Source organism: Nocardia sp. NPDC049190 (assembly GCF_040648115.1).
In the GTDB taxonomy this organism is placed as follows: domain Bacteria; phylum Actinomycetota; class Actinomycetes; order Mycobacteriales; family Mycobacteriaceae; genus Nocardia.
Genome location: NZ_JBEZDE010000024.1, coordinates 1 through 97989, shown reverse-complemented (window position 1 = coordinate 97989; position 97989 = coordinate 1). Strand labels below are relative to the sequence as shown.

At 66.7% G+C, this 97989-nt stretch carries 81 protein-coding genes, 1 tRNA gene and 3 pseudogenes; 43 read left to right on the top strand and 42 right to left on the bottom strand.

Going from position 1 to position 97989, the window contains the following annotated elements:
* Window positions 1–78: 78 nt before the first annotated feature.
* Together AB0B25_RS21190 and AB0B25_RS21185 are read right to left on the bottom strand one after the other, a co-directional pair.
* Window positions 79–519: an SRPBCC family protein gene (locus tag AB0B25_RS21190; protein WP_357182049.1), complete on the bottom strand. Its 441-nt coding sequence runs from the start codon at window positions 517–519 to the stop codon at window positions 79–81.
* A gap of 8 nt (window positions 520–527) precedes the next feature.
* Window positions 528–1334 carry a methyltransferase domain-containing protein gene (locus tag AB0B25_RS21185; RefSeq protein WP_357182046.1) on the bottom strand — a complete coding sequence of 269 codons (807 nt, stop codon included), beginning with the start codon at window positions 1332–1334 and terminating at the stop codon, window positions 528–530.
* Window positions 1335–1553: 219 nt separating this feature from the next.
* Between AB0B25_RS21185 and AB0B25_RS21180 the strand changes: the two genes are divergently transcribed.
* The 3 genes and pseudogenes from AB0B25_RS21180 to AB0B25_RS21170 all read left to right on the top strand — a co-directional run bounded on the left by AB0B25_RS21180 (window position 1554) and on the right by AB0B25_RS21170 (window position 4320).
* Complete coding sequence (locus tag AB0B25_RS21180) at window positions 1554–2129, top strand: HhH-GPD-type base excision DNA repair protein (RefSeq protein ID WP_357182043.1); 576 nt, start codon at window positions 1554–1556, stop codon at window positions 2127–2129.
* A 122-nt stretch (window positions 2130–2251) separates the two neighbouring features.
* Window positions 2252–2721 (top strand): annotated as a pseudogene (locus AB0B25_RS21175) (hypothetical protein); the annotation flags it as partial.
* A gap of 342 nt (window positions 2722–3063) precedes the next feature.
* A complete protein-coding gene (locus AB0B25_RS21170; protein ID WP_357182040.1) occupies window positions 3064–4320 on the top strand; it encodes an ROK family protein in 1257 nt (418 codons plus the stop codon).
* Window positions 4321–4383: 63 nt separating this feature from the next.
* Here the strand turns inward: AB0B25_RS21170 and AB0B25_RS21165 are convergent, their stop codons facing one another.
* Window positions 4384–6015 carry a DUF2207 domain-containing protein gene (locus AB0B25_RS21165; RefSeq protein WP_357182037.1) on the bottom strand — a complete coding sequence of 544 codons (1632 nt, stop codon included), beginning with the start codon at window positions 6013–6015 and terminating at the stop codon, window positions 4384–4386.
* A 337-nt stretch (window positions 6016–6352) separates the two neighbouring features.
* Here AB0B25_RS21165 and AB0B25_RS21160 point away from each other — a divergent pair, with 337 nt between their 5' ends.
* On the top strand, window positions 6353–7192 hold the full coding sequence (locus tag AB0B25_RS21160; RefSeq protein ID WP_357182086.1) for a neutral zinc metallopeptidase: 840 nt from the start codon (window positions 6353–6355) through the stop codon (window positions 7190–7192).
* 202 nt (window positions 7193–7394) lie between these two features.
* Here AB0B25_RS21160 and AB0B25_RS21155 read toward each other — a convergent pair whose 3' ends face one another.
* The 3 genes from AB0B25_RS21155 to AB0B25_RS21145 form a co-directional block, all read right to left on the bottom strand.
* Window positions 7395–8084 carry a TetR/AcrR family transcriptional regulator gene (locus AB0B25_RS21155; protein WP_357182034.1) on the bottom strand — a complete coding sequence of 230 codons (690 nt, stop codon included), beginning with the start codon at window positions 8082–8084 and terminating at the stop codon, window positions 7395–7397.
* Complete coding sequence (locus AB0B25_RS21150) at window positions 8081–10327, bottom strand: MMPL family transporter (RefSeq protein ID WP_357182033.1); 2247 nt, start codon at window positions 10325–10327, stop codon at window positions 8081–8083. Before AB0B25_RS21150 ends, AB0B25_RS21155 begins: the two co-directional genes overlap by 4 nt.
* Window positions 10328–10414: 87 nt before the next feature.
* Window positions 10415–11233, bottom strand: coding sequence for a hypothetical protein (locus AB0B25_RS21145; RefSeq protein WP_357182030.1), 819 nt, complete (start codon window positions 11231–11233; stop codon window positions 10415–10417).
* A 452-nt stretch (window positions 11234–11685) separates the two neighbouring features.
* Between AB0B25_RS21145 and AB0B25_RS21140 the strand changes: the two genes are divergently transcribed.
* The 4 genes from AB0B25_RS21140 (at window position 11686) to AB0B25_RS21125 (ending at window position 19581) form a co-directional block, all read left to right on the top strand.
* Entirely contained in the window at window positions 11686–14466 is a 2781-nt protein-coding gene (locus AB0B25_RS21140) for a DNA polymerase III subunit gamma and tau (protein WP_357182027.1), read from the top strand.
* 295 nt (window positions 14467–14761) lie between these two features.
* Complete coding sequence (locus AB0B25_RS21135) at window positions 14762–15976, top strand: acetyl-CoA C-acetyltransferase (RefSeq protein WP_357182025.1); 1215 nt, start codon at window positions 14762–14764, stop codon at window positions 15974–15976.
* Window positions 15977–16178: 202 nt separating this feature from the next.
* Entirely contained in the window at window positions 16179–18329 is a 2151-nt protein-coding gene (locus tag AB0B25_RS21130) for a 3-hydroxyacyl-CoA dehydrogenase NAD-binding domain-containing protein (protein WP_357182022.1), read from the top strand.
* 139 nt (window positions 18330–18468) lie between these two features.
* Window positions 18469–19581 carry an esterase-like activity of phytase family protein gene (locus tag AB0B25_RS21125; RefSeq protein WP_357182020.1) on the top strand — a complete coding sequence of 371 codons (1113 nt, stop codon included), beginning with the start codon at window positions 18469–18471 and terminating at the stop codon, window positions 19579–19581.
* A gap of 168 nt (window positions 19582–19749) precedes the next feature.
* Here the strand turns inward: AB0B25_RS21125 and AB0B25_RS21120 are convergent.
* Window positions 19750–19941, bottom strand: a pseudogene (locus tag AB0B25_RS21120) (MarR family transcriptional regulator); the annotation flags it as partial.
* Between the two features lie 393 nt (window positions 19942–20334).
* Here AB0B25_RS21120 and AB0B25_RS21115 point away from each other — a divergent pair.
* The gene (locus tag AB0B25_RS21115) at window positions 20335–23925 is read left to right on the top strand and encodes a protein kinase (RefSeq protein ID WP_357182017.1); all 3591 of its coding nucleotides are present in this window, start codon (window positions 20335–20337) and stop codon (window positions 23923–23925) included.
* 1 nt (window position 23926) lies between these two features.
* On the opposite strand, the gene AB0B25_RS21110 is transcribed toward AB0B25_RS21115, so the two are convergent.
* Window positions 23927–25243, bottom strand: coding sequence for a class I SAM-dependent methyltransferase (locus tag AB0B25_RS21110; protein WP_357182014.1), 1317 nt, complete (start codon window positions 25241–25243; stop codon window positions 23927–23929).
* Window positions 25240–26724 carry an FAD-binding oxidoreductase gene (locus AB0B25_RS21105; protein WP_357182083.1) on the bottom strand — a complete coding sequence of 495 codons (1485 nt, stop codon included), beginning with the start codon at window positions 26722–26724 and terminating at the stop codon, window positions 25240–25242. Before AB0B25_RS21105 ends, AB0B25_RS21110 begins: the two co-directional genes overlap by 4 nt.
* 205 nt (window positions 26725–26929) lie before the next feature.
* Here AB0B25_RS21105 and AB0B25_RS21100 point away from each other — a divergent pair, with 205 nt between their 5' ends.
* Window positions 26930–27364: an SRPBCC family protein gene (locus AB0B25_RS21100; RefSeq protein WP_357182011.1), complete on the top strand. Its 435-nt coding sequence runs from the start codon at window positions 26930–26932 to the stop codon at window positions 27362–27364.
* Window positions 27365–27477: 113 nt separating this feature from the next.
* Here AB0B25_RS21100 and AB0B25_RS21095 read toward each other — a convergent pair whose 3' ends face one another.
* The 3 genes from AB0B25_RS21095 to AB0B25_RS21085 all read right to left on the bottom strand — a co-directional run bounded on the left by AB0B25_RS21095 (window position 27478) and on the right by AB0B25_RS21085 (window position 28563).
* Complete coding sequence (locus tag AB0B25_RS21095; RefSeq protein ID WP_357182008.1) at window positions 27478–27627, bottom strand: hypothetical protein; 150 nt, start codon at window positions 27625–27627, stop codon at window positions 27478–27480.
* 107 nt (window positions 27628–27734) lie between these two features.
* Window positions 27735–27944 (bottom strand): MerR family transcriptional regulator, encoded by a 210-nt coding sequence (locus AB0B25_RS21090; protein ID WP_357182005.1) that lies wholly within the window; start codon window positions 27942–27944, stop codon window positions 27735–27737.
* A gap of 37 nt (window positions 27945–27981) precedes the next feature.
* Window positions 27982–28563: a hypothetical protein gene (locus AB0B25_RS21085; RefSeq protein ID WP_357182003.1), complete on the bottom strand. Its 582-nt coding sequence runs from the start codon at window positions 28561–28563 to the stop codon at window positions 27982–27984.
* A gap of 297 nt (window positions 28564–28860) precedes the next feature.
* Here AB0B25_RS21085 and AB0B25_RS21080 point away from each other — a divergent pair, with 297 nt between their 5' ends.
* Both AB0B25_RS21080 and recR read left to right on the top strand, forming a co-directional pair.
* The gene (locus tag AB0B25_RS21080) at window positions 28861–29193 is read left to right on the top strand and encodes a YbaB/EbfC family nucleoid-associated protein (RefSeq protein WP_357182000.1); all 333 of its coding nucleotides are present in this window, start codon (window positions 28861–28863) and stop codon (window positions 29191–29193) included.
* Window positions 29194–29206: 13 nt separating this feature from the next.
* Complete coding sequence (recR, locus tag AB0B25_RS21075) at window positions 29207–29815, top strand: recombination mediator RecR (protein ID WP_357181997.1); 609 nt, start codon at window positions 29207–29209, stop codon at window positions 29813–29815.
* A gap of 117 nt (window positions 29816–29932) precedes the next feature.
* Here recR and AB0B25_RS21070 read toward each other — a convergent pair whose 3' ends face one another.
* Window positions 29933–30577, bottom strand: coding sequence for a hypothetical protein (locus AB0B25_RS21070; RefSeq protein ID WP_357181994.1), 645 nt, complete (start codon window positions 30575–30577; stop codon window positions 29933–29935).
* A 396-nt stretch (window positions 30578–30973) separates the two neighbouring features.
* Between AB0B25_RS21070 and AB0B25_RS21065 the strand changes: the two genes are divergently transcribed.
* The 4 genes from AB0B25_RS21065 to AB0B25_RS21050 are packed head-to-tail and all read left to right on the top strand — an operon-like array spanning window position 30974 to window position 39374.
* Complete coding sequence (locus AB0B25_RS21065) at window positions 30974–34456, top strand: transglutaminase family protein (RefSeq protein ID WP_357181991.1); 3483 nt, start codon at window positions 30974–30976, stop codon at window positions 34454–34456.
* A 34-nt stretch (window positions 34457–34490) separates the two neighbouring features.
* On the top strand, window positions 34491–37364 hold the full coding sequence (locus AB0B25_RS21060; protein WP_357181988.1) for a circularly permuted type 2 ATP-grasp protein: 2874 nt from the start codon (window positions 34491–34493) through the stop codon (window positions 37362–37364).
* Window positions 37361–38275: a transglutaminase family protein gene (locus AB0B25_RS21055; protein WP_357181986.1), complete on the top strand. Its 915-nt coding sequence runs from the start codon at window positions 37361–37363 to the stop codon at window positions 38273–38275. Before AB0B25_RS21060 ends, AB0B25_RS21055 begins: the two co-directional genes overlap by 4 nt.
* A 1-nt stretch (window position 38276) precedes the next feature.
* Window positions 38277–39374: a putative zinc-binding metallopeptidase gene (locus tag AB0B25_RS21050; protein WP_357181983.1), complete on the top strand. Its 1098-nt coding sequence runs from the start codon at window positions 38277–38279 to the stop codon at window positions 39372–39374.
* Window positions 39375–39413: 39 nt separating this feature from the next.
* Here AB0B25_RS21050 and AB0B25_RS21045 read toward each other — a convergent pair whose 3' ends face one another.
* The 4 genes from AB0B25_RS21045 to AB0B25_RS21030 all read right to left on the bottom strand — a co-directional run bounded on the left by AB0B25_RS21045 (window position 39414) and on the right by AB0B25_RS21030 (window position 44573).
* On the bottom strand, window positions 39414–40124 hold the full coding sequence (locus AB0B25_RS21045) for a glutamine amidotransferase (RefSeq protein ID WP_357181980.1): 711 nt from the start codon (window positions 40122–40124) through the stop codon (window positions 39414–39416).
* Window positions 40125–40188: 64 nt separating this feature from the next.
* Entirely contained in the window at window positions 40189–41427 is a 1239-nt protein-coding gene (locus AB0B25_RS21040) for a Mur ligase family protein (RefSeq protein ID WP_357181977.1), read from the bottom strand.
* A 297-nt stretch (window positions 41428–41724) separates the two neighbouring features.
* Window positions 41725–43500: an FAD-dependent oxidoreductase gene (locus AB0B25_RS21035; RefSeq protein WP_357181974.1), complete on the bottom strand. Its 1776-nt coding sequence runs from the start codon at window positions 43498–43500 to the stop codon at window positions 41725–41727.
* A gap of 113 nt (window positions 43501–43613) precedes the next feature.
* Entirely contained in the window at window positions 43614–44573 is a 960-nt protein-coding gene (locus AB0B25_RS21030; RefSeq protein ID WP_357181971.1) for an EamA family transporter, read from the bottom strand.
* A gap of 110 nt (window positions 44574–44683) precedes the next feature.
* Here AB0B25_RS21030 and AB0B25_RS21025 point away from each other — a divergent pair, with 110 nt between their 5' ends.
* Window positions 44684–45583 carry a LysR family transcriptional regulator gene (locus AB0B25_RS21025; protein ID WP_357182081.1) on the top strand — a complete coding sequence of 300 codons (900 nt, stop codon included), beginning with the start codon at window positions 44684–44686 and terminating at the stop codon, window positions 45581–45583.
* Between the two features lie 30 nt (window positions 45584–45613).
* Here AB0B25_RS21025 and AB0B25_RS21020 read toward each other — a convergent pair whose 3' ends face one another.
* On the bottom strand, window positions 45614–47203 hold the full coding sequence (locus AB0B25_RS21020) for a MinD/ParA family protein (protein WP_357182077.1): 1590 nt from the start codon (window positions 47201–47203) through the stop codon (window positions 45614–45616).
* Window positions 47204–47509: 306 nt separating this feature from the next.
* Window positions 47510–49303, bottom strand: a complete 1794-nt coding sequence (leuA, locus tag AB0B25_RS21015) for a 2-isopropylmalate synthase (RefSeq protein WP_357181968.1) — start codon at window positions 49301–49303, stop codon at window positions 47510–47512.
* A gap of 270 nt (window positions 49304–49573) precedes the next feature.
* Here leuA and AB0B25_RS21010 point away from each other — a divergent pair, with 270 nt between their 5' ends.
* The 4 genes from AB0B25_RS21010 (at window position 49574) to AB0B25_RS20995 (ending at window position 54874) form a co-directional block, all read left to right on the top strand.
* A complete protein-coding gene (locus AB0B25_RS21010) occupies window positions 49574–50341 on the top strand; it encodes a sulfite exporter TauE/SafE family protein (RefSeq protein WP_357181965.1) in 768 nt (255 codons plus the stop codon).
* Between the two features lie 236 nt (window positions 50342–50577).
* The gene (locus tag AB0B25_RS21005) at window positions 50578–52197 is read left to right on the top strand and encodes an alpha/beta fold hydrolase (protein WP_357181962.1); all 1620 of its coding nucleotides are present in this window, start codon (window positions 50578–50580) and stop codon (window positions 52195–52197) included.
* Between the two features lie 83 nt (window positions 52198–52280).
* Window positions 52281–53900: a GMC oxidoreductase gene (locus AB0B25_RS21000; protein WP_357181959.1), complete on the top strand. Its 1620-nt coding sequence runs from the start codon at window positions 52281–52283 to the stop codon at window positions 53898–53900.
* A gap of 119 nt (window positions 53901–54019) precedes the next feature.
* Complete coding sequence (locus AB0B25_RS20995) at window positions 54020–54874, top strand: ion transporter (RefSeq protein WP_357181956.1); 855 nt, start codon at window positions 54020–54022, stop codon at window positions 54872–54874.
* Here the strand turns inward: AB0B25_RS20995 and AB0B25_RS20990 are convergent.
* Complete coding sequence (locus tag AB0B25_RS20990) at window positions 54852–56063, bottom strand: low temperature requirement protein A (protein ID WP_357181953.1); 1212 nt, start codon at window positions 56061–56063, stop codon at window positions 54852–54854. The genes AB0B25_RS20995 and AB0B25_RS20990 overlap by 23 nt on opposite strands.
* Window positions 56064–56155: 92 nt before the next feature.
* On the opposite strand from AB0B25_RS20990, the gene AB0B25_RS20985 reads away from it, so the two are divergent.
* A complete protein-coding gene (locus tag AB0B25_RS20985) occupies window positions 56156–56503 on the top strand; it encodes a sporulation protein (protein WP_357181950.1) in 348 nt (115 codons plus the stop codon).
* 3 nt (window positions 56504–56506) lie between these two features.
* On the opposite strand, the gene AB0B25_RS20980 is transcribed toward AB0B25_RS20985, so the two are convergent.
* The gene (locus AB0B25_RS20980) at window positions 56507–56695 is read right to left on the bottom strand and encodes a DUF1918 domain-containing protein (RefSeq protein ID WP_357182074.1); all 189 of its coding nucleotides are present in this window, start codon (window positions 56693–56695) and stop codon (window positions 56507–56509) included.
* 69 nt (window positions 56696–56764) lie between these two features.
* Window positions 56765–57358: a TetR family transcriptional regulator gene (locus AB0B25_RS20975; protein ID WP_357181947.1), complete on the bottom strand. Its 594-nt coding sequence runs from the start codon at window positions 57356–57358 to the stop codon at window positions 56765–56767.
* Between the two features lie 58 nt (window positions 57359–57416).
* Between AB0B25_RS20975 and AB0B25_RS20970 the strand changes: the two genes are divergently transcribed.
* Window positions 57417–57992 (top strand): dihydrofolate reductase family protein, encoded by a 576-nt coding sequence (locus AB0B25_RS20970; protein WP_357181944.1) that lies wholly within the window; start codon window positions 57417–57419, stop codon window positions 57990–57992.
* Between the two features lie 37 nt (window positions 57993–58029).
* Here AB0B25_RS20970 and AB0B25_RS20965 read toward each other — a convergent pair whose 3' ends face one another.
* Window positions 58030–58443 carry a YjbQ family protein gene (locus AB0B25_RS20965; protein WP_357181941.1) on the bottom strand — a complete coding sequence of 138 codons (414 nt, stop codon included), beginning with the start codon at window positions 58441–58443 and terminating at the stop codon, window positions 58030–58032.
* A gap of 163 nt (window positions 58444–58606) precedes the next feature.
* On the opposite strand from AB0B25_RS20965, the gene AB0B25_RS20960 reads away from it, so the two are divergent.
* The 3 genes and pseudogenes from AB0B25_RS20960 to AB0B25_RS20950 form a co-directional block, all read left to right on the top strand.
* The gene (locus AB0B25_RS20960) at window positions 58607–59872 is read left to right on the top strand and encodes an aspartate kinase (RefSeq protein ID WP_357181938.1); all 1266 of its coding nucleotides are present in this window, start codon (window positions 58607–58609) and stop codon (window positions 59870–59872) included.
* A gap of 2 nt (window positions 59873–59874) precedes the next feature.
* Window positions 59875–60909, top strand: coding sequence for an aspartate-semialdehyde dehydrogenase (locus tag AB0B25_RS20955; protein ID WP_357181935.1), 1035 nt, complete (start codon window positions 59875–59877; stop codon window positions 60907–60909).
* A 188-nt stretch (window positions 60910–61097) separates the two neighbouring features.
* Window positions 61098–61226 (top strand): annotated as a pseudogene (locus AB0B25_RS20950) (SPOR domain-containing protein); the annotation flags it as partial.
* 1111 nt (window positions 61227–62337) lie between these two features.
* On the opposite strand, the gene AB0B25_RS20945 reads toward AB0B25_RS20950, so the two are convergent.
* Both AB0B25_RS20945 and AB0B25_RS20940 read right to left on the bottom strand, forming a co-directional pair.
* Window positions 62338–62628 carry a barstar family protein gene (locus AB0B25_RS20945; RefSeq protein WP_357181932.1) on the bottom strand — a complete coding sequence of 97 codons (291 nt, stop codon included), beginning with the start codon at window positions 62626–62628 and terminating at the stop codon, window positions 62338–62340.
* A gap of 367 nt (window positions 62629–62995) precedes the next feature.
* Window positions 62996–63559, bottom strand: a complete 564-nt coding sequence (locus tag AB0B25_RS20940) for a helix-turn-helix domain-containing protein (RefSeq protein WP_357181929.1) — start codon at window positions 63557–63559, stop codon at window positions 62996–62998.
* An 88-nt stretch (window positions 63560–63647) separates the two neighbouring features.
* Between AB0B25_RS20940 and AB0B25_RS20935 the strand changes: the two genes are divergently transcribed.
* Window positions 63648–64070, top strand: coding sequence for an SgcJ/EcaC family oxidoreductase (locus AB0B25_RS20935; RefSeq protein ID WP_357181926.1), 423 nt, complete (start codon window positions 63648–63650; stop codon window positions 64068–64070).
* A 53-nt stretch (window positions 64071–64123) separates the two neighbouring features.
* Window positions 64124–65044, top strand: a complete 921-nt coding sequence (locus AB0B25_RS20930; protein ID WP_357181923.1) for an aminotransferase class IV — start codon at window positions 64124–64126, stop codon at window positions 65042–65044.
* Between the two features lie 118 nt (window positions 65045–65162).
* Here AB0B25_RS20930 and AB0B25_RS20925 read toward each other — a convergent pair whose 3' ends face one another.
* On the bottom strand, window positions 65163–66521 hold the full coding sequence (locus tag AB0B25_RS20925; protein ID WP_357181920.1) for a serine hydrolase: 1359 nt from the start codon (window positions 66519–66521) through the stop codon (window positions 65163–65165).
* Window positions 66522–66725: 204 nt separating this feature from the next.
* Window positions 66726–67808, bottom strand: a complete 1083-nt coding sequence (locus AB0B25_RS20920) for an aldo/keto reductase (protein WP_357181917.1) — start codon at window positions 67806–67808, stop codon at window positions 66726–66728.
* A gap of 137 nt (window positions 67809–67945) precedes the next feature.
* Here AB0B25_RS20920 and AB0B25_RS20915 point away from each other — a divergent pair, with 137 nt between their 5' ends.
* Window positions 67946–68890: an AraC family transcriptional regulator gene (locus AB0B25_RS20915; protein ID WP_357181914.1), complete on the top strand. Its 945-nt coding sequence runs from the start codon at window positions 67946–67948 to the stop codon at window positions 68888–68890.
* A 4-nt stretch (window positions 68891–68894) separates the two neighbouring features.
* Here AB0B25_RS20915 and AB0B25_RS20910 read toward each other — a convergent pair whose 3' ends face one another.
* Window positions 68895–69191 (bottom strand): antibiotic biosynthesis monooxygenase, encoded by a 297-nt coding sequence (locus tag AB0B25_RS20910; RefSeq protein WP_357181911.1) that lies wholly within the window; start codon window positions 69189–69191, stop codon window positions 68895–68897.
* A gap of 516 nt (window positions 69192–69707) precedes the next feature.
* Between AB0B25_RS20910 and AB0B25_RS20905 the strand changes: the two genes are divergently transcribed.
* Together AB0B25_RS20905 and AB0B25_RS20900 are read left to right on the top strand one after the other, a co-directional pair.
* The gene (locus tag AB0B25_RS20905; RefSeq protein WP_357181908.1) at window positions 69708–70484 is read left to right on the top strand and encodes a hypothetical protein; all 777 of its coding nucleotides are present in this window, start codon (window positions 69708–69710) and stop codon (window positions 70482–70484) included.
* A gap of 175 nt (window positions 70485–70659) precedes the next feature.
* Window positions 70660–71478 (top strand): SDR family oxidoreductase, encoded by an 819-nt coding sequence (locus AB0B25_RS20900; protein WP_357181905.1) that lies wholly within the window; start codon window positions 70660–70662, stop codon window positions 71476–71478.
* Between the two features lie 96 nt (window positions 71479–71574).
* On the opposite strand, the gene AB0B25_RS20895 is transcribed toward AB0B25_RS20900, so the two are convergent.
* Both AB0B25_RS20895 and AB0B25_RS20890 read right to left on the bottom strand, forming a co-directional pair.
* Entirely contained in the window at window positions 71575–71958 is a 384-nt protein-coding gene (locus AB0B25_RS20895; RefSeq protein WP_357181902.1) for a hypothetical protein, read from the bottom strand.
* A gap of 109 nt (window positions 71959–72067) precedes the next feature.
* Complete coding sequence (locus tag AB0B25_RS20890; RefSeq protein ID WP_357181900.1) at window positions 72068–73291, bottom strand: hypothetical protein; 1224 nt, start codon at window positions 73289–73291, stop codon at window positions 72068–72070.
* A 665-nt stretch (window positions 73292–73956) separates the two neighbouring features.
* Here AB0B25_RS20890 and bla point away from each other — a divergent pair.
* From bla to AB0B25_RS20875, 3 genes are all read left to right on the top strand, one after another.
* On the top strand, window positions 73957–74874 hold the full coding sequence (gene bla, locus AB0B25_RS20885) for a class A beta-lactamase (protein WP_357181897.1): 918 nt from the start codon (window positions 73957–73959) through the stop codon (window positions 74872–74874).
* Between the two features lie 565 nt (window positions 74875–75439).
* Window positions 75440–76660 carry a cytochrome P450 gene (locus AB0B25_RS20880; RefSeq protein ID WP_357181894.1) on the top strand — a complete coding sequence of 407 codons (1221 nt, stop codon included), beginning with the start codon at window positions 75440–75442 and terminating at the stop codon, window positions 76658–76660.
* Window positions 76657–77247: a TetR/AcrR family transcriptional regulator gene (locus AB0B25_RS20875; protein ID WP_357181891.1), complete on the top strand. Its 591-nt coding sequence runs from the start codon at window positions 76657–76659 to the stop codon at window positions 77245–77247. Before AB0B25_RS20880 ends, AB0B25_RS20875 begins: the two co-directional genes overlap by 4 nt.
* A gap of 236 nt (window positions 77248–77483) precedes the next feature.
* On the opposite strand, the gene AB0B25_RS20870 is transcribed toward AB0B25_RS20875, so the two are convergent.
* The 4 genes from AB0B25_RS20870 to AB0B25_RS20855 form a co-directional block, all read right to left on the bottom strand.
* Window positions 77484–78188, bottom strand: coding sequence for an SDR family NAD(P)-dependent oxidoreductase (locus tag AB0B25_RS20870; RefSeq protein ID WP_357181888.1), 705 nt, complete (start codon window positions 78186–78188; stop codon window positions 77484–77486).
* Between the two features lie 344 nt (window positions 78189–78532).
* A tRNA-Pro gene (locus tag AB0B25_RS20865) sits at window positions 78533–78606 on the bottom strand.
* A gap of 60 nt (window positions 78607–78666) precedes the next feature.
* Window positions 78667–79656: a hypothetical protein gene (locus AB0B25_RS20860; RefSeq protein ID WP_357181886.1), complete on the bottom strand. Its 990-nt coding sequence runs from the start codon at window positions 79654–79656 to the stop codon at window positions 78667–78669.
* 938 nt (window positions 79657–80594) lie between these two features.
* The gene (locus AB0B25_RS20855; protein WP_357181883.1) at window positions 80595–81557 is read right to left on the bottom strand and encodes a metallophosphoesterase; all 963 of its coding nucleotides are present in this window, start codon (window positions 81555–81557) and stop codon (window positions 80595–80597) included.
* A 142-nt stretch (window positions 81558–81699) separates the two neighbouring features.
* On the opposite strand from AB0B25_RS20855, the gene AB0B25_RS20850 reads away from it, so the two are divergent.
* The gene (locus AB0B25_RS20850; RefSeq protein ID WP_357181880.1) at window positions 81700–82164 is read left to right on the top strand and encodes a GatB/YqeY domain-containing protein; all 465 of its coding nucleotides are present in this window, start codon (window positions 81700–81702) and stop codon (window positions 82162–82164) included.
* A gap of 59 nt (window positions 82165–82223) precedes the next feature.
* Here the strand turns inward: AB0B25_RS20850 and AB0B25_RS20845 are convergent, their stop codons facing one another.
* The gene (locus tag AB0B25_RS20845) at window positions 82224–84593 is read right to left on the bottom strand and encodes a transglycosylase domain-containing protein (RefSeq protein WP_357181877.1); all 2370 of its coding nucleotides are present in this window, start codon (window positions 84591–84593) and stop codon (window positions 82224–82226) included.
* A 369-nt stretch (window positions 84594–84962) separates the two neighbouring features.
* Here AB0B25_RS20845 and AB0B25_RS20840 point away from each other — a divergent pair, with 369 nt between their 5' ends.
* Complete coding sequence (locus tag AB0B25_RS20840) at window positions 84963–85286, top strand: WhiB family transcriptional regulator (RefSeq protein WP_063052033.1); 324 nt, start codon at window positions 84963–84965, stop codon at window positions 85284–85286.
* Window positions 85287–85413: 127 nt separating this feature from the next.
* Here AB0B25_RS20840 and AB0B25_RS20835 read toward each other — a convergent pair whose 3' ends face one another.
* Window positions 85414–86553, bottom strand: a complete 1140-nt coding sequence (locus AB0B25_RS20835) for an ArsA family ATPase (RefSeq protein ID WP_357181874.1) — start codon at window positions 86551–86553, stop codon at window positions 85414–85416.
* Window positions 86550–87569 (bottom strand): ArsA-related P-loop ATPase, encoded by a 1020-nt coding sequence (locus AB0B25_RS20830; protein ID WP_357182071.1) that lies wholly within the window; start codon window positions 87567–87569, stop codon window positions 86550–86552. The genes AB0B25_RS20835 and AB0B25_RS20830 overlap by 4 nt, the downstream gene beginning before the upstream one ends.
* A gap of 963 nt (window positions 87570–88532) precedes the next feature.
* On the opposite strand from AB0B25_RS20830, the gene AB0B25_RS20825 reads away from it, so the two are divergent.
* The 3 genes from AB0B25_RS20825 to AB0B25_RS20815 are packed head-to-tail and all read left to right on the top strand — an operon-like array spanning window position 88533 to window position 90000.
* Window positions 88533–88694 (top strand): DUF4177 domain-containing protein, encoded by a 162-nt coding sequence (locus AB0B25_RS20825; RefSeq protein WP_357181871.1) that lies wholly within the window; start codon window positions 88533–88535, stop codon window positions 88692–88694.
* A gap of 15 nt (window positions 88695–88709) precedes the next feature.
* Entirely contained in the window at window positions 88710–89168 is a 459-nt protein-coding gene (locus tag AB0B25_RS20820) for a RidA family protein (protein WP_357181868.1), read from the top strand.
* A 40-nt stretch (window positions 89169–89208) separates the two neighbouring features.
* Window positions 89209–90000, top strand: a complete 792-nt coding sequence (locus AB0B25_RS20815; protein WP_357181865.1) for an MBL fold metallo-hydrolase — start codon at window positions 89209–89211, stop codon at window positions 89998–90000.
* A gap of 74 nt (window positions 90001–90074) precedes the next feature.
* On the opposite strand, the gene AB0B25_RS20810 is transcribed toward AB0B25_RS20815, so the two are convergent.
* Together AB0B25_RS20810 and AB0B25_RS20805 are read right to left on the bottom strand one after the other, a co-directional pair.
* Entirely contained in the window at window positions 90075–90749 is a 675-nt protein-coding gene (locus tag AB0B25_RS20810; protein WP_011206875.1) for a Crp/Fnr family transcriptional regulator, read from the bottom strand.
* 218 nt (window positions 90750–90967) lie between these two features.
* Complete coding sequence (locus tag AB0B25_RS20805) at window positions 90968–91210, bottom strand: hypothetical protein (RefSeq protein WP_357181862.1); 243 nt, start codon at window positions 91208–91210, stop codon at window positions 90968–90970.
* A gap of 223 nt (window positions 91211–91433) precedes the next feature.
* Between AB0B25_RS20805 and nth the strand changes: the two genes are divergently transcribed.
* The 4 genes from nth to AB0B25_RS20785 all read left to right on the top strand — a co-directional run bounded on the left by nth (window position 91434) and on the right by AB0B25_RS20785 (window position 94771).
* The gene (gene nth, locus AB0B25_RS20800; protein ID WP_357182068.1) at window positions 91434–92135 is read left to right on the top strand and encodes an endonuclease III; all 702 of its coding nucleotides are present in this window, start codon (window positions 91434–91436) and stop codon (window positions 92133–92135) included.
* The gene (locus AB0B25_RS20795; RefSeq protein WP_357181859.1) at window positions 92132–92779 is read left to right on the top strand and encodes a TlpA disulfide reductase family protein; all 648 of its coding nucleotides are present in this window, start codon (window positions 92132–92134) and stop codon (window positions 92777–92779) included. The genes nth and AB0B25_RS20795 overlap by 4 nt, the downstream gene beginning before the upstream one ends.
* 85 nt (window positions 92780–92864) lie before the next feature.
* Complete coding sequence (locus AB0B25_RS20790) at window positions 92865–93581, top strand: CoA pyrophosphatase (protein ID WP_357181856.1); 717 nt, start codon at window positions 92865–92867, stop codon at window positions 93579–93581.
* On the top strand, window positions 93578–94771 hold the full coding sequence (locus AB0B25_RS20785; protein WP_357181853.1) for a MarP family serine protease: 1194 nt from the start codon (window positions 93578–93580) through the stop codon (window positions 94769–94771). Before AB0B25_RS20790 ends, AB0B25_RS20785 begins: the two co-directional genes overlap by 4 nt.
* 62 nt (window positions 94772–94833) lie before the next feature.
* On the opposite strand, the gene AB0B25_RS20780 is transcribed toward AB0B25_RS20785, so the two are convergent.
* From AB0B25_RS20780 to nhaA, 3 genes are all read right to left on the bottom strand, one after another.
* Window positions 94834–95769, bottom strand: coding sequence for an alpha/beta hydrolase (locus AB0B25_RS20780; RefSeq protein WP_357181850.1), 936 nt, complete (start codon window positions 95767–95769; stop codon window positions 94834–94836).
* A gap of 46 nt (window positions 95770–95815) precedes the next feature.
* Window positions 95816–96322, bottom strand: a complete 507-nt coding sequence (locus tag AB0B25_RS20775; RefSeq protein ID WP_357181847.1) for a phage holin family protein — start codon at window positions 96320–96322, stop codon at window positions 95816–95818.
* Between the two features lie 176 nt (window positions 96323–96498).
* Window positions 96499–97716: a Na+/H+ antiporter NhaA gene (nhaA, locus tag AB0B25_RS20770; protein ID WP_357182065.1), complete on the bottom strand. Its 1218-nt coding sequence runs from the start codon at window positions 97714–97716 to the stop codon at window positions 96499–96501.
* Window positions 97717–97989: the final 273 nt, after the last annotated feature.

Sequence of the window (97989 nt, the reverse complement as noted above, 5' to 3'; positions counted from 1 at the left end):
TGCGTCCTCGGACCTCGCTTATAAACCGCCCCCGGCTTCCGCGGCCCCCCGCCCCTTTATGGCGGGGGGGGCGCAGCGCTATCCGGTCTCCAGCAGCGTTTTCAGCCGCGTCAAGTCGGCGCGGTTCGCTCGCCGGATCACGGCTTCCAGTACCGGCGCGGCGAGCTGTCCGAATCCGCCCGGCTCGCCGCGGTTGCGCAGCGTCATCCTGGTGCCGCCCTCCGGAGTGTCTGACCAGGTGTAGGTCGTTTCCCGCGGAGGCAGTCCCGCCACGGTGCGCATAATCAGTCGCTCGCCGGGCCTGTGGTCGACAACCTCGTAGGTATAGGCCAGTCTTCTGCCGAGAAAACGGGCGACGAACGCCATCCGGGAGCCGACGCGCAGCGGTGGCTCGGTCTGCCAGGTGACGCCGCAGATGCGGGCATACCAGACGGGAGCGTTCGTCGGGTTGCCGGCGAACGCCGCGACCAACTCGCGCGATCGGTCGATCGTGACCTCCGTCAGCACGTCGACGGCCATCGGCCGATTCAGCGCGGCTTGTGTGCGAGAACCCCGAACATGGTGACCGAGAGGTGGATGTCGCCGCTGGCCGCGCCCGCCTCGAGGTCGGCGAGCAAACGATCACGCTGTGCCTCGGTGATCACGCCGCGCGCGACCGCCATCGCCGAGATCCTGGTGACCAGCGATCCCGCGCCGACGCTGCGATCCTGAACCAAGGCGTGGGAGCCGATATCGTCGACCACCAGACCGGCCTGGGTGAGCAGGCCGGGCAGGCGACGCCCGGACAGCGGATTGGTCGTCGCCGACACGAGGGTGTCGACCACCTCGCGGACGACTTGCCGGTTGCCGGGGTGCACGATCGCGGTACCCCAATCGCTGTCCACCACGACGACGCGTCCGCCGGGTCGCAGCACGCGCGCGATCTCGTTGGCCGCGCGGGCGGGGGCGGTCAGGTGCTGGAAGACGCGCTCGCACAGCGCGGCGTCGAAGCTGTCCGCGCCGAACGGCAGGCCGTAGGCGTCGCCGGAGTGGAACTTGGCCGTGGAGTCCGCCTGGGCGGCGCGGCGTACCGCGGAGCCGAGCAGGTTCGGGTCCGGCTCGACGCCGACCGCGCTGCCGTTCGGACCGACCGCTTCGGCGAAGGCGATGACCTCCGAGCCGGTGCCTGAGCCGATATCCACCGCGCTTTCCCCGGGCCGCAGCGCGAGCGCTTCGTGTGCCCAGGTGCGCAATCGGCGGATGCCGGGCAGCGCGGCCTGTAGGTCGCGCACGTCGACGAGCTGGTCCTGGCCGGCCCGGTCGAACCGATCGGGGCGCGCAGCGTAGGTATTCATGGGCCCGTGTCCATTCCCGGCCATCGTGAGGGGCGGCGTCGCCGTCGTCTGAGGCATGGCCTGGAGCCTACGCGGGGAGTTGACTACTCGCGCGTACGGTATGTGATTCGAGTCACTCCCGGTCGGTGCGCATGAAGAGCCGGCGTGGTCGGGTAGTCGGCGCCAATGAGATGATCGAACTCGTTCGGAGTGCACGATCACGGGAGTAGAAGGTAGGCGATGGCGCGCAAGTTGTGCCTGGCGCAAGACGTCGAGGCGGACGAATTACTGACCGGGGACCACTTCGCCACCTTGCTCGGGATGCTCCTCGACCAGCAGTATCCGATGGAACACGCCTTCCGTGGTCCGAAGAAGATCGCCGACCGGATGGGCGGCTTCGATATCCATCGCATCGCCGAGGCCGACCCGCAGGAGTTCGAGGACTTGGCCGCGACTCCACCGGCTATCCACCGCTACGGTCGGTCGATGGCTCGGCGCGCCCAGGAGTTGGCCCGATACGTCATCGAGAACTACGACGGCAAGGCCGAGAACATTTGGACACATGGCGCCCCGGACGGCGCCGAGGTGCTGCGCCGCCTGAAGGGCCTACCCGGCTACGGCGAGCAGAAGGCAAAGATCTTCCTCGCACTGCTCGGCAAGCAGCGCGGTGTGCGGCCGGACGGCTGGCGTGCGGCGGCAGGCGCGTACGGCGAGGAGGGGTCACGCCGGTCGGTCGCGGATGTGACAGATGCCGAATCCCTTGCGCAAGTGCGGGAATTCAAGAAACAGGCGAAAGCGGCAGCCAAAGCGAAGTAGCGCGACTGGGTAATTCGCGGCTTACCTTCTTTGGAATCCTCCTGCGTTTTTTCCTCGTTCTCCGGGGGTTTCTGTTCGAAGCTTTGCTCGAACGGCTCCACCTGGGATGAGGGATGGCAAGATCGGTTCAATGGGACGACTTCCAATTTCCCATCGCCGCACAGATTTCCGGACGCACCGCGACACTGACCCCGGTGTTCGACCGGGAGCGCGCCGTTTACCAGCCGGTTGCGCTGCCCTTCGAGGACAGGCGCCGTGAAAGACCGAGTACGACCGCGAGGTCGCCGCCTGGACCCGGCTGACCAGCACGATCGCCGCTGGAGCGACCATCGGCACGCTCGTCGGCGGCCTTACCGGTGCGGCCGCCGGCTGCGTCCTCGGTGGCATTGCCGGTGCCACCGTGTCCGCCGCCGCGATCGTCGGCCTGTTCGGCGCGTTCCTGCCCGCGGTGATCGGCTGCTTCGGCGGCGTCATCGCGGTCGGCGCACTCGGCACCCTGGTCGGTCAGTTGCTGGTGACCGCATCGGTGGCGATCGGTGCGGCGATTCAGTACTTCACCACGATCAATCAGCCGTTCGTCGCGCCGATGTAATCCTTCGCCGGAGAGAGATCCCGCACGGCGGTCACCACGATCTGGCAGGGTCTTTCTCGTGTGTTGTCGCCGGGGTAAACACTGTGCGTATGCACACAACCGCGAGTCGGAGCTTGGTGCGTCGCGGATATCGGTGTTAATTTTATTGACATGTCTGCCGTGCGATCGAACACCCTGCGGGTCACTTATGTGACCGCCGCGCTGGGTCTGCGGCTGCCATTGACACGCGAGCTGTGTTGCGCCTCTTGCTGCGGCTGAGCTGGGTTTCCCGCTCGTTTGCTGCCTCGTCGCCCATGTAGGCACGTCCCGTTCGAATACGGGACTTCAGCAAGGATCTGCACAATGTCTCTCCCTACCCTTGAACGATCCGTCTCCAGGGTTAGCGGTCGCGCCCGTATTCAGCGCCCCGTGATCGCCCCCGAACTGCGTATTGCCGACAACCCGGCGGCCGCGGTCCTGCGCTCCGCCACCGGCGGTCCTGTTTCACGCGACAATGCCGCGCGCACAACGGGTTTGAGCATCGCGACGGTCAATCGTCAGGTGTCGGCGCTGCTGGCCGCCGGTCTACTGCGCGAGCGGCCCGACCTGACGGCCTCAGGTGCGGTCGGACGCCCCCGGGTTCCGTTCGACATCGACCACGAGGCCTACCTGACCATCGGCATTCACATCGGGGCCGCGGTCACCAAGATCGTCGCGGCCGATCTGCGCGGACGCATTCTCGGCGGCCTCGCCATCGCCACCCCGCAGACCGGACAGGAATTCGCCACCACCACCATCGCCCGCAGCGCCAAGGCGTTCTTGCAGCGCTGGCATCGGCGCAAAGCGCTGTGGGCGGGCGTGGCGATCGGTGGCCGCGTCGATCCGCTCACCGGCGTCGTCGACCATCCCAAGCTGGAATGGCGTGGTGCGCAGGTCGGTTCGGTCCTCGGCGAGGTGCTCGAGCTGCCGGTTTCAGTGGCGCCACACGTCGAGGCGATGGCCGGCTCCGAACTGTTGCTTCCGACTTCCGACCGGCGCGAGAACGGCAGCAGCCTGTATTTCTATGTCCGCGAAACAGCCGGCGTGGCGGTGACTTTGGATGGTCGCGTGCACACACCGAGCAACGGCCCTGGCTCGATCGCGCACCTGCCCACCGGGTCGAATGTCGAATGCTCCTGTGGACGGCGCGGCTGCCTGGAAGTGACCGTGGGTGATCGGTCGCTGCACTCCAGAGCCGTCGGTCGCGGAATCATTCCGGCGCACAACGGCACCGCCGGATCGACCATCGCGGATCTGTACCGCGCCGCGGAGGCGGGTTCGGAGCCGGCGCGCGAACTGCTGGCCGAGCGCGCCACGATCCTCGGCCACACCGTGGCGATGGTGCGTGACATGCTCAACCCGGATCGCGTAATCCTCGGCGGCCAGGCCTTCACCGGCTACCGGCCCGCCATCGCGCATGTGGCGCGTGCGTTCAATCAGGGCTCTACACTGCCGCCGACCGACATCCGGATCAGCGGATTCGGCGGCAAGGTACAGGAGTTCGCCGCCGTGGTCACCTCGTTGAGCGTCCTGTATGCCGATCCGCTTGCCGCGATCCGGCGAACCTCGTTGGGCGACTGATCGACTCGACAAGGGCGGTTGGCCAACGGCGGCCGATCGCCCTTTCTCCGTGCGTTCGCGGAGCTAGCGGCGTGGGTCTCCGGCGGTAGTGAACAGACCTTCCAGCGCGGTGATGAAGAACGGAAAGTGTCCCGCGAATCGCTGTAGGTTCCGCTCGCGGTCGAAGCCGCCGAACCAGTAGAGGCCGGGCTGAGCGTCGGCGGACGGATTGAGGTCGCGGAAGGCGCGAATCCAGTTGTCGGCGCGGCCGCCGATCACCATGAACGGCAGGGCGCGGGAGAACACCGTCTCCTGGTCGATCGGCGGGATCTGTTCGCGCCGAGTCGCTTCCAAGCCCCGCTGCAGGGCGCGGATCTGTTTGGTGAGCGCCAGCCCGCGCGCGGTGCGCACCGGCAGGTACTTCGGCAGCAGCAGGGCAGCGCCGCCGGCGAGCGCGATGGCAATACCCACCAGGGCATGTCCCGCGGTGAGCGCGAGCGCGAGGGTCGAGGCGAGGCCCGCGACGACCAGCGCGCCGCCCAGCCATACCGCGAGGCCAGGGCGGCTGCGATCGGTGCAGGTGCCGCGGGCGACCGCGTCGGCGCGCAGGGCGGACCGCACCGGGCCGGACTGCACACGGCCCGGCTTGCGCAGGTCGCTGACAGTCACCGCGTTGCTGCCTTCGGGCAGCAGCGCCAGATAAACGGCCTTCTCGTAGTCGCGCAGTTGGTCGTCGGGTGCGTTCACCCGGTTGATCCGCCAGTCGGTATCGCCGAGTGGCGTGACCCGGATATACCGGCGCACAGCGAGATCCACCACGGTGGCGGCGATGTCGACCGGGTCGACTTGCCCATCGAGCAGGAGGCCCGCCTCGCCGGGCAGCACCCCCTCGGGTGAGGTGAACTGTACGCGGTCGCCTTCCCGTAGCAGCGGGTCGATCGTTTCCGAACCAGCACCCACGGCGGCGTCCTGGCGTCGGGCCCAGAATGCGAAACCAACCAGGCCCGCCAGTGCGAGCAGCAGCGCGCCGAATGCGACGAGCACCGGTGTGGTGACCCCGAACGCCCCCGTGTGGCCGCTGTCGCGCACCTCGGCGTTGCTCGGCACGGTCCCGGGCGGAAGTTGCAGGGTCAGATCGATCGCGTCGCCCTTGTGCAGGTCGGTCTGCTCGAGGAAGAGCACGCCGTCGGGTTCGATCCGGACGTCGGCGCACGGCCGAGTCTTGCCGGGCGGGCCGAGTGTGCAATCGACGATGCCCATTTCGAAGCTCGGGCTGATCAGCGAAGCGCTGATCGAGGCGAGGTCGGTATTGAGCACACCGAGCCAATGGAACACCTGGGTGCCGGGCGCGTCGCTGACGGTGTTGTGCACCGAATACTCGAAGGTGGACTCGCCGGGACGTGCCTCCATGGTGAACTGGTCGTTCGCTACCGTCGCCGTGCCGGCTCCTTCGGTACTCACGTCGGTGACTCGGAAGATCTGCTCGGCGTCGTCACTCACCTGCAGCCGCAGCGGGAGCGACATCCGGAACGAGCTATCCGGCGGGACCGCTACCCGCTCGACCACTTCGAGGACGCCATCGCGGCTGAGTTTCACATCGGCGGTGATGGTTACGCCGCCGGGCGCGGGCTCCGCGCGGGCGACCGGAGCACTCGCGAGCATTCCCACGGCGGCGAGAAGCAGCGCGGGTACGGCACCCCCCCGAAAAGTCAGCATGGCTGCCTACTCTAGACAGCTTGCTATTCTGCGTCAGCGGCTGTCGGCGATCACTGAGACGAGGGGGTACGGGGGCGTGACACAACCACCGTACGGATACGGACCGGTTCCGCATGGCGGGCGCCCGGTTCCGCCTCCGCCCGGTTATGGTCCGCCACCGGGGTACGCTCCGTCGGCCGGTTATGGTCCGTCGCCTGGTTATGGTCCGCCGGCGGGATATGGTCCGCCGCCGGGGTTTCGCCCACAACCGCCGCCGATGCCCTACGGTCCGCCTGGTCGTCGGCCTTATCCGCCACCGCGCAATCGTGGCAGTGGCACATGGGTGACGCTGTTGATCGTGATTGTGGTCCTCGTCGCCGGAGGACTTGTGCGCAATGCGATTTCGACCGGACGCAACGACAGCGGCTCCACCGGGCCGCAGCCCACCTTCACTTTCGACGCGCAGCCCGACGGCGCGACAGGTCCCGCCGAGACCGGTCGAAATCCGCTGCTCACGAATCCGAATGCGACGTTGGTCCCGGCACGGTGCGCCTACTCCGCGTGGGGCACGCAGGTGGACGTCGCGCGCAAGTTCTTCGAAAGCGCCGCGTCCTGCCTGGAAGCGGCGTGGAAACCGCTGTTGGGGAAGGCGAATCTGCCGTTCCGGCCACCCGCGTTGAATGTCAGCGCGACTACGGCGGGCATCACCACGCCGTGCACCGGTTCGACCAGCAACTTCGCCGCGTTCTACTGCCCGGCGAACAAGACCATCTACCTGCCGATCAGCCAGCTGCAGACCGACTACTTCAAAGACAACTGGGTGGTCTACCTGTCGGTTTTCGCGCATGAGTACGGTCACCACGTGCAGGCGATGTCCGGCATTCTGCGCAAAGCGAACAGTGAACGGGCCGATGTGGGACCGCGCAGCACCGTGGGGTTGGAGCTGTCCCGCCGAGTCGAGTTGCAGGCGAACTGTTTCGACGGCATGTACCTGTCGTCCTCGGCCGGCGGCGGATCGCTGACCAACCCCCAACTCACCATGGCCCGCAAGGACGCATACGGTCGCGGCGATCAGGCGGGCGACATGCGCGACCATGGCACGTCCGAGAACGGCGGCGTGTGGTTCGAGACCGGTCTGGACGAAAACCTCGCGGCCCAGTGCAATACGTTCACCGCGTCAGCCGGCGCGGTCAGCTGAAGCCGCCACCGGCCAGCCGTGCCTGCGGCACACCTGCGCGACCAGCACAATCAGGGGACCGCAGGAGCCGGCACACAGTCGTCATCGACATTCCCGCTTCCTGATCGCCGTGCGGGCGGCCTCGGTGACCTGTGCGGGACTGTGCATCGACCACTTCGAGTGAATTCCGCCGGCCGCGCGGTCGAAACGCGCAGACCTTGGATCAGGACGGGAGTTGGGTGCGCCGGAGGCGGTCCAGCCAGGTGGTCACCGTTTCCGGCGTCGGCGGGTCCTCGCCGATCAAGTCGAGCACGCTGAATCCGATGCACGCGGCGCCCATCACCCGGGTGGCGACCGCTTCCCTGTCGCCCCAGGGCAGATAGGGCTTGGCGATCAACAGGGAGGCGATGCCGTGGGCGACGGACCAGAGTTCCAGCACGATGGGCAACGGGTCGCGTGGGGCCATCGTTCCCTCGTCCATGCATGTGCGCACGGTCCTCGCGAAATGTTCGAACGCGCCACTGGTGAGCACTTGGTCGACCGCACCCCCGGTGTCGGTGGGCGCGGTCGCGAGCCGGTATTGCTCGGGATGTGCCAGTGCGAATCGGACATAGGCCATGCCCTGATCACGCAGCTGGGTCATCGGCGAGGCCGCGGGATCGGTGGCTGTCCGCAAGGCGTCGGCCAGGTCCTCGAACACCTGGGCCACGACGGCTTCGATGAGCTCGTCCTTGTCCGCGAAGTGCCGGTAGATCGATGGCGGGCTCACCCCGACCAGCTCGCTCACCGCGCGGATCGACACCGCGTCGGCATGACCGGTGCGGGTGAGCAGTTCGGCCGTCGCGCGCAGGATCTCCTCGCGCAGCCGGGATCCGGAACCGCGTGGTGATCGTGGTCGGCTGGACCCGATCATGGGCGTCCCGCGGCTTCGAGATCGCGAGTATCGACATCGTGGTCGACTTCGGTCATACCGATCTTGGCGTGCAGGCGAGCCAGTGGCTTCGGCGCCCACCAGTTGGCCGGGCCGAGTAGCCGCATGAGCGCAGGTGCGAGCAGCCCACGGATGATCGTCGCGTCGACGAGCACGGTGAGGGTGAGACCGAGACCCATCATCTGCATGAACGACACCTTCGAGGTGATCAGGGCGCCGAGCACGATAGCCATCAGTACCGCGGCCGCGGTGAAAATCCGACCGGTGCGGGCGACACCGATGGCGACCGCGCGGGTGTTGTCGTGGCAGACGAGCCATTCCTCGCGCACCCGGGAGAGCAGGAACACCTCGTAATCCATCGACAGTCCGAAGGCCAGGCAGAACATCAGGATCGGCATGGTCGGCACCAGGTAGCCGACCGCGGTGAACCCGAGTAGGTCCGAAAGGTGACCTTCCTGGAACACCCACACCATCGCGCCGAAGGCGGCGGCCAGTGAAAGCGTGTTCAGCACAAGCGCTTTGAGGGGCAGCACGACGCTTCCGGTGAACAGGAACAGGACGACGAAAGTGGTCAGTGCGATCAACCCACCCGCGAGCGGGAGCCGGGCGGACAGCGCGGACAGCGAGTCGGCGTTGACCGCCGCGGCGCCACCGTAGAGCGCAGGTCCCGGCGCGGGTATCGCCCGGATCGCTTGTAGCTGACGGTCACCCGCGGGAGAGAACGGGTCGAGCTTCGTGGTGACGACGAGGTATGTCCCCGTGTCGGTGACCATTCCGGGCGGCGGCACGGCCAGACGGGCCCCGGAGACATAGATTCCAGCACTGGACAGCACCGCGGGCACCCCGTCGACCCGGGACAATTCGGCAGCGTATCCGCCGATCGTCGCGGTGTCGCCGCGGTAACCGTCCAGCACGATGGTCGTGTTGGCGGCCGGGTCGGCCTGCGGGAACCCGGTGCGCAACGTGTCACCGACCTGACGACTGGTGGAGCTGGTCGGCAGCACGCGGTCGTCCGGATAGCCGAACTTCATCGAGAGGAACGGGGCGCCGAGCGCGAGCAATACCACGACGATGATGACCGCGACCGGCCCCGCGTGCCGCATCACCGCAAGGACCGTCCGGTACCAGCGGGTCTGCTCGGGTGCCTGCGGCGCCGGCGCGAGGGCGTCCCGGCGCAGCATGCGCCGCAACGGAACTCGCAGATCGAGCGCGTTCACCCGCGGGCCGAGCAGCACGAGCGCCGCGGGCAGGATCAGGATCGAGGCGGCCGCCGCCGCGACGACGACGGCGACGCCCGCATAGGCGAACGACTTGAGGAAATACAGGTCGAACACGCTCAGCACAGCCATGGAGAGGGCGACGGTGAGCGCCGAGAACAATACGGTGCGCCCCGCGGTCTGGACGGCGCGGATAGTGGCACGGGTCGGGTCGAGGCCGCTGCCGAGTTCCTCTCGGTAGCGGCTCACGATGAACAGGCTGTAGTCGATGGCCAGCGCCAGCCCCAGGGCGGTCGTCATGTTCAGCGCGTAGATCGAGACGTCGGTGAACAGCGTGAACAGGCGCAGAATGGCCAGCGTCGCCGCGATGGCGAACAGACCGATCGCCAGCGTCAGCGCGGCGGCGATCAGGCTGCCGAACACCAGGATCAGCACGATCATCGACAGTGGCACCGCGACGCCCTCGGCGAGGGCGAGATCGCGCGTGGTCTGTTCGGTCACGTCGTGGTAGATCGCGGCGATGCCGCCCTGGCGGACCGTCACGCCCTCGGAGGTCACGGCGAGTTGGTCGGTCAGTTCGCCCGCGATCTGCTGGACATGGGACTCGTCACCGGTGAGGTTGGCGAGCACGAGGGCGTTCTTGCCGTCGGTGCTTCGTAACGCGGAGGCCAGGACCGACGGGGCGGTCCAGTAAGACTGGACGCCTTGCACATCGGAGCGGCCTTTGAGAGTGTCGGCCACCCTGATGCCCGCCGTTTTGGTGGCGGGATCGTCCGCGCCGGCCTCCGAGGTGACCAGCAGTACGAAATTGGGTGCGGCCCCGCCGAAGTGGTCGGCCATCAGTCGAGCTACCCGGGTGGACTCGGCGTCGGCGGAGGTGAAGCCGCCGGACTTCAGGTGCGTGGCCGCCGTCGCGCCGAAGATGCCGCACAGCACCATGATCGCGATCGCGACCACGAGCACGGCGCGGGGCGATCGGGTCGCGAATCGGGCAATCCGGGTCAGCATCGGGTGCTCCGATCGCTAGGTTAACGGCGTTATCGTAACGACGTTAACCTACGGAGTTCGCCGCGTCGAGGGGTACGCGATGAAGGGTCAAGCACGCGCCTTGCGAATCGCCCGCAGGCCCCTGCGCCCGGGAATCGGCAGGTCGTCACGCATTGCCACCCACTCGGCGGTAGTCAACCACAGCTGCTGGGCGCGGGCGTCCGCGGTGTTGTGGAAGATCCGGCGGCCACGATCGTCGCGCAACTCCTGTGCGACGACCGACCAGCGGGGCGGGCGGCCGTGCTCATCCAGGTAGTCGCCGAGGTAGGTCGCGACGGCGGTGCCGATGGTGTTCACCGGGCGAAGTGACACTCTGTTGCCGTACTGGGCGGCATGAAAACGCCGTGCGGCACACAGCGATCCGGGATTGGCGTTGGAGGCGATCCAGCCCGCGCGCTGCGCCCGCTCGATCAGCCAGAGATGCTTGAGCGCCGACGGCGCGATACTGCCGATGCGGGTGTGGATCAGTGCCATGATCTGTTCGGAGCACAGGACGTCCCGGCGCGTCGGGCCGATGCCGTGCGCGGTCCAGTGCGCGTCGGCGAGTTTGGCGAGCACCCGGCCGAAGTCGTCGATGCTGCGTTGAGCGCGCCGCCCGAGCCGCTCGATGCGCTCGGCTTCGCGGCGCATCTCGTTCTGCGCGGTCAGGGTGCGGATAGCGGCCATGGTCGGGACCTGGCCGCGTTCGAGGAGTTCGAGGATGGCGGCGGCGGTGGCCGGATCGGCCGCAGCGGTCACCGGCAGGGAATCGCGCTTGATCGCGAAGTCTTCCGGGCTGATCGCGCGACTCAACAAGGACACGGCGCAGTGATCGCCCGCGAAGTCGGTACCCGACAGCCAGGCTGCGGCGATGTCGTCACACGACACGGTGGAAGTTCCTCCGGTGGAAGTGTGGAATTGGCGCTGGTCACCCACAGGCCGAACGTCGTTGGTTGTGCCCCGGTCGGGATGAGGGACCGGCCGGGGCCACCAACCTGATGAAGGTTTGGCTACCGAAGTTGCCGATTGCCACGTTAGCCAGACGATTGCATCGTGTCATGCATGGTGACGGTTTCGTTATGTCCACAAAGTCAGGACAAAGCGGGGTCTGCCTCCGTGTTTCTCGCGCCATGTGGCGGTACTGGGGGTAAATCTCCCGGTTCAGTCGGCATGCATCAGTAATTGCTCGATCATTGCCATGTCGCTTGCCGTGGAATGACGCTGAAGCGGCCATTCCGTCGGCAGTGATCTATGTCACATAGATGGGCGATGAATCGCCCCTGCGCCCTAGCGCCGGGACGGGAATGTTCTTTGTCGGTCGCCGCCGGTAACCTCTGGCCGTGGCTCTGTACCGGAAATACCGACCGGCAACGTTCGCTGAGGTGGTGGGTCAGGAGCACGTCACCGACCCGCTGAGTGTCGCGCTCGACACGGGACGGATCAGTCATGCCTATCTGTTCTCCGGCCCGCGGGGCTGCGGCAAAACGTCCTCGGCGCGCATCCTTGCCAGGTCGCTGAACTGCGTGCAGGGCCCGACCTCGGCGCCGTGCGGCGTCTGCCCCTCCTGTGTGGCGCTCGGCCCCGGCGGGCCGGGCAACCTGGACGTGATAGAACTCGACGCCGCGAGCCACGGCGGTGTCGACGACACCCGCGAACTCCGTGACCGTGCTTTCTACGCTCCCGCCGAGTCCAGGTATCGGGTCTTCATCGTCGACGAGGCGCACATGGTGACCACCGCCGGCTTCAACGCCTTGCTGAAGATCGTCGAGGAGCCGCCCGCTCATCTGATCTTCATCTTCGCGACCACCGAGCCGGACAAGGTGCTGCCCACCATCCGCTCGCGCACCCACCACTATCCGTTCCGGCTGTTGCCGCCGGCCACAATGCGCGGGCTGCTCGGCCGGATCTGCGAGCAGGAGCACGTCTCGGTCGAAGAATCGGTGTACCCGCTGGTGATTCGCGCGGGCGGTGGTTCGCCACGTGACAGCCTCAGCGTGCTCGACCAGTTGTTGGCGGGCGCGGGCGCCGAGGGCGTCACCTACTCCCGCGCCGTGTCGCTGCTCGGGGTCACCGACGTGGCACTGATCGACGACGCGGTCGAAGCGCTGGTCGCCGATGACGGCGCGGCGCTGTTCGGCACGGTGGACCGGGTGATGGCGGCGGGGCACGATCCGCGCCGCTTCGCCGCCGATCTGCTCGACCGCTTCCGCGACCTGATCCTGCTGCGCGCGGTGCCCGACGCCACCGATCGCGCCCTGGTCACCGGCCCCGGCGATGTACTCGACCGGATGCGCGGACAGGCCGGGCGCCTCGGCGCGGCCACCTTGACCCGCTACGCCGAGCTACTCCACGAAGGGCTCGGCGAGATGCGCGGCGCCACCGCGCCTCGACTGCTGCTCGAGGTGGTCTGCGCGCGCATGCTCCTGCCGTCGGTCTCCGACGCCGAATCCGCCACGCTGCAACGCCTGGAACGCCTGGAACGCGGGATGGCGAGCGGCTCGCTCACCGCCGCGCCTGCCGAATCGCACGAACTCGCCGCGGCGCCCCGTCGCCGCGGCGCGGAGGCGTTGGCCGCTATTCGCCGGGAGAACCAGGACACCGCGCCCGCTGATTCGGGCGCCGCTGCCGGATCCGGGCCGGCCGCGTCGGCAGGCGCTACCGAATCCGGTGGGGCCGTGTCCGCCGGTGGTGGCGCCACGTTCGGTGCGCCTTCGGCTGGCGGCGGATCACTCGTCGGTGCAGCGCCGGTCGGCGATGGGCCCGCTGAGCGAAGGGATGATCTCGACCGGGACGAGGCTGGATCCACGCAGGTCGGTGTCGAATCCAGGGCGTCGCGAGCGCGGGGCGAGACGGGCTCTGACGCCGCGGGCGCAACCTTCGAGTCGGGTTCGTCGGCTACCGGGCCGCACGAGTCGAGCACAGCTCCCGGCGGAAACGTGGTCGGGTCGACCGGGTCTGGTTCGTCGGGCCTGTCCACGGAGTCGACGGCCAGCCGACCGGGCTCGCCGGATGATCCCGACGCTCTCCCCGATTCCGTCCCTGCGATTGTCGGAGAGCGGACCACCGGATCGGCCCCCGCCGCGTCCGTATCGGACCCGGACCACCGTTCTCCCGCCGTCGTCGATCCGAAATCAGCAGCGGCACAGTCGCTTTCCACGGAAGATGCGTCCGTAGCTTCCGTGGCCGACCCGCCGGGGCAGATCGTCGCGTCGGTTACTCCGCGGGCGGCGGAGTCGAAGGTCGCGCCGGAGGCTCCGGCCGTCTCGTCGCGCTCGACCGGGGAGTCGTCCCGGGTCGCAGCGGTCGACGACGTTTCACCGCACCGACCGGCAGCGCCGGAACCAGTGGCGCAGCGCGATGACCTGCTGCGTGAGGTGGAAACCGCCTGGGGTGATATTCGCGGCAAGGTGCGCGAGTTCGGCGCGGCCGTGCAGGCGATGCTGGCCGGCGCTTCGGTATCGCGCATCGAAGGCGATGTCATCGTGTTCACGCATCAGCACGCGCCACTGGCGCAACGCTTGTCGGATCCGCGGAATCTGGAGGCGGTGCGGTCGGCGGTGCGTGCTGTCCTCGGTCGCGACCACGAGGTCCGCTGGGAAGCGGGTGGCGTCGCTCCACGGCCGGCCCCGGCGCCCCGGTCCGGCGGCGCGGCGAACCGTTCGCGCGGATCGGCGGGCAGCCAGGCCGCAGGACGTGAATCGGGCAACGCAGCCGGACGGGCTTCGGATGCTGCTACGCCGCCGCGCTTTTCGCGCCCGAGCCAGGCCGCGGGCGCGGGCGCGGACCGGGCGTCCGGTGCCGGCCGATCGCGCCCGGGTCGTTCCGACGCGCGTCCGTACGGGGGCGAAGACGATATTCCGCCGCCGGACTACCCTGATCTGCCGGACGACCCCGGTCCGACCGACTTCCCGCCTCGTGATGCCGCTTCGAGTGGAAATGACGCCGCAACCAGCAGAGCGTGGGACAACGACGGCGTCGTTCCCGCCTCGACGCCGGAGGAAGAGCAGGAGATGATGGCCGCCGCCGCGGATCCGGTCGCTCCCGGGGACCGGCGTGACCCGGACGAGGTCGCTCTCGAATTGCTGAAGACTGAGCTGGGTGCCACACGACTGGACGGTTGACAAGCGCCGCTCCGACGACGTTAAGTTAACCGGAGTTCGCAACATCGCGGTAATATGAGCGGGTGGCCGCGAGCTGCGGTGCGACGAGGTTCTATGGTATGCCCAGACGTACGGGCGACCGGAACGTACGTCGGCCGTCGCTCATCCTGTTTTGTACAGCGTTAGGACGGTCGGTCGCAGGGCCGGTCGGCAAGGTCAGCCGCAGCCATGCCGCAGCACGCAGTGTTGCCGCACACAGCGCCAGGACGGACGAAGGTCCGGCTGCCGCACCCTTTTGAGGAAGGAACACTCCGATATGACCACAGAGGCCTACATCTACGAGGCCATCCGCACTCCGCGCGGCCGCGGCAAGAAGAACGGCTCCCTGCACTCGGTCAAGCCGATCGACTTGACCGTCGGTCTGGTCCAGGAGCTGCGCGGCCGCTTCCCGAACCTCGACGAGGACCGGATCTCCGATCTGATTCTCGGGGTGGTCGCGCCGGTCGGTGACCAAGGCGCCGACATCGCCCGTACCGCGGTCACCGTCGCAGGACTGCCGGACACGGTGGGCGGCTTCCAGCTGAACCGCTTCTGTGCTTCCGGCCTCGAGGCCGTCAACCTGGCCGCTCAGAAGGTCCGCTCCGGCTTCGACGACCTGGTGCTCGCCGGTGGCGTCGAGTCCATGTCGCGCGTACCCATGGGATCCGACGGCGGCGCGTGGGCGCTCGACCCGTCCACCAACTACGACACCTACTTCGTACCCCAAGGCGTTTCCGCCGACCTCATCGCCACGATCGAGGGCTTCAGCCGCGACGACGTCGACGCCTACGCGGTGCGCTCGCAAGAGTTGGCCGCCAGGGCGACCACCGGCGGCTACTTCGCCAAGTCGATCGTCCCGGTCAAGGACCAGAACGGCATCGTCGTACTGGACAAAGACGAGCACATGCGTCCCGGCACCACCGCCGAGGACCTGGCCAAGCTGCAGCCGTCCTTCGCCGTGATCGGTGAGATGGGTGGCTTCGACGCGGTGGCGCTGCAGAAGTACTACTTCGTCGAGAAGATCAACCACGTGCACCACGGCGGCAACAGCTCCGGCATCGTCGACGGCGCCGCGCTCGTGCTCGTCGGTTCGGAGGAGGCGGGCAAGGCGTCGGGTCTGACCCCGCGTGCGCGCGTCGTGGCGACCGCGACCAGCGGCGCCGACTCGACCATCATGCTCACCGGTCCGACCCCGGCCGCCAAGAAGGTGCTGGCCAAGGCAGGCTTGACCCTCGACGATATCGACCTGGTCGAGATCAACGAGGCGTTCGCCTCCGTGGTGCTGAAGTTCCAGAAGGACCTGAACATCCCGGACGAGAAGCTGAACGTGAACGGTGGCGCGATCGCGATGGGTCACCCGCTGGGGGCGACCGGCGCCATGATCACCGGCACCATGGTCGACGAGCTGGAGCGCCGCAACGGCCGCTACGCGCTGATCACGCTGTGCATCGGTGGCGGCATGGGAGTGGCGACCATCATCGAGCGGGTCTGATTCCCGCACCGACCCCGACTTCCACCCGCGGAGTGCGCGATGCTCGCCTACCTTGCGCAGGACCACCACGACGGCCCCCAGCGGTACGGCCCGTGAACGCCGCGAATTCCACCATGCGGTATACGCGTCCGGCCGGGAGCGACAGCTTGCGTAGGCACATCGGGCTCGCGAACGCCGCCATCGAACCAGGAGACACAGAGCTGTGAGCGAAACCAACATGATCGGTTGGGAGCAGGATTCGGACGGCATCGTCGTGCTGACGATGGACGACCCGAACCAGGGCGCCAACACGATGAACGAGCTGTACAAGAAGTCGATGACCGCCACCGTCGACCGGCTGGAGGCGGAGAAGGACACCATCACCGGTGTCGTCGTGACCTCCGCGAAGAAGACCTTTTTCGCGGGCGGTGACCTGAAGAACATGATGAAGGTCGGTCCGGACGACGCGCAGGCGCTGATGGACGAACTCACCGAGATCAAGGGTGCGCTGCGCCGGCTCGAGCAATTGGGCAAGCCGGTGGTCGCCGCCATCAATGGCGCCGCGCTCGGCGGCGGCTTGGAGATCGCGCTGGCCACGCACTACCGCATCGCGGCCGATGTGCCGGGTTCGCAGATCGGTTTGCCAGAGGCCACCCTCGGCCTGCTGCCCGCGGGCGGCGGTGTCATCCGCACTGTGCGGATGCTCGGCCTGCAGAACGCGCTGATGCAGGTGCTGCTGCAAGGCCAGCGCAACAAGCCGGCGAAGGCCAAGGAGATCGGCCTGATCAACGAGCTCGTCGGTTCCGTCGACGAACTGGTTCCCGCAGCCAAGGCGTGGATCAAGGCCAACCCGGACAAGGGTGTGCAGCCCTGGGACGTCAAGGGCTTCAAGATCCCGGGCGGCACCCCGTCCTCGCCGGCGTTCGCGGCGAATCTGCCCGCGTTCCCGGCCAACCTGCGCAAGCAACTCAAGGGGGCGAACATGCCCGCCCCGCGCGCCATCATGTCGGCCGCGGTCGAGGGCTCGCAGGTCGATATCGACAACGCGTCGCTGATCGAGTCCCGCTACTTCGTGCACCTGCTCACCGGCCCGGTCGCGAAGAACATGATCCAGGCGTTCTTCTTCGACCTGCAGACCATCAACAATGGTGGTTCGCGGCCGAAGGACGTGCCGAAGAAAGAGATCACGAAGGTCGGCGTGCTCGGTGCGGGCATGATGGGCGCGGGCATCGCCTACGTGTCCGCGAAGGCGGGCTACCAGGTGGTGCTGAAGGACGTCACGATCGAGGCGGCCGAGCGCGGCAAGAGCTACTCCGAAAAGATCGAAGCCAAGGCGCTGTCGCGGGGTAAGACCACTGAGGAGAAGTCCGAGGCGCTGCTGGACCGGATCACGACGACCGCGGACGCCGCCGACTTCGCCGGTGTCGACTTCGTCATCGAGGCCGTCTTCGAGAACACCGAACTGAAGCACAAGGTGTTCCAGGAGATCGAGGGCATCGTGACCGCGGACGCGCTGCTCGGCTCGAACACCTCCACCTTGCCGATCACCGGTCTCGCGACCGGCGTGCAGCGTCAAGAGGACTTCATCGGCATCCACTTCTTCTCGCCGGTCGACAAGATGCCGCTGGTGGAGATCATCAAGGGGGAGAAGACCTCGGACGAGGCGCTGGCCCGGGTATTCGACTACACCCTCGCGATCAAGAAGACCCCGATCGTGGTCAACGACAGCCGTGGCTTCTTCACCTCGCGGGTGATCGGAACCTTTGTCAACGAGGCGATCGCGATGCTTCAGGAGGGTATCGAGCCCGCGACTATCGAGCAGGCCGGCCTGCAGGCGGGCTATCCGGCCGCGCCGTTGCAGCTGTCGGACGAGCTGAACATGAAGCTCATGCAGAAGATCGCCAAGGAGAGCCTGGAGGCCGCCCAGTCGGGTGACACCACGCTGGGCGTCAAGCGTCACCCGGCGCAGGACGTCATCGATTACATGGTGTCCGAAGGTCGTCCCGGCCGCCTGGAGAAGGCGGGCTTCTACGAGTACGACGAGAACGGTAAGCGCACCGGCATCTGGCCCGGCCTGCGCGAGCATTTCAAGACGACGGCGAATTTCGGTGTCCCGCTGCAGGATCTGATCGACCGTATGCTGTTCGCGGAGGCGATCGAGACTCAGAAGTGCTTCGACGAGGGCGTGTTGGAGTCGACCGCCGACGCCAACATCGGCTCGATCTTCGGTATCGGCTTCCCCGCCTGGACCGGTGGTGTGCACCAATTCATCGTCGGCTACCCGGGTGGTCAGGCGGCCTTCGTGGAGCGCGCGGACTACCTCGCCAAGACGTACGGCGAGCGTTTCGAGGTCCCGGCCTCGCTGCGCACATAGTCGACACTTCGAAGGCGACGGCGAAGTCCGCTACCGCTTGTGACGGTGGTGGGCTTTGCCGTTTCCAGGGAGCGTGATTCCCGTCGTAGTTCCCAGCTCCGGTCATCTCCGCGTGCCCTTGCTCGATATGTTGGGAATCGTGCCACGACGTAGCCGCCGAATTCTGCTCGCCAGTTGTGTTCTCGCGCTCGGGTCAGGGCCGGTGGCGATGGCGCCGGCGGCTACCGCGGATCCGGTGGTGGGTACATCGGTGCGGCTGCTGGGTGAGCAGGTGATCGAGCACAACCTGGATTTCGCGGGCACCACGGTCGGCGGCCTGTCCGGGATCGACTATCAGGAGCGCACCGGCGAATACGTGTTGATCAGCGATGATCGGTCCACGCGGAATCCCGCGCGGTATTACACCGCGCACATCGGGGTCGGTGAGCACGGGGTCGGCCCGGTGACGTTCACCGGCACCCATTCGTTACGGACGGCGACCGGAGACACCTACGCGCCGAATTCGGTGGATCCCGAGGAGATCCGGGTCGATCCGTGGACCGGCGACTACTACTGGACGCAGGAAGGCGAGCGCACCGATACCGTCCGCGCGGACCCTTCGGTGCGGATTGCCCGACCCGACGGCGCATTCGCGGGAGACCTGCCGATCCCGGGCAACGAACGGATGCAGCCGAATAGCGGACCGCGGCAGAACATGGTGCTGGAGGGCGCGACCTTCGCGGCCGGGGGAATGCTGTTGCTGACCTCGATGGAGGGACCGCTGCTGCAGGACGGACCTGCGGCGACCGCGACCAGTGGCGCGCCCGTGCGGATCACCGTCCAGGCACGCTCCGGGCCGCTGCTTGCCCAGTACGTGTATCCGATGGAGCCGGTCTTCACCGAGTCGCGCCCCGATCCCGGCCTCGGCATGAACGGGATCGCCTCCCTCCTGGCCGTCGATCCGCTGGATCCGACCAAACTCCTTGTCCTGGAACGGGCTTACGTCCCTGGCGTCGGGAACAAGATCCGCATCTACGAGGCCGATCTCGCCACCGCGACCAATGTCCTCGACGTGCCGATCAGCGGCGCGCGTCCGGTGTCCAAGCGGCTGCTGGTCGACCTCGCCGATGTCGGGCTCTCGCGTATCGACATCGTCGAAGGCATGACCTGGGGGCCGCGCCTGCCTTCCGGTGCGCGCACCCTGGTGCTGGTCAGCGACAACAATTTCGCCGAAGAGCAGATCACTCAGGTGTTCGCCCTCGCGGTCGGTTAGTCGGCGGGGCGCGGGTCTTCGGCTGCCTGGTGGGCGGGCGGTCTTGGTGAAGTAGTCGAACAACACCGCGCGCTGATCCAGGAAGTAGCCGCCGATGCGCCGCCGGGCCGGCGCGAAACCTCGTCGAGGTCGGCCGGCGTGTCGACCATTCGACGATCGCCTTGCGTCGGTTGGTCGGCGTCGTAGGTAGCCCGCGTCCGCCAGCCGGTCGATCAGCCGGGTCGTCGGGCCGGTGGTCAGCTCGCTGCGTGCGCCGAGTTCACCAGGTCTCGTCGAACCGGCCAGCTGGAGGAAATTCAGCGTGTAGAGATCGGTGGCGCCCAGGTCAACGGCCCGCGCCCCGGCTGGTTGGCGCAGCATCACCGCGTTCAGATAGGCCGATAGACCTTGCCCGATCCCGATCCCGATCCCGATCCCGATCTCGATCGCGTCGGCGGCGCCGTCGCGGGCGCCCGTTCGCCCTCTGGCGTCGACAAGGCGAATCCCTCCAGCTGGTGATTTCTTCTTCGAAGAAGAAACTTTTTGAATAAGGCTAGGTAACTCTCGAGCCTTGCCGCACCGTACAGCGGCCTGGAGATCCGAGATCGTCGATCACGAAACTGTGCTGATGGAGAACTTCTCCCGTGTGATCTCGCGCCGCGCTACGTTGGAGTATGCGCAGACATACCGGACGCTACGGTGTCATCGGCAGTGTCCGGCGTAGGCGCGGAGTTGGTCGGTGACACCGATTCGATGTGAATTCGAGGTGATCACATGAAGCCACAGACGCGTTCGGGCAGGGTGAGCGCGGAATCGACCGCGGTTGAATCGAATACTCAGCAACAAGTGCCCATCGACCTCAGTGACGAGCTCGAGGCGATGGGCCTGTCCGGCGCGGAGGAGATCGGCCGAGGCGGGTTCGGCGTGGTGTATCGCTGCATCCAGACTGTGCTGGACCGGGTTGTGGCGGTCAAGGTGCTCTCCTCGGAGATCGATCAGGAAAGCAGGGAGCGCTTCCTGCGCGAGGAGCAGGCGATGGGCAGGTTGTCCGGTCACCCGAACATCGTCGACATCCTGCAGGTGGACGTCACCGCGACCGGATTGCCGCTGATCGTGATGCCGTACTTCAACCGGGGTTCGTTGGACCAGCTCATTCGCGATCAAGGTCCACTCACCTGGTCCGACTCGCTGCGGGCCGGGGTGAAGCTGGCGGGCGCGATCGAGAGCGCGCATCGCGCCGATATCCTGCATCGTGATGTCAAACCGGCCAACGTCCTGATCAGCGGGTACGGCGAGCCGGAGCTCACGGATTTCGGCATCGCCCGCATTCCCGGCGGGTTCCGCACATCCAGCAGTCTGATCACCGGTTCGCCGGCGTACACCGCGCCCGAAGTGCTCAAGGGCGAAGAACCGACCGTCCGCTCCGACATCTACGGCCTCGGTTCGACATTGTTCGCGCTGCTCACCGGCCACGCGGCGTTCGAACGGCAGGCAGGGGAGAAGGTGGTCGCGCAGTTCCTGCGGATCACCACGCAGCCGGTGCCCGACCTGCGCGAGCTGGATATTCCCGCGGACGTGGCCGACGCGATCGAGCGCGCCATGTCACCGAATCCGCGGGACCGGCCGGAAACCGCCCTCGAGTTCGGCGAACTGCTGCGAACCGTGCAGGGCGATCACGACCAGCTGCCCGACGAGATGGCGCTGCCCGATACCGCGCCCGACGACAAGTATCCTGCCGCCCCCCTCGGCGAACCGACGAGAGCGTCGACCAGCTCTCATCCCGCGGTCATAGCGCGGCGTAGTTGGCCACTGACACTGCGGCCCGCGGTGTCGCAGCATTCCGGCGGCACGACTGTGTCCGCGATCACGATGCCGCCGATACCGGAAACCAAATTCCGTCCGCCGACGCCGACCCGAGAGCCGGTGCCGCGGCCGCGGCTGCTCGACATCCTGCGTGCGGGCGGCCGCCGCAGACTCGCGGTGATCCATGCTCCCGCCGGATTCGGCAAGAGCACGGTGGCCGCGCAGTGGCGGGCCGAACTCGCCGAGCAGGATGTAGCGGTTGCCTGGCTCAGCATCGCCAGCGACGACGACAACGCGATCTGGTTTCTCGCTCACCTCATCGAGACGATTCGCCGCGTCCGGCCGGATATCGGCGTCGGTCTCGACGAGGTGCTCGAGGAGCGACCCGCCGACGCCGCCGCGTTCGTGATCTCCACGCTCATCGACGAGATCCATGCGAGTGGCAGAACAACCGTGGTGATCGTCGACGATTGGCATCGAGTCACCGACGAGGGCGCGCACCGCGCGATGGACTCCCTGCTGGACAACGGCTGCCACCATCTGCGCTTCGTGGTGACCAGCCGGGAGCAGTCGGGATTGCCGACCGGACGGATGCGGGTACACGACGAGTTGGTGGAGATCGGCTCGGCCGCGCTGCGCCTGACCGAGGCCGAGACCAGACAGATCCTGGTGGAACGCAACGGGTTCGCGCTCAGCACCGCGCAGGTGGCCGCGATCCACACGACCACCGACGGCTGGCCGGCCGCGATCCAGTTGGTGAGCCTGTCGTTGCGCGGGAACGCCGACGCCGCGCAGCTGATCGCGACTCTTTCCGAGGGCAGCCATGGCATCCGCGAGTACCTCGCCGAGAACGTCCTCGATGCGCTGGAACCGAAGATGCTGGAGTTCTTGATGTCCATCGCCGTGACCGAGCGGGTTTCCGGCCCGCTCGCCGCGGCGCTGTCTGGCGAGGCGGACGCCGAACAGCTGCTGGAGCAGGCCGAACAGCGCGAGCTGTTCCTGCGCCGGATCGAGCACGACCCCGAGTGGTTCCGGATGCAGCCGCTGTTCGCCGAGCATCTGCGTGCTCGGCTGGAACTCGTCCACCCCGGGAAGCTGAAGGTTCTGCATTGCACAGCGTCCCGTTGGTATGCCGAACAGCAGATGCTGCGCAAGTCGGTCGACCACGCACTGGCCGCGGGTGATCTGAAACTGGCGCTCGATCTGCTGGAGGGCGGCGGAATGGACCTGATCGACGGCTCTCGCCTGGCCACGCTGCTGGGTAGCGTGTCGAAACTGCCGATGCAGCAGGTGGCCTCGCGCTCCAAATTGTTGATGGCGGTGGCCAGGGCCAACGTCGATCTGCAGCAGTCCGGGCCCGCGCGCACCGCGTTGGGCAGACTGTCGAACATCCTGGCCCGCGGTTCGGCCACCGATGCCGATGTGCGCGTGCAGCGCTGCCAGGCCGTGGTGCTTTCCGCCGCGGACCAGATCGCCCATGACCATACCGACGGCGTGCTCGAACGGGTCGCCGACTGCCTGCGACACCCGGAGGAGCTGCCGGCCTGGACGGTCTCGACCGCAGCGAACCTGACCACGTTCGTACGGCTGTGCGAGTTCGACTTCGAGGGCGCCAGGCAGATACAGGAATGGGCCGAGGAATACCACGCGCGGTCGAAAGATCCGCTCGGCATGGTCTTCGGACGCTGCAGCCAGGGCTATGCCGCCGTCGAGCAGCTCGACATCCCGATGGCCACGCGGTGCTTCCAGCAGGCCAGGGACGCCGCGCGGGCGCGTTCGGGCTCTCGGTCGCGCGCGGTGCGCGTCGCCGCGGCCTTGTACGGCGAGCTGAACTACCGCCGTGGCGACCTCGACCTCGCCGACCACCTGCTCGACGAGAGCCACGAGCTGGTAACCCGGGTGGGCACGGTGGATTTTCTCATCTCGACGTTCGTCGTCGGCGCCAGGGTGAAGGCGGCGCGCGGAGACCTGTATACCGCGGCTGCCCGGCTGGATGAGGGCGCCCGCATCGCCGTCGACAATCGGCTGACCCGGCTCGGTTCGCACATCCGCGCCGAACGGTTGCGGCTCGGCCTGCCGCTGGACGCCGCGGACCGGCCGTACCTCGACCCCGCGGAGTCGCCGCAGCCGCGAGCGAGTTATCGGAGGAACGGTGTGGCCGTGCTCGCCGCCGAGGCCGAGGAGATCGCCGCGATCCGCGCGCTGCTCGCCGCGCAGCTGGGCTCCGACGACCGGGCGGTGCGTCGTGCCCGCGCTCTGCACGGGCACATGCTCGAAAGGCGCCGTCCGCGAGCGCAATTGGATGCCGCCCTGCTGCTCGCCGAATGTCTGGCCGCGTCCGGCTGGGTCGGCGAGGCCACCAACCTGCTGCTCCCCGCCGTGGCGACCTGCGCCGACCTCGGCTGGACGCGGCCGTTGCTGGACGCGGGGCCGGGCGTGGTGGGGATCCTGCGGGTGCTGCGCGGCGATGAGCCGACCGCGGCCACCCACGTCGGTGACACCGAACTGCCCGCCCAGTTCCTGGATGAGCTTCTGAACGGGGCGGGCAGCGAGATCTTCTGACCTACGGCTGCCACCACGGACGCAGCGGCACGGTCCAGTCGCCGTCCCCGGGCAGTTTGACGCCGAGCACCTGGTGCAGCTGAATCACGTTGCGCTGGAAGCCGAGCCGACAGCCCGCCATGTACAGGCCCCACACTTTGGCGGTTCCCTCACCGACCTCGTCGACGCACGCATCCCAATGGGTGACCAGATTCTTGCACCATTCGTGCAGGGTCAACGCATAGTGCTCGCGCAGGTTCTCTTCGTGCAGCACTTCGAGTCCGACATTCTGGATCTCGGAGATGATCCGGCCGGAACCGATCAGCTCACCGTCCGGGAACACGTAGCGATCGATGAAGTCACCGGCTTTGGTGGTGCGGGTGTTGTCCGGGCGGGTGATGCAGTGATTCAGGAACAGGCCGCCATCGCGCAGCTTGCTCTTGATGTAGCCGAAGTAGAACGGGTAGTTGTGCACGCCGATGTGCTCGGTGAGTCCGATCGAGGACACCGCGTCGAAGTCGCCCTCCGGCACGTCGCGGTAATCCGAGTGGCGCACCTGCGCCAGGTCGGAAAGTCCCTCCTCGGCGATTTTCTTCTGCGCCCAGTCCGCCTGCTCGGCCGACAGCGTCGCACCGATGACCTTGACGCCGCGCTTGGCCGCGTACCGCACCATGCCGCCCCAGCCGCAGCCGATATCGAGCAGCCGGTCACCCTCTTTCAGCCGCAACTTCTCGAAGACCAGGCGATACTTGTTCTCCTGCGCCTGCTCCAGTGACCAGTTCTCGTCGCCGTAGGCCGCGCAGGTGTAGGTCATGGACGGTCCGAGGACCTTCTCGTAGAAGGCGTTCGAGACATCGTAATGGTGGTGGATGGCCTCGGCGTCACGAGTCTTGGAGTGGCGCAGGCCCTCGAAGGCGATGCGGCGCCAGCGCGGCAGTGTCTCCTGCGGGGGCGGGGCGATCGGCTTGAGCCGTTCCCAGCCGAGTGAGCGCGCGATGGTCACGAGTGTCAGCGCGGACGGGCGGTGAAACTTCAGCCCGTCGATCGCCTTCAGGATCTCGTACGGATCGCCCGGATGCACGCCGGTGGCGGTCATATCGCCCGAGATGTAGGCGCGAGCCATGCCGAGATCACCGGGGGCGGTCGCCAGGTAGTTGATGCCACGCGGTGTCTTGATCTCCAGCGTGAACGGCGAATCTTCCGGTCCGGTCGCACTGCCGTCATAGGCCGTCAGCCGGATCGGGACTTTGCCCTCGATCAGGGTCTCGAAGACCTCGGCAATGCTCAGTTTGGTTCCGAGATCCGCCGCGGCATCGGAACGGTCCTTGAATGTCGTCATCTGCGTTGCACCGCCTTCGAATACAAATCCAGTAACCGGTGGTCTGGGTCGTAGCGTTTCTTGAGTTCGGTGTAGGTGTTTCCGCCGTATAGTGCTGCGAACTCGGCCTCGTCGTAGAAGGAATCCGAATACAGCGACTTATGTCCGTCGAAGTCGGTCACCGTGCGCTCGATTGCGCGGTTGGCTGCCCCTTCGGGCTGTCCGGGGACCGTGGGGACGGTCGACCAGAACCCGACATTCACATAGGTCCGGTTCGGCGCCAACGGATACAGCGGCCACGTCCGATCGGCGGCCGCCTCGGACGCGGCGCCGTCGTCGGCCGGTTTCTCGGCGTCGCGCAATCGCAGCGGGCACAGCCAGATCGGCTCGATCGGAATCTCGCGCAGAAACCATTCGACGAAGTCCGCGGTGCGATCCACCGGCACCTCGACATCCTGCACCACCCGCTCACGCGGCGGATTGCCCTTGCGCGCCTCCAGCTTGTCGCCGATGTTGTATTTGTGGTCCAGGGCCAATAGCTTCCAGTAGAAGCTGCTACGCCGGTAGCGCTTCGGCCAGAATCGGCGGATCTTCGGGTTCTGCGCGCCGAAGGCGCGAGAGCACCAGAACCAATCGGTGTCCCAGCGCCACAGGTAGTCGTGAATGGTCAGTCGGTCGCGCCGGGGGACCGCCGCGGCGGCCGTGGAACCGGCGCCGTCGTGCCGTATCGACGTGTAGAAAATGTCCATCCCGGTGTAGTCGCTGACCGGGCCCGGTTCGTCGGTCTGACGGCCCAGGGTCAGGTAACTCTCGTCGGCGGTGAACACGACGCCGTCGAGATAGTCGACCTGCTCCCCGTCGTAGGACCGTTCCGCGACGATCCGCGCGAGGGTCGCCTCCATGGCACGCAAACTGTGAAACCGCACGTGTCGTAGCTCGACGTACGGCCGTACCGCTTCCAATTCGATTTTCAGTCGGACGGTGTAGCCCAGCGTGCCGTAGGAGTTCGGAAAACCACGGAACAAATCGGCGTGCTCGTTGTCCGGCGTCACGGTGAGTATCTCGCCGGCGCCGGTGAGAACATCCATCTCCAGCACCGATTCGTGTGGTAGGCCGCTGCGGAACGACGTGGACTCGATGCCGAGTCCCGTAACCGCGCCACCCAGCGTGATCGTCTTGAGTTGTGGTACGACCAGCGGCGCAAGTCCGTACGGGAGTGTCGCGGCCACCAACTCCTCATAGGTGGTCATACCGGCCACGTCGGCGGTCCGCGCGACCGGGTCCACCGCGATGACCTTGGTCAGCCCTGAGACATCAAGCCCGGGTGCGGAGTTCTTTGTTCTGGCTCGAAAGAGGTTCGAGGTCTTTTTCGCCAACCGAACGTTGGCATGCTCCGGTATCGCGCGGTAACTCGCCAAAAGGCGGTTCACGCCCGCTCGATGCGCGGCAAATCCTGATTCGCGTGCGGCCGGTGCCAGTCCGGCCTTCCCCAACAGACTCACTGCCACGCCTCGACGCTAGTACGGACGATTCTGCGGGGCTACCGCGAGGGCACAGTCGCGGGAGAAATGTCACGCATATGTTGCTAATGGAATACCGAATTGTCTGGAGTAGTTCGCAACACGGCGTGCCCTGCGCGTTTTCCTTCGGTGTGGACAGTGCAGGATGGAGGCGGTTGAGACACCACACTCGGACAAGGAGCTCATTGTGGGACAGGTCAGCGCCAGCAGTTCGATCGCCGTGGCGGCGGATCCGCAGCGCGTACTGGCAGCCATCGCCGACTACGACACGGTGCGTCCGCGCATTCTGTCCGCGCATTACCGCGACTACAAGGTGGTCGAGGGTGGCAAGGGTGCGGGCACGGTCGCGGAGTGGACGTTGCAGGCCACCGAGAAGCGCTCGCGCAACGTGCACGCGGTGGTTTCGGTATCGGATTCCGATGTCACCGAGCGTGATTCGAATTCGACGCTGGTGAACACCTGGACCGTCACCCCGGACGGTTCCGGCGCCCAGGTCACCTTGCGCACCACCTGGAAAGGGGCGGGCGGTGTCGCGGGCATCTTCGAGGGGATCTTCGCGCCGCTCGGCCTGAAGAAGATCCAGGCCGAAGTGCTCGGAAACCTGCAGCGCGAACTGGTCTGATCCGCCGAGGGCTGTGCTGCCCGGCGCCCCGGTGGCGCCGGGCTGTCGCGCCCGCGGCTATGCGGCGCCGATATCGAAGAGGTTTCGCTCCGGGTCGGCCAGTGTTGTCCAGGTCATCCCCCGTACTCATCGACATCGGCGACGCGGCGAGTGTCGAGGCCGATCGCGCGGTGCGCCTGCCCGGGCTGATCGGCGGCGAGCAGGTCCAGGTGGATCACATTCTTGTCCGGGTTCTTGTCGGGCACCCGGAGAAACATCTGCACCGGTCTCTCGGTCGATGGTGGCGAATTGCACGGTGGCGTCCGAGTCGACCGGGCGGTCCAGCAGGCGTGCCCAGAATTCCGCGAGGGCGGCGGCTCCGTGCAGTCGACTACAGTCGAAATCCCTTCTCCCGCAGCCGCCGGATCAGCTGCACCGGCGTGACCTGCGCTGTCGCGTACCGCCGGTAGCCCGAACTCGCCGCGATGTCGACCGGCGCGAGCAACTCGATCTCGTGGTAGTACCGCAACGTCTGCACGCTGCGGTGACCGAGCCTGGAGAACTCCCAGATCGGGACGGTCGCTGTCCTGGACTTACCCAATACCCTCCCGTGCCGGGAGGGTCGTGAGCCGGGGCTGCTAGGCGAGCGCGAAAGTCAACAGCAGGGTGGTCTGGAACGCCCCACGCCACCACGAGTATCCGAACCAGACTCCGGGAGTGACCTCACGGATTTCGTCGTAGACCGGCGGCGTCGGCGAGGGGGTGTAGTCGAGCACCCAGGTCGGTTGGCCGTCGGTCAGGGCGGGTGCGGCGTAGACATCGGCGGGCCAACTCTCGATGCCCGCACGGGTAAGTCGGTTCAGCAGGTACCCGCCTTCCGGGCCGGTATAGAACGTCTTGCCGATCCATAGCGCGGGCGCGATCGTCTGCATGACCGGCGGGCGGGTCACCCAGCCGTCGGTCGGGCCCATGGGAACCGCGCCGAGAGGCGCGTCGTGGAAAATCGCGTCCTGCTGCTCGGCCGAGCAACGGAACCGCAGCGAATCGATGGTCGCAGCTTTGTCGTCCGAATAGAGCACGCAGCCGTCGCCATAGTCTCTGGTGGTCTCGGTGACACCCGAGTCGGCGGCGGCGGTGGGGCTGGTGACGCCCAGGAAAACACTGGGCAGGCCCAGTGTGAGCACCAGGGTGTTCAGCAAACGCATTCGGTAAGCACTCATCGCGGTCTCCGAATCTGCCGCGTCAATCGTCGATACACCCGCTGATGTTAAGGCGATCTTGGTCTGTTATGACCGGATCTATCCAACCTGTAACCCGATACCCGATCTGTAACCCCGATACTCGACCGGTGACACGCGATCTGTTACCTGATGTTCGACCGGTAACGCGAGCGGCAATGAGGGGAGTCGCCGCTGGGCCGGTCCTTCGGCTCACGGCTAGAGAATCGAGGCTGCTCCGGGTGCCGGAACCTGCAGGACTAGGCTGGCCGGTAGCCCTTCCGCAGAGAGGAACCTTCCGTGCAGCCCGGTGGTCAGTTCGACATGCAACAGTTACTTGCCCAGGCGCAGCAGATGCAGCAGGCGGTGCTGGAAGCCCAGGCCGAGATCGCGGCGGCCGAGGTGAACGGCTCGGCGGGCGGCGGCCTGGTCGAGGTCACCATCAAGGCGACCGGTGAGGTCGTATCGCTGGCCATCGACCCGAAAGCCGTCGATCCCGAGGACGTGGACACCCTGCAGGATCTTGTGATCGGCGCGATCAACGACGCGATGGCGAAGGCGCAGAAACTCGCCTCCGAACGGCTCGGGCCACTGTCGGGCGGCCTCGGCGGCGGTTCGCTGCCCGGTCTCTGAGCGGACGCGACAGTTGTACGAGGGTCCGGTTCAGGATCTGATCGATGAATTGGGCAAGCTGCCCGGCGTCGGTCCGAAAAGCGCGCAGCGCATCGCTTTCCATCTCCTCCAGGTGGAGCCGCCGGAGATCGATCGATTGCAGGTCGCACTACAGAAGGTGCGCGACGGTGTGCGGTTCTGTGTGGTGTGCGGCACGGTCTCCGACGGCGAGCTGTGTCGCATCTGCGCCGATCCGCGTCGCGACCGCACCATGATCTGCGTGGTCGAGGAGCCGAAGGACGTCCAGGCGATCGAGCGCACCCGGGAGTTCCGTGGTCGCTACCACGTGCTCGGCGGCGCACTCGATCCGCTCAGCGGCGTCGGGCCCGATCAGCTGCGTATCCGGGAATTGTTGGCGCGCATCGGAAATCAGGAGGACGGCGTCGACGTCACCGAGGTGATCATCGCGACCGACCCGAACACCGAGGGTGAGGCGACCGCCACCTACCTGGTGCGGATGCTGCGCGATTTCCCCGGCCTGAGCGTGACCAGGCTGGCCTCGGGCTTGCCGATGGGCGGTGATCTGGAGTTCGCCGACGAACTGACGCTCGGCCGCGCCCTGTCCGGGCGCCGGGCGCTGTAAGCCCGCCCAGCGGGGCCGTTACAGCGTGCGCGAGTACAGAATGTTTGCGTCCACAAGAACTTTCGTCCGCCCGCCGACCATATCGGGCATGGTACGGGCGGGCGGGCTGGCAGCGGATCAGAGGTCGACCCGAGACCATGGAAGCAATTGCAGGCGGGTGCGGTCGTCGGTGGCCCAATCCCAGATGAGGGTGGCGACGGTGGCGGCGTCGGGGACGATGGTACCGAAGTGCTTTTCGGGCGAACCGTCGCGGTACTCGAGGGTGTAGGCGCCGGACTGCTCCCGATAGGTCTGAATGTAGAACTGCTCGCCGCGTTCGACGACGAGGTACGGGTTCGGTGGGTTCAATTCGGAAACCCACTGGTCGGCAAGCGCTTTGGTCAGATAGGGGAACTCGCCCGCGCCGCCGTGGGTGACGAGGGCGGGCACGTGGCCGGCCGGATCCATCAGCCAGGCGAGCTGCGGGTCGTAGACGGCGTAGGTCAGCGGTGTCGCGAGATCGAACAGCAGGTCGCGGACGAAGCCGATCGCGTCGTAGGGGCAGGACACGTGCAGCGTGGTACCGGTGGCGGCGTCGCCGACCGGGGCGGTGCCGAGAAAGCCGTCCGCCGCGGGCAGCTCGGCATTGCGTCTGTTCAGCTCGGCCGCGATCTGGGCAACCATCCCTGACTCGGGGACGCCCTGCTGGATGCTCAGGTAGGCGTCGACCTCGGCGATCGACGAGGCAACACCGGACGGCAGCAACACGTGGTCATAACTCACCCGGCCAGGGTACGGAACTGCGCTCAGGCACGTCGGCGGCCCACGTCGGATCCGGTGCACCGACAGCCGCCCGCAAGGTCCCCGCAATCGACGACGAACGCGTGCCTGGCTTTGTCGCGATCGCTGCACTCCTGGTCGGTGCATTCGGTGATTCGGCCCGCGTGCACGATCAGGGTTCCGTGGCAGTGGTCGAGAGCGGACTCGCAGGATGAACAACCTGGCATAGCCATGTGACCTCCTGATGAGATCGGTTCGTCCTTCGGTGATACCACCGTTCCGGTGCGGGCAGTGGGACCTGCGTTCCGTGTGTCGCCACCGCGGCGAGATGATCTTGCGGGGTCGGAAACGCCGATCCGGGACCGCCGCCGGTTCGCGCAGGTGTGGTGAACTTGCCGCATGGGTATCAAGGTGTCGCTCGAACACCGGACCACCTACACCTTCGGCCGGCCGGTGGAGGTGCATCCGCACGTGGTGCGACTGCGCCCCGCGCCGCACTCGCGGACAAAGATCGAGGCCTACTCGATGCGGGTGACTCCGGGCGAACACTTCGTCAACTGGCAGCAGGACGCATTCGGCAACTTCCTCGCGCGACTGGTCTTTCCCGACCCGGCCACGGAACTGTCGATCACCGTCGGGTTGATCGCGGACCTGGAGGTCGTCGACCCGTTCGATTTCTTCGTCGAGGACTACGCCGAGCATTTCCCATTCCGCTACAGCCGGGAGTTGGCGGCCGACCTGGAGCCGTATCTGCGTCCGATCGATGAGAAGCCACCGGGGTCGGACGCGAATGATCTGGTCCAGCGGTGGGTACGGGCGCACGCGCCGTCCGGATCGCCGCGCACGATCGATTTCTTGGTGACGCTCAACCGGGCACTGCGCCAGGACGTCGATTACACCGTTCGGCTGGAGCCGGGGGTGCAGTCACCGGGTCACACGCTGCGCGCCGCGCTCGGCTCCTGCCGCGATTCGGCGTGGCTGCTGGTGTCCATCTTGCGTGAGCTGGGACTTGCCGCGCGGTTCGTGTCCGGCTACCTGGTGCAGTTGGCGCAGGATGTTCCGGCGCTGGACGGGCCCTCCGGCCCGTCCGCCGACTTCACCGACCTGCATGCCTGGGCCGAGGTCTACATCCCCGGCGCGGGCTGGATCGGACTCGATCCCACGTCCGGACTGTTCGCGGGCGAAGGACACATCCCGCTGGCGGCGACGCCGCACCCGTCGTCGTCGGCGCCGATCACCGGTGCGACCGGTCGTACCGATGCCACCATGGATTTCGCGAACACGGTCCGGCGCGTGCAGGAAGATCCGCGAGTCACTTTGCCCTACACCACCTCCCAATGGGAACGGATCATGGCGGCGGGCGCGGCGCTCGATGCCGCGACGGCCGCGGCCGACGTGGGCCTGACCATCGGTGGTGAACCGACGTTCGTCGCTGTCGATGACCAGACGAGTCCGCAGTGGACCACCGACGCCGACGGCCCACACAAGCGCGAACGCGCTGTCGACCTCGCGCACCGATTGCGGACGATCTACGCTCCAAGCGGTGTCGTGCAGTATCGGCAGGGCAAGTGGTATCCCGAAGAACCCCTGCCGCGCTGGGAGATCGCGGTGGCGTGGCGGGCGGACGGCGAACCCCTCTGGCATCGCCAGGATCTGCTGACCGACCCGTGGTCACCGCCGGACGAACGGGCCGACGAGAAACGTCGCGGGCAGCGCAAGCCCATGCCCGCCCATCCCGATTCGGCGCGTGCCTTGGTCGCCCATATCGCGGTCGGGCTCGGCCTGCCGGAAACCCAGGTGCGTCCGGCCTTCGAGGACCCGCTGGTCCGGCTCGCCGCGAAAGTCCGCGCACCGGAGGGAGATCCGATCGCCGCTGGCGAAGATATCGGCCCGGACGACGATTCGATACAGACCAGAATGGCGCTGCTCGCGCGGCTGGACGAGAGCGTCACCGAACCCGCGGCGTATGTGTTGCCGTTGACCCGCAGGGATGACGGCATCGGCTGGGCCAGCCCCGAATGGCGGCTGCGCCGCGGCCGCACCACGGCCGCCGATGCCGGGCGAATCGTGTTGACCGAAGGGGATTCCCCGGCGGGCCTCCGCCTGCCGCTGGAGTCCATCTCCTGGCGTGAACCGTCGGTGCGCCCGGACGTCGACCCGTTCCTGGCGAGCGGCGCGCTGTCGCTATCCCGGCCCGAACCCCAGGCCGTGGTCGAGCCCGCCGATGACGCGTTGCCGACCGCGCTGGTCGCCGAGGTGCGTGGCGGCAAGTTGCACGTATTTTTGCCTCCCGTCGCGCAGCTGGACGATTTCGTCGACCTGGTGACGCGGGTCGAGGCGGCGGCCTCGGCACTCGGCCGCCACGGGCAGCCCGTCGTGCTGGAGGGGTACGCACCGCCCGGCGACGCACGGTTGACGGCACTGTCGGTCACTCCCGACCCCGGGGTGATCGAGGTGAACATCCAGCCCACGGTGTCGTTCGCCGAGCAAGCCGAACTGCTGTCCACGCTCTACGAGCAGGCCAGGCTGGCCCGGTTGAGCACCGAATCCTTCGAGGTGGACGGGACGCACGGCGGGACAGGCGGTGGCAATCACATCACGCTCGGCGGAGTGACCCCCGCGCGGTCGCCGCTGCTGCGCCGGCCGGACCTCTTGGTGTCGATGCTCACCTATTGGCAGCGGCATCCGGCCCTGTCGTATCTGTTCGCGGGTCGGTTCGTCGGTCCGACCTCGCAGGCGCCGCGGGCGGATGAGGGGCGGGAATCGGCGCTGGACGAGTTGGAGATCGCCTTCGCCGAAATTGCCAGGTTGAGCGCACAGTCGAACGGCCGCGCCACCGATCCGTCACACGCCGCGCAGCCGGTGCGTCCGTCGGCGTCCAGGGATGACCCCCCCTCGGACGTACTCGCCGCGCCCTGGCACGTCGATCGTGCGCTGCGCCACCTGCTGACGGATCTGACCGGCAATACGCATCGCGCCGAGTTCTGTATCGACAAGTTGTACAGCCCCGATTCGGCGCGTGGCAGGTTGGGCTTGGTGGAGCTGCGCGGCTTCGAGATGCCGCCGCACGTCCAGATGGCCATGGTGCAGTCGTTGCTGGTGCGTGGACTCGTCGCCCGGTTCTGGGCCGAGCCGTACCGCGCGCCGCTGATCCGACACGGCGCGAACCTGCACGGCCGGTATCTGCTGCCGCATTTCCTGATGTCCGACATCGCCGAGGTAGCCACCGACCTGCGCGCGCACGGTGTCGATTTCGACACCAGTTGGCTGGATCCGTTCACCGAGTTCCGTTTTCCCCGGATCGGTACGGTGCTACTCGGCGACGTCGAACTGGAACTTCGCGGCGCGATCGAGCCGTGGCGCACGCTCGGCGAGCAGACAGTCGCCACCGGAACGGCACGCTATGTCGACTCATCGGTGGAACGATTGCAAGTACGCGTGGTGGGCGCCGACCGTGGCCGCCATGTGGTCACCTGCAACGGCATGCCGGTGCCACTACTCGCCACCGACAAGGCCGACGTACAGGTGGCGGGGGTCCGCTATCGCGCATGGCAGCCGCCGAACGCCCTGCACCCGTCGATCACGGTGGACGCGCCACTGGTCTTCGACCTGATCGACGCGCAGACGGGCCTGTCCCATGGCGGCTGCACCTATCACGTCGCGCACCCGGGCGGCCGCGCTTATGACGTGCCCCCGGTGAACGCGGCAGAAGCGCAATCACGCCGCAACCGCCGCTTCGAGGCGGCGGGACACACCACCGAACGTCTGGACCTGGCGGATCTACGTGCGAAAATGGCAGCGCAGTCGCTCGACATCGGTGCACCGGGCATCCTCGATCTGCGTCGGGCGCGGACCGTCTGGGGAGTCCACGGCGACTATTAGGCACACCTCTGGCAGCGGAAGTGAGGTCGGCGCGATGACGATGCGCGAGCAGACGCCGCTCGAGACGGAAACCGGCCAGAGTGTGCAAGCGGAGTTGGCGCGCTACCGCGCGCACGGTCTCGACACCGCCGCATACGACGAGTGCGGTCGGCCCACCGACGGCTACTACGACGAACTGATCGATTCCGGCGGCAAGGTGCGCACCAAGTGGGCGGAGCTGTCCGCCGATTTCGTTGAGCTCGGCAGTGTCGGCCTGGGCAGGCTGGACAGCAGAGTGCGCAGGCTGATCGACGACGACGGCATCAGCTACACCGAGGTAGGCGCAACGACGGATACCGCGACGCCGATGCCGTGGCGGCTGGATCCGATCCCGATGCTGGTCGCCGCGGACGACTGGGCCCGAATGGAAGCCGGGTTGGTGCAACGCTCCCGAGTGCTCGACGAGGTGCTCACCGATATCTACGGCCCGCGCAGGACACTCACCTCGGGGCTGCTTCCCCCGGAAGTGGTGTTCGGCAACCGTGGGTACTTGCGGGCCGCGCACGGCATCACGGTGCCGGGGCGACGTCAGCTGTTCCTGCACGCGTGTGATGTCAGCCGCTGGAGCGACGGTCAGTACCGCGCGATCGCCGATTGGGCGCAGGCGCCGTCGGGCGCCGGATACGCGCTGGCTGATCGCCGGGTGGTGTCGACGGCGATCCCGGAGGCGTTCGAACATTCCAATCCGCGCCCGCTGACTCCCTTCGCCAGGGCGCTGCGGTTGACGCTGATCGAATCGGCGCAGTCCGACGATGACGATCCGGTAGTCGTGGTGCTCAGCCCCGGCGTACATTCCGAAACGGCTTTCGACCAGGCCTATCTCGCATCGACGCTGGGCTTTCCGCTGGTGGAGAGTGCGGATCTGGTAGTGCGCGACGGCTCGCTGTGGATGCGTTCGCTGGGCACGTTGAAGCGGGTCGACGTGGTGCTGCGCCGCGTGGACGCCGAGTTCTCCGATCCACTCGACCTTCGGCCGGATTCGCGGCTCGGCGTGGTAGGGCTGGTCGAGGTGCTGCGGCGTGGCGCGGTGACCGTGGTGAACACGCTCGGCAGCGGGCTGCTGGAGAATCCGGCATTGGCCGGGTTTCTTCCCGGAGTCTCGCGCGCGCTGCTCGGCGAGGACCTGCTGCTGGAGAGCGCGCCGTCGTACTGGGCTGGCGACGACAGCGCGCGCGACTACCTGGTCGCACACCTGGACGAGTTGATCATTCGTTCGGCGGTGGACGGCGCCACGTTGTTCGGTCCAAGCCTGAGCCGGGATCAGCGCGAGGAGCTGAAGGCCAGGATCGACGCGTGCGGGTGGCAGTGGGTCGGCCAGGAGCCGGCGCAGTTCTCCGTTTCGCCTGCCGTCCAGGGGTACGGCGAACTCGCCGCGGCGCCGGTCGGAATGCGACTGTTCTCGCTGGCCCTGCGCGGCGGCTACACCGCGATGTCCGGTGGGCTCGGCCAGTCGCGTCAACGCGCCGCTCCCGATCGCGCGGTCCTGAAGGTGGCGGCCAAGGACGTCTGGGTCCGCTCCGCGCCGATGCCCGCTGCCGCGATCAGCACCGAGCCGCCGCGCGAGGCTCGGGAACGGCGCACCGCGCCGACCGTGGAAGCGGTCAGTTCGCCGCGTGTTCTCAACGACTTGTTCTGGATGGGCCGCTACAGCGAACGCGCTGAAGTCGCCGCCCGCCTTTTGATCGCCACCCACAGCCGCTATCAGGACTTCCGCTACCGTCGCCGGCTGGAAGGCGCCGACGCGCTGCCGGTTCTCCTGGCCGCTGTCGCCCGAGTCACCGCTACTGTCGGACCGGCCGAGGTGCCGGGTCCGCAGTCGATGTCTGCATCGACAACCCAGGCGGTGCAGCAGAATTCAGCTGATTCCGGGTCGGAGCCGGCGAATGTTCGCGCGGAGGTCTCCGGCCCCGGTGCGAGTGCCGCCGGGGTCGAAGCTGTGGCCGGCGCGACGGCGGGGCAACCGATTGCGGCCGGGGTAGCGGCGATCGCCGGAGGGCGACAAGGAGAGGGGGGACCGACTGATCGCGAAGACGAGTCGTCGCAGGCCGAGTGGCCCGCCCTGGCCGCGTCGCGCGCGGACCGCGAGTACCTCGTAGCGCTGACGATCGATCGGGAGATGCCCGGATCACTGGCGTTCGCGATCGATCGGTACGGCAATGCGGCGCGGGCCGTGCGCGACCAGCTGTCGGCGGACACCTGGATGATCCTCAGCGCGGTCGACCGGGCGCTGGCCGAGTACCGCGGCACGGCGGGGGACCAGGAGGCCGAGTTGTCGGAGGTGCATTCGCTGACGTTGGCCGCCCTGCTGTCGCTGTCCGGGATCAGCTCCGAGTCGCTGGTGCGCGATACCGGGTGGTATGTCATGGACATCGGCAAGCGGATCGAGCGCGGGCTCGCCCTCACCGGGTTGCTGTCGGCCGCGCTGACCCGGACGTTTTCCGAGGAGACCGAGCATGTGGTTACCGAATGGGTGCTGCACAGCACCGAATCGTCGGTGAGTTATCGCCGGCGGCACTGGGATTCGGTGCGAATCTCGGCCGTCGCCGGACTGCTGCTGTTCGATACCGGCAACCCGCGGTCGTTGACCTACCAGCTGGACCGGCTGGACGCCGATTTCCAAGCGCTGCCCGGCACGTCGAGATCGTCGCGCCCGCAGCGACTGCTCGCGGACGCGCAACGGATGCTCCGTCGCGTCGACCCCGACGACCTCGACGTCACCGATGGGGACGGCAGGCGAGCCGAACTGGCCGAACTCTTGGCGGGCGTGCACTGGCGCTTGCGCAAGGTCTCGGAATCGTTCGAGGCCACGAAACTGTCACTGCCGGTGGATATTCAGCCGCTGTGGGGTTCCACCCGGGTTGTCGGATGATCGGCGGTAACGGATGCGCCCGGCGCTATCGGCTGGAGCATCGCACCACGTACTCATATACCGCCGGAGTCAGCAGCTCCTACGGGCGGGCGTATCTCACGCCGCGTGATTTTCCCGGTCAACGGCTGCTGGCGCATGGCATCCACATCGATCCGGTGCCGTCGGATCGGTCGGTCGGCTCGGATGTGTACGGCAATATCACCTCGTACTTCCACGTGACCGCCGAGCATCGGAGCCTCGTCATCACCGGCGAGTCGCTGGTCGAGGTCGACGCGCCCGATCGCGTCCCGAGCGGCCCTGCCGCCGAGCCGTGGGAGCAAGCTCGGCCGACCCGTGCGAACGGACCGCTCGCGGTCGAGTTCGCGCTCGATCTGTATCCGCCGGAGATCACCTCCGAGGTCGTCGCCTATGCGGCCGAATCCCTCACTGCCGGCCGACCGCTGCTCGACGCGGTCGCCGAGTTGAACTCCCGCATATCCGCCGATTTCACCTACGAGTCCGGTTCCACCACGGTGTCGACCGGGGTCGCGGACGTATTCGAGGCCCGCTCGGGCGTCTGTCAGGATTTCGCCCGGATCGGCGTCGCCTGCCTGCGGTCGCACGGCCTCGCCGCCAGGTACGTTTCCGGCTATCTCGCCACGGACCCGCCGCCGGGGAAGGAGCGCATGGTCGGAGTCGACGCTACGCACGCATGGTTGGCCGTGTGGGTGCCCGGCATCGACCAGTACGATCGCACCGGGCGCTGGATTGATATCGACCCCACCAACGACCAGTTCGGCGACGAGCGATACATCACCGTCGCATGGGGACGCGATTACGCCGATGTGCCTCCGCTGCGGGGCATCATCTACACCGATGCGAAGCAGAGCACGATCACCGTCTCGGTCGATGTCTCTCGGGTGGAGGTATAGCGTGCGCGATTTCGCCTGCCCCAACTGCGGCCAGCAGCTGGCATTCGAGAATTCGGTGTGCCTGTCCTGTGCGAGTTCGGTCGGATTCGGTCTCAGCGAGCAGACCATGCTGGTGATCGGCGATCCAGCAGGCGAGGCCACCGTCGACCGCGGCAGCGGACTCGTCGACCGCACCCGCTTCCGGCTCTGCGACAACCTTCATGTGGCGCAATGCAATTGGTTGGTCGACTCCACTGCCGCAACGGGATCGGATCAGGGCGTCGCGCTCGGGCCGGACGATGCCGGGGGGCCGTTACTGTGCGAATCCTGCCGACTGACCCGTACCCGCCCGAACAACCTGGACGCCGCGGGTCTCGCGGCCTTCGCCGAGGCCGAGGCCGCCAAGCGCCGGTTGATCGTCGAGCTGGTCGGGCTGGGACTGCCGATCGTCGACCGTGAGCGCGACCCGAACTTCGGCTTGGCCTTCGATCTGCTCTCCAGCGCCACCGCCGAGGTCGTCACCGGACACCAGAACGGCGTGATCACGCTGGACCTGGCCGAGGCCGACGACCCGCATCGAGAACAGCTGCGGGTGGCGATGGCCGAGCCGTATCGCACCCTGCTCGGCCACTTCCGCCACGAGATCGGGCATTACTACTACACCGTCCTGGTCACACCGGACCTCGGAGAGGACGGCGCGATGCGCCGCTTCCGTGAGCTGTTCGGCGATCCGGACACCGACTACCAGACAGCTCTGGACCGACACTATTCCGAGGGCGCTCCAGTCGGCTGGGCGCAGACGCACGTCTCTTCCTACGCCGCCATGCACCCATCCGAAGACTGGGCCGAGACGTTCGCCCACTACCTGCACATCCGCGACACCCTGGACACGGCCGCGGCTTTCGGGTTCGCCCCTGCGGGCGCCACGCTCGATCGCCCCCAGGTCGGGCGCGCGGGCTTCGACAAAATCATCGACCTGTGGTTGCCGCTCGCCTGGTCACTGAACATGATCAACCGCTCGATGGGGCACCCCGACCTCTACCCCTTCGTGCTTCCCGAGCCGGTTCTGGACAAGATGCGCCTGGTCCACGACCTCTGCGCCGCCGTGAACCCACAGTGATCCGCTCACGTGGACGCGGTCAGGCGTGCGCTGGGGAACTCAGGCGCGCAGGCGCTCGCGGCGCAGCTGGTCGACCTCGGCGAGCTCCAGCGGCGCCAGTTCGGTGAGGCCGAGCGCGCGCATCAGCAGCAGGTCGGCGAGTTCGGGGTTGCGGGCCAGCGCGGGACCGTGCATGTAGGTGCCGATCACCGAACCCTGCACCACGCCCTCGAGTCCGTCGCCTACGCCATTGCCGATGCCGCGGGTGACCCGCGCGAGGGCGCTCGCCTCGCCGCCGAGTTTTGTTCCACCACGGTGGTTTTCGAAACCGGTGAGCGACGCGGTCAGCCCGGGCACCAGCGGTGCGGTCGTCACTTCGCCGATGGCGCGCTTGTGCTGGGGCGAGGTGGTGACGTCGATCAGGCCGACGCCGTCCACGCGCTCGCCCGTGGAGGTCTCGTACCACTGACCGAGCACCTGGATGGCCGCGCAGATCGCCAGCACCGGAGCGCCTTTCGCGGCCGCCTGCTGCAACCCGGGGAAGCGCTGCAGATGCCGAGTCGCCAGACGTTGCGCGGAATCCTCCGCACCGCCGAGGGTGTAGATGTCCAGTGACTCCGGAACCGGTGCAGGCAGGGTGATTTCGACGATCTCCGCGTCGTAGCCGCGCATGCGCAGCCGCTGGCGCAGGACGAGCGCGTTCCCGCCGTCGCCGTAGGTACCCATCACGTCCGGGAGCACCAGACCGATGCGGATGGTCGACTCGCTCATGACTGCGCCTCTCCGTCGGTCGGTTCCAGCACGCGCGAGGGGTGCTGTGTCGATGATCGTTCGCTCATGCCGTCCGCTCCTCGAGGCCACGGTTGAGATCACGGAACGCGGTGTAATTCGCCAGCACCTCGACATGGCCGGCAGGGCAGGAGGCAATGGCGCGCAACGGATCCGGCACGGTGGTGTGTTCGACGCCCGCGTAGGTGAGCCGGACAGCGAGGTCGGTGGCCCGTTCGCCGGCGGCCACCACCTGAACGCCTTCGAAGTGCTCGAAACGCACGTCCCACAGCCAGGACAGATCCTCGCCATCGGGAACCTGCCCGTTCACCGCGATCACCAGGCCCGCCGAGGTCGGTTCGATCATCGACAGCGCCTCTTGCCAGCCCGCCGGGTTCTTCGCCAACAGCAGGCGAGCATCGTGCTCGCCGACCTGGACGGTGCGATAGCGCCCCGCGATCTCACGCACGGTGCCCGCGGCCGCGACGGCTTGCCCGGGTTCGGCGCCGAGTGCGACCGCCGCGGCCACCGCCTGCGCCGCGTTGCCGCGGTTGGCCCGGCCGGGCAAGGCGAGCTTCAGTGGGAAGCGCACACCCCGCGGGCCGACCAGGTCATCTCCGTCCAACCACCAATGCGGTTCGGGGCGTTCGAAATCCGTGCCGGTACTGCGCCAGTGCGGGCCCTCCCAGATAATCGGCTCACCGCTGCGTGGGCAGCTGGTCGCGTCCATCGCCCAGCCGCTGCCCGCCGCGACCCACACCACGTTGGGGTGGTCGTAGGCGATCGAGGTGACCAGTACGTCGTCGCAGTTCGCGATCACGACAGTGGCCGGGTGCTTCGCCAGGCCGGCGCGCAGCCTGCGTTCGATCATGTTGATCTCGCCGACCCGGTCGAGCTGGTCGCGGCTGAGGTTCAGCAGCACCACCGCCGAGGGGTTCAGCGCGTCGGTGACGTGCGGCAGATGCAGCTCGTCCACCTCGATGGCGGCCAACGGCGCGCGGCGGTGCGCGTTGAGCGCGGCGACGATGCCGGCGTCCATGTTGGCGCCGTCGGCTTGGGTCGCGACCTCGCCGACCGTGCTGAGCGCGGCGGTGGTCATCCTGGTGGTGGTGGACTTGCCGTTCGTGCCGGTCACCAGCACAGTGCGCCGCTGCCGCCCGAGTTGGTCCATGACCGTCGGATCGATCTTCAACGCGATCAGGCCGCCGATCATCGAGCCCTTGCCGCGACCCGCCTTCTGGGAGGCCCATGACGCCGCGGCCGCCGCCGCCAGCGCGAGCCGTCCGCGCACCGATATCTCTGCCACCTCGCGAGTCTATGTTCGACCCGCGATCCCGGTGCGTCGCGGCCCAGTGGTCGCGGCCACAGCGGGCCGGTCGCGGCAGCCCCCGCTCGTATTCTTCCGGCGCGTCGTAGTACCCCAGTTCCGCTGTGGTCTCGGTGACGTTTGTCTGTACCGCCCTGATCAGGCAGGCATGATTGGTCCGGATGTCCCGCGGCTACTCGGGTGTTCTGGCGCAATTCCTCGTTTCGAGCACCCCTCGCCGTCGAGGTGGCGACGAATTCTCGTCCCCTCCGCGCAGACCGATGACCCGCCTGCGGATCAGATCGGGACGTCGAAGAGGTTCGGCTGGCCGGCCGTGTAGCGCTCGGCGTCGATTCGGCGCAACGGTTCCAGTTCGGGCGCCCGATAGAGCGTGAACATCCGGCAGCGTTCCGCGTTCGACCCCGACACGTCCAGCAGCGCGTTCACCGCGGCGCGTGCGGATTCGTTGGCGCCCTCCATGGTCGCCAGATCGATGTTGGTGCGCACGTAATCGCCTGCCAGGAACAGGTTTTCCAGCGCGCCGTGCGGCTGCGGACGGTGCTCCCACGATCCGGCCGTGTTGATCAGCAGCGGGTCGGCGTTGGTGTTGCGTTGCTGGCCCTGCTGCCAGGTGATTCCCGGGTCGAGGAACCAGGAATGCAGATCGTCGTCACGCAGCACCTCGCCGCGATCGTCGAGGTGGGCCCGTACCTGGGCCCAGGCCTCGCGCGCGATCTCCTCGTGCGTGCACTCCTTGGCCGGCTTGCCGAACAGTACGCCTGGGGTGTTCCAGTCGGAGATGTCGACCGACAGACAGTCCTGCACGGTGCCGTCACCGAATTCGGTGAACTTGCGATTCCACAGCTGATTTTGCGCGATCGAGGTGAGCGACCACGGTGCGTCGATGTAGGCGGTATGGCCGCGGGAGATGTCGGTCGGTCTACGCAAGTAGAACTGGATGCCGTTCATCCAGTCGGTGAACAGCTGCTCCATCGCCGCCAATTCCGGCCGCACCGCCAGTATCTGCGGTGACCACAGCGCGCGGGCCTGTTCGGCGGGCAGCGCGACGACGAAGTAGTCGGCGTCGACAGCGCGCTCGGCGCCGGACTCGTCCACGACGCGGGCAGCGGTGATCCTGCGGTCGCGCACCTCCAACCCGCGTACTTCCGCGCCGAGCACGAATTGTCCGCCGAGAGCACGGATTCGCTGAATCCACGGGTCGATCCAGACGGCGTTGGTCGGTCCGTTCAGCACCCGGTCCAGGCCGCCGTCGTTGCCGATCTCGAACGGATTGCCGAGAAACTGCTCGCCCATGGTGCCGATAGTGCGGACGCTCGCGATCTCCTCCTTCGCGGCGACCATGATGCTGGTGAGCGTGCGGGAGAGCAACGCGCGGAACTCGTGCGAGCGCGCGTGGCCGCCGACGAACTCGCGCCAGGAGGTGTGCTCCCACTGCTGGTAGCGGCGCGCATCGCAGCTGGTGTTGAAGACCAGCAGGCGTTCGGCGAAATAGATCCCCTCGGTGGTGGGCATTTTCAGGGCGGTGGCGAATGCGGCGCCGAGTGTCTCCCGGAAGCTTTCGGGAGTGAACCCGGAGCGGGCGCGTAGACCGAGCGGAACGCGGAAGTCGTCGCCGCCGCTGCGGGCGAATCGTGCTTCAGGCACCGCGACGAGATTGTCCCAGACGCCATTCGGGTTGTCCTGGAACGGGATTCGGCGCATGGTATCCGGCACGTGCTGGTAGAAGCCGGGGAAGAAGCGAAAACCGTGCTCGCCGGTCAGATCCGGCCTTCCCTGCGACCCGGTACCCGGCACCGGAATACTGCGCGCTTTGCCACCCCATGCACGCCGTTCGTAGATCGTGACCTGGAATCCGCGTTCGACCAGTTCGTGTGCCGCGGTCAGTCCTGCGACACCGCCGCCGAGTACCGCGACCCGCCTGCCGTCCGGGCTCGCCGTGGCAGGCGTCGGTCGGAAGGTGCCTGTCGACAATGCCCCCGCTGTTGCCACCCCCGCTGCGACCGTGCCACGAAGCAGAGCCCTCCGCGAGACGGCCCATCGTTTTTCTGCCATGCGCTACTTTGCTGCCTAGCCTTGGGACCAACTTCCACGCCGGCCACTACTGTAAAGCGGCACGTGCCCTCGCGCGCACCGACCCGGGCAGTGATCCGTGGCAAGACATCGAATCAGTGCTCGGGCTGGCCCGGTCGGCTTACGCCGACCAGGGCGGCCGTCGCGGCAGGGGCAGCGACGGCCGCCCGGGCCGCGCGCGGCTTGCTCGCGGTGGCGGCGAAGGCGCCCGCGATGACGACGCCGCCGCCGACCAGTGATATCAACGTCGGCGTCTCGCGGAGGAAAGTCCAGGCGGCGGCGATCCCGACGACCGGAACGAGCAGGGAGAACGGCGCGACCATACCGGCGGGATAGCGGCCCATCAGGGCGGTCCACAGTCCGGTGCCGACGACGGTGGCCAGGACGGCGATATAGGCCAGCGCCGCCAAGGCGGGCAGGCCCGCGAGCGAGAACGAATCGGCCAGTGCGCGCGGACCGGTGATCGGCCCTTCCGCGAACGCTGACAGCGCGAAAAAGGGTAATGGCGGAATCGCGGTAGTCCATAGCATGAGGTGCAGTGGGTTGACGCCCGGCGATTCGGTACCGGCCAGACGTGCGCCGATATTGCCGAACGCCCAGCCGAGTCCGCCCGCCAACGTCAGGACCACTGGCAGCAGGGTGGCGTGTTCCAACCGGTCCCAGCCGATGACCGCCATGCCCGCGACCGCGACGACGAGCCCCGCGACCTGCACGGGCCGCATCCGCTCGCGCAGCAACAGCGTACCCAGCGCCACGGTGAACGGCGCCGAGGACTGCAGCACGAGCGAGGCGAGCCCGGTTGGCATCCCCACCCGCATCGCGGTGAACAGAAAAGCGAACTGCAGGATCCCGAAACCCGTGCCGTACAACAGGATCCAGCGCATCCGTACCGGAGGACGCGGAATGAACAGCAGTGCGGGTACGGCGAGCACCGCGAAACGCAGCCCCGCGAAGAAGAACGGCGGGAAGTGGTCGAGCCCCACGCGGATGGCGAGGAAATTGAGTCCCCAGAGCAGGACGACAGTGAGGCCGAGCAGGCGGTCGCGAGTGGTCACGCCTCCATCGTGGGGCCAGCAAATAATCAGAACAATCGAATAAATTTGCACCATCGATGTAACGTCGCTTAATGGTTTCGGCTCGTGAATTCGCTGCACCCGGCCCATCCATGGCGCTGGAGCGGCTGCGCGTGCTACGGGAATTCGCTGATCGCGGAACCGTCGCGGCTGTCGCCACCGCGTTGTCGATGACTCCTTCAGCGGTATCCCAGCAGCTCAAGGTCCTGGCCAAGGAGGCGGGCGTCGCTCTGCTCGAACCCGATGGCAGACGTATCCGGCTCACTGACGCGGGCCGGGCGTTGGTGGTACGCGCCGACGAGGTGCTCGCGGCGATGGATCGCGCGGTCGCCGAAATGGCGCATTATCGCGGTTCCCCGCGCGGCCGGGTGCGGGTCGCCGTGTTCCCCTCGGGTGGCGCGTTGCTGCTGCCGCATGTGCTGCCCGGGATGGTGGACAGCGGTGTCGACGTGGTCGCCCGGGACGAGGATGTGCGACCGGCCGAGGTGTCGCGGCTGCTGGCCGACTACGACGTGGTGCTGACCCATCGCGACGAACGCGCTACGCCGATCGCCGATCCACGCGTCGAAATCCGCATGCTCATGCGCGAACCGATCGATGTCGTCGCGGCGCCGACGCATCGGCTGGCGGGTCGCTCGGCCGTCGCCCCGGAAGAATTGGCCGACGAGACCTGGCTGGGTGTGCGCGGCGGCTTCCCGGTCGATGACGTGCTGCGCTCGATCGCGACAATCACCGGAGTGCAACCCCGAATCGCGCAGCGCCTCAATGACTTTCGTGTCATCGAGACCCTTGTTGCCGCTGGCTACGGCGTAGCGCTCATGCCGCGTTATGCGGTGGGTGATCCGAATCTCTCGGTGCTGCGCCTCTCCGGCGTCCGCGCCGCCCGCAGGTACGAACTGGCCACCCGCCCGCGCGCCGACAGCCGTCCGGCCATCGCCGCGGTGCTGGCTGCCTTCGAGTCCGCGGCAGCGATCGTGACAGCGGAGGCATAGCGGGCTGACCTGAAAGAATATGCCTCCGGATCACATCCCGGGCGGTCCAGGGTACTGATAGGGATTCCGCGTCTGCGTGCCGATATACCCGAAGTCGTCGGCGACCATCGCAGCCAACTCCAGCAGTGCCCGCCGGGTCGGCTTGCTCACCAGTTCGAGATCGATCTCCGCGCCCTCGGCGAGGTGGTCGTCGAACGGCACCACCTGCACCGCGCGGGTGCGGTCGAGGAACAGTTTGCGTAGCTGGTCGAGATCCACGGTGGACGCGCCGCGTCGCGAGGCGTTCACCACAACGACCGTGCGCTCGACCAACTTGCCGTACCCGTGGTGGTCGAGCCAGTCCAGCGTTGCCGAGGCGCTGCGCGCGCCGTCGATGGCCGGCGATGTGACCAGCACCAGCGAACTCGCCATATCCAGCACGCCTGCCATCGCCGAGTGCATCAGGCCGGTGCCGCAGTCGGTGAGGATGATGTTGTAGAACGACTGCAGGATGCTGATCGCCTTGCGGTAGTCCGCCTCGCTGAACGCCTCGGAGACGGCCGGATCCTGCTCGCTGGCAAGCACTTCCAGGCGGCTCGGCGCCTGTGAGGTATGCGCGCGCACGTCCGAGTACCTGGTGATGTGCTCGTCTTCGAGCAGGTTGCGCACGGTGGACCGAGTCTGCCGCGGCACCCGGTGGGCGAGCGTGCCGAGGTCGGGGTTGGCGTCGATCGCGATGACCCGGTCACCGCGTTCCGACGCGAAGGTGGAGCCGAGACCGACGGTGGTGGTGGTCTTGCCGACGCCGCCCTTCAACGAGAGGATCGCGATCCGGTAGTCGCCGCGAACCGGCTGGTTCACCCGATCCACGAGGTCGCGATAGACGATGTCGGCCGCCGACTCACCCGGATTGATCATGCCGCCGGATGCCTTGTGCATGGCGCGGCGCCATCCGCTGCGCGGCGCTCTGCGCGCCCGCTTCAGCAAATTCAGATCGTTCAAGGAATGCCCCGGCTGCCCGGGCGGCGGCACATGCTGGGGCTGGAACGGTTGTGCGGGTTGGTGCGGATTCGGACCGCCGTGTTCGCCTTGCCAACTCGGCCCCGGCGGCTGCCCGACCGGCGGCGGTGGCGGCTGATAGGCGAGCGGCGGTGGCGGCTGATGGGTCACCGGTGGTGGCGGCGGCGCCCAGCTGTAGATCGGACCGTTCGGCTGATCGAGCTGGGGCGCACCGGCTTCCGGATGCGGGCCATCCAGCGGAACCCGCCGGACCATACCGTCGGCGCCGATCTCTTGGCGGTACTCGTTGTAATGTGGGTTCGGTTCCGGCGGCGGGGGAGTGGGGTAGCCACCGTTGTGGCCGGGCGGCGGCTGGAAGCCATTGGCCGGATACTGCTCCGAGGGGATCTGCGCCGGCTGCGGGTACGAACCGGGACTCGGTTGGGCGTAGGGACTATACGGCTCGGGGCCTGGCGGCGGGTAACTCTGTGCGGGCCCGGCGGCCTGTGGGTACGCCTGGGTCTGGTCCATCGAACCGTGCGGCTCGAGTCCCTGGTCGGCGTCCGGTTGGTCGGGCGCATCCGCCACGTCGGTGTCCTTCGGTTCCACGCCGCCGATACGCTCGGTCGACGGGTCCACCATCGATGAATCCGCCTCGGTGACATCGGCCGTGTCCACCGAATGACTCTGCAGCCAGGGCGGAGAGGTCGGGTTGTCGTCGTTTGTTGTCACGGTTCCCCCATCTGCTCGGGAGTTCGAGCAGAGAGCTCGGCGCTTGAGTGCAACCAACGCTAGCACGGGGTTCACCACGTGGCCTTGCGGTGTACACGGCGGACGCGACGGGCGACACGTGACCGACAAGCGGTCTCCGACAGCAAAATCGAGAGCCGGGCGCGTGGCAGCAGACCTGCCGTGGCGCCCGGCTCTCGCCGCTGCGGGGTATCGGGATCAGTGTGCGCGGTTGACCGCGGACACCACTGCGCGCAGTGACGCGGTGGTGATCGAGGTCGCGATGCCGACGCCCCACGCTACTTTGTCGCCGATCGCGCATTCGACGTAAGCGGCGGCCTGAGCGTCGTCGCCCGCGGACATGGCGTGCTCGGAGTAGTCCAACACCTGGACATGGAAGCCGACGGTGGCGATCGCGTCGACGAATGCCGCGAGCGGTCCGTTGCCGTTGCCGGTGACCTCGTGCTCGACGCCGTCGACCTTGACCACCGCCACGATCGAGTCGACCCCGCCGTCGGTCTCCGACGCGGTGACCTTCTGTCGCATCCGCTCCAGCGGATGGATCGGGCTCAGATACTCCTGGTGGAAGACGTCCCACATCTCCTTAGGCGTGACCTCGCCGCCCTCACCGTCGGTGATCCGCTGGATCGCCTGGGAGAACTCGATCTGCAGCCGGCGCGGCAGGACCAGTCCGTGGTCGGTCTTCATGATGTAGGCGACTCCGCCCTTGCCGGACTGCGAGTTGACCCGGATGACGGCCTCGTAGGTGCGGCCTACGTCCTTCGGGTCGATCGGCAGGTAGGGCACTTCCCAGACGATGTCGTCGACGTCCGCTCCGGCGGCGTCGGCGGCGGTTTTCATCGCGTCCAAGCCCTTGTTGATCGCGTCCTGGTGGCTGCCGGAGAACGCGGTGTAGACCAGGTCGCCGCCGTACGGGTGGCGCTCGTGCACGGGCAGCTGGTTGCAGTACTCGACCGTGCGGCGGATCTCGTCGATGTCGGAGAAATTGATCTGCGGGTCCACGCCGCGGGAGAAGAGGTTCATGCCCAGGGTGACCAGGCAGACATTGCCGGTGCGCTCACCATTGCCGAACAGGCAGCCCTCGATACGGTCGGCGCCGGCCTGGTAGCCCAGCTCGGCCGCGGCCACCGCGGTGCCGCGGTCGTTGTGCGGGTGCAGCGACAGCACGATGGCGTCGCGGCGGGCCAGGTTGCGGCTCATCCACTCGATCGAGTCGGCGTAGACGTTCGGTGTCGCCATCTCGACGGTGGCGGGCAGGTTGATGATCAACGGTTTGTCCGGCGTCGGGGCGATGATCTCGGAGACCGCGTCGCAGACCTCCTTGGCGTACACCAGCTCGGTACCGGTATAGGACTCCGGGCTGTATTCGTAGCGCCAGTGGGTGTCGGGGTAACGCTTCTCGACCTCCAGGCACAGCGTGGCGGCGTCGGTGGCGATCTTCCTGACCGCCGCCCGATCGGCGCGGAACACCACTTTCCGCTGCAGGATCGAGGTGGAGTTGTAGAAGTGCACGATGACGTTGTGCGCGCCCGCGCACGCTTCGAAGGTGCGTTCGATCAGTTCCGCCCGGCACTGGGTCAGCACCTGGATGGTCACGTCATGAGGGATCGCGCCGTCCTCGATGATCTCGCGGACGAAATCGAAGTCGGTCTGGCTCGCCGAAGGGAAACCGACCTCGATCTCCTTGAAACCCATCCGCACCAGCAGATCGAACATGCGGCGCTTCCGGGCGGGGCTCATCGGATCGATCAGCGCCTGATTGCCGTCGCGCAGATCGACGGCGCACCAGCCGGGGGCTCGGTCGATGACCTTGTTCGGCCAGGTGCGGTCGGGCAGCGTGATCGGCTCGACCTCCTCGGCGAAGGGGCGATAGCGGAAGCTCGGCATCGAGGAGTTCTTCTGCTTGTTCCAACCGGGCTGGTCGGCGGGAGCGGGTTTGCTCGGCACGGTGATGGTGCGCGTGCCGGATACGAAAGCGTCAGCGGGGGACATGGGCGATTTCTCCGAGGGTGTGGTGTTTCCCAAAGGGTGGGGTCGACCGGCGCAGCAATACCCCGCGGCGGGAGCCGGTCTGATCAGACCCCGTCGCGGCGGCCGAGAAGGAGTGCCCGCTGCATGATGTCCGCGAGCGTACCGTGCCGCGATTTCGGCGGAACGGGCGGTCCCGTCGTCGGATCATCCGATGACCCAGCTACCGTTCGGTTTGATAGTGGAAGCGCTTGTACGGACCCGGGGTCCGGCAGGACGTCGGAGGATTGTGCAATGACCTGGCTGCAGCAACTGGCCATCTTCGGTGCCGGTATCGCGGCGGGCGGTATCAACACGATCGTCGGCTCGGGCACTTTGATCACCTTTCCCATCCTGCTCGCGTTCGGTGTGCCACCGGTTACCGCGAATGTCTCGAACACCATCGGTCTGGTTCCCGGCACACTCAGTGGCGTACACGGTTACCGCCGCGAACTCGCTGGTCAGCGCGACCGGCTGATCCGCATGGGCACGGCGTCGCTGCTGGGGGGTAGCACCGGGGCGGTACTGCTGCTCGTGCTGCCCGCGGGCGCGTTCAAGGCTATCGTGCCCGTCCTGATCACCGTGGCTTTGGTGCTGGTCGTGGTGCAGCCGCGGCTGGCGGGCTGGGTGAAGCGGCGGCGGGAGAACGACGGCACGGCTGCCCCGACGCACGGCGGCGCGATCCTGCTCGCCGCGATTTTCGCGACCGGTGTCTACGGCGGTTACTTCGGCGCCGCCCAGGGCGTGCTGCTGATCGGGCTGCTCGGCATCTTCGTGCACGAGGACATCCAGCGCCTCAACGGGGTGAAGAACACCCTGGCGCTGATCGTCAACGGCGTGTCCGCCTTGATCTTCATCGTGGTCGCGGACGTGGACTGGCGCGTGGTGGTGTTGATCGCACTCGGTTCGATCATCGGGGGCCAGTTCGGGGCGCGAATGGGCAGGCGGATGCCGCCGACCGTGTTGCGCGCGGTCATCGTCGTGGTCGGTGTCATCGCGGTGGTCCGGCTGTTGACGTCCTAGTGGGTGATGCCTTGGCAGGTGGTGGACAGGCCGAGCGCGCCGCGTGACCTGCCCCGCGCCGAGTGGTCGGGCCGACCTCCGCCGGTCCGGGTGCGCATTCGGTGCAGCGGCACGTGTTCGAACCGGAGAAGGGTCCGGCGCCGTGCCCGGTATCCGCATCAATGGCGCGATCTCAGGGTGCGATGTCACTCCTGAGGAGGACGACGGCAGCCATCGGCGCGGCACAGGATGATTCCGTGCATAGCTGGAGGGTCGTCGTCGTCACCGCGCTAGTTGGACTGCTCCCCGCACTGACCGGCTGTGCCGCGACATCGGGCAGGGGTGATTCCACCGTCGCGAACCTGGTCGCCCAGGCCGATGCCGTGCCGACGCCACGGTTGGACTGGGGGGAGTGCGCGGAGCCGGAGCTGAGCAAGTTCCAGTGCGCGACCGCGGCGGTGCCGCTGGATTACGCGAACCCGGACGGGCCGACACTCGCGCTGGCGGTTCTGCGTCAGCAGGCCGCCGACCCCGAGCGACGTATCGGCACGCTGTTCACCGCGGCCGGCGGTCCCGGTGGGTCGGGATTTCGCAGGGCCGCGCACGGCGAACTGTCGGGCGGCGAGATCGCGCGCAGATTCGACGTGGTCACCTTCGACCAGCGCGGTGTCGGGCGCAGCGCGCAGGTCCGCTGTTTCGCGAATGCCGAACAGCAACAGCGATTCTGGTCCGGGGTGCGGCTTCCGCCGGCGAATCCGGAGCACCAGCGCGACTCCGCACGGGCCAGCCGTGAGCTGGCCGCGGGATGCGCCACGCACAGCGGAGCGTTACTCGGGCACCTGACCACCGTCGACGTCGCGCGTGATCTCGACCTCCTCCGTCGCGCGGTCGGCGATCCGCAGCTGAGTTACGAAGGTAGTTCCTACGCAAGCTATCTGGGTGAGGTGTACGGTGCGCTGTTCGGCGACCGGGTGCGCGCGTTGTACCTCGGCTCGATGATGGATCCGGACACGTACACCAATGACACGCGCAGCGCCATCGAGGTCACCGCGAAAGGCGCCGAGGAGGTGCTCGGCGAATTCCTGCGATTGTGCGCAGCCGCAGGCCACTCGCGCTGTGCCTTCGCCACCGAACGTGGGCCGAGCGACAGTGCGGTGCTGGGTGGTGCCGTCGAATCGGACCTTTCCGGTGGGCTACCTGCCCGCAATGACGCTGTGCTGCAACACTTACGGCAGGGGCCGATCGTAGTCGGGGAGGGTGCGCAGGCGCGGGCGGTCGGCTACTCGGAGGTGCTGCCGTCGCACGCGCTTCTGCTGTACGACCCCGAGGAGGGCTGGCCCGCTCTCGCCGAACTGCTCGCCGAACTGGAACGCGGCCCCGCAGGCAATCCGAGGGTCGTCGGTGAGATCTTGACGGCCACCGCGCAGCCGTACGACTTCCTCGACTCGTTCACCGCAATTTCTTGCGCGGACAACAGCTTTCCGCGTGAACCAGACCAATGGCCAATGCTCGCAACCGGACTCGCGAATTCGAGTCCGACGTACGCTGCCTTCTGGCTCTATCTGCGCCAAGCGTGCGCCTCGTGGCCCATCCCGCCCGAGGGATATCCGCAGCGCTACCCGGGTCCGTGGATCCTGCGGTCGGATACCCCGGCGGTGCTGGTGAACAACCGTTTCGATCCGGTGACCCCGTTGACCGCGGCACGGCGCGCTCAGCAGGAGCTGGTGAACGCGAGGCTGGTTGTCGTGGACGGCGGATATGGGCACGCCACGCGCGGCGATTGTACCCGTCTCCTGCGGGAGCGCTACCTGATCGATCGACAACTTCCCGCTCCCGGCGCGACCTGTCGAGCCGGTGCGCCGCCGTTCGGCGCGTAGGACCCGTATCCGGGAGACTGTTCACCACACGGGAATACCGGTAATCTTGCGCACCGCTATGGGTGATTTCGGAGGAGGCATGGTTGCGTAGACGCGCCTTGTTCAAGGCAGCGGGCGCAGCCGCGCTGCTCGGTACTGCGGCAACGACATTCGGCAGGAATATCGCTTCCGCGGATCCAGCGTGGAATGCTCTGTTCCGCACGCTGGTGCCGGAGATCTTCGCGCCACTTCCCGACCCGCCCGCGCACTCGCCCGCGATTGTTATCGGCTCCGGCTTCGGTGCCGCGGTGACCGCACTGCGGCTGGCCGAGGCAGGCGTCGCCAATACCGTCCTGGAGCGGGGCTCGCGCTGGCCCAACGATCCGTGGCGGGAGATTTTCACCGGCGATGATCTGCCCGACGGCCGCGGCTTCTGGCATCGCACCGAGTTCACCGGCGTCACCAAGGTGCCGATGCGAGTCGCCCCGTTCGGTGGCGTACTGGACTGCACCGAGTACCCGGGCATCGATGTCTGGCGAGCCGCCGCGGTCGGAGGCGGTTCGGTGATCTTCACCGGGGCCATGATCGCCCCGGAACGCCGCTTCTTCGACCACCTCTTCGGTGGCACAGTCGACTACGGCGAGATGGACCGCGTCTATTACCCGCGGGTGCGGGGGATGCTGCGGCTGAGCCCGATGCCCGCCGACATCTACAACTCCCCGCCTTTCGCGCATTCCCGGGCCTGGGACGAGCAGGTCCGCAAGGCCGGTTACCAACCACAGGCGAGCGATTCGAACTTCTCCTGGGATGTCCTGCGTGCCGAGCTTGCCGGCGCCAGCAGGCCATCGGCCACGGCGGCTCGGAGCAATCTGGGCAACTCCAACGGCGCCAAGTTCGACCTCAACCAGAACTATTTGAAGTACGCGCAGAACACCGGCCGATCCCAGGTCTACCCGGGTCACCGAGTAGACGTCATCGCGCAGGAGCCCGGTGGCCGCTACTCGGTCACCGTGACGAAACTGGCCCCCACCGGCGACGTGCTCGGCACTCGCACGTTGACCTGTGATCGGCTTTTCCTCGGCGCCGGTTCGATCGGCACCTCGGAGCTGCTGGTTCGTGCTCAGGCCACCCGGACGTTGCCGAACCTGAACGAACACGTCGGCGACGGGTGGGGCACCAACGGTGATGTCGCGCTAGCCCGCGGCGCGAGTGACGTCGCCGGCAATGGCCAGGGTGTGGCGAGTGCGAGCCGGATCTTCGATGAATCCGAAGTGCCATTGACCCTGGAGAGCTGGTATATCCCCGGTATCCCGTTCGAGACCGGCGCGCTCGCCTCCCTCGGCATGGTCCTCGATTCGACTCGCGCCAGGTTCGGCTACGACAGGGCCACCAACCGGGTCGGGCTCAGCTGGTCGACGAAGAACCGGGACGACATCGTGGCCGCGGCCCGCGCGGTCGACCACCGGATCGCCGAGCGCGCGGGGGCGCTCAGCGAGTACGCCCAACTCGGATACGACGCGAACGCGCAGTTCACCGCACATCCGCTCGGCGGAGCGGTGTTGGGGCGCGCCACCGACAATTACGGGCGCGTGCACGGCCATCCCGGCCTCTACGTGATGGATGGTGCCGCGGTGCCCGGCAGTACCGGAACGATCAACCCGTCGCTCACCATCGCCGCACTGGCGGAACGCAATATCGCGGCGATCGTCCGCGCGGGGAGCTGAGTCGGCAGGAGCGGGCGCGCCGCGGAACTCGAGGCCGAGGGCCTGATATTGCCAGTCCCGCCGAGCGGGATCCCGCGTACTACTGTCGGCGACACCGTTCGGCGTCGAAGGGATTCTCCGTGTCCGCTCCATCCACCAGCTCGGGTAGTCGTCGTATCGATCAGGCGCAGGAGTCGCAGGATTATCCGCGCAAGCCGCCCGCGCTGTGGACCGATTTCCTGATGCTGACGCTGGCCGTGGTTTCCGTGGTGCTGGTCGCCTGGATCACCTTCTTCCCGGTCTCCGGCCATACCCATCGCGTGATCGTGCTGGTGGACTCGACAGTGTGCGCGGTGTTCGCCGTGGAGTTCCTGTGGCGCTGGCGCCGCGCGGGCTGGCCGTGGACCTTCCCGTTCGTCTACTGGTATGAGGTCCTCGGCATGATCCCGGTGACCAGCCCATTCTTCCGCGGCTTCCGGTTGCTGCGGATCGTGGTCATCGCCGTCCGGTTGGCCAGGGTCGCCGATCGCGCCTTCGGCGACCGAGTAACCGCGGCGGTGGTGAATCGGTTCGTGTCGACCATCGTCGACACCATCCGCCGTCCGATGACGATCGCGGTGATGGATGAGGTCGCCGACGTGCTGCGCACCGGTCATTACACCCGCAATATCGCCGCCGCGCTGGAGGAGAACCGCGCCGAGTTGGACGAGATGATCCTCGAGCTGATCAAGAAGGATCCGCAGGCGGGCCGAGTGCGCTACGTCCCGTTCCACGACGAGATCATCCGCCTGATCGCCGATACGACCTTCCGGATCGTGTTCCAGGTGCTGGATGACCCGCGCACCGACGAGCTGGTGTCAGACATGTTGCGCGAGAACATCGATCAGATTCGGGACGCGGTCCGCGACGGCGTCCGAGTAGCGCCGTCCGCGTTCGGTCCGAGTCCCGTCGAGTACGGCGTCCGGCATCAGCTCAATCGTGTCCCGCGTGCCTGATCGCATCCCTCGACTGCGCGAATCGGATTGTCTCCCAGCCGATCAGCGCGATGAGCACGGCGCATAGCAGCGACAATGCCGCCAGTGCGGGCAGCGCGCAGGCCAGCGGGATGAGCGCGAGCAACACGACGATGGCCACCACACGGGGCATGGTGACCGAGCCTGTGGCGTAGTGCTTGGAACCGACCAGTGCGATCAGATAGAGCACGACGCCGCCGTAGAGCGCGTACAGCGGGATTCCGTACAGCGCGTCCTGCAGAGTGTGATGCGACGAGTCGCCGACATAGTAGAGAACCTTTTTCAGTCCGAGCGACAGCGCGATGATTCCGACGATCATCGGGAAATGCCAAAAGGTATAGGAACCTCGCGCGATCTTGATCTGCCGCGCGCCGTCGGCATGTTCCAGTTCGTGTTCCACCGACAGGGCGGACACGTCGAAATACGCCCACCAGAGCAGTCCGGAAATGGCGAGGCCCAGCATCGAGCCGAGCGCGATCGGCCAGGAGATCGGCAGCCCGGCCACCCCGATGCCGATCGAAACAATGGATTCGCCGAGGGCGACGATGATGATCAACCCGTATCGCTCGCTGAAATGTTTCGCGGATTTCAACCGCCAGTCGGTGCCCGCGAACAATGTCCACAGGTAGTCGCCCGCGACGGCGGCGATCCACAGTGCGACTTGGACGACGCCCGAGGTCATCGCCGCGATGACCAGCAGCGTGGTGCCGATGGTGATCGAGCCGATGGACCAGCGCAGCACCTGGTTGCGCAATTGCGAGTCCTCGGAGCTGGCCAGCCAGAACATTGTGACGTGCACCAGTCGCACGACCAGGTAGGCGATCGCGAATACCAGCGGACCGAACCAGCCGCCGGGCAGGTCCTCGAACGCCTCGGGGATGGTGAGCGCGGCGAGAAAACCGCCACCCATCGCGGCGAACATCGCGACCCGTGCGATGCCTTCGTCGGCGCGGACCACATTGCCGAGCCAGGAATAGGCGATCCACAACCACCACATCAGGGCCAGTACCAGCAGTGCGCGCAGCATGTTCTGCGCGCTGGTCTCTCCCGCGGCCAAGTTGGTGACCATGGTGAACGCGAAAACGAGCACCAGGTCGAAGAACAGTTCGAGTTGGGTCACCGAGGCGTCTTCGGCCACCGATTGGAACCGGACTCGTTTGGAACCGATCATGGTCCACATCGTCGCACCGGTGGAGTCCACCTACTATCGATAGGTTCGATGAACACCACACGACCCCGGCCGCCGGGGTGGGGAGGGTTGCCATGAAATATTCCGACTTGCTGGTTCAGGCGCGGGACGCGGTCACCGTCCGCCGAGTTTTCGGCGAGCCGTACGAATCCGATGGAGCTGTGCTCATCACCGCCGCGTCGGTCGGTGGCGGCGGTGGCGGGGGTGGCGGAGTCGGCAACAATACCGATGGCCAAGGCGAGGGCGAAGGGGCAGCCTTCGGCTTCGGCGCCAAGCCCGCCGGCGTCTTCGTGCTGCGCGACGGAAAGTTCACCTGGCATCCGGCCGTGGATGTCAACGCCATCATTGCGACGGTCGGCATGGTGCTGATCGCCGGAATTCTTGCCTTCGCTGTGACGCGCCGCGGCAGGCGGCGCGCCTAGCGCTCAGTCCGACAAGGCGTGCTCGATGATCGCGTCCGGGCCGGGATATACGAGTGACTCGTGCCCGTCCGTGAAGCGCACCACGTAGGGTGGCGTCCCGTCCGGCCCACGGACCTCGATGATCTCGGCCTCGTGATCAACTTCTCCCACAACGTGTCCGTGCACGCAGAGTCGGTCTCCCACATTCGCCATCATCGTCCAATTATCGAACGGGGTGAGGCGTGTCACAACCACCCGGCGGCAAATGGGCGACTACGCGGCTCAGCAGTCCGGGCCGGCAAAGCGCTCGACGGCGGTCTCGATCAGTTCTCGGCTCTGTTTTTCGGTGAATACGTCCGGCAGCGTCAGCCGGTCCACGATCAGCCAGTTCAGCGCCAGGTACAGCAGCAGCACCGACTTCTCGTCGCCGGGCAGGCCCGCCGCCAAGTGATTGCGCACGTTGAACTCGATGTCGGTGCGCACGCGCTCGGTGAGCACCGCGCGCAGTTCCGGGCGTCGAGTCGCCTCCAGACGCAATTCGAGCAGCGCCAGGTAGCCGGTGCGAAACGCCTCGATGCGCCCGACTGTCTCGTTCATCAGCTCGGTGATGTTCGCGCGGTTCTTCGGCCCTTCGCTCAGCTTCAGCATGGTGGCCTCGCTCGGCTGTAAGCGCTCGTAGAATCGGCTGCCCGCCTGGGTGAGCAGGTCGTCGCGATTGGCGAAGTAGTTGGACGCGGTACCGGGGGGCACCGCCGCTTCCTTGTCCACCGCGCGGAAAGTCAGCCCTCGCGCGCCCTCGCGCGCGAGGACTTCGATCGCCGCGTCCACGAGAGCTTGCCGCCGTTCGGGGTTCGTCCGCACTAGACACCACTCCATCTGTAGTACTATCTTCAAACCACTGCAAATAGAGTACTTCGAATGAGGCGGTTCCGCGTTGCGAAAGCTTGTCTACTACGTCGGTGTATCCCTGGACGGCTACATCGCGGGTCCAGCTGGGGAGTTCGACTTCTATCCGTTCGATGCCGAGATGGTGGCCTGGACCAAAGCCGACTATCCGGAGTTCGTCCCCACGCACATACGCCCGCACGTCGGAATGGCGGTGGACGAGCCGAACAAACGGTGCGACGCCGTGGTGATGGGCCGCGGCACCTATGAGCCGGCACTGTCGATCGACGTGACCAGTCCGTACGCCCATATGAAGCAGTACGTCGTGTCCAGCACTCTCGGCCGGATCGATGACCCGGCCGTCGAGTTGGTCGAGCGGGACCCGGTCGGGTTCGTGCGCCGGCTCGAGCAGGAAACGGGCGGTGACATCTGGCTGGCGGGCGGAGGCAAACTCGCGGCCGCATTGCTCGGCGAAATCGACGAGATGATCATCAAGAGCTATCCGGTCGTCGCCGGTGGCGGCGTACCCGCCTTCTCCGGTGCGTTCCGGCCGACACTGTTCACCCCGACCGAGCGCAAGGAGTTCGGCAATGGCGCACTGGTCACCTGGTTCACCAGGGCTTAACGGTTCCGCGGGCCCGCGCGCCGGTCGGCCGGTGCGCTCAGCCCGCGTCGGCGAGAAACGACAGTCGCACCTGGCGGTCCGGATTGTCGATGTTGAGATCGACCACCGCGATCGACTGCCAGGTGCCGAGCGCGAGCGCGCCCCCGAGCACCGGAATCGTCGCGTAGGGCGCGATCAGCGCGGGCATCACATGCGAACGCCCGTGTCCGCGCGAGCCGTGCGCGTGCCGCCATCGGTCGTCGACGGGCAGTAGGTCACCCAGGGCGGTCAGCAGATCGTCGTCGCTGTGCGCACCCAATTCCAGTACGGCGACGCCGGCGGTGGCATGCGGTACGAAGATGTGCAACACCCCGTCGCCGCCCACCTCGCGGACGAACGTCGCGCATTGTGGCGTGATGTCCTGCACCACCTCGTGATTGCCGGTCCGCACCTCGAGCACTGTGGTCTTCACGCCCACATCGTCCCTCATTTCGCGCGGCGCGGAGGGTGTCATCCGAATCGGAGGCGACTGTAAGTTTTTGCACAGACCAGGCAGGTAGCAATAAATCGCTGGGCCGAGGCCGGTACTCTGAATCACCGTTACCAGCTTGTTGTCGATCTGGGAGGACCCTGTCGTGGCTCTCGTTGTTCAGAAGTACGGGGGATCCTCGGTCGCGACGGCCGAGCGTATCCGGCGTGTCGCTGAACGGATCGTGGAGACCAAGAAGCAGGGGCACGACGTGGTGGTGGTCTGCTCCGCCATGGGCGACACCACCGACGAGTTACTCGATCTCGCACAGCAAGTGGCGCCCACGCCGCCCGCCCGTGAGATGGACATGCTGCTCACCTCGGGTGAACGCATCTCGAACGCGCTGGTCGCGATGGCCATCCACTCCCTCGGCGCCGAGGCCCGCTCGTTCACCGGCTCGCAGGCCGGCGTGATCACCACCCGAGCGCACGGCAACGCCAAGATCATCGACGTGACCCCGGGCCGCGTCCGCGCCGCGCTCGACGAGGGCCTGGTCGTGCTGGTCGCGGGCTTCCAAGGGGTCAGCCAGGACAGCAGGGATGTCACCACGCTGGGTCGCGGCGGCTCCGACACCACCGCTGTCGCGCTGGCCGCGGCGCTGGAGGCGGACGTCTGCGAGATCTACACCGACGTGGACGGTGTCTACACCGCCGACCCGCGCATCGTGTCCGACGCGCAGCGGCTTGAGCAGGTTTCCTACGAGGAGATGCTGGAACTCGCGGCCTGCGGCGCCAAGGTGCTGATGCTGCGCTGCGTCGAATACGCCCGCCGCTACAACGTGCCTGTGCATGTGCGCTCGTCCTACACCGACAAGCAGGGCACCCTAGTTTACGGATCGATGGAGGACATCCCCGTGGAGCAAGCACTCCTCACCGGCGTCGCGCACGACCGCAGCGAAGCCAAGGTGACGGTCGTCGGACTGTCGGATGAACCGGGTTACGCCGCCAAGGTGTTCCGCGCCATCGCCGACGCCGAGATCAACATCGACATGGTTCTGCAGAACATCTCGAAGATCGAGACCGGCAAGACCGACATCACCTTCACGCTGCCGAAGGCCGATGGCGCGCGTGCGGTCGAATTGCTGACCAAACGCCAGGGCGAGATCGGCTTCTCCCAGGTGCTCTACGACGACCACATCGGGAAGGTGTCGCTGGTCGGCGCGGGGATGAAGAGCCACCCCGGCGTCACCGCCACCTTCTGTGAGGCGCTGGCCGATGCGGGCGTGAACATCGACCTCATCTCGACCTCGGAGATCCGGATCTCCGTGCTGGTCAAGGACACCGAACTGGACGAGGCGGTCAAGGTGCTGCACAACGCATTCAGCCTGGGCGGCGACGAGGTCGCGGTGGTCCACGCGGGGACAGGACGGTAGTCATGGGAATTCGAGTAGGCGTCGTCGGCGCGACCGGACAGGTCGGCGCCGTCATGCGCAGACTGCTGGAGGAACGCAACTTCCCGGCCGACGAGGTGCGGTATTTCGCGTCCGCGCGCTCGGCGGGTAAAACGCTGCCGTGGCGCGGTCGCGAGGTCATCGTCGAGGACACCGAGGTCGCTGATCCGTCGGGACTGGACATCGCGCTGTTCTCCGCGGGCGCCACCATGTCCCGGGTGCAGGCCCCGCGCTTCGCCGCGGCGGGTGTCACGGTGATCGACAATTCCTCGGCCTGGCGCAAAGACCCCGAGGTCCCGCTGGTGGTCAGCGAAGTCAACCCGGAGCAGGCCCGCAACCTGGTCAAAGGCATCATCGCCAACCCGAACTGCACCACCATGGCCGCCATGCCGGTGTTGAAGCCGCTGCACGACATCGCGGGACTGCGTCGTCTGATCGTTTCCAGTTACCAGGCGGTATCCGGTAGCGGTCTGGCCGGTGTGGAAGAGCTGGCAGGCCAGGCGCGCGCGGTGATCGACGACGCCGAGAAGCTGACCCATGACGGTCGCGCCGTCGACTTCCCCGCGCCGAACAAGTACGTGGCGCCGATTGCGTTCAATGTGCTTCCGCTGGCCGGTGCACTGGTCGACGACGGCTCCGGCGAGACCGACGAAGACCAGAAACTGCGCAACGAGAGCCGCAAGATCCTCGGCATCCCGGATCTCGCGGTGAGCGGTACGTGCGTGCGCGTTCCGGTCTTCACCGGCCATTCGCTGTCGGTGAACGCTGAATTCGCCGAGCCGCTCTCGGTCGAGCAAGCCAAGGAGATCCTGGCCAAGGCCCCCGGCGTGCGACTGGTCGACGTCCCCACCCCACTCGCGGCGGCGGGCATCGATGATTCCCTCGTCGGCCGGATCCGCCAGGATCAAGGCGTCCCGGACGGCCGCGGCCTCGCGCTGTTCATCTCCGGCGACAACCTGCGAAAAGGCGCTGCCCTCAACACCATCCAGATCGCCGAGGTCCTGCTCAGCGACCGCTGAATCACCAGCGATTGCCGCGGAGATTACTGCGAGCGAGGCACGCGAACAGGCTGTCCCCTTCGACACGGTGGACATCGTGTCGAAGGGGAACGCTGTGCGGGTTTCCGAGGAAGACTACGACTCACCTCACTGGTCACGACCGTCGAGTTGTTGAGCGGGTGTGAGGGCGCGCGTACGTCGATCGGTTCAGGAACTCGAGGGCGGTACCGAACGTGACCTCATCGAATGAGGGTCGTCTTTTCCGAGTCCGCGTTGGCGGAATACCCACGCGTGCTTCAGCGCGATCGCGTCGTGCGGGGAGAAGTTATCGGCGATGACGTCGATCCTTTCCCCGTGCCAGCGAGTTCAACGGCGACAGGGACTCTTGCCGCTGCTAACGATCGCGGATCCGATAACGGATCTTGCCAGCCGCCAGGTCGAGCGCGCCGAATAGGTGCCGCACACCTGAGTGGTGCTGGTAGTCGCCCGCACTTTGCCTTTGAGCGCAGTCGAACGGTGGTCATCAGGGGGCACAACAGTAGCCACAACACTGCGCTCAGCGAGACCGGGACGCCAGCACCACGACGTGGCCGGACGAAGCAGGAACCTGGTCGCAGGAAACAGCGATGACCGGCATGTGCAGGTTGAGCGGCTCGAGGTCGTCCACGCAGTTCAACTGCCTGTCGACGGGCGGATGGTTGTATAGATCCAGGTCGCGGCGCATTTTCACGGTGGACCTCCGGGTCGGTATCCGCTTTCAGGTCTTGGTCGCCTGCCACCACACCCTCGGCGTTGAGGATCTTGCGTAGTGTCTCGCGCCTGATATCGGCGATCATGTCGACGGCGAGCGCTTCTCGTAGTTTCGGCAGACTCCACACCGACAACGGCCAACCTCTATCCGATGGGTAGCACCGGGCGATGCGATCATGCGTCGCTCGATTCACTTCCTCGCCCTGCCCGCGCTCCATTACGCGGCCATAGTCTCGAACCCCGGTTCGTGAACTCGTGGGTTACCTGCTCAGCTGCGCTGACCTGCATCAACCTTGTGATCGCAGGGACCGGTCTTCGCCGAGCAGAGACCATCACCACGACCGCCCGTAGCGTCCTGATGGATTGGTCGCTCATCTCGGTGATCCTCAACAACCGGCGCCTTTTTGCGGGGTCTCCGCTTGCACAAACACTCCGGTTTCCGGGTGCACCGGAACCAACTTCACGGGCCCCGGCCCCGGGTCCATGATCAACCCGACACCCGACACCGACACCCGGGGCAACCCGTATAGCCAAGGTCCTAGATGAGTAATTCGCAGGGGTGATCGCGGTGTGGCGCGGACTGCGCTTGAGAACGGCCGAGGTCGGACTGTGCTCAGAGGTCTGTCACCAGACTGGGGTTGCGTGGTTCCCCGCGAGTTCTAGACGTGAGCCAACCTTGGTTCGCCGCCCCCTCGCCTGTCAGGCGAAACGCACCGTGAGCCTGTTGTCCACCGAGTTCGACTCATCCCGCTCAGCGGCTTCGATCAGCACGGAGGCGATCGCTTCGAACGCTTCGACGCCCATCATTTCTCTGCTGACCCCGGAGTTCTCCCAGACGATCTCGACCGGGCGTTCGACGTCTGTGGTCAGGCGGTCCCACAGGGCGGCCAGATTGTGCCCGTAGTACGGGCCGAAGTCCAGAGGTCCCCACAGAGCGCGGTGTAGATCCGCATGGGTCCGGATCTGTGTCCCGTCGATAGTGACGCGCATGGTGTTGCTTCCAGTTCGACAGTTGGAATAAGTGGAACTATGGGTCCGAAATAGGTTGGCGTGCAGCTGACCAAGTGCCCGGCGCCCGGTGCGAAGATTTTTTCCATTGAGCGCAGTCGAATGGTGGTTATCAGGGGGCAGAACAGCAGCCATAACACTGCGTTCAGCAACGCTGCGCTCAGCGAGCAACGGGGGCGTCAGCACGCGGATGTGGCCGGACGCGGCACTAGGCGCGTGCGTTGAGTCGACTGCCAGGTCTGCGAACTCGGCGCGGACGAGATTTTCTAGGGTTGTCGGCTGCGCTGCGGTGCCCGTAGTGGGTCGGAGGGGGGTCCGATGATCTGGGCTTGCTTGTTCGGTTGGCCGTTCAACGTGCGCGCAGGCCGTCGAAGACGACGGAGAAGGTGCGGTCGCGCTGGGCAGGGGTGGTGGCGGTGCTGTGGGTGGCGAGGAAGGCGCCCTTGATGATTCGCATGAGGTCGTCGATCGCGATATCGGTGCGAACGGCCCCTGCCCGCTGCGCACGAGTGAGCAATGCGCCGATCGCCGTGTTCAGTTCGTGGACCGGCTTGAGGTATTCGGGGGTGGCGGTGCCGCCGACGGCGTGGGCGAGGTCGCGTTTGACGGTGCCTTCCGCCGCGAGTTGGTCGAGGAAGTCGAAGAAGGCGGTGCCGGGATCCGGCGCGGCGGCCAGTTCGCGGGCGATCGCGATGATCCGGTCCACCCGGTCCACGATCGCCGCCTGGAATAACGCCTCCTTGGTGGGGAAATGTCGGTAGACGGTGCCCGCTCCGACGCCGGCGCGTCGCGCGATCTCGTCCAGTGGCACCGAAAGTCCCTCGGCGGCGAAGGCTTCCTGTGCGGCGGCGAGTACCCGCGCGCGATTGCGGCGGGCGTCGGAGCGCAGGGTTCGAAGCTCGGATTCGGCCACGACAGGAGTCTACTTCGCCTCTTGACAATCGGGGCGCACGTTCCGAATGATAAACGGGTGCTGCGTTCCGCTTATCTGGAGGTGTTCAATGGCAGCGTTGCAATCAGTGGAAAGCCCGCGTGAGCTGGTTGAACGGATGTTCAACGACCTACCGGCCCGTGATCCCGATGCTTTCGTCGCGTTATTCGCTCCCGACGCGGTCTTCGAGATCCCATTCACCATTCCCGGTCTTCCCACCCGGCTGGAAGGCAGGGAAGCAATTCGGGAGCACTTGGCGCAGCGGTGGTCGGGGTTGTCCGGAATCGAGGTGCACGGCAGCTATCCCCAGGTGTACGACACCGGCGATCCGGAGGTACTGCTTGTCGAGAACGAGGTCGACATGACACTTCCCGGCGCCGAGCGGGCGCGTGTCCGGACGTCCGTCAACGTGGTTCGGGTCCGCGGCGGCAAGATTGTCCTATTCCGCGACTACATGGACACGGCCCGGTTTGCTCGCCGCGCCATGAGCTGACGAACGCGGAAATGCCCTCGCTTCGCTCGGTCCGCCGCTGTTAACCTGCGCCGATGGCGAATCCTCATCCTCATGTGTATCTCGGCGACCGGATCGTCGCGGCCGAAGCGGCCACGGTCGGCGTCGCTTCCTCCGCGGTGCTGTACGGCCTGAGCGTCTACACCGTCTTCCCCGTGCATGTGGATGGGACGGCGCGCACCGCATTCCGCCTGGAAGACCACTTCCGGCGACTCGAGGAGTCCTGCAAGATCATCGGGATCGATCGGTTCGCCGCGGAGTGGGACTTCGCCCGGTTCCGCGCGGCCGTGGTGGAATTGGTCGGTAGGAACGCGCCGGTCGAGGATGTATTCGTTCGTGCCACAGTGCACGTGGTCGAGTCCATTCCCGGGACCCGGGTGCGCGGCTGCGCGATCCAGGTCAGCATGTTCGTCTACGACGCGGTGCCGATCGTTCCACAGAACGGCATGCGTCTGAAATCGAGTCCGTGGCGGCGCATTCCGGACAATGCGATACCGTCGCGCGCCAAAGTGAATGGCGCCTACGTGAATTCGGTGCTCGCCAAGCAAGACGCGATCGACAGCGGTTACGACGACTGTGTCTTTCTCGACGGCAACGGCCATGTCTGTGAGCTGAGCGCGGCCAACATCTTCCTTGTCCGCAATGGCACCCTGATCACCCCCGACGTCTCCTGCGACATCCTCGACGGCATCAACCGCAGGACCGTCCTGACCCTCGCGGCCGAAGACGGCATCCCGATCGTCGAGCGCACCGTCGACCTCACCGAGTTGTATATCGCCGACGAAGCGTTCGTCACCGGGACCTCGTCCGGCGCTGCCCCGGTCATCGAAGTCGACGGCCGCCTGATCGCTGACGGCGCCCCGGGGCCGGTCGCCCAGTCATTGCGTAAACGCCACCATGCCGCGTTGCGTTCCGACGATATGCACGGGTGGGTTACACAACTGCCTGCGACATAGTAGAAATGAGCCCGGCCGAGGCTATGGGCGCAGGTCCGGTATCCGGCACTGCGGCCTTATGCGGGCAGTTCATGTCGTCGCGTATGTCCGAATCCCGCGCCCGGCGTGCGGCATCCGCTCAGCGAATGCCCGGTGTTCGCGGATCGGGGCCGACGCAGACCAGGATGGCACAGCCCGGCGGGATATCGGTGAACGGCGGCGCCAGCGCGTTGTTCAGGCACGCGAAAACAGTGCAGCCCGGGTAAGCGGCGGGTCCGATACCGAAGACCGCGATCAGAAGGTTCACATCGATGAACCGCCTCGGGTCCAGCTGCAGCGGCGGCTCGACATAGGGTCCGGGGTCGGGCACCGGCCGTTCGTCGAACGCCGCGAACACCTTGCGGAAGAACTCGTATGGCAGTTCCGCGATGTTCTGCAGAACCCCAGTGAAGCCCTGGTTGCTGACGTTTCCGAAGGCACCCGTCCACACCACCGTGAGATCGAGGCTGGGAATGATGAAAACGTTCTGCATGCCGAGCCCCGACATTGTGTACACATCGGCCGGCAAAAAGGCGGGGTTCTCTATACAGCCGGCCCCGAGCCAGAACAGATACCCATAGCACGGGTTCGCGGGCGAGGGCTGCCGTGCTTTCTTCAGGTAGTCGCCGGAGACGACCTGGCGCGCACCCCACTGCCCATTGTTGCTCACCAGCAGGCCGAGCTTGGCGAAGTCGTTCGGTGGGATCATCAGATGCGCGTAGCCGTAGGTGTGTCCGGAGCGGTCGCGGGCCCAGTAGTAGTCGCTGCGGGGAACGCCGAGCGGATCGAACAATTCACGCTGCGCGAACTGCTGCAGCGGTTCCCCGACCGCCAGTTCGAGCACATAGGCCAACAGGTCGACATTGCGCTGGCTGTAAGAGAACGCGGTGCCGGGCGAATTGTCCAGCGGCACGCCCAGCGCCTGTACCGCGCTGTTCGGATCGATCGGGATCACGCCGGTCGCGCCCTCGGTCAGCACTCCGACCTGCATGCCCGATGTCTCGGTGAGCAAGTGCTCCACCGTGATCGACCTGTGCACCGGGTCGCCGAGCCCGGCGGGCAGATAGCGGTCGATCGGCGTCGTGAGATCGAGCTTGCCTTGGTCCCAGGCGATTCCGGCGAGCAGCGAGACGATGCTCTTGGTCGCACTCCAGATGTTCCATGCGACATTGCCGGTCTGGTCGTTCGTCAGCCCCTCGCCGATCAGGCAGTTATGCCGGAATACCTGCACATTGAGCCGGTTTCGCCCGGCCGCGAAGGCGAGCGCCTCGTGGAGTCGCTCGGAGTTCAACCCGACCTGTTCCGGTGCGGCACGCTCCAGGTCGCGGCCCGAGGTGACCGCGCATTGCACCTGGCCCGGTGCACCGTCGGTCGCCGCGTTCGCGCCCACGGCGAACACGTCTCCCGCTACCAGCGATACCGCCGCAATCCCTACCAGGAATCCACCGAAACGCCGCATGCGCACGAGGCTATCGCGCTCGGCCGCTGATCAGCGGCCAACAGGCTGGTGCGGCGACCGAAACTTTGCCCGAGGCGCGACCTGCGTTCGGGACCTCCTGCGTCGGTTCGTCGACAGTGTCGCGCTCGACGTCGAGCGAGTTCGAGTGACCGCGGGGATGTCACGTGTACGGAGACCGATAGAGGAGAAGGCGTTACGTCTCGATCAGTAGCGAGCGTTGTTGGCCTGCAACAGCGGGGACACGTTCGACGGACGTCCGTCCACGGTCGCTCCGGCGAACTGGAGCATCGGGGCCAACATTCTGTTGTTCTGGGCCGGGAAGTTCAGCGTGGGAGTCGACACCTCATCGAGCGTGGTGCGCTGGGCATCGGTGAGCGTCGTGTCCAGAGCATGCAGGTTGGCCTCGAACTGGTCCATCCGACGCGCCCCGACCAGCGTCGAGGTGATCCCGGGACGACCCTGCACCCAGGCCAAGGCGACCGCGGCGGGACTGGCGCCCACCTCGCGGGCGACGGCGTTGAGGGCGTCTATCACGACGTAGTCGGCCTCGGTCGGGGCGCCGACCAGCTGCGCGCGGGTGGTGTCGATCCGGCCGGTGCTGGTGCTGGAGTACTTCCCCGAGAGGAATCCACTCTTGAGCGGCCCCCACGGCAGAACGCCCATGCCCATGGCCTGGGCCATCGGGATCAACTCTCCTTCCGAGGTCCGCTCGAGCAGCGAGTACTCCAGCTGCAGCGCGATGATCGGCGCCCACCCGCGTAAGCGCGCGAGGGTAGCCGCCTCGGCCGTCGCCCACGCCGGCACGTCGGAGAATCCGATGTAGCGAACCTTTCCGCCGCTGACCAGGTCATCCAGCGCGCGGAGGGTCTCCTCGACCGGCGTGTTCGGGTCGAAATTGTGCAGCCAGTAGACGTCGACATAGTCGGTCCGTAGACGCCGCAGCGAATTCTCGAGCTGTTGCACAATCGCTTTACGGCTGGGTCCACCGCCGTTGGGATCGTTCTCGTAGAGGTTGCAAAAGAACTTCGTGCCGATCACCACCCGATCCCGTAGCGCGTGCTGCCCGGCGAAGTAGTCCCCGATGATCTTCTCGGAGTGGCCGTTGGTGTAGATGTTCGCCGTGTCGATCGAGTTTCCGCCGCGGTCCAGGTATGCGGCGAGGATGCTGGTGGACTCCGCCACGCTGCTGCCCCAGCCGTGATCCTCGCCGAATGTCATCGTGCCCAGCGTGAACGGACTGACTCGCAGTCCCGAGTGGCCGAGCGTGACATAGGAATCGAGCGGCATCGCCGAGCTCCTTTCGTTGCTGTTCGAGGCGCCATCGGGCCGCCCCGCTGTATTCCTCCAGTCAAGCCCGCCGCGCTGTGTTCGCCTAGACCGATGTCGGCAGATCGTTGCACGATCCGCTCAACATTGTCCGGATCATGATTGTCCGGATCACGCCGAACGCCGTGGCGGATCCGTGGTTCACTGGCAGGATGCGCCACCTGGAAGAACTGCGAAGCCGGATCGCCCGACTCGCCGCGGGCAGCCCGAGCCCGTCATGGCTGGAGGGAATGACGGTGTTCTCCTCCGAGCGCGTGACCGAACCGCTCGGTTTCGTCACCGAGCCCGTGCTCGCCCTGGTCGTCCAGGGAGCGAAACGGTCTGCTCTCGGTGACCACATCTTCGATTACCACACCGGCCAGTACCTCGTTGTGACCGTCGATCTTCCGCTGACCTCGCAGATCACCCACGCCACACCCACCGAGCCGTTCCTGGCGTTCGGGCTGCCGCTGCGACCCGAACTCATCGCGCAACTGCTGATCGAAGCCGGCCCCACCGCCGTGCCGCCACACGACGGGCCGGGTATCGCGATCAGCGACGCCGACGACAAACTACTCGACGCCGTCGTCCGGTTGCTGCGCCTGCTCGACGAGCCACGTGACGTCGCGGTGCTGGGGCCCGATGTGCGCCGGGAAATCCATTGGCGACTGTTGAACGGACCCCAGGCGGCCATGGTCAGGCAGATCGGCCTGGCCGACAGCCGCCTTGCCCTCGTCGCCCGCGCGATCGGGTGGATCAAGACCTACTACGACCAGGTGATCCGGATCGATGACCTCGCTGACGACGTCGGTGTGAGTGTCTCCTCGCTCAATCGGCACTTCCGCGCCGTGACCGCTATGAGTCCGCTGCAATACCAGAAACAGCTCCGACTGCAGAAGGCCCGCATTCGACTTATCGCGGCGCCGCACGACGTGGCCGCGATCGGCTACGCCGTCGGGTATGACAGTCCTTCGCAGTTCAGCCGCGAGTACCGGCGCATGTTCGGCGCCCCACCTGGTCGGGACGCAGCGCGCCTGCAAACCGTGGCAACCGTCCAGGATTGAACGCTCACAGCTTGGCGGCGAGCACGTCGAGTTCGCTGATCTCCGGCGGCGAGGCGAACAATTCGTCGGCGCGGGCGCCCAGCGCCTGCCCGACCGCTCCGTGCAGATGCGCTGTGCGCGCGGCGTCGTCCGGGAAGGCGTCGATGATGCCGTAGGTGGACGGGCCGAAACGAACGGCGAACCAAGGTTCGGTGCCGGGCTCCCGCTCCACGAGCGGAAGGGCGGAAAGCAGGAACTCCTCGACCGCGTCTTCTTTACCGGATTTTGCTTCGAGACGAACAAGCAATGCCTTGGTTGCCATGATCTGCCTCCTCGGTTGCGGGGGTTGCGGGGGTTGCGGGGCTGCGCGGCTGGTCGAGCAGAACCGTCGTCGCGTTTCGCCGGTGATTGCTGATCTGGCCCGGTCCGGTCTCTACGCGTGCCGTGGGGTCACTCTGCATCTGCCCAAATGTCGCAGGCGAATGAAGCATCTCTGCGTGTCTCTGATGTTTGGCAGTGTTTTCGGCTGCCAACTCGGTTGTGCCAGCAGCCCGGTTATCACGCTAGACCGGTTCGGGATGCACCGGTAGCGATGCTACATATCTGGCTGAATCAGCTGTTCAGAGTTCTATCGCCGATTTCGAAGCCTGCCGGAAGGGCGGGCTGTCTCTGGTCTACTTCCAGCTGAGTCGGCCACAGGCAAAATCCTGGTTACTCCCACTGCTGGGGAAGATTCGCGCCATCGTAACCAGATGATTGTCATATCTTTGCCATGAGCCGCTGAATGGCGGATGAGCGGGAGGATTCGTCGATTCTCGGCCGATGAGGTGCGTGGCAGGTGGGCCCAGAAGACTTCGCGGGTCGGCCGTTGGCGCGCGTTATGGAGGAAGTCGCCGGGATTGCCGTCCGCGTCGTCGACGGAGTGGCTCAGACAACGGTCCGCCCATTGCGGGATATCAGCGAGACACTCGATCTCGGTGCCAGGAGAACTGTCGCCGCCGATGGGGATGGCGCTGCCTTCGTCGACACTCCCACGCTCCAGTTCGGCCGGATGGGGGAAGGGCACGATGCTGAAGGGGTCGAATACTGGGAGCCCGGTGCTCAGGACTGGAGTGAGCACAGCACACGGCGATTCGACATGCTCGAGATGGGGGATGGATACATCGGAGAGGACGTCCCAGGGCGAGTGTCGGCTTCCGGCGTCTACTACTGCCGCAACGACTTCGATCGACAACCGTTCCGTCTCCACGTGCGCGACGACAACCTCATCTACGACGCGAACGGAAGGTTGTTCGATACCAGGGAGGGGAAGTTGATCGACGTTTTGGGCCGTCGGCAACGCCGAGCGATCTTTGTGATGGATGCCGACGGAAACTTCTATGCTTCGCTTTTCGGGAAACGACATGTCTTCCAGCACTCCAGTTTTTTCGCAGGCGAGCCGGTGGCGGGGGCCGGCGTGATCGAGGTCGTGAACGGCGAACTGCGGATGCTCAGCGACGACAGCGGCCACTATCTACCCGAACGGCGCCACATGCTGCAGGTCGTAGACCGCCTCCGTGAACTCGGTGTGCGCGTCGATCCGGATCGGGTGTTGATCAGGGATGGTGGAGCGTGAGGTAGGCACCGGCTGCCAGCCGTGGCGGCGGCATCCGGAACATCGCGCCAGGAGGTGGACCCGCGCCGGCGTTCTGCCAGCAGTCGCTCGAGTACAGCCACGATCGGCACAAGTTGCCTGATCAGCCAGGTCCAAACCTGGCCAGGAGTGCACTCCGGATGGCTACCGTGATCATATGAGCAAAGTGTGGTTCATCACCGGCGTCTCCCGCGGATTCGGCCGGGAATGGGCACTCGCCGCGCTGGAGCGAGGTGACAGCGTTGCCGGCACCGCGCGCGATCTGAGCACGCTCGACGATCTGGTCGTCGAATACCCCGACACCTTCCTGCCGCTGCGGTTGGATGTCACCGATCGAGCGGGGGACATCGCCGCGGTGCGGCAGGCCGCCGATCGGTTCGGGCGGCTCGACGTCGTCATCAACAACGCCGGCTACGGGCAGTTCGGCATGATCGAAGAACTCAGCGAGGAGCAGGTGCGGGCGCAGTTCGAGACCAGTGTGTTCGGGGCGCTGTGGGTCACCCAGGCGGCGTTGCCGATCCTGCGGGCACAGGGCAGCGGTCACATTATTCAAGTCTCCAGCATCGGTGGCATCACCGCGTTCCAGAACCTTGGCGCGTACCACGCGTCGAAGTGGGCACTGGAAGGGTTCTCGCAGTCCCTGGCGCAGGAAATCGCCCCCTTCGGTCTCCATGTGACTCTGCTCGAGCCCGGCACGTTCGGCACCGAGTGGGCTGGTCCCTCGGCCCGGCACGCCACGCCGAACTCGGCCTACACCGCGGTCCGAGAGGCCAGGGCCGTCCAACGTTCCGCGGTGCCCAGCGGCGATCCTGCCGCCACCCGCGCCGCGATCCTGGCCGTGGTCGACGCCGAGCAGCCGCCGCTGCGCATGTTCCTCGGCGAGTTCCCGCTCGCCATCGCCACCGCGGACTACGAATCCCGTCTGGAACTGTGGCGCAGGTGGCAGCCGATCGCCGCTGCCGCGCAAGGTGATTGACATATCGCGACCTCGGCGGGATGGGCGGCACGGCGTTCGAGTGCGCCTACTCGACCTGATGTCCGGCCGAAACTGGTGACGCTACAGACTCCGCGGTCACCGTTCGTCGAGCAGCCGCAGAATCTCCGCGCGCAATGCGGCGCGGACGCGTTCTGCGGATGCGGCGGGTAGGCCGGCCTCGATCAACGCGGCAGAAACACTATCCGAGGCCGTCCATGCGATCTCGTCGGCCGTCAGATCGGATTTCTGCGCAAGGATGGAATCCGTTTCCGTCCAGGCCGATTCGGCTGTGGACGCGGCCTCGTCCAGCTCGGCATCGCCACTGGGCGACGCCATGGCCTTCGGCACATCCCTGCGCACGCGGCGGCCGATCGCCGTGCCGATCCGCTGCAGCACGGTCTGGGTGCCGGTCTTCGATTCTTCCTTGATGGCTTCGGCTATTCCGTCGGCGACGTTCTGTAACAGCCAGAGGCCCACCACGACCGCCAGCGTGGCGGGGTGTCGAACCGAACCTCGCCCGGCGGTTGCAGATGCGGAAGATCGATGGCCAGTTCGTCCGCAACCACCGCAGCCGCTGCCTCGATGTCGCTCATGTGCCGCCCTTCTTTCCTCGCAGCAGATATCCACGCGCCGACCTCGGCCGATGCAATGCGGTCTCATCTCCGACAAGAATTCTTCGTATGGCGCGATCGTCGCCGGCGCCGAGCGCCTGCGCGATCAGCTCTCGGTCCACATCCAGCCAATAATCATCGAAATCGAACCACTGGTGGAACATCCCGTCCACGAAGCGGACGGCTAATTCGTCCGCGACCCGAAAGATCCGCGCCTCCGGCGGATCCACACCGCGCGGTTCGATCGACTCCATCAGGCAGCCGGCCAGTGTTCGAGCGGCGTGCAGATACGGATACCCGTCATAGAGCAGCTTGGCGAACCGGCCTCGGTCGAAGGTTTCCAGATCCCGTGCCGCGCGCTGTAGTTGCTCGCCACAGTCGAGAAGCCCGCCTGCCAGGCTCGCCACCACCTCGGAGAATCCCTCTCGAACAGCGCGTGCGATCACTGGTTCGATCGGTTGCGACGTGACGATCTGCCGGTCGGCATGCATCAGATACGTTGCCCAGAGCAACAGGCCGTCCGATCCCGCGCCCTGTGCTATTCCACTGGCCAGTAGGACTCCGATCAACACGTCTGCGGCGGTCGCGCCGTCGACCGAGCCCACCTCCCGCTCAGCCCACAACACCCCCAACAGCCGTTGTTCCTGTGCATTCACGAGATCCAGCGGCGCCATTCCGGGTTGCGCGATACTGCCCAACTGCAGTTCCTTCGTGATGGCGAGTAGGCCACGCCGAATCGGCGCCACCGCATCAGCGGCCGTGATCGCGATCGCATTCCGCATGAACTGCAGCAGGTAGGCGCTTTGTTCGTCGGCGCAGGGGATCCGCCACCCGCGATGGGTCAACGCCATCAGTCGGTCACGAGCAGGGGTTCGCGCGAGATCGACATCGATGGTGCGCCACTCGATCGCGCTCGGCGGCGCGACTCGGTGTAGCCGGCCGGACCGGTCCGGCCGGACTTCCGCCCATCCCTCTCGAACGACTTCGTCGTCCTGGTGCTGCCGGATCCGTGCCGACATACCCGAGATACCCCGCTGAGGATCTTCGGCTACGGCTTCGAGGTCTCGTTGTGCGGTCTCGGCGTACTGCTCGAGTAGTTGGAGACTCCCGTTGAGGTAGGTCGGGTGACTGCCGACGAGAGCGCACGCCAGCAACGGTGCTTCGGAGAGCCACGCCTCATCCCTCTGCGGTAATGACCACACGCCGGAGCCCCCTTACGCTGGCGGATGCGCCCAATCTATCCGACCGGGCCGTGTCCCAACGGGCTATCGGTCGCAGTCGTCGCGACACGATGGATCGGTGGACATGGTGTCGATCGCGAAAGTCGCTGTCTCGAAATAATTTCGATGGGGTGCAATTGCGAGAAACGTTAAACGCTGAATCAGCGTGCGGTTCGACGCCATCGCCAGATGTATCGACCGGACAATGACGAAACGCCGTCAGGTTTGCGTAACCTGACGGCGCGGAGCCGCTGGACGTCACGTCAGCGCAGCGGCCGAAGTCGACGTCCCACAAGCGCCTCTCGGCGAGTGGTCGCTCGAAGCGACGAAAGGGGTGCGGCCCGGGGCTGTCCGGACGTCGACAGTCGGTTTCAACGACTCGTCGCGCCGGGCTATTCCACACCAAATTTGTGATGTGCGCCACTGCATCCGCGTTCGTGGGCAAGTCTGGTCCGCCCTTCGCTTCTTGTTTCGCCGCTCACCCGCCTTCGGACATCGGGTTCGATCACGGCCGCTCGACAGAAACCGCGGGTCCTGCCGACGCCCGGTGCGGCCATGGCTCGGGGATCGAGGTGGTGAGGGCTCGACTTCGGTGTGTCCGGCGCAACGTGTTTGCTCGGCGGCTGCTCAGCTGTCAGAGTGTGGGGATGCTCCGGCTGACGCGTAAAGCACGGGTGGCGCTGGCCGCCTCGGCCCTGCCGCTACTCACCGCGTGTGGCGCGAATCCCGATGCGCCGCAACCTGATCCAGTGGTCGCGAGCGCTCAGGCGAATCCCGCGGCGAGTTTCCGGCTGGCGGAACTGGAGAACCGATACGGTGCCCGGATAGGGCTCTACGCGGTCGACACCGGCACCGACAAGATCGTGACCAACCGTGCTGACGAAAGCTTTCCGCTGCTGTCCACCTTCAAGACGCTCGCGGTCGCGGCGCTGCTGAAGGCGCATCCGCTCGATACCGGATATTTCGACAAGGTTGTTCCCATCGCCGCGGCCGACCTGGTCGACAATTCGCCGTCCACCAGCGCGAAACTGGACCAGGGTATGACCGTTGCGCAGCTGGCCGAGGCCGCGATCACCCTGAGTGACAACACCGCGGGTAACTTGTTGCTGCGCGAGCTCGGCGGCCCGGAGGCGCTCACCGCGTTTCTGCGTACGCTCGGTGACCAGTCTGGCCGGCTCGACCGCTGGGAAACGGATCTGAACAGCGCGGTTCCCGGCGACGAGCGCGACACCAGCACGCCGACGGCGCTGGCCGCGGACTACCGGGCCGTGATCCTCGGCGACGTGCTCGGCGAACGAGAGCGCGACCAGCTGACCACCTGGCTGAAGTCGAACACCACCGGCGGCTCGCGGATTCGCGCTGGGCTGCCCGCGACCTGGACTACCGGCGACAAGACCGGCACCGGCTCCTACGGTTGCGCCAACGACATCGCGGTCACCTGGCCCGCCGGCGGAGGAGCTCCGATCGTGATCGCGATCCAGACCCGCAAGTCGGATGTGCACGCGGAGGCGAACAACGACCTGCTCGTCGAGACGACAAAGGTGGTCGTAGATGCCCTCCGGTGATTCGGCTGGTCTCAGACGTTCGATGGTCCGGGTGTAGACCAGAGTTGCTCGCTTCCCAAGGGCTACGACGAACGGCCCAGCCTCATCCGAGCAGGGGGACCGGACCGGGTGATCGGTGGCGCGAAGGCGGTCCGAGCCATGGCTACTCCCCCGATCGGCGAGGCGGAGGCAATCCTACGACCGATTGTAGTAAGCCCGGTTCGATCCGGCCGGGTTCCGACTATCTACAGCAGGCCCCACCAATAGACGAGGCAGGCCAGCAACCAGACCACCGCGGTTTCCATCGTCGCTCCCACTCTTCGCAGTGCACTCGCCTCCATCATCCCGCGATCTGGGCGCGCATGGTGCGCACTCCGCTGGTCCCGCCCGCGGAAAGCTCGCCTACCTGCGCTTTCTCTGGTGTGAGAAATTCTCGAGTGCGTGCCAGGCCTGACTTCGCATTCCTGAATCGACACTGGACCGTCCCATGGAGGGGGCAGAGTTTTTCGGGATGCTTCGGTGCGGTCGACCCACTGAGTTGAAACATGTTCTAGACAATGTAAGTATTTTGTCTTACGTTCGCTACATGCTGATCGATCCGTATCGGCCACTTTTCCAGCTGTGCTCCGGCCCGACATGGCGGTCGCCGTGGGGGATGTACGCCGCACTCCGCGCGTACGATCCGGTGCACCACGTCGTTCCGGCCGGGCGCCCCGAGAGCGACTACTGGGTGCTCACCTGCCACGACACCGTGTACGCGGCGACACGTGACAGCAAGACGTACTCCTCGCGCGACGGACTGACCGTGGAGTACGGCGAACTCGACGAACTCGGCTTGGCTGACAATCCACCGCTGGTGATGCAGGATCCGCCGCAGCACACCGATTTCCGCAAGTTGGTCGCCCGAGGATTCACGCCGCGTCAGGTCGCGGAGGTCGAACCGGTGGTCCGCCGGTTCGTCCGCGAACGCCTGGACCAGATTGCCCATGATGGCGGGGGCGACATCGTGAAACAGCTGTTCAAGCCGCTGCCGAGCATGGTGGTGGGCTACTACCTGGGGGTGCCCGCGCAGGACCGGGATCGGTTCGACGGGTGGACCGACGCGGTGGTCGCGGGCAGCATCGACCGTACGAACCCTCTGGCGCAGGCGGCCTCGATGGCGATGATGGGGTACTTCGCCGAGTTGGTCAGGCGGCGGCGGGGCGAACCCGGTGCGGACACGGTGTCGCTACTCGTTCAGGCGGGGATGGCCGCCGATGACGTGGATACCCGTGGCCTGGTGCAGATTCTCGCCTACGCCTGGACCATGGTCGCGGGCGGAAACGATACGACGACGGGCCTGCTCGGCGGCGCGGTGCAACTGCTGCAGCAGTACCCGCAGCAGCGCGCCGCCCTCGTCGCCGACAAAGACCGGATCCGGATAGCCGTGGAGGAATTCGCCAGACTCACCTCGCCGGTGCAGTGCTTGGCGCGGACCACGACGCGCGATGTCGAGTTGGACGGCGTGACGGTGCCGGCGAAACGAAAGGTGCTGCTGGTGTTCGGTTCGGCGAATCTGGACGAGCGGGTGTTCGGCGCCGACGCCGCCGACCTCGACATTGATCGGGATCCGCAGCGGATACTCACCTTCGGACACGGACCGCACCATTGCCTCGGCGCGGCCGCCGCGCGGATGCAAGCCCGCGTCGCGCTGGAGGAGTTGCTTGATCGGTTTCCCGACTACGTAGTGGATATCGACGCGGTCGAGTACGCGAACGGCCCCTACGTTCGCAGGCCGATCACCGTCCCGTTTCGGTGCGTCGCATGAGCGGCGACTGGTTGGCCGGCGGTCGCCTCGAGCTGGCGAGCGAGCGCATTCTCGACGCGGTCCGCATGCTGTTCATCGACAAGGGGGTCAGCGGAATCGGGATGGCCGAGGTCGCCGATGCCGCAGGCTGTTCCAGGGCGACGCTGTACCGCTACTTCGAGAATCGGCAGACGCTCTACGCGGCCTTCGCGAGCAGAGAGGCACGCCGCGTGGTTGAGCGAGTGTGGCGCGACCGCACGATCTCGACGAGTGCCGAACCGGCGGAGCGATTACTCGACCTGCTGACCGCGTTGCTCGCCGAGGTGCGCAAAACGCCGTACCTGGCCGTGTGGTTCGAGCCGTCCAACGCCGGAATCGTGGCCCAGCTGTCGAATTCGCCGGGTGTGGTCGACGCGCTCGCCGCGAACTTCGTCGCCGGATTCCGTCCCACCCTGCCGCTGCCACACGCCCAGCGTGTCGGCCGGTGGATGGTCCGGGCGATGGTGTCACTGTTGACGCTGCCGGGCGCCGGCGAAGACGACGAGCGCGCCATGCTGCGAAACTTCGTGTTGCCGTTCCTGCTCGACGACCGGACCGCGATCGACTGACGATCCGGAGGTCGAGACCGTGGGGCGCACCGGTCGGGCCCTCGGCTCAGCGTCGGATGATCAGTGCCGAGTAGTCGGGCAGGTCGTAGGCCTCGGTCTTGGCGAGCATCTTCAGCATGAACGGACGCATCGGCTTCGACACCATCAGTGTGCTGACCGTCTGACCCGCGCGGCTGCCCAAGCGGCAGCGCTGAGCGGATAGGTGAGGCCGGCGCGGACCGGCGTCGGCCTCTGGTCTATTGCACCGGCTCGGCCGCACCGTCGAGCCGGACGACCTGCCCGGTCACAGTTTTCCCTGCCTCGCCCACCAGGTAGGTGACCACCTCGGCGGGTTGTCTCAGCGCTGCGACGCCGGCCGCGAGTTCCGGGTCGGCGGCCTCGGTGATGCCACGACCGACCGCGTTGACGGTGATCTGCCGCGTCGCGAAGTCCGCGGACACGGCACGACCGAGCCGCTCGACGGCGCCCAGGGTCGCGCCGTAGATCGCGCCGTTCGGACTGACGGCGTCGCACACTGTGATGATGCGGCCGCCGTCGGCCAGATGCCGCAAGGCGAGTTGCAAACCGTGGAACACGCCCCGCACCGCCACAACGAAGCTATCGAACGATTCGCCGCTGATCTGTGCGAACGGTTCGGCATCCGGCACCGTCGCGGTAGTGACCAGCACGTCCCACCGGCCGCAGTCCTCGAGTAGCGCCTGTACCAGCTCTTCGTACTCCGTGCGGTCACCGATATCCGCCGCAAGCCCGACCGCGTCACCGCCGGCGGAGGTGATCTCCTCGAGCACGTCCGCAGCTGCCTCAGGGATGTGCGGATGATGGATCACCACCCGCGCCCCCTGCGCGGCAAGCGCTTTCGCGATCGATCGCCCGACCCCGGTGTAAGCCTGAGTGACCAGCGCGACCTTCCCGGACAGGGCCCCATCGACGGGCTTGCTCATGTGCGGACCTTTCGCCGAGTGCAAACGTATCGCCTCAGGATGGTATTCGGTCCGGTGTGCCGCATCGCCGCAATGACCGGCGCTCGACGATCATCGTTCCGGTTCGCCGGCGACGCCGAGCTTCCGCAACTTCTTGTGGAACGGGTCAGCTGTAGGCGCACATCCGGCGGTTCCCCCATGCGGGAGCATCTTCGTGACTGTCGGCGCTACCGTCTCTCTGTTCTCAGCGACGTCTCTGTTCTCAGCGACGTCTCTGTTCTCAGCGACGTCTCTGTTCTCGGCAACAAAAAAGGCCCCCGACCATGTGACATGGTCGGGGGCCTTCTTGTCGTCTCAACCACGAGTCGGGGTGACAGGATTTGAACCTGCGACCTCTTCGTCCCGAACGAAGCGCGCTACCAAGCTGCGCCACACCCCGTGAAGCGAACCTGCAGTAGCTTACAACAGGGTGTGGCGAGTCGTTAAACCGGCAGGTCAGTCAGCCCCCGATGGGCCGGATGCTGGCGAAGATGCGTTTGGCCGTCTCGGCGTCGAGGGCATGGGGGACTCCGGTGTCGGCGGCGATCACCATGACGAAGTTTCCATTCTCGCTCGGGAATGCGACCGTGTATATCGTGTACGTCGTAGCGCAGCCGGGTTTGGCATGGGCGACGGTGCCTTTGGTTTCCACGAACATGCCGTGCTGCGACCCGTCCAGCGACGCCAGCGGCACGGGGGCGCTCGGGGTACCTGGTGTGTTCTTGTAAGCGAGTGTGGCGGTCTTCGTGCCGAGTTCGGTTGCCGCGGTTGCTGAATCGTTGCTGTTCGAGCCGGTGAGGAAGGCGACGGTGCGGGTGGAGCCGGGACAGTAGCCCTTGCCCTCGCTGGCATAGCCTTTGCCCACCACTGCGTTGGGTGGTTCGCCGAAGCCGCCCACGGTGCCTCGGGGAGCGATGGTCCAGTCGGCGGGAACGTCGTAGGCCGCGCCGCGGTCCGGTGCGACAACCGCCTGGTAGCCCGGGATGAGCGGACTCTCGTTTCCTGTTTTCGCGGTGGTCGTCGGCGTGGACTTGCTCGTTGTCGGTGCGGCGGACTGCGAGCCCGCGGTGGTGGTGAGCGCGCTCACCATGGAGGGCGCGTTCCGCTGTGCGGAGTCGTCCGACTTACGAGTGGTCAGTGCTACCGCCGTCACCGCGGCAACGACCACAAGCAGTACGGCCAGCCCGCCCCCGACCACCAGCAATGTCTTGCCGCGGCCGCTGGAGCCCCCATTCGGCGCGATGCCGGGGTGCGGCGCCATCTCGGGAACCGGTGGCGGTCCACCGAACTGGCCGTACGGGCCGGTGTCGTAGCCGGAACGGTATCGCTCCAGCGGGATCACCTCTGCGTACTGCCCCTCCGGCCCACCTTTCCCCGACCGAGTGCCCGCGTTCGACCAGTCCGCGCCCGACGCAGGGTGGTTGAACACACCGAGCGGTTGTCCGAGCATGGTCGGATCGTCTGGGCCATGGCCCGTCGTGGACGAGCCGAGACCGTACTGCCATGGGCCGGGCGGAGGTGATTGCTGCGCGCCGAAGGATGGGGCGGATACCGTCGGGTCGTTTCGACCGGTCCAATCCTGACCAGGCTGCTGGTCTCCGCTCGGCGGCCAGCCGCCCAATGACTGCGCCAGCATGGTCGGGTCGGCTTCGCCAGGTGCGGATTGTGGGCTCGATGTCCAGTACGCGGGCGGCTCCTGCCCCCTGACCGACGGGGCAAGGAGCGTGGGGTCGGCCTGTGCGGCAGGGTCCGGCGCGAAACCGCCACCTGGAGCCCAGGAAGGCGAGGCGGAGTGTGGTGGCCACTGAGGTGTGGGCCATCCGTCCGCGCCGGGCCGCCATTGCAGGGTGGGGTCGGGATTCGCCATCGGTCCCGACGCCGATTGGTTCAGGTGACCGGGTTGTTGCGCGCCGGGTGTCTGTCCCACGGCACCCGCGCTCGGCTGCCGTGGATCGGACTCGGCATGCCCTTCGCGCGTCGGCTCGAGCGCACCGGCTCCCGGCCACTGCGACGTCGGGGCGAATCGGTCGTAGCGCGGTTGGGCCTGGTGGTCGCCCATTGTGCCTGGTGGCGGTAGTGGCGCTGGTTGACCCGGATCGCGCTCGCTCGCCTGGTCGTCTATGCGCCGCCATGGTGTGGCGGCGGGTCTGCCAGGGTCGTGGAATGCCGGGGGCTCGGCTGCGCCGTGTCCCCACTGCACAGTCGGCGGCGCCTGTTCGTCGGCGCGGTTACTGTCCGACCAGCTCGAGGCGCCCCGATATGGTTGCTCGGGCGGTGCTTGGCGCGGCCGAGGCGCATCGGGCCGCCCTTGAACCGTCGGGTCGTCGCGCCGGTCGTCGAATCCACTCACCGTTATCCCCTACCTGACACACGTCTCGGCAGGCGACCTTAGCGGGCGACGGCCTCCGATGCCGATACCCCATGGCCAGTGGTGGCACCCGGCCGCTTCGGCGGCGCGGCCACCAGCGTCAACAGGGTCGCCTCCGGTCGGCAGCAGAATCGGTACGGTGCCCACGGCGAAGTGCCGATGCCCGCGGAGACGTGCAGCTGGGTGTGCTCGCCCCACTTGGACGGACCCTTCACCCGGGACCGGTCGATGCCGCAGTTGGTGACGAGCGCGCCATATCCGGGCAGGCACAACTGGCCGCCATGCGTGTGCCCAGCCATCACCAAGTCGTAGCCGTCCTCGGCGAAGCGATCCAGCACCCGCGGCTCGGGTGAGTGGGTCAGACCGATCCGCAGGTCGGCCAAGGGGTTCGGGGCGCCCGCGACGGTGTCGTAGCGGTCGCGTTGCAGGTGTGGGTCGTCCACACCGGCGGTGGCGATCCGGATACCCGCCACTTCGAGGTCGCGGCGGACATGGGTCAGATCGAGCCAGCCGCGTTCGGTGAAAGCAGCTCGCAGGTCTTTCCACGGCAGCGGAGCGCCGAAGGTGCGGCGGTGGTTCTTGTTGAAGTACTTCAGCGGGTTCTTCGCAACCGGCGCGAAGTAGTCGTTGCTGCCGAAAACGAAAAGGCCCGGGCGGGAGAGCAATCCGCCCAGGGCCTGGACTACCGCGGGCACCGACTTCTGGTGCGAGAGGTTGTCGCCGGTGTTGACCACCAGATCGGGCTCCAGTCGGTCCAGCTCGCGCAGCCACTGCTGCTTGAGTTTCTGGCTCGGCATCATGTGCAGATCGCTGATATGCAGCACACGCAACGAGGACGACCCCGGCGCCAGCACGGGCATGGTCGCCTCCCGCAGCACGAAGGCGTTGCGTTCGACCAGCGCGGCGTAGCCGATTCCGGCCACCGCGGCGCCGGCGGCACCCAGCGCGGTCGTGCGGACAGCAGAGGTCGAGATCACGGGCATTTGCCCAGCATAGGTGACCCCGTGCGAAGGTGCCGAGTGTGTTTCCGCACAAGCACTCGCTGTGACGGGGGAAGCCCGGGGAAATCGTGCGGCAATGCGAATGTGGTGGGCCCGCCGCGACGGACCGGCTACCGTGAGCTGCATGTCGGAACTCAAATCGCAGCTGCGGACGGACATGACCGCCGCGATGAAAGCCAAGGACACGCTGCGCCTTTCTACCTTGCGGATGTTGCTCGCGGCGATCCAGACCGCCGAGGTCGCGGGCGCGCAGGCGCGGGAACTCTCCGACGCCGAGGTCGTCGCCGTGCTGCAGAAGGAGTCGAAGAAGCGCAACGAGTCCGCCGAGGTTTATACCCAGGCCGGGCGCGGCGAATTGGCGGCAAACGAACACGCCGAGGCCCGCGTCATCGACGAGTACCTACCGACCCAGTTGACCGACGCCGAGGTTGCTGATGTCGCCGACACCGCGATAGCTCAGGTAGCCGAGGAATCCGGCGAGCGGCCCGGCATGCGCCAGATGGGCCAGGTCATGAAGATCGCCACCAGCCTCGCGGCCGGCAAGGCCGATGGCTCGCGGATCTCTGCCGCCGTGAAGGCGCGACTGTAGCGGGACGAACACCGCGAAAGGGGCCGCGAACCGGTGTGGTTCGCGGCCCCTTTCGGTGCTCAGCGAGGGAACGGGATAGGGATGGGGATCGGGGGCAGCCGCGGCGGGGGCGGCAGCCCGGGCACCCCGGGCGGCGGCGGGGGCGGCCCCGGCGGCGGCGCCTCACGCACGGTGCCGTCACTGATGTAGAGCGTGATCACCGAACCGGGGATCGCTGAGCCGTTCGGTGCGGTGCCCATCACCGTGCCCTTGGGTTGTGACCCGGCGCCGGTCACCGGCGACACCTGGAAGCCGGCGGCGACCAGTGCGGAGGTGGCCTCGCCTTGGTTCTTGCCGACGACGTCGGGCACCTGAGCGTTGTTCGCGCCACGCACGTACTTCTCATCGAGCGGCGGCAGCCCAGGCGACGGGAACAGCGGGATCACCGGCTTGATCGCGTTGAACCAGGTGCGCGCGGGTTCGTTACCGCCGAACAGGTTGCCATCGCCGCAGCTGTGCAGCGGGAACGAGCAGATCTCGCCGGGTGTCGGGCTGTCGCCGTAGATGTAAGCCGCGGCGGCCAGCGAATTGGTGAAGCCGAGGAAGGCCGACGAGCGGTGGCTCTCGGTAGTTCCGGTCTTGCCGGACAGCGGAAAGTTCCAGCCCGCCGAGCGAGCCGCGCCCGCGGCGGTGCCGCTGATGTCGTCCTTGCTCATCGCGTTGGCAAGGGTGTTCGCCAAGCCGGGTTCGACGACCTGCTCGCAGGCCTGCTGCGTCAGCGGTACCTGCCTGCCCTCGCGATCGACGACCTCCTTGATCGGGTTCGGCGCGCACCATCGGCCACCCGAGGCCAGCGTAGCGGCGACGTTGGACAACTCGAGCGGGTTGATCGCCACCGGTCCCAGAGTGAAGGAGCCGAGGTTCTGGTCCTTGATCATGTCGGCCAGGCTCTGATTGCCGTGGCCGGACGTCCCCGCCTCGGTGTAGGTGCGCATTCCCAGTCGGATCGCCATATCGACGGTCGGAGTGACCCCGACGGCCTGGATCAGTTTGACGAACGCGGTGTTCGGCGAGGTGGCCAACGCCTCGGTCACCGACATCGGCGAATTGTATTTGCCCGCGTTCTCGACGCAGTAGGTGGCGGGCGGGCAGCCACGGGCGCCACCGTTACCCATGCCTTTGGCTTCGAACCGGCCGGGTACGTCGAGTTGGGCGTCGATGCCGAGGCCCTTCTCCATGGCGGCCGCGGTCGTGAAGAGCTTGAAGATCGAGCCCGCGCCGTCACCGACCAGCGAGTACGGCTGCGGCTGTACGGTCTCGTTCGCGTTCCGGTCCAGGCCGTAGGTGCGGCTGCTCGCCATCGCGATCACCGGGTGCGAGTCGTGCCCCGGCCCCACGACCGACATGACCTGTGCGATGTCGTCGAGGCTCGGGTTGGCCGCCTCGCTCACCGACCGCTTCACCGAGTCCTGCACCGCCGGATCGAGGGTGGTCTTGATCAGGTAGCCGCCTTTGTCGATCTGCTCGCGGCTGATCCCGGCGTTGGCGAGGTACTGCAGCGCGTAGTCACAGAAGAAACCGCGGTCGTTGGCCGCGATGCAGCCGCGTGGCAAACCCTTGGGCTCGGGCAGCACACCCAGCGACTTGGTCTTGGCCTCGCGGAACTCCTCGGCACGGCTGGGGATGTTCTGGATCATGGTGTCCAGCACCGTGTTGCGCCGGGCCACTACGCCCTCGGGGTTGGTGTAGGGATTGAGCTTCGAGGAGCTTTGCACCATGCCGGCGAGCATTGCGGCCTGCGACACGTTCAGCTCGGCGGCATCGACACCGAAGTAGGTCTTCGCCGCGTCCTGGATGCCGTAGGACGAGTTACCGAAGGGGACGAGGTTCAGGTATCGGGTAAGGATCTCATCCTTGGTCAGCTCGCGGTCGAGCGTGAGCGCCATCCGGATCTCCCGGATCTTGCGGGCCGGGGTGGTCTCGATGGCGGCGCGTCGCTCGGCGTCGGTCTTGGCGACCACGAGCAGCTGGAAGTTCTTCACGTACTGCTGATCCAGCGTCGATGCGCCCTGCTGGACCTCGCCGCTGGTCGTGTTGGTGAGGAACGCGCGCAGTGTGCCCTGCCAGTCCACGCCCTCGTGTTCGGCGAAGCGTCGGTCCTCGATGGACACGATCGCAAGCTTCATGTTGTTGGAGATCTTGTCGCTGGGGACCTCGAACCGGCGTTGCTCGTACAGCCAGGCGATCGGATTGCCTGCCGCGTCGACCATGGTCGAGACCGCGGGCACCGTTCCCTCCACCAGCTCGGAGGAGACGTTGTCGACGGTGTCGGCGGCGCGGTTGGAGACGAATCCGAATCCGCCTGCGAGCGGGAACAACAACCCGGCGACGAGCACGGCGGCCAGCGCGCAGCTGCCGGCCAGCCTCGCGAGCGTATGTGTGATCGGCACGACCCCAAGACTACGGGTTGCGCTCCGGGTGTTCGTGGCGGCATTTGTCCTATGCCAAGAGCTGGTGGTTCGCGAACCGAAATGGGCGTGTCGCGGATTTGTCTCTGGCGTGTCGGGGAACGGCCTGATCGGAATCTGCCTGACCTTCCTGTGTGCACTCGCCAATGCAGGGACGGGCGTACCAGTAAATCTCGGGACGGTCTTGCGCAAGCGCTATACCTTTACCTAGATTGAGAACCCAGTGTGATAGAGCTAACACTCAAAGTGGAATGTGGTGCACTTCGTAGCGGGGTTTGGGTTGCTGCGGCGGTGACACGCGATTCTGGAGCGCCGTTGACCCGGTGTTCGGACTGCAAAGGGGCACACCAAATGCAAATGACAACCCCCATCGCTCGATTGGACGTAGAGCAGGCCGAAGCAAGGATCGCCTGGGTAGCCCAGGCTCGATGCAAGGAAGTAGATCCCGATCAGTTGTTCGTCCGTGGCGCGGCTCAGCGCAAGGCGGCGACGATCTGCCGGCACTGCCCGGTGCTCATGCAGTGTGGTGCCGACGCCCTCGACAATCGCGTCGAGTTCGGTGTGTGGGGCGGCATGACCGAGCGGCAGCGCCGCGCACTGCTCAAGCAGCATCCGGAGGTGACGTCCTGGGCCGATTTCTTCCAGGCCCAGCGGCAGCATCAGGTAGCGATGTAATCCCTGCGAGCAACCCAGTCCAGTAAGCGACAGTCCCAGAACAACGAAAACCGAGCCCGCGCAAGCGGGCTCGGTTTCGTTCGGGGGTCAGCTCTTGGGTCGCACCCAAGGCGGCAGCGCGCGTGTGTCAGACGGCGGCCCGAACGGTGCGGGTGAGCTGATCGCCGACGACCCGCAGTGCGTCGAGATCGGACACCTCGAACGGAAGCGCGGTCACCGTGACGATCGGCACTCGCGGGTGCGCGCTGGTGAAGCGGTGTAGTAGGTGCTGTTCCCGTCGGTCGGTGGCCATCCGGTGCGCATGGACGCGCAACACCGCCGCAGCGAGCGGATCGGACTCGACGAGCTGGTCGGCGGCGGTGAGCGCGTGGTCGGCCGGCACGGGACTGAGCGCCGGGTGCGTCCGGTTCAGGACCAGCCCGGCCAGCGGCATACGGTCGCTGGAGAGGCGGTCGACGAAGAACGAGGCTTCTCGTAACGCGTCCGGTTCCGCGGCCGCGACCACCAGGAAGTGCGTCCCCGGCTTCGACAGCATCGCGAAGGTACGGTCGGCTCGGTCCTGGAATCCGCCGAACAGCGAATCCAGTGACTGCAGGAAGTTCGACGCGTCCTTGAGCATCTGCCCGCCGACGATGGTGGACACCGCGCGCACCGCCAGACTCATCGCGCCGGTCACCAGGCGGGTGACACCGCGGCCCGGCGCCATGATCACCCGGATCATCCGGCCGTTGAGGAAGTTGTTCAGCCGCTTGGGCGCGTCCAAGAAGTCGAGAGCATTGCGCGAAGGCGGGGTGTCGACCACGATCAGGTCCCACTCACCCTGGTGGGCCAGCTGCCCCAGCTTCTCCATCGCCATGTACTCCTGCGTGCCGCCGAAGGAGGACGCGACCGTCTGGTAGAAGGGGTTGGCGAAAATCTGCTCGGCCTTTTCCGGGTTGGTGTGCTCGAGCACCATATCGTCGAAGGTGCGACGCATATTGAGCATCATCGCGTGCAGCTCGCCCTTGGCCTCTGGGCCGAGTGCCACCCGCTGCGGACTGTTGTCCAACTCGGCGACGCCGAGTGACTGGGCAAGTCGGCGGGCCGGGTCGATGGTGAGCACTACGACCTTGCGCCCCTGTTCGGCCGCGCGCAGCGCGATCGCGGCAGCCGTGGTCGTCTTGCCCACCCCGCCGGACCCGCAGCAGACCACCACTCGGGCCGACTGGTCGCCGATGATCTGCGAAATATCCAGCGGGGTAGCCACGGAGGGGCTGGGCGTGCTCATCGGACTCCCTGCGCGCTGAGGTGTTCGGCTAGTTCGTAGAGGCCGCCCAGGTCCATCCCGTCCGCGAGAGCGGATAGGTAGAGGCGGGGCACATCGACCTTCGCCAGTTCCGCCGCGCTGTCGTCCTGCGCCTGTAGCGTGGCCGAGTGTTCGACCGTCTCGGTGATCAAACCCTGGAAATCATTGTCCGACAACGTGATTCCCGCGGAACTCAAGGCGGCTCGGATGGCATCGCCGTCGAGATCACCCTGCGCGGCCCGTGCGCGCAGGTCGGTGGGTAGCAGGCCTTCGGTTGCGCGGTTCACGATCACCGCCCCGATCCGCAGGTCGGCGGCGGTCAGCTCCGCGACTGCGTCGGCGGTTTCCTGTACCGGCAGCGCCTCCAGCAAGGTGACCAGGTGAATCATGGTCTGATCCGAATGCAGCAGTCTGGAGACGCCCTCGGCCTGCGAGGCGATCGGCCCGCCTTTGGCCACCTCGGCCATGGCCTGGGTGACGTCGAGGAAGCTGGCGATCCGGCCGGTTGGCGGCGCGTCCACCACGATCTCGTCGTAGATCCGCTTGCCGGACTTGTCGACCCGGACCGCGCACTCCTTGATCTTGCCGGTCAGGATGACGTCGCGGAGTCCGGGCGCGATCGTGGTGACGAACTCGATGGCGCCCATCCTGCGCATTGCCCGGCCCGCGAACCCCAGGTTGTAGAACATGTCGAGGTACTCGAGAAAAGCGTGCTCGATGTCGAGCGCGAGCGCGACCACTTCGCCGCCACCGTCGGCGGTGGCGATCCTGGTCTCGGTGGGTGGTAGCGGAGGCAGATCGAACAGCTGCGCTATCGACTGCCTGCTTTCCACTTCCACCAGCAGCACTCGGCGGCCGCCGGCGGCGAGCGCCAGCGCCAGCGCCGCGGCAACCGTCGACTTGCCCGTACCCCCCTTGCCGGAGACGTAGTGCAAGCGGGCCTTTTCCGCGCGTCTCGGCCACCCGGTGTCCGGCGCCGGCTCCGCCGAAAAAGGCACTGCTGTTGGTACTCCCACGATCGGAGCCTATAACCCGTTCTGAGATCACGCCCGAAGGCTCCGGTCAGCGCCTGGGTCGCGGACCCGGCGACTATCTCGGACAGTATTCGGTGCTCGGGACGGACGACGCATGCTCCGGCATGGACGATGACGCACGCCTCCGCTATCAGGCCGGTGACGCAGATCATCGGTTCCACGCGCGCAAAAGCACAGTTCGGTGCTGACGCCATCGCCGCACGACCTGTTCCAGCATGCAAACGCGCACCACGTCGGCGAGCCCATCGGGGAACTGACCGCGCCGCGCGGACCATCGATTTCGAGGACGATTCCGCCGCCGCCGGGAAATCGTGAGGCACGAACCGTTGCCCGTACGGAACAAGCCGCCACGGGCATGTGGTGACGAAGAAAACAGTTCCAGGCTCGGCGCCGAAGCGGACACATCATGATCCGCAAGCCGCTACAAACCGAAACCCTCGACCTCCACACCCCCGAACTTCCGAGCCAAGTTGTTCAGGGGCGCTGCGCGCTCCGCCGTGGGTGAGGAAGATTTGCTATGTGGCGGTTGGTGCGAGGTTGCGGCTTGTGGTCACTACAACAACGACGGATCAACCCCGCACATCATCACCAACTCGTGGTCACCACCATTTCGTGTCAGCCAGACCGAACACCCCCAACCACGGCCCAACTCAAACCCCAGCACCCCAGTCATTGCCAAACAAACACACCCCCCAACCAGGCTCAACCCCCACTTCCGAGCGAAGCGAGACCGAGCATTCCCCGTTCGCGGCCCGGCTCGCGTCCGAGTGGCCGCTGCGCCCGCGACGAAGTCGCAAGCAGCGGTCGCTCGGACGCGAGCCACACAAGGGCCGCGAACACGCAGCGCCGCAGGCGCTGCCAAACAAACACAGCCGCGAACCCGCAGCGCCGCGGGCGCTGCGATCAAACACAGCTACGCTCTCGAACATGAGTGATGTGACCTTGTGGGAGTACGCGACCGTGCCGTTGCTGACGCACGCGACCAAGCAGATTCTCGATCAGTGGGGTGCTGACGGCTGGGAGCTGGTCACCGTGCTGCCCGGCCCGACCGGCGAGCAGCACGTTGCCTACCTCAAGCGCCCCAAGTAGTGAAGGGATGACGAAGTGACTCAGTGGGAGAAGAACCTCGCCGAACTCGGGTTGACCCTGCCCTCCGTCGCGGCCCCGGTCGCGGCCTACATCCCAGCGATCCGGACCGGGTCGCTTGTCTACACCTCTGGCCAGGTGCCGTTCGTGGCTGGTCGCTTGTCCGCGGTCGGCAAGGTCGGCGCCGAAGTGTCGCTCGAGGCGGCCAAGGACGCGGCACGGGTGTGTGCGCTGAACGCGCTGGCGGCGGTGCACGATCTGGTCGGGCTCGACGCGGTGGTGCGGATCGTGAAGGTGGTCGGGTTCGTAGCTTCCGCACCGGGATTCGGTGACCAACCTACTGTCGTCAACGGCGCTTCGGAGTTGCTCGGCCAAGTCTTCGGCGACGCGGGCAGGCACGCGCGCTCCGCTGTGGGCGTGGCCGAACTGCCGTTGAACGTCCCGGTCGAGGTCGAACTGATCGCTGAGGTGCGTTAGACCGGAAGTACCGGCATCCGTTTCTACCCCGAGGTTTGCGATGACGCCGACACACCCCGCTTATGGGCAGCTCCGACCGGTCACCGAGACGGCCGCGGTGCTGCTGGCGGACAATCCGGGGCAGATGACCCTGGAGGGGACCAATACCTGGATCCTGCGCGCTCCGGGGCGATCGGACTGTGTGGTGGTCGATCCGGGGCCTCGGGACAAGTCGCACAGCAGGGCAATCGTCGAGGCCACCGGCGGCGACATCGCCCTCACCTTGATCACCCACCGTCACCATGACCACACCGGCGGCATCGATCGGCTTGCCGAGCTGACCGGAACGCCGGTGCGGGCCAGGGATCCCGGTTTCCTGCGCGGATCGGACGGTGCGCTGGTGAACGGTGAGGTGATCGAGGCGGCGGGTCTGCGGATCACGGTATTGGATACGCCGGGACATACCGGCGACTCGGTCAGCTTCGTACTCGACGACGCGGTGTTGACGGGCGACACCATCCTCGGCGCCGGCACGACCGTGCTGGACTCCAGTGATGGCACGCTGGCCGACTACCTGGCGTCGCTCGACAAGTTGGTCGAGGCGGGCAGGGGCAAGGCGCTGTTGCCCGCGCACGGTCCGGATCATCCCGACCTGGAGCCGATCGTGCGGTACTACATCGCGCATCGACGGGAGCGGCTCGACCAGGTGCGTGCGGCGTTGCGAGAGCTCGGGCCGGACGCGGGCGCGATGGCGGTGGTGCGCAGGGTGTACGCCGATGTGGACAAGCGGTTGTGGTTGGCAGCGCGCAGTTCGGTGCAGGCACAGTTGGAATACCTGCGCGTGCACGGCTAGCCCGAACACGACAGAAACACGCCGGGTTCAGTGCAATGCTGGACCCGGCGTGTTGCGCGGGGTCGGAGCGAGGGTCAGCGCGCGCGCCGCGCGAGCCGCTCGGAGTCGGAAATAAGCACGCTCTTGCCCTCGAGGCGCAGCCAGCCGCGGTGTGCGAAGTCGGCGAGCGCCTTGTTCACGGTCTCGCGGGAGGCGCCGACCAACTGGGCGATCTCCTCCTGGGTCAGGTCATGGGTGACCCGCAGGGCGCCCGCTTCCTGGGTACCGAACCGCTGGGCGAGCTGCAGCAGTGCCTTGGCGACTCGGCCGGGTACGTCGGTGAAGATCAGGTCGGCCAGGTTGTTGTTGGTGCGGCGCAGGCGCCGGGCGAGCACGCGCAGCAGTTGCTCGGCGATCTCGGGGCGCTGGTCGATCCAGGATTTGAGGGCGTCCCGGTCCATGGTTACGGCGCGGACTTCGGTCACCGTGGTCGCGGTGGAGGTCCGCGGGCCCGGATCGAAGATCGACAATTCACCGAACATGTCGGACGGACCCATGATGGTCAGCAGATTCTCTCGGCCGTCGGGTGAGCGCCGACCGATCTTCACCTTGCCGGACGTGATGATGTACAGCCGGTCGCCGGGCTCACCCTCATTGAAGATGACGTGGCCGCGCGGGAAATCCACGGGCTGCAGTTGTTTGGCGAGGGCGGCCACCGCAGTGGGCTCGACGCCCTGGAAGATGCCTGCTCTGGCGAGGGCCTCGTCCACGAATGTGCTCCTTATGGGGAATGGCTCTGTACTGGACCGATGCGACTCGGCCAACAGCGGAGTCTACGCGGCATGATCACAGCGTAGTGACAGACACCACGTAACGAATGGATTGCGTGGCGCAGCGGAGAACCGTATCAGTTCCCGATCGGCGGCGTCCGCGGGTCCCTCCGCGGTCACGCCGGCTGCCGCTGCTGAGACCGTGGCTCGCTGTCGGGTCAGCTTGCTCGGGCCACATCCATCTCCTCGCCGCGCGCGCGGCGTCTGCGCTTTCGGGCTACGGCGGCGGGGAGGCCGAGCTTTGTCAGCTCCTTCACCTCGGCGTTGCTTGCTTTGTCCAGGTACTGCTGAACCTCTTCGTCGGGTTCGAGAAGCTTGCGGAGCCGATTCTCGACCCGCTCCATACCCAGTGCGAACAGCATCAACACCACTGGGAAGAGCACCACAGCGAGTCCTTGCATGACGAGCAGTAAACACTGTCCAGGTCTCAGATGGAATACGGCAAGTCAACGGGAACGACAACGTTGTCTGCCGGTTCCGTATGGTGGACGCGTGCGAGTCTCTCCCTCCGTTGCCACCGGGAACGGGCCTTCGTCTGCCTCCGAGGCGGGCGATGCGCGGCCGGTCGCCGCCCCGGTTCAGAGGCGGAAAACCCGGGCGCGACAAGCGGAAACCCAGCTCGGTCTGGTCCGTAGGGCACGCCGGATGAACCGAGAACTCGCGGTCGCATTCCCGGACGCGCATTGTGAACTCGACTTCACCACTCCGCTCGAATTGGCGGTCGCGACAATACTTTCCGCGCAGTGCACCGACGAGCGCGTGAATCTGACCACTCCGGCGCTGTTCGCGCGCTACCCCGACGCCCGCTCCTACGCCGAGGCAAACCGCGCGGAGCTGGAGGAATACATCCGACCCACCGGGTTCTATCGCAACAAGACCACGTCGTTGATCGGGCTGGGGCAGGCGCTGCTGGAACAGTACGACAGTGAGTTGCCTCACACCCTGGTCGAACTGGTCCGTTTGCCGGGCATCGGTCGCAAGACCGCCAACGTGATCCTGGGTAATGCCTTCGGGGTGCCCGGCATCACCGTCGACACTCATTTCGGCCGTCTGGTGCGTCGCTGGCAGTGGACCTCCGAGGAAGATCCGGTGAAGGTCGAACACCTCGTGGGTGCGCTGATCGAGCGCAAGGAATGGACCATGCTGTCGCACCGCGTGATCTTCCACGGGCGGCGGGTGTGCCATGCCCGCAGGCCCGCGTGCGGCGCCTGCATCCTGGCCAAGGACTGCCCCTCGTTCGGCATCGGGCCGACCGATCCGGCGGCCGCGGCCCAACTGGTGAAAGGACCGGAGCGGGAGCATCTGCTCGAGCTGGTGGGCCGGTGAGTTCGGAACCATCCAGCGGGAAAGTCGCGGGACCAGCGTGGCGGTGGGGGATTGTCGGTGTGATCGCGGTGGTGGCACTCGCGGTGGCCTTGTGGCCGCGTGGGGACGATGGCGAAGCGAACCCGGGTCGACAACAGCCGACCGGAGTGTCGAGTGCCCTGCGCGCCGAGGCAGGTCTGGCGGCCTGCCCGCAACCCGCGGCAGGCGCCGCCGGGAACGGCCCACTGGCAGGCATCACACTGGAATGCCTGGCAGACGGGCGGCCGGTGGATCTGGCGGCGGCTATGGCGGGCAAGCCCGCGCTGCTGAATCTCTGGGCCTACTGGTGTGCACCATGCGCTCAGGAGTTGCCTTATTTGCAGCAATACGCACGACGCGCAGCGAACGCGATTACGGTGCTGACCGTGCACAGCGACCCTGATGAGGCCAAAGCACTGTCTCGGCTGACTGGACTGACGGTGAAACTTCCTGGCGTGCTCGACGGTGACTCGCGGGTGCGCGCGGCTGTCGGCGCCCCCGCAGTGCTACCGATTTCGGTGCTCGTGCGGTCGGATGGGTCGGTCGCCGAGGTGGTGGTGCGGGCATTCAACGGGGTCGAGGACATCGCGAACACCGTCGCGGGCGAGCTCGGAGTGGCCGCATGACACAGTGGGCGAACGGATCGGTTGTGGAGGTATCGGTGCGGGTGTTCACTCGGGTCGGCGGCATAGTGTGTGGGGGAGGTGTGCGATGACCATCCCTGTGCCGCAAGATATTCCGAAGTGGCTGAGCAGGGCGGCAGATCCGGCCGCCGATACCGCGGATACCTTGGCGGCGGCCCGTGCGCTGCGCAGGGCCATGGCCGTGACATCGACGCCGAGGCAGGCCGCGGTGCTCGTGCTGTTCGGCGGCTCGCCCGAGGCGGACCCGAACGCGCCCGGTGGACTGCCCGCCGACGCGGAGGTGCTGCTCACCCAGCGCGCGTCCACAATGCGACAGCATCGCGGCCAGGTCGCGTTCCCCGGCGGTGCGGTGGACCCGGGCGATGCCGGGCCGATCGACACCGCGTTGCGCGAAGCCTGCGAGGAGACGGGCCTGGACGGCGCGGGCGTTCAACCCATCGCTGTGCTTCCGAAACTGTTCGTTCCGCCGTCTCGGTTCGACGTGACGCCGGTGGTCGCGTACTGGCGAACGCCGAGCGAGGTCCGTGTGGTGGACGAGAGCGAGACCGAGCGGGTTGCTCGCGTTCCGGTCGCCCAACTCCTCGATCCGGCGAACCGCTTCTTGGTCAGGAGCGCCCTCGGCTACCAGAGCCCGGCCTTCCAGGTGGACGGGATGCTGGTCTGGGGCCTGACCGGCGGCATCCTCGCCGGGATCTTCCGGGCCGGCGGCTGGGAATTGGAATGGGATCACGAGGATGTTCGTGATCTGGAGACCGCACTCGCTGCCCTGGGGATGACGCTATGAGTTCGTCGGCCTGGCTCGACATCGCGGTCGTGCTGCTCGCGCTGCTGGCTGCCTCCTCGGGGTGGCGGCAAGGCGCGGTCGCCTCCGCGCTCGCCTTTCTCGGTGTGGTGCTCGGTGCGGTCGCGGGCATTCTGATCGCGCCACACATCCTGGTCCACGTCGACGAGGGACGCACCAGGGTGTTGACCGGTGTGCTGCTCATCGTGGTGCTGGTGATCGTCGGTGAAGTCGCGGGCATGGTGCTCGGCCGCGCCGCGCGCAGCGGCATGCACCACCCGTTGACCCGCAGTGTGGACAGCGCGGTCGGCGCCGTGCTGCAGGCGGTGGCCGTGCTGGTGACCGCCTGGCTGCTGGCGTTGCCGTTGGCCACCTCGTCACAGCCGGCGATCGCGACCGCGATCAACGGCTCGCGGGTGCTCGCCGACGTCAATGACGTCGCGCCGAACTGGCTGCGCCGGCTGCCCAACGAGTTCTCCAAGCTGCTCAACACCTCCGGTCTGCCGGACGTGATCGGGCCGTTCGGCCGCGCGCCGATCGCGGCCGTCGAGCCACCCGATCCGAGTGTGCTCGCCAGCCCGGTTGCGGCGTCGTTGCAGCAGAGCGTGCTGCGCATCCGCGGTGTCGCGCCGAGTTGCCAGCGGGCGTTGGAGGGTTCGGGATTCGTGATCGCGCCCGAACGGGTGATGACCAACGCCCACGTGGTCGCGGGCACCACCAGCGTCGCGGTGGACACCCCGCGCGGCCCGCTAGACGCCATCGTGGTGCTGTTCGACCCGTCCAAGGACGTCGCAGTGCTCGCGGTACCCGGGCTGACCGCTTCGGTGGTCCCGCAGGCGCCCTCGCCTGCGCGCTCGGGAGACAGCGCCATCGTGCTCGGCTACCCGGGCGGCGGCCCGTACACCGCCAGCGCGGCCCGTGTTCGCGAGACGCTCGACCTCACCGGACCGACCATCTACCGCAACGGAACCGTGGAGCGTGAGGTATACACGGTGCGCGGCCAGGTGCGGGCGGGTAATTCCGGAGGGCCGCTGGTGGATACGGATGGTCAAGTGCTCGGTGTGGTCTTCGGCGCCGCGGTCACCGACGACGACACCGGTTATGTCCTCACGCTCGCGGAGGTCCACGCGCAGCTCGACGCGGCTGCTGGGATCTACGATCCGGTCGACACCGGGGCGTGCGTTCTCAGCTGAATCGGCGCCCCGGCCACGCAGGTGGCGGGGGCGGCCGATCGCCGGTAGGACGGCAGGAGGGTTCAGCCGAGAAGTTTGGACAGTTCCGTCGTGACGGCGTCCGGGTTTTCTTGATGGGCGAAGTGGCCAGCCGCGGGAATGCTGACCAAGCGACGTTCGGGCGAGAGATGATGGGCGCGGCGGACGGTTCCTGCCAGGACATAGGGGTCGAGGTCGCCGCGCATGGCCAAGACTGGAATGTGGATCGGCTCGCGCATGGTTGCCATGAATCGGCGGCCGTCCGGACGCCACTGGCTGCGGAACGCCCAGCGCTGGTACTCCAGCGCGCAATGCGCGGCGCCGGGAATCTGGATGGCCGACCGCATCCGCCGCGCGGTGTCGACGAATTCGGCGGTGCCCGACCAGCCCAGGCTCACCCGCTGCCGCAGCAGCCGTTCCACCTCGACGCCGTCCGCGGTGGTCAGCAGGTGCTCGCCGTAGCGCGGCGGCTGGTAGCGCAGGAAGTTCGGCAGCCAGGCCGCGCGCTGGCGGCGGGTGCGTAAGACGGCGGTCTTCAGCGCCGACGGATGCGGCGAGCCGACCAGCGCTATCGAGCGGACCAACCGTGGATGCAACACCGCGGTGGTCCAGCAGACCAGCCCGCCATCGGCGTGCCCGACCAACGTGGCGTCGGTGTAGCCCAGCGCACGGATGAGTCCTGCGACGTCACCCGCCAGCGTCCAGCCGTCGTAACCGCGTGGCGGTTTGTCACTGTCGCCGTAGCCACGCAGGTCGACGGCGACAGCGCGATAGCCGAGTTCGGCCAGACCGGTCAGCTGGTGACGCCAGGACCACCAGAAGTCCGCGAAGCCGTGCAGCAGCACCACCAGTGGTACGTCGGCACGCTCGGCGGCCGCCTCCACGATATGGAATCGAATGCCGTTGGCATGGACATCCCGATGCGTCCATGGTCCGTCGTAACGGACGCTGGACGGATCCGGAAGCGAGTTCGACGACACGCCGATCGAGCCTAGTAGTCGCGGTACCCGGAGGGGAAAACCACGCCTAGTAAGCCCGCTTCTCCAGTGCGAGACGGTCGTCATCGGCGGCTGCGCCGAGACTGTGCGGCAGCACCGTGCGCGCCTGCTTGAGCGAGTCGATCGTCTTCTCCGGGGCGCGCAGTTTCTTCACTCGCCGGTAGCCGAGGAACGCGAGCGCCGCGGTCGCCACGATCATCAGCAGGAAAACGATCAGGAACGCTGCCCAGCGCACCAGCCATACGTCGAGCAGTTCACCGACGAAGAAGAAAAAGAAGAAGGTGCTGAACAGCAGGACGGTCAGGGCGAGGATGAAATAGACACTGCCCTGCAGGGCCTTTTTGATCTCGCCGGTGACTTCTGCCTTGGCCAGTTCGACCTCGGCCCGGACCAGGGTCGACATCTGCTCGGTGGCATCGCGGACCAGACTCCCGAAGCTCGCCGAGCCCAGGGGATCCGCGTCCGACAGGGGAATGGAGGTCACTGTACGACCGCGCTGTGCGTCGTTCCCGTTACCGCCGTGGTTGAAACTCACTTGGTCGACCCTTCTCCCTGTCCCTGCACTGCTTCGACTCCATTCGATGTGCGGTGCTCGCGAGGCCCTACCGCCTCCGGGCACATCGCTCGCCCCGCTGTGTTCGGTCTGCGGGGCTCGCGGTGCCCTACGTGGTCACGCAGGCTACCGCCTCCGGGCACATCGCTCGCCCCGCATTATTCTTCTCGTTGTAGTGTTCGTGCGTCCCGCCGCGCTTGGTGGGCACGCCCACGCCGCAACAGTAGCGCCGAACCGGCGAGCGACGCCGCCATTGATGTGACCAACACAGCGGCCTTTGCCAGTTCGACGGCGGATCCGACTCCGATGTCGGCCAGCGCGAGTTCCGCCATGAGAAGGCTAACCGTGAAGCCGATCGCGCCGAGCACCGACAGGGCGAACATGTCCCGATAGCCCAGACCCATCGGACGCTTCGCGATGCCCAACCGGATTGCCACCCAGCTGATCCCGAAGATGCCGACGGTTTTGCCGATCAGCATGCCGAGAATCACGGCCAGCGCGAGCCTGTCGGTGAACAGTTCGCCGAACACCGTGGTGTCCAACGGAACTCCCGAGGCGAACAGCGCGAACAGCGGAACGCACAGCCCGGCGGAGATCGGCTGGAGGATGTGCTCGAGGTGGGTGGCCGGCGCGGTCTCCTCGCCCTGGTCCGGCCGGACCCTGGTGAGTAGGCCGAGCGCCACGCCGGCCATGGTCGGATGGATCCCCGCCTCGTGCAGCGCGTACCAGGACACCAGCGCCAGCGGGAGATAGAGGAACGGTGTGCTGATTCGTCGGTGCTGGGCCAGTGCCCACCCGGCGAAGCAGGCCGCCGCCACCAGTAGCCACAGCACCGACAGTGCGGCGGTGAACAACACTGCGATCAGGATGATCGCCATCAGATCATCGACCACCGCGAGACTGAGCAGGAAAATTCGCGCGCTTGCCGGAACCCGTGAACCGGTCAGCGCGAGCACGGCCAACGCGAACGCGATGTCGGTGGCGACCGGGATAGCCCAGCCACGCTCCATGCCAGGGACGCCGAACCCGACCGCCGCCGCGATCAGCGCCGGTGTCACCACGCCGCCCACCGCGGCGATGATCGGCAGGGCGGCCCGCCTGCGGTCGGCCAGTTCGCCGACGACGAGTTCGCGTTTGAGTTCCAGGCCCGCGACGAAGAAGAAGACCGCGAGCAAGCCGTCCTCGGTCCAGTCGGCCAAGGTTGACTCGAGGTGCAGCGGCTCGACCGACAGGACTGTCTCGGTCATCGTCACGTAGCTCCCGCCAAACGGCGAGTTCACCCACAGCAACGCCACGGCAGCCGCGATCAGAAGCAGTGTTCCACCAGCGGTTTCGGTGCGAAGATAGCGGGTCAGTTCCGAACGTACCTGCGTGATCACGGTGAACCTTCCGGCAGGATGGTCAGGACGAGCGGACATCTCCCGCCGAATCGGCTGCCGGGTAGACGAACGCACGCCGACCAGACTTCCCGGCACACCGTACGCAATTCTAACGCGAACGGCCGGTGCCGGATCCGGATTCCGGATTCCGCCACTGGCCGCCGAGCGCCGCGTTCGCCGGTTTGTGGTCAGGTTTTGTTGGTGTGGATGGTGGTGAGGATGGTGGGGTCGAGGAGGGTGGAGGTGTCGCCGGGTTGGCGGCCTTCGGCG

Coding starts and splice junctions, on each gene's coding strand:
- AB0B25_RS20870 (WP_357181888.1), bottom strand. CDS start 78,188: ATGAGCAAGCCCGTCGATGGGGCCCTGTCCGGGAAGGTCGCGCTGGTC.
- AB0B25_RS20955 (WP_357181935.1), top strand. CDS start 59,875: ATGGGAATTCGAGTAGGCGTCGTCGGCGCGACCGGACAGGTCGGCGCC.
- AB0B25_RS20850 (WP_357181880.1), top strand. CDS start 81,700: ATGTCGGAACTCAAATCGCAGCTGCGGACGGACATGACCGCCGCGATG.
- AB0B25_RS20860 (WP_357181886.1), bottom strand. CDS start 79,656: ATGCTCGGACAACCGCTCGGTGTGTTCAACCACCCTGCGTCGGGCGCG.
- AB0B25_RS20790 (WP_357181856.1), top strand. CDS start 92,865: ATGACCATCCCTGTGCCGCAAGATATTCCGAAGTGGCTGAGCAGGGCG.
- AB0B25_RS21045 (WP_357181980.1), bottom strand. CDS start 40,124: ATGAGCGAGTCGACCATCCGCATCGGTCTGGTGCTCCCGGACGTGATG.
- AB0B25_RS20825 (WP_357181871.1), top strand. CDS start 88,533: ATGAGTGATGTGACCTTGTGGGAGTACGCGACCGTGCCGTTGCTGACG.
- AB0B25_RS20930 (WP_357181923.1), top strand. CDS start 64,124: ATGGCGAATCCTCATCCTCATGTGTATCTCGGCGACCGGATCGTCGCG.
- AB0B25_RS21110 (WP_357182014.1), bottom strand. CDS start 25,243: ATGACGACATTCAAGGACCGTTCCGATGCCGCGGCGGATCTCGGAACC.
- AB0B25_RS20990 (WP_357181953.1), bottom strand. CDS start 56,063: ATGATCGGTTCCAAACGAGTCCGGTTCCAATCGGTGGCCGAAGACGCC.
- AB0B25_RS20785 (WP_357181853.1), top strand. CDS start 93,578: ATGAGTTCGTCGGCCTGGCTCGACATCGCGGTCGTGCTGCTCGCGCTG.
- AB0B25_RS20925 (WP_357181920.1), bottom strand. CDS start 66,521: ATGCGGCGTTTCGGTGGATTCCTGGTAGGGATTGCGGCGGTATCGCTG.
- AB0B25_RS20900 (WP_357181905.1), top strand. CDS start 70,660: ATGAGCAAAGTGTGGTTCATCACCGGCGTCTCCCGCGGATTCGGCCGG.
- AB0B25_RS20945 (WP_357181932.1), bottom strand. CDS start 62,628: ATGCGCGTCACTATCGACGGGACACAGATCCGGACCCATGCGGATCTA.
- AB0B25_RS20975 (WP_357181947.1), bottom strand. CDS start 57,358: ATGGAGTGGTGTCTAGTGCGGACGAACCCCGAACGGCGGCAAGCTCTC.
- AB0B25_RS21165 (WP_357182037.1), bottom strand. CDS start 6,015: ATGCTGACTTTTCGGGGGGGTGCCGTACCCGCGCTGCTTCTCGCCGCC.
- AB0B25_RS20935 (WP_357181926.1), top strand. CDS start 63,648: ATGGCAGCGTTGCAATCAGTGGAAAGCCCGCGTGAGCTGGTTGAACGG.
- AB0B25_RS21150 (WP_357182033.1), bottom strand. CDS start 10,327: ATGCTGACCCGGATTGCCCGATTCGCGACCCGATCGCCCCGCGCCGTG.
- AB0B25_RS20875 (WP_357181891.1), top strand. CDS start 76,657: ATGAGCGGCGACTGGTTGGCCGGCGGTCGCCTCGAGCTGGCGAGCGAG.
- AB0B25_RS21065 (WP_357181991.1), top strand. CDS start 30,974: ATGGGTATCAAGGTGTCGCTCGAACACCGGACCACCTACACCTTCGGC.
- AB0B25_RS21155 (WP_357182034.1), bottom strand. CDS start 8,084: ATGATCGGGTCCAGCCGACCACGATCACCACGCGGTTCCGGATCCCGG.
- AB0B25_RS21170 (WP_357182040.1), top strand. CDS start 3,064: ATGTCTCTCCCTACCCTTGAACGATCCGTCTCCAGGGTTAGCGGTCGC.
- AB0B25_RS20805 (WP_357181862.1), bottom strand. CDS start 91,210: ATGCAAGGACTCGCTGTGGTGCTCTTCCCAGTGGTGTTGATGCTGTTC.
- AB0B25_RS20985 (WP_357181950.1), top strand. CDS start 56,156: ATGAAATATTCCGACTTGCTGGTTCAGGCGCGGGACGCGGTCACCGTC.
- AB0B25_RS20815 (WP_357181865.1), top strand. CDS start 89,209: ATGACGCCGACACACCCCGCTTATGGGCAGCTCCGACCGGTCACCGAG.
- AB0B25_RS21020 (WP_357182077.1), bottom strand. CDS start 47,203: ATGGTGGACCCGTCGACCGAGCGTATCGGCGGCGTGGAACCGAAGGAC.
- AB0B25_RS21010 (WP_357181965.1), top strand. CDS start 49,574: ATGACCTGGCTGCAGCAACTGGCCATCTTCGGTGCCGGTATCGCGGCG.
- AB0B25_RS21035 (WP_357181974.1), bottom strand. CDS start 43,500: ATGGCAGAAAAACGATGGGCCGTCTCGCGGAGGGCTCTGCTTCGTGGC.
- AB0B25_RS21185 (WP_357182046.1), bottom strand. CDS start 1,334: ATGAATACCTACGCTGCGCGCCCCGATCGGTTCGACCGGGCCGGCCAG.
- AB0B25_RS20835 (WP_357181874.1), bottom strand. CDS start 86,553: ATGAGCACGCCCAGCCCCTCCGTGGCTACCCCGCTGGATATTTCGCAG.
- bla (WP_357181897.1), top strand. CDS start 73,957: ATGCTCCGGCTGACGCGTAAAGCACGGGTGGCGCTGGCCGCCTCGGCC.
- AB0B25_RS21085 (WP_357182003.1), bottom strand. CDS start 28,563: ATGAGTGCTTACCGAATGCGTTTGCTGAACACCCTGGTGCTCACACTG.
- AB0B25_RS20910 (WP_357181911.1), bottom strand. CDS start 69,191: ATGGCAACCAAGGCATTGCTTGTTCGTCTCGAAGCAAAATCCGGTAAA.
- AB0B25_RS21190 (WP_357182049.1), bottom strand. CDS start 519: ATGGCCGTCGACGTGCTGACGGAGGTCACGATCGACCGATCGCGCGAG.
- AB0B25_RS20855 (WP_357181883.1), bottom strand. CDS start 81,557: ATGCCCGTGATCTCGACCTCTGCTGTCCGCACGACCGCGCTGGGTGCC.
- AB0B25_RS21055 (WP_357181986.1), top strand. CDS start 37,361: ATGATCGGCGGTAACGGATGCGCCCGGCGCTATCGGCTGGAGCATCGC.
- AB0B25_RS21180 (WP_357182043.1), top strand. CDS start 1,554: ATGGCGCGCAAGTTGTGCCTGGCGCAAGACGTCGAGGCGGACGAATTA.
- AB0B25_RS21025 (WP_357182081.1), top strand. CDS start 44,684: ATGGCGCTGGAGCGGCTGCGCGTGCTACGGGAATTCGCTGATCGCGGA.
- AB0B25_RS21060 (WP_357181988.1), top strand. CDS start 34,491: ATGACGATGCGCGAGCAGACGCCGCTCGAGACGGAAACCGGCCAGAGT.
- AB0B25_RS20915 (WP_357181914.1), top strand. CDS start 67,946: ATGATTGTCCGGATCACGCCGAACGCCGTGGCGGATCCGTGGTTCACT.
- leuA (WP_357181968.1), bottom strand. CDS start 49,303: ATGTCCCCCGCTGACGCTTTCGTATCCGGCACGCGCACCATCACCGTG.
- AB0B25_RS20980 (WP_357182074.1), bottom strand. CDS start 56,695: ATGGCGAATGTGGGAGACCGACTCTGCGTGCACGGACACGTTGTGGGA.
- AB0B25_RS21135 (WP_357182025.1), top strand. CDS start 14,762: ATGACCACAGAGGCCTACATCTACGAGGCCATCCGCACTCCGCGCGGC.
- AB0B25_RS21115 (WP_357182017.1), top strand. CDS start 20,335: ATGAAGCCACAGACGCGTTCGGGCAGGGTGAGCGCGGAATCGACCGCG.
- AB0B25_RS20920 (WP_357181917.1), bottom strand. CDS start 67,808: ATGCCGCTCGATTCCTATGTCACGCTCGGCCACTCGGGACTGCGAGTC.
- AB0B25_RS20880 (WP_357181894.1), top strand. CDS start 75,440: ATGCTGATCGATCCGTATCGGCCACTTTTCCAGCTGTGCTCCGGCCCG.
- AB0B25_RS20840 (WP_063052033.1), top strand. CDS start 84,963: ATGCAAATGACAACCCCCATCGCTCGATTGGACGTAGAGCAGGCCGAA.